This is a genomic window from Amycolatopsis iheyensis, assembly GCF_024703995.1.
Classification (GTDB): Bacteria; Actinomycetota; Actinomycetes; order Mycobacteriales; family Pseudonocardiaceae; genus Amycolatopsis; species Amycolatopsis iheyensis.
Genome location: NZ_JAMXQV010000002.1, coordinates 625,917 through 741,259 on the forward strand (window position 1 = coordinate 625,917; position 115,343 = coordinate 741,259).

At 72.2% G+C, this 115,343-nt stretch carries 100 protein-coding genes (2 of these 100 cut by a window edge); 64 read left to right on the forward strand and 36 right to left on the reverse strand.

The window, feature by feature from the left end; genetic code table 11:
* The 3 genes in view from M8542_RS06680 to M8542_RS06690 are tightly spaced (each overlapping or abutting the next) and all read right to left on the reverse strand, a layout consistent with a single transcriptional unit that may run on beyond the window.
* Positions 1-607 carry the 5' portion of an ABC transporter permease gene (locus M8542_RS06680; RefSeq protein ID WP_257919119.1) on the reverse strand. 401 nt of this gene lie to the left of the window's left edge, so only the first 607 of its 1,008 coding nucleotides appear in the window; it begins with the start codon at positions 605-607; the stop codon falls past the left edge of the window.
* Positions 600-1,640, reverse strand: coding sequence for an ABC transporter permease (locus tag M8542_RS06685; RefSeq protein WP_257919120.1), 1,041 nt, complete (start codon positions 1,638-1,640; stop codon positions 600-602). Before M8542_RS06685 ends, M8542_RS06680 begins: the two co-directional genes overlap by 8 nt.
* Positions 1,637-3,154 (reverse strand): sugar ABC transporter ATP-binding protein, encoded by a 1,518-nt coding sequence (locus M8542_RS06690; protein ID WP_257919121.1) that lies wholly within the window; start codon positions 3,152-3,154, stop codon positions 1,637-1,639. The genes M8542_RS06685 and M8542_RS06690 overlap by 4 nt, the downstream gene beginning before the upstream one ends.
* A 150-nt stretch (positions 3,155-3,304) precedes the next feature.
* Between M8542_RS06690 and M8542_RS06695 the strand changes: the two genes are divergently transcribed.
* Positions 3,305-4,339 carry a LacI family DNA-binding transcriptional regulator gene (locus M8542_RS06695; protein WP_257919122.1) on the forward strand — a complete coding sequence of 345 codons (1,035 nt, stop codon included), beginning with the start codon at positions 3,305-3,307 and terminating at the stop codon, positions 4,337-4,339.
* Between the two features lie 78 nt (positions 4,340-4,417).
* Positions 4,418-6,769, forward strand: coding sequence for a glycoside hydrolase family 2 protein (locus M8542_RS06700; RefSeq protein WP_257919123.1), 2,352 nt, complete (start codon positions 4,418-4,420; stop codon positions 6,767-6,769).
* Between the two features lie 2 nt (positions 6,770-6,771).
* Here the strand turns inward: M8542_RS06700 and M8542_RS06705 are convergent, their stop codons facing one another.
* A complete protein-coding gene (locus tag M8542_RS06705) occupies positions 6,772-7,134 on the reverse strand; it encodes a DUF488 domain-containing protein (protein WP_257919124.1) in 363 nt (120 codons plus the stop codon).
* Positions 7,135-7,190: 56 nt separating this feature from the next.
* On the opposite strand from M8542_RS06705, the gene M8542_RS06710 reads away from it, so the two are divergent.
* Positions 7,191-7,781 (forward strand): hypothetical protein, encoded by a 591-nt coding sequence (locus M8542_RS06710; RefSeq protein WP_257919125.1) that lies wholly within the window; start codon positions 7,191-7,193, stop codon positions 7,779-7,781.
* A 229-nt stretch (positions 7,782-8,010) separates the two neighbouring features.
* Positions 8,011-10,986 carry an AfsR/SARP family transcriptional regulator gene (locus M8542_RS06715; RefSeq protein ID WP_257919126.1) on the forward strand — a complete coding sequence of 992 codons (2,976 nt, stop codon included), beginning with the start codon at positions 8,011-8,013 and terminating at the stop codon, positions 10,984-10,986.
* Positions 10,987-10,990: 4 nt separating this feature from the next.
* Here the strand turns inward: M8542_RS06715 and M8542_RS06720 are convergent, their stop codons facing one another.
* Positions 10,991-12,208 carry a phospholipase D-like domain-containing protein gene (locus M8542_RS06720; protein WP_257919127.1) on the reverse strand — a complete coding sequence of 406 codons (1,218 nt, stop codon included), beginning with the start codon at positions 12,206-12,208 and terminating at the stop codon, positions 10,991-10,993.
* A gap of 128 nt (positions 12,209-12,336) precedes the next feature.
* Between M8542_RS06720 and M8542_RS06725 the strand changes: the two genes are divergently transcribed.
* From M8542_RS06725 to M8542_RS06740, 4 genes are all read left to right on the forward strand, one after another.
* Positions 12,337-13,902 (forward strand): acyl-CoA synthetase, encoded by a 1,566-nt coding sequence (locus tag M8542_RS06725; RefSeq protein WP_257919128.1) that lies wholly within the window; start codon positions 12,337-12,339, stop codon positions 13,900-13,902.
* Positions 13,903-14,103: 201 nt separating this feature from the next.
* Positions 14,104-14,325: a hypothetical protein gene (locus M8542_RS06730; RefSeq protein ID WP_257919129.1), complete on the forward strand. Its 222-nt coding sequence runs from the start codon at positions 14,104-14,106 to the stop codon at positions 14,323-14,325.
* A gap of 107 nt (positions 14,326-14,432) precedes the next feature.
* Positions 14,433-16,505 (forward strand): putative Ig domain-containing protein, encoded by a 2,073-nt coding sequence (locus M8542_RS06735; RefSeq protein ID WP_308210243.1) that lies wholly within the window; start codon positions 14,433-14,435, stop codon positions 16,503-16,505.
* Between the two features lie 40 nt (positions 16,506-16,545).
* A complete protein-coding gene (locus M8542_RS06740) occupies positions 16,546-17,394 on the forward strand; it encodes a GNAT family N-acetyltransferase (RefSeq protein ID WP_257919131.1) in 849 nt (282 codons plus the stop codon).
* Here M8542_RS06740 and M8542_RS06745 read toward each other — a convergent pair.
* On the reverse strand, positions 17,319-17,705 hold the full coding sequence (locus M8542_RS06745) for an MmcQ/YjbR family DNA-binding protein (RefSeq protein ID WP_257919132.1): 387 nt from the start codon (positions 17,703-17,705) through the stop codon (positions 17,319-17,321). The genes M8542_RS06740 and M8542_RS06745 overlap by 76 nt on opposite strands.
* Here M8542_RS06745 and M8542_RS06750 point away from each other — a divergent pair.
* Entirely contained in the window at positions 17,704-18,447 is a 744-nt protein-coding gene (locus M8542_RS06750) for a fructosamine kinase family protein (RefSeq protein WP_257919133.1), read from the forward strand. The two genes, M8542_RS06745 and M8542_RS06750, sit on opposite strands and share 2 nt — an antisense overlap.
* On the opposite strand, the gene M8542_RS06755 is transcribed toward M8542_RS06750, so the two are convergent.
* The 3 genes from M8542_RS06755 to M8542_RS06765 form a co-directional block, all read right to left on the reverse strand.
* A complete protein-coding gene (locus tag M8542_RS06755) occupies positions 18,444-19,211 on the reverse strand; it encodes a class I SAM-dependent methyltransferase (RefSeq protein WP_257919134.1) in 768 nt (255 codons plus the stop codon). The two genes, M8542_RS06750 and M8542_RS06755, sit on opposite strands and share 4 nt — an antisense overlap.
* A 12-nt stretch (positions 19,212-19,223) precedes the next feature.
* A complete protein-coding gene (locus M8542_RS06760; RefSeq protein ID WP_257919135.1) occupies positions 19,224-19,880 on the reverse strand; it encodes an HNH endonuclease family protein in 657 nt (218 codons plus the stop codon).
* A gap of 82 nt (positions 19,881-19,962) precedes the next feature.
* Positions 19,963-20,889 (reverse strand): hypothetical protein, encoded by a 927-nt coding sequence (locus M8542_RS06765; RefSeq protein ID WP_257919238.1) that lies wholly within the window; start codon positions 20,887-20,889, stop codon positions 19,963-19,965.
* 155 nt (positions 20,890-21,044) lie between these two features.
* Here M8542_RS06765 and M8542_RS06770 point away from each other — a divergent pair, with 155 nt between their 5' ends.
* The 4 genes from M8542_RS06770 (at position 21,045) to M8542_RS06785 (ending at position 25,051) form a co-directional block, all read left to right on the forward strand.
* Positions 21,045-21,875 (forward strand): urea carboxylase-associated family protein, encoded by an 831-nt coding sequence (locus tag M8542_RS06770; protein WP_257919136.1) that lies wholly within the window; start codon positions 21,045-21,047, stop codon positions 21,873-21,875.
* Between the two features lie 103 nt (positions 21,876-21,978).
* Positions 21,979-23,592, forward strand: coding sequence for a sigma-54-dependent Fis family transcriptional regulator (locus tag M8542_RS06775; protein WP_257919137.1), 1,614 nt, complete (start codon positions 21,979-21,981; stop codon positions 23,590-23,592).
* Between the two features lie 88 nt (positions 23,593-23,680).
* Complete coding sequence (locus M8542_RS06780; protein ID WP_257919138.1) at positions 23,681-24,790, forward strand: NDMA-dependent alcohol dehydrogenase; 1,110 nt, start codon at positions 23,681-23,683, stop codon at positions 24,788-24,790.
* 3 nt (positions 24,791-24,793) lie between these two features.
* The gene (locus tag M8542_RS06785; RefSeq protein WP_257919139.1) at positions 24,794-25,051 is read left to right on the forward strand and encodes a hypothetical protein; all 258 of its coding nucleotides are present in this window, start codon (positions 24,794-24,796) and stop codon (positions 25,049-25,051) included.
* 3 nt (positions 25,052-25,054) lie between these two features.
* Here M8542_RS06785 and M8542_RS06790 read toward each other — a convergent pair whose 3' ends face one another.
* Positions 25,055-26,788, reverse strand: coding sequence for a pyruvate dehydrogenase (locus tag M8542_RS06790; protein WP_257919140.1), 1,734 nt, complete (start codon positions 26,786-26,788; stop codon positions 25,055-25,057).
* 70 nt (positions 26,789-26,858) lie between these two features.
* Between M8542_RS06790 and M8542_RS06795 the strand changes: the two genes are divergently transcribed.
* Both M8542_RS06795 and M8542_RS06800 read left to right on the forward strand, forming a co-directional pair.
* Positions 26,859-27,752: a LysR family transcriptional regulator gene (locus tag M8542_RS06795; protein ID WP_257919141.1), complete on the forward strand. Its 894-nt coding sequence runs from the start codon at positions 26,859-26,861 to the stop codon at positions 27,750-27,752.
* Between the two features lie 52 nt (positions 27,753-27,804).
* Positions 27,805-28,899 carry a calcium:cation antiporter gene (locus M8542_RS06800; RefSeq protein WP_257919142.1) on the forward strand — a complete coding sequence of 365 codons (1,095 nt, stop codon included), beginning with the start codon at positions 27,805-27,807 and terminating at the stop codon, positions 28,897-28,899.
* Here M8542_RS06800 and M8542_RS06805 read toward each other — a convergent pair.
* The 3 genes from M8542_RS06805 to M8542_RS06815 form a co-directional block, all read right to left on the reverse strand.
* A complete protein-coding gene (locus tag M8542_RS06805; RefSeq protein WP_257919143.1) occupies positions 28,889-29,287 on the reverse strand; it encodes a VOC family protein in 399 nt (132 codons plus the stop codon). The genes M8542_RS06800 and M8542_RS06805 overlap by 11 nt on opposite strands.
* Before the next feature lie 97 nt (positions 29,288-29,384).
* A complete protein-coding gene (locus M8542_RS06810) occupies positions 29,385-31,757 on the reverse strand; it encodes a SpoIIE family protein phosphatase (protein ID WP_257919144.1) in 2,373 nt (790 codons plus the stop codon).
* A 4-nt stretch (positions 31,758-31,761) separates the two neighbouring features.
* Positions 31,762-36,309, reverse strand: coding sequence for a HAMP domain-containing hybrid sensor histidine kinase/response regulator (locus M8542_RS06815; RefSeq protein WP_257919145.1), 4,548 nt, complete (start codon positions 36,307-36,309; stop codon positions 31,762-31,764).
* A 354-nt stretch (positions 36,310-36,663) separates the two neighbouring features.
* On the opposite strand from M8542_RS06815, the gene M8542_RS06820 reads away from it, so the two are divergent.
* The gene (locus M8542_RS06820; protein WP_257919146.1) at positions 36,664-37,818 is read left to right on the forward strand and encodes an NAD(P)/FAD-dependent oxidoreductase; all 1,155 of its coding nucleotides are present in this window, start codon (positions 36,664-36,666) and stop codon (positions 37,816-37,818) included.
* Here M8542_RS06820 and M8542_RS06825 read toward each other — a convergent pair.
* The gene (locus M8542_RS06825; protein ID WP_257919147.1) at positions 37,813-38,784 is read right to left on the reverse strand and encodes a magnesium transporter CorA family protein; all 972 of its coding nucleotides are present in this window, start codon (positions 38,782-38,784) and stop codon (positions 37,813-37,815) included. The genes M8542_RS06820 and M8542_RS06825 overlap by 6 nt on opposite strands.
* Positions 38,785-38,846: 62 nt before the next feature.
* Between M8542_RS06825 and M8542_RS06830 the strand changes: the two genes are divergently transcribed.
* The 3 genes from M8542_RS06830 to M8542_RS06840 are packed head-to-tail and all read left to right on the forward strand — an operon-like array spanning position 38,847 to position 41,727.
* Positions 38,847-39,794, forward strand: coding sequence for an acyl-CoA dehydrogenase family protein (locus tag M8542_RS06830; protein WP_257919148.1), 948 nt, complete (start codon positions 38,847-38,849; stop codon positions 39,792-39,794).
* Positions 39,791-41,014: a bifunctional PIG-L family deacetylase/class I SAM-dependent methyltransferase gene (locus M8542_RS06835; RefSeq protein ID WP_257919149.1), complete on the forward strand. Its 1,224-nt coding sequence runs from the start codon at positions 39,791-39,793 to the stop codon at positions 41,012-41,014. Before M8542_RS06830 ends, M8542_RS06835 begins: the two co-directional genes overlap by 4 nt.
* On the forward strand, positions 41,011-41,727 hold the full coding sequence (locus tag M8542_RS06840; protein ID WP_257919150.1) for a glycosyltransferase family 2 protein: 717 nt from the start codon (positions 41,011-41,013) through the stop codon (positions 41,725-41,727). The genes M8542_RS06835 and M8542_RS06840 overlap by 4 nt, the downstream gene beginning before the upstream one ends.
* A gap of 325 nt (positions 41,728-42,052) precedes the next feature.
* Here M8542_RS06840 and M8542_RS06845 read toward each other — a convergent pair whose 3' ends face one another.
* A complete protein-coding gene (locus M8542_RS06845; RefSeq protein WP_257919151.1) occupies positions 42,053-44,260 on the reverse strand; it encodes a helix-turn-helix domain-containing protein in 2,208 nt (735 codons plus the stop codon).
* 125 nt (positions 44,261-44,385) lie between these two features.
* Between M8542_RS06845 and M8542_RS06850 the strand changes: the two genes are divergently transcribed.
* From M8542_RS06850 to M8542_RS06880, 7 genes are read left to right on the forward strand one after another with little or no spacing between them, the layout of a single operon-like run.
* Positions 44,386-45,324 carry an AraC-like ligand-binding domain-containing protein gene (locus tag M8542_RS06850; RefSeq protein WP_257919152.1) on the forward strand — a complete coding sequence of 313 codons (939 nt, stop codon included), beginning with the start codon at positions 44,386-44,388 and terminating at the stop codon, positions 45,322-45,324.
* 57 nt (positions 45,325-45,381) lie between these two features.
* Complete coding sequence (locus tag M8542_RS06855; protein ID WP_257919153.1) at positions 45,382-46,143, forward strand: MoaF C-terminal domain-containing protein; 762 nt, start codon at positions 45,382-45,384, stop codon at positions 46,141-46,143.
* Between the two features lie 11 nt (positions 46,144-46,154).
* Positions 46,155-46,550: a nuclear transport factor 2 family protein gene (locus M8542_RS06860; RefSeq protein WP_257919154.1), complete on the forward strand. Its 396-nt coding sequence runs from the start codon at positions 46,155-46,157 to the stop codon at positions 46,548-46,550.
* The gene (locus M8542_RS06865; RefSeq protein WP_257919155.1) at positions 46,547-47,716 is read left to right on the forward strand and encodes an ABC transporter substrate-binding protein; all 1,170 of its coding nucleotides are present in this window, start codon (positions 46,547-46,549) and stop codon (positions 47,714-47,716) included. Before M8542_RS06860 ends, M8542_RS06865 begins: the two co-directional genes overlap by 4 nt.
* An 11-nt stretch (positions 47,717-47,727) precedes the next feature.
* Positions 47,728-48,588: a branched-chain amino acid ABC transporter permease gene (locus M8542_RS06870; RefSeq protein ID WP_257919156.1), complete on the forward strand. Its 861-nt coding sequence runs from the start codon at positions 47,728-47,730 to the stop codon at positions 48,586-48,588.
* Positions 48,575-50,269 (forward strand): branched-chain amino acid ABC transporter ATP-binding protein/permease, encoded by a 1,695-nt coding sequence (locus tag M8542_RS06875; RefSeq protein WP_257919157.1) that lies wholly within the window; start codon positions 48,575-48,577, stop codon positions 50,267-50,269. Before M8542_RS06870 ends, M8542_RS06875 begins: the two co-directional genes overlap by 14 nt.
* A complete protein-coding gene (locus M8542_RS06880; protein ID WP_257919158.1) occupies positions 50,266-50,958 on the forward strand; it encodes an ABC transporter ATP-binding protein in 693 nt (230 codons plus the stop codon). The genes M8542_RS06875 and M8542_RS06880 overlap by 4 nt, the downstream gene beginning before the upstream one ends.
* Position 50,959: 1 nt before the next feature.
* On the opposite strand, the gene M8542_RS06885 is transcribed toward M8542_RS06880, so the two are convergent.
* Both M8542_RS06885 and M8542_RS06890 read right to left on the reverse strand, forming a co-directional pair.
* A complete protein-coding gene (locus M8542_RS06885) occupies positions 50,960-51,751 on the reverse strand; it encodes an SDR family NAD(P)-dependent oxidoreductase (protein WP_257919159.1) in 792 nt (263 codons plus the stop codon).
* A gap of 13 nt (positions 51,752-51,764) precedes the next feature.
* Complete coding sequence (locus M8542_RS06890; protein ID WP_257919160.1) at positions 51,765-52,463, reverse strand: SDR family NAD(P)-dependent oxidoreductase; 699 nt, start codon at positions 52,461-52,463, stop codon at positions 51,765-51,767.
* A gap of 112 nt (positions 52,464-52,575) precedes the next feature.
* On the opposite strand from M8542_RS06890, the gene M8542_RS06895 reads away from it, so the two are divergent.
* From M8542_RS06895 to M8542_RS06910, 4 genes are all read left to right on the forward strand, one after another.
* Positions 52,576-53,331: a MoaF C-terminal domain-containing protein gene (locus tag M8542_RS06895; RefSeq protein ID WP_372508487.1), complete on the forward strand. Its 756-nt coding sequence runs from the start codon at positions 52,576-52,578 to the stop codon at positions 53,329-53,331.
* A 3-nt stretch (positions 53,332-53,334) separates the two neighbouring features.
* Positions 53,335-54,939 (forward strand): amidohydrolase, encoded by a 1,605-nt coding sequence (locus M8542_RS06900; protein WP_257919161.1) that lies wholly within the window; start codon positions 53,335-53,337, stop codon positions 54,937-54,939.
* A gap of 212 nt (positions 54,940-55,151) precedes the next feature.
* On the forward strand, positions 55,152-56,372 hold the full coding sequence (locus M8542_RS06905; RefSeq protein ID WP_257919162.1) for an HNH endonuclease signature motif containing protein: 1,221 nt from the start codon (positions 55,152-55,154) through the stop codon (positions 56,370-56,372).
* Between the two features lie 103 nt (positions 56,373-56,475).
* Positions 56,476-57,066: a TetR/AcrR family transcriptional regulator gene (locus M8542_RS06910; RefSeq protein ID WP_257919163.1), complete on the forward strand. Its 591-nt coding sequence runs from the start codon at positions 56,476-56,478 to the stop codon at positions 57,064-57,066.
* Here the strand turns inward: M8542_RS06910 and M8542_RS06915 are convergent.
* Positions 57,050-58,477, reverse strand: a complete 1,428-nt coding sequence (locus M8542_RS06915) for a GMC family oxidoreductase (protein ID WP_257919164.1) — start codon at positions 58,475-58,477, stop codon at positions 57,050-57,052. The two genes, M8542_RS06910 and M8542_RS06915, sit on opposite strands and share 17 nt — an antisense overlap.
* A 138-nt stretch (positions 58,478-58,615) precedes the next feature.
* Here M8542_RS06915 and M8542_RS06920 point away from each other — a divergent pair, with 138 nt between their 5' ends.
* The 6 genes from M8542_RS06920 to hpaD all read left to right on the forward strand — a co-directional run bounded on the left by M8542_RS06920 (position 58,616) and on the right by hpaD (position 65,701).
* Positions 58,616-60,052, forward strand: coding sequence for an aldehyde dehydrogenase family protein (locus tag M8542_RS06920; protein ID WP_257919165.1), 1,437 nt, complete (start codon positions 58,616-58,618; stop codon positions 60,050-60,052).
* Positions 60,053-60,126: 74 nt separating this feature from the next.
* Complete coding sequence (locus tag M8542_RS06925) at positions 60,127-61,545, forward strand: fumarylacetoacetate hydrolase family protein (RefSeq protein ID WP_257919166.1); 1,419 nt, start codon at positions 60,127-60,129, stop codon at positions 61,543-61,545.
* Positions 61,527-62,195 (forward strand): GntR family transcriptional regulator, encoded by a 669-nt coding sequence (locus tag M8542_RS06930; RefSeq protein WP_257919167.1) that lies wholly within the window; start codon positions 61,527-61,529, stop codon positions 62,193-62,195. The genes M8542_RS06925 and M8542_RS06930 overlap by 19 nt, the downstream gene beginning before the upstream one ends.
* Before the next feature lie 16 nt (positions 62,196-62,211).
* On the forward strand, positions 62,212-63,159 hold the full coding sequence (gene dapA, locus M8542_RS06935; protein WP_257919168.1) for a 4-hydroxy-tetrahydrodipicolinate synthase: 948 nt from the start codon (positions 62,212-62,214) through the stop codon (positions 63,157-63,159).
* Positions 63,156-64,661, forward strand: a complete 1,506-nt coding sequence (gene hpaE / locus M8542_RS06940; protein ID WP_257919169.1) for a 5-carboxymethyl-2-hydroxymuconate semialdehyde dehydrogenase — start codon at positions 63,156-63,158, stop codon at positions 64,659-64,661. Before dapA ends, hpaE begins: the two co-directional genes overlap by 4 nt.
* Positions 64,658-65,701, forward strand: a complete 1,044-nt coding sequence (gene hpaD, locus M8542_RS06945; RefSeq protein ID WP_257919170.1) for a 3,4-dihydroxyphenylacetate 2,3-dioxygenase — start codon at positions 64,658-64,660, stop codon at positions 65,699-65,701. The genes hpaE and hpaD overlap by 4 nt, the downstream gene beginning before the upstream one ends.
* Here hpaD and M8542_RS06950 read toward each other — a convergent pair.
* Positions 65,684-67,483 carry a S9 family peptidase gene (locus M8542_RS06950; RefSeq protein WP_257919171.1) on the reverse strand — a complete coding sequence of 600 codons (1,800 nt, stop codon included), beginning with the start codon at positions 67,481-67,483 and terminating at the stop codon, positions 65,684-65,686. The two genes, hpaD and M8542_RS06950, sit on opposite strands and share 18 nt — an antisense overlap.
* 27 nt (positions 67,484-67,510) lie before the next feature.
* Positions 67,511-67,933, reverse strand: a complete 423-nt coding sequence (locus M8542_RS06955; RefSeq protein ID WP_257919172.1) for a DUF6292 family protein — start codon at positions 67,931-67,933, stop codon at positions 67,511-67,513.
* Positions 67,934-68,080: 147 nt separating this feature from the next.
* On the opposite strand from M8542_RS06955, the gene M8542_RS06960 reads away from it, so the two are divergent.
* From M8542_RS06960 to M8542_RS06980, 5 genes are all read left to right on the forward strand, one after another.
* A complete protein-coding gene (locus M8542_RS06960; protein WP_257919173.1) occupies positions 68,081-69,472 on the forward strand; it encodes an FAD-binding oxidoreductase in 1,392 nt (463 codons plus the stop codon).
* On the forward strand, positions 69,454-70,749 hold the full coding sequence (locus tag M8542_RS06965; RefSeq protein ID WP_276585981.1) for a class I SAM-dependent methyltransferase: 1,296 nt from the start codon (positions 69,454-69,456) through the stop codon (positions 70,747-70,749). The genes M8542_RS06960 and M8542_RS06965 overlap by 19 nt, the downstream gene beginning before the upstream one ends.
* A 90-nt stretch (positions 70,750-70,839) precedes the next feature.
* A complete protein-coding gene (locus M8542_RS06970; RefSeq protein WP_086680104.1) occupies positions 70,840-71,043 on the forward strand; it encodes a cold-shock protein in 204 nt (67 codons plus the stop codon).
* 300 nt (positions 71,044-71,343) lie between these two features.
* Positions 71,344-72,276, forward strand: a complete 933-nt coding sequence (locus M8542_RS06975; RefSeq protein ID WP_257919175.1) for an acyl-CoA desaturase — start codon at positions 71,344-71,346, stop codon at positions 72,274-72,276.
* 56 nt (positions 72,277-72,332) lie between these two features.
* Positions 72,333-72,875, forward strand: coding sequence for a polysaccharide deacetylase family protein (locus M8542_RS06980; RefSeq protein ID WP_257919176.1), 543 nt, complete (start codon positions 72,333-72,335; stop codon positions 72,873-72,875).
* Here the strand turns inward: M8542_RS06980 and M8542_RS06985 are convergent.
* A complete protein-coding gene (locus M8542_RS06985) occupies positions 72,865-73,845 on the reverse strand; it encodes an endo-1,4-beta-xylanase (RefSeq protein WP_257919177.1) in 981 nt (326 codons plus the stop codon). The two genes, M8542_RS06980 and M8542_RS06985, sit on opposite strands and share 11 nt — an antisense overlap.
* 116 nt (positions 73,846-73,961) lie before the next feature.
* Here M8542_RS06985 and M8542_RS06990 point away from each other — a divergent pair, with 116 nt between their 5' ends.
* Complete coding sequence (locus M8542_RS06990) at positions 73,962-75,023, forward strand: LacI family DNA-binding transcriptional regulator (protein WP_257919178.1); 1,062 nt, start codon at positions 73,962-73,964, stop codon at positions 75,021-75,023.
* 101 nt (positions 75,024-75,124) lie between these two features.
* Here M8542_RS06990 and M8542_RS06995 read toward each other — a convergent pair whose 3' ends face one another.
* From M8542_RS06995 to M8542_RS07010, 4 genes are read right to left on the reverse strand one after another with little or no spacing between them, the layout of a single operon-like run.
* A complete protein-coding gene (locus M8542_RS06995) occupies positions 75,125-78,097 on the reverse strand; it encodes a glycosyl hydrolase 115 family protein (RefSeq protein ID WP_257919179.1) in 2,973 nt (990 codons plus the stop codon).
* Positions 78,098-78,112: 15 nt separating this feature from the next.
* The gene (locus M8542_RS07000; protein WP_257919180.1) at positions 78,113-78,937 is read right to left on the reverse strand and encodes a carbohydrate ABC transporter permease; all 825 of its coding nucleotides are present in this window, start codon (positions 78,935-78,937) and stop codon (positions 78,113-78,115) included.
* Entirely contained in the window at positions 78,937-79,908 is a 972-nt protein-coding gene (locus M8542_RS07005) for a carbohydrate ABC transporter permease (protein WP_257919181.1), read from the reverse strand. The genes M8542_RS07000 and M8542_RS07005 overlap by 1 nt, the downstream gene beginning before the upstream one ends.
* Positions 79,905-81,197: an extracellular solute-binding protein gene (locus M8542_RS07010; protein ID WP_257919182.1), complete on the reverse strand. Its 1,293-nt coding sequence runs from the start codon at positions 81,195-81,197 to the stop codon at positions 79,905-79,907. The genes M8542_RS07005 and M8542_RS07010 overlap by 4 nt, the downstream gene beginning before the upstream one ends.
* A gap of 151 nt (positions 81,198-81,348) precedes the next feature.
* Here M8542_RS07010 and M8542_RS07015 point away from each other — a divergent pair, with 151 nt between their 5' ends.
* Genes M8542_RS07015 through M8542_RS07025 form a run of 3 tightly spaced genes read left to right on the forward strand, consistent with a single transcriptional unit; the run spans position 81,349 to position 85,885 of the window.
* Positions 81,349-82,341: a LacI family DNA-binding transcriptional regulator gene (locus M8542_RS07015; RefSeq protein WP_257919183.1), complete on the forward strand. Its 993-nt coding sequence runs from the start codon at positions 81,349-81,351 to the stop codon at positions 82,339-82,341.
* 32 nt (positions 82,342-82,373) lie between these two features.
* The gene (locus M8542_RS07020) at positions 82,374-84,671 is read left to right on the forward strand and encodes a beta-xylosidase/alpha-l-arabinosidase (protein ID WP_257919184.1); all 2,298 of its coding nucleotides are present in this window, start codon (positions 82,374-82,376) and stop codon (positions 84,669-84,671) included.
* Positions 84,668-85,885: an SGNH/GDSL hydrolase family protein gene (locus tag M8542_RS07025; RefSeq protein WP_257919185.1), complete on the forward strand. Its 1,218-nt coding sequence runs from the start codon at positions 84,668-84,670 to the stop codon at positions 85,883-85,885. Before M8542_RS07020 ends, M8542_RS07025 begins: the two co-directional genes overlap by 4 nt.
* 4 nt (positions 85,886-85,889) lie before the next feature.
* On the opposite strand, the gene M8542_RS07030 is transcribed toward M8542_RS07025, so the two are convergent.
* Complete coding sequence (locus M8542_RS07030; protein WP_257919186.1) at positions 85,890-89,564, reverse strand: TIR domain-containing protein; 3,675 nt, start codon at positions 89,562-89,564, stop codon at positions 85,890-85,892.
* Positions 89,565-89,852: 288 nt separating this feature from the next.
* Between M8542_RS07030 and M8542_RS07035 the strand changes: the two genes are divergently transcribed.
* Positions 89,853-90,605 (forward strand): Asp23/Gls24 family envelope stress response protein, encoded by a 753-nt coding sequence (locus M8542_RS07035; protein ID WP_257919187.1) that lies wholly within the window; start codon positions 89,853-89,855, stop codon positions 90,603-90,605.
* Between the two features lie 20 nt (positions 90,606-90,625).
* On the opposite strand, the gene M8542_RS07040 is transcribed toward M8542_RS07035, so the two are convergent.
* From M8542_RS07040 to M8542_RS07050, 3 genes are all read right to left on the reverse strand, one after another.
* A complete protein-coding gene (locus M8542_RS07040) occupies positions 90,626-91,195 on the reverse strand; it encodes a dihydrofolate reductase family protein (protein WP_257919188.1) in 570 nt (189 codons plus the stop codon).
* Between the two features lie 64 nt (positions 91,196-91,259).
* Complete coding sequence (locus M8542_RS07045; RefSeq protein ID WP_257919189.1) at positions 91,260-92,303, reverse strand: alcohol dehydrogenase catalytic domain-containing protein; 1,044 nt, start codon at positions 92,301-92,303, stop codon at positions 91,260-91,262.
* Between the two features lie 54 nt (positions 92,304-92,357).
* Positions 92,358-93,947, reverse strand: coding sequence for a phosphoenolpyruvate--protein phosphotransferase (locus M8542_RS07050; protein ID WP_257919190.1), 1,590 nt, complete (start codon positions 93,945-93,947; stop codon positions 92,358-92,360).
* Between the two features lie 103 nt (positions 93,948-94,050).
* Here M8542_RS07050 and M8542_RS07055 point away from each other — a divergent pair, with 103 nt between their 5' ends.
* The 7 genes from M8542_RS07055 (at position 94,051) to M8542_RS07085 (ending at position 99,277) form a co-directional block, all read left to right on the forward strand.
* Entirely contained in the window at positions 94,051-94,812 is a 762-nt protein-coding gene (locus tag M8542_RS07055; protein WP_257919191.1) for a DeoR/GlpR family DNA-binding transcription regulator, read from the forward strand.
* On the forward strand, positions 94,809-95,753 hold the full coding sequence (gene pfkB, locus M8542_RS07060) for a 1-phosphofructokinase (RefSeq protein WP_257919192.1): 945 nt from the start codon (positions 94,809-94,811) through the stop codon (positions 95,751-95,753). Before M8542_RS07055 ends, pfkB begins: the two co-directional genes overlap by 4 nt.
* Positions 95,750-96,202, forward strand: coding sequence for a PTS sugar transporter subunit IIA (locus M8542_RS07065; RefSeq protein WP_257919193.1), 453 nt, complete (start codon positions 95,750-95,752; stop codon positions 96,200-96,202). The genes pfkB and M8542_RS07065 overlap by 4 nt, the downstream gene beginning before the upstream one ends.
* Positions 96,203-96,204: 2 nt before the next feature.
* Positions 96,205-97,656, forward strand: a complete 1,452-nt coding sequence (locus M8542_RS07070; RefSeq protein ID WP_257919194.1) for a PTS fructose transporter subunit IIC — start codon at positions 96,205-96,207, stop codon at positions 97,654-97,656.
* Between the two features lie 11 nt (positions 97,657-97,667).
* Positions 97,668-97,946: an HPr family phosphocarrier protein gene (locus M8542_RS07075; RefSeq protein ID WP_257919195.1), complete on the forward strand. Its 279-nt coding sequence runs from the start codon at positions 97,668-97,670 to the stop codon at positions 97,944-97,946.
* Positions 97,947-98,048: 102 nt separating this feature from the next.
* Positions 98,049-98,417 carry a hypothetical protein gene (locus M8542_RS07080; protein WP_257919196.1) on the forward strand — a complete coding sequence of 123 codons (369 nt, stop codon included), beginning with the start codon at positions 98,049-98,051 and terminating at the stop codon, positions 98,415-98,417.
* Entirely contained in the window at positions 98,414-99,277 is an 864-nt protein-coding gene (locus M8542_RS07085) for a hypothetical protein (RefSeq protein WP_257919197.1), read from the forward strand. Before M8542_RS07080 ends, M8542_RS07085 begins: the two co-directional genes overlap by 4 nt.
* A gap of 12 nt (positions 99,278-99,289) precedes the next feature.
* Here the strand turns inward: M8542_RS07085 and M8542_RS07090 are convergent, their stop codons facing one another.
* Positions 99,290-99,877, reverse strand: coding sequence for a TetR/AcrR family transcriptional regulator (locus M8542_RS07090; RefSeq protein ID WP_257919198.1), 588 nt, complete (start codon positions 99,875-99,877; stop codon positions 99,290-99,292).
* A gap of 85 nt (positions 99,878-99,962) precedes the next feature.
* On the opposite strand from M8542_RS07090, the gene M8542_RS07095 reads away from it, so the two are divergent.
* From M8542_RS07095 to M8542_RS07120, 6 genes are all read left to right on the forward strand, one after another.
* Positions 99,963-101,255, forward strand: a complete 1,293-nt coding sequence (locus M8542_RS07095; RefSeq protein WP_257919199.1) for a cytochrome P450 — start codon at positions 99,963-99,965, stop codon at positions 101,253-101,255.
* Positions 101,252-102,142, forward strand: coding sequence for an alpha/beta fold hydrolase (locus M8542_RS07100; protein WP_257919200.1), 891 nt, complete (start codon positions 101,252-101,254; stop codon positions 102,140-102,142). The genes M8542_RS07095 and M8542_RS07100 overlap by 4 nt, the downstream gene beginning before the upstream one ends.
* Positions 102,126-102,977, forward strand: a complete 852-nt coding sequence (locus M8542_RS07105) for an SDR family NAD(P)-dependent oxidoreductase (protein WP_257919201.1) — start codon at positions 102,126-102,128, stop codon at positions 102,975-102,977. The genes M8542_RS07100 and M8542_RS07105 overlap by 17 nt, the downstream gene beginning before the upstream one ends.
* Positions 102,974-104,449 (forward strand): flavin-containing monooxygenase, encoded by a 1,476-nt coding sequence (locus M8542_RS07110; protein ID WP_257919202.1) that lies wholly within the window; start codon positions 102,974-102,976, stop codon positions 104,447-104,449. The genes M8542_RS07105 and M8542_RS07110 overlap by 4 nt, the downstream gene beginning before the upstream one ends.
* A gap of 27 nt (positions 104,450-104,476) precedes the next feature.
* Positions 104,477-105,343 carry an NAD(+)/NADH kinase gene (locus M8542_RS07115; RefSeq protein ID WP_257919203.1) on the forward strand — a complete coding sequence of 289 codons (867 nt, stop codon included), beginning with the start codon at positions 104,477-104,479 and terminating at the stop codon, positions 105,341-105,343.
* Positions 105,344-105,513: 170 nt separating this feature from the next.
* Positions 105,514-106,197, forward strand: a complete 684-nt coding sequence (locus M8542_RS07120) for a DUF998 domain-containing protein (RefSeq protein WP_257919204.1) — start codon at positions 105,514-105,516, stop codon at positions 106,195-106,197.
* Here the strand turns inward: M8542_RS07120 and M8542_RS07125 are convergent.
* Positions 106,179-106,538 carry a DNA polymerase ligase N-terminal domain-containing protein gene (locus M8542_RS07125; RefSeq protein ID WP_257919205.1) on the reverse strand — a complete coding sequence of 120 codons (360 nt, stop codon included), beginning with the start codon at positions 106,536-106,538 and terminating at the stop codon, positions 106,179-106,181. The genes M8542_RS07120 and M8542_RS07125 overlap by 19 nt on opposite strands.
* Before the next feature lie 105 nt (positions 106,539-106,643).
* Between M8542_RS07125 and M8542_RS07130 the strand changes: the two genes are divergently transcribed.
* Positions 106,644-108,155 (forward strand): catalase, encoded by a 1,512-nt coding sequence (locus M8542_RS07130; protein ID WP_257919206.1) that lies wholly within the window; start codon positions 106,644-106,646, stop codon positions 108,153-108,155.
* Positions 108,156-108,251: 96 nt separating this feature from the next.
* Positions 108,252-109,217, forward strand: a complete 966-nt coding sequence (locus tag M8542_RS07135; RefSeq protein ID WP_257919207.1) for a YdcF family protein — start codon at positions 108,252-108,254, stop codon at positions 109,215-109,217.
* A 32-nt stretch (positions 109,218-109,249) separates the two neighbouring features.
* Here M8542_RS07135 and M8542_RS07140 read toward each other — a convergent pair whose 3' ends face one another.
* The 3 genes from M8542_RS07140 to M8542_RS07150 all read right to left on the reverse strand — a co-directional run bounded on the left by M8542_RS07140 (position 109,250) and on the right by M8542_RS07150 (position 112,420).
* A complete protein-coding gene (locus M8542_RS07140) occupies positions 109,250-110,371 on the reverse strand; it encodes a DICT sensory domain-containing protein (RefSeq protein WP_257919208.1) in 1,122 nt (373 codons plus the stop codon).
* Between the two features lie 83 nt (positions 110,372-110,454).
* Positions 110,455-111,951, reverse strand: a complete 1,497-nt coding sequence (locus M8542_RS07145) for a cryptochrome/photolyase family protein (protein ID WP_257919209.1) — start codon at positions 111,949-111,951, stop codon at positions 110,455-110,457.
* A 10-nt stretch (positions 111,952-111,961) separates the two neighbouring features.
* Positions 111,962-112,420: a MarR family winged helix-turn-helix transcriptional regulator gene (locus M8542_RS07150; RefSeq protein ID WP_257919210.1), complete on the reverse strand. Its 459-nt coding sequence runs from the start codon at positions 112,418-112,420 to the stop codon at positions 111,962-111,964.
* A gap of 54 nt (positions 112,421-112,474) precedes the next feature.
* Between M8542_RS07150 and M8542_RS07155 the strand changes: the two genes are divergently transcribed.
* Together M8542_RS07155 and M8542_RS07160 are read left to right on the forward strand one after the other, a co-directional pair.
* Positions 112,475-112,918 (forward strand): nitroreductase/quinone reductase family protein, encoded by a 444-nt coding sequence (locus tag M8542_RS07155; RefSeq protein ID WP_257919211.1) that lies wholly within the window; start codon positions 112,475-112,477, stop codon positions 112,916-112,918.
* Positions 112,915-114,111, forward strand: coding sequence for an FAD-dependent oxidoreductase (locus tag M8542_RS07160; RefSeq protein WP_257919212.1), 1,197 nt, complete (start codon positions 112,915-112,917; stop codon positions 114,109-114,111). The genes M8542_RS07155 and M8542_RS07160 overlap by 4 nt, the downstream gene beginning before the upstream one ends.
* On the opposite strand, the gene M8542_RS07165 is transcribed toward M8542_RS07160, so the two are convergent.
* The gene (locus M8542_RS07165) at positions 114,081-114,542 is read right to left on the reverse strand and encodes an SRPBCC family protein (RefSeq protein ID WP_257919213.1); all 462 of its coding nucleotides are present in this window, start codon (positions 114,540-114,542) and stop codon (positions 114,081-114,083) included. The genes M8542_RS07160 and M8542_RS07165 overlap by 31 nt on opposite strands.
* Positions 114,543-114,630: 88 nt before the next feature.
* On the opposite strand from M8542_RS07165, the gene M8542_RS07170 reads away from it, so the two are divergent.
* A complete protein-coding gene (locus M8542_RS07170) occupies positions 114,631-115,065 on the forward strand; it encodes a DUF4383 domain-containing protein (RefSeq protein WP_257919214.1) in 435 nt (144 codons plus the stop codon).
* Here the strand turns inward: M8542_RS07170 and M8542_RS07175 are convergent.
* A protein-coding gene (locus M8542_RS07175) for a glycosyltransferase 87 family protein (RefSeq protein WP_257919215.1) crosses the window boundary here: on the reverse strand, positions 115,019-115,343 show its final stretch. 917 nt of this gene lie beyond the right edge of the window; only the last 325 of its 1,242 coding nucleotides appear in the window; its start codon lies beyond the right edge, outside the window; its stop codon occupies positions 115,019-115,021. The two genes, M8542_RS07170 and M8542_RS07175, sit on opposite strands and share 47 nt — an antisense overlap.

Sequence of the window (115,343 nt, forward strand, 5' to 3'; positions counted from 1 at the left end):
CCGCCTGCTCCCCCGCGCCGGCCGCGAACACGCCGCGGCCGATCGGGGTCGCGTGCAGCACGACGCCGAAGATCAGCGCCACCACCAGCAGCGGCACCAGGACGTTCGGGATCGGGCCATCGCCGATGGTCCCGGTGACCCAGCTCGTGTAGTCCCGCGGGAAGTCGGCGACCGCGCCGTCCCCGAGCACCACGAACGCGAGGCCGCGGTACAGCGCGAGCGTGCCGATCGTGACCGCCAGCGAAGGCAGCTTCAGGACGGTGACGAAGAAGCCGTTCAACGCGCCGAGGACCGCGCCGAGCACGATGCAGAGCGGGATGATCGTCTCGATCGACAGGCCCGCGTCCCACAGCGAGCCCATCACCGCCGACGTCAGCCCGAGGGTGCTCGCCACCGACAGGTCGATCTCGCCGGTGACGATGATGAACGTCATCGGCAGCGCGACCAGCGCGATCGGGAGCAGGTCGAGCAGCAGGAAGGTGAAGTTGCGGCTGGTGCCGAAGTTCTCGACGGCCCCGGAGGCGACGATCAGCACGATCACCGTCACCAGGACGACGGCGGCGTCCCAGCTGAGCAGCCGGCCGAGCCGGTTCCCTTGGTCAGACATGGGAATCCCTCTTCTTCAGAGCCTTCGCGACGCGGACCGCGACCAGCCGGTCGGCGCCGATGGCCAGCAGGATCAGCGCGCCGACGATCGCCTGCTGCCAGAACTGGTTGATGTCGAGCACGGCCAGCGCGCTGCCGATCACGGTCAGCAGCAACGCACCGAGGCCCGCGCCCCAGACCGAACCGCTGCCGCCGAACACCGCCACCCCGCCGACCACGGCCGCGGCGACGACGTTCAGCTCGTAGCCGGTGCCCGCGGCCGCGTCCACCGTGCCGAAGCGCGCCGCGAACAGGACCCCGGCCAGGCCGGCGAGCGCGCCGCTGACCAGGAACGCGGCACTGGTGTTGCGGCCGACCTTGATGCCGGCCAGCTTCGCCGCCTGCGGGCTCGAGCCCATCGCGTACAGCTCGCGGCCGGCCCGGTAGCTGCGCAGCACGATCCCGGCGACGACCAGGACCAGCACCGCGATCAGCACCAGCCACGGCACCCCGAGCAGCGACGACGTGCCGAAGTCCAGGAAGGACGCGGGCAGCTTGTCGGCGTTGATCTGCTGGCCGCCGGCCCAGAAGTAGCTGACCCCGCGGTAGGCGTAGAGCGTGCCGAGGGTGACGACCAGTGCGGGCACCTGGCCGAACCGCACCAACGCGCCGTTCACCAGTCCGCAGACCGCGCCGACGGCCGCGCCGACCAGCACGGCGATGACCACCGGCAGGCCGGGGTTGTCGCGCATCAGCGAGCCGACGGCGAAGGCCGCGAGGCCCAGCACGGAGCCGACCGAGAGGTCGATGTTGCGGGTGATCATCACGATCGCCTGGCCGACGGCGAGCACCGCGAGGATCGCCGTGCCGAGCAGGATGTCGCGGATGCTCTGGCCCGACAGGAACCGGGAGTTCTGCGTCGCGGTGAACGCGACCAGCACGATCAGCGCGAGGACGATGCCGGATTCCCGCGCCTTGAAGACGTTCGCGGTCCACGACCGGCGCGTTCGGACAACCGGTTGCCCGGTCACGGGGGCCTCCTTGGTCACGGTCATGCGGCGGCTCCCTGGCCCATCGCGGCGAACATGACGCTGTCTTCGGTCGCGTCGGCCCGCGGCAGCTCGGCGACGATCCGGCCCTCGCGCATGACGAGCACGCGGTCGGCCATGCCCAGCACCTCGGGCAGCTCCGACGACACCATGACGATCGCGACGCCTTCCGCCGCGAGCGCCGACATCAGCCGGTGCACCTCCGCCTTGGTGCCGACGTCGATCCCGCGCGTCGGCTCGTCGACGATCAGCACCTTCGGCGCCATCGCCAGCCACTTCGCGAGCACGACCTTCTGCTGGTTGCCACCGGAGAGCGTCCCGACGGGGTCACCGAGGCGGCGGTACTTCGTGCGCAGCCGCTCGGTCCAGTGGCTCGCTTCCCGCCGTTCGCTCGCGCCGGTCAGGAAGCCGAGCTTCGACAGCGCGCGGGAGCGCGGCAGCGTCACGTTCCGCTCGATCGAGAGGTCCATGATCAGGCCCTGCTGGCGCCGGTCTTCGGGCACCAGCGCCATCCCGGCGCCCATCGCGGCCCGCGACGAGTGCGGCTTGAGCTTCTTTCCGCCGATCTTCACGACACCGGCGTCGCGTTCGTCCACCCCGAACACGGCCTGGACCACTTCGGATCGTCCCGATCCGACCAGCCCGGCGAACGCGACGATCTCCCCGGCGCGCACCGAGAACGAGATGTCGCGGAAGACGCCTTCGCGGGCCAGGCCCTCGACTTCGAGGACCACCGCGCCGGGTTCGACGTCCTGCTTGGGGAACAGCGCGTCCAGGTCGCGGCCGACCATGCGCTTGACCATGTCGTCGACCGTGACGTCTTCGAGGAGGTCGGTGGAGACGTGCTTGCCGTCGCGCATGATCGTCACGCGCTGGCACAGCTCGGTGATCTCCTCGAAGCGGTGCGAGATGAACATGATCGCCGCACCCTCTTCGCGCAGCGTCCGGGCGACGGTGAAGAGCCGTTCGACCTCGACGCGGCTGAGCGCGGCCGTCGGCTCGTCCATCACCAGCACGCGGGCGTCCGCGCTGAGCGCCTTGGCGATCTCGACGATCTGCTGGTCGGCGATGGACAGGCCCCGGGCCGGGCGACCCGGGTCGATCCGGACGCCGAGGCGGGTGAACAGCCGCTCGGCCTCGGCACGGATGGCCGCCCGGTCGATGCGGCCGAGGCTGCGCCGCGGATGGCGGCCCATGACGATGTTCTCTTCGACCGACAGGTCGGGGAAGAGCGTCGGCTCCTGGTAGATCACCGCGATGCCGGCGGCCTTCGCGTCGGCGGGTGAGCCGAACTCGACCGGCCGGCCCGCCAGCAGCAGCGTGCCGTCGTCGGGCTTGTGCACCCCGGCGAGCATCTTGACGATCGTCGACTTGCCGGCGCCGTTCTCCCCGACGAGGGCGTGCGCCTCCCCGCCGTACAGGCCGAAGCTCACCCCGGCCACCGCCGCGACGGCGCCGAACGACTTCGTCACCCCGCGCACCTCCAGCAGAGGCGGCCGGTCCGAGTCCTGCCGCGTCATCGCGACCTCCGGATTGAAAGGTTTCACAAATCTGGTGCGGTGACGCTACTATGCGAGCGAAGAGCAAGTCAATGAATCCGCTGAACCGTGGCCGAACGTCGTCCCGGCCGGGCAGTTCGTGGTGGTGTTACGTTTCAATGAGGGGGTTCCATGACGGTCCAGGAGTCCGGCGCCGAACCGAGGTCGGCCGGGATGAAGGACGTCGCGGCGGCCGCCGGGGTCTCCCTCGGCACGGTGTCCAACGTGCTCAACCGGCCCGACCGCGTCAGCCCCGCCACGCGGGCGAAGGTCGAGACGGCGATGGCCGAGCTCCGGTTCGTGCGCAACGAGTCCGCGCGGCAGCTGCGCGCCGGGCGCAGCCGCGTGCTGGCCTACGTGATGCTCGACGGCAGCAACCCGTTCTTCACCGACGTCGCGGCCGGCATGGAAGACGCCACCGACGAAAGCGACCTCTCGCTGTTCCTCTGCAACAGCGCCCACCAGCCCTCGCGGGAGGCGGCCTACCTCGGCCGGCTGGAGCAGCAGCGCGTCCAGGGCATCCTCATCACGCCGGTCGACCCGGACGCGCCCCTGCTGCGCGAGATAGCGCGGCGGGGCACGCCGGTGGTGGTCGTCGACCGCACGCCCGGCGGCACCACGCACTGCTCGGTCGCGGTCGACGACGTCTACGGCGGCGAGATCGCCGTGCGGCACCTGATCGAGCAGGGCCACGAGCGGATCGCGTTCATCGGCAACCACACGACGGTGGGGCAGGTCCGCGACCGCCGGCTCGGCGCGTTGCGGGCCCTGCGCGCGGCGGGGCTCGACGCCGACCGCCTGGTCGACCTGACCACGTCGGCGCTGACGGTGGCCGACGGGCGCGGCGCGGGCGAGCGGCTGGCCGGGCTGCCGTCGTCGATCCGCCCGACCGCCGCGTTCTGCGCCAACGACCTGGTCGCGCTCGGTCTGCTGCAGACGTGCGCCAACCTGCGCATGCGCGTCCCCGAAGACCTGGCCATCGCGGGCTACGACGACATCGAGTTCGCGGCGGCGGCCGCGGTCCCGCTGACCTCGGTCCGCCAGCCCCGCCGCCGGCTCGGCCGCACGGCCGCCGAGCTGCTGCTGGCCGAATCGGAGCCCGGCCACGAGCACCGGCAGGTCGTGTTCACCCCGGAGCTGGTGGTCCGCGCTTCGACCCTGCACTGAGCCAACCGTTCGATCGTCTGTGACGTCTTAGGACTCGGAAGCGATTCCCGGAGGGGACACCGAGCACGGAGGTCGTGGATGGCCGGGGAAAAGCCGCGGGTGACGCGGCGCGGGTTCCTCGCCGCGAGCGGGGTCGCCCTGCTCGGCGCCGCCGTCGCCGGCTCGGCCGGGCACGCCGCGGCCGGTCCGGGAACCGCCCGGCTGGGCGACTTCTGGCTGTTCGGGCGGTACGACGACGGCTGCACCGAACCGGGCTTCGACGAGATCGACCTCGCACCGGTGCAGCTGCCCCACTGCGTGACGCCGCTTTCGTGGACGGGCTGGGATCCGGCGTCGTGGCAGGACCGGTGGATCTACCGCAAGCACTTCACGGGATTGGCGAACGAGCGCTTCCTCGCCCGCTTCGACGGTGTGCTGACGAACGCCGAAGTGCACCTCAACGGCCGCCCGGTGGCGACCCACGAAGGCGGGTACCTCCCGTTCGAGGTGGACCTGCCCGGGGTGCTGCCGGGGGACAACGTCCTCGCCGTCGTCGTCGACGGCCGGTGGGCGCTCGACGTCCCGCCCAACCTCCCGCACAGCGCGGGACCGTCGGCGATCGATTTCTACCAGCCGGCCGGGATCTACCGCCCGGCGGCGATCGGCACGGTCCCGAGGACCCGGCTGACCGACGTCTTCGCCCGGCCCGTCGACGTCCTCTCCCCCGGCCGGTCCCTGCACCTGACCTGCACGCTCGACGGGCCCGGCGCGGCCGAGGTCACCGCGTCGGTCCGCCAGGCGGGGCGCGAGCTCGCGCGCGGCGCCGCTCAGGTGCCGGCCGGCACCCGGACCGTCGAGTTCGACGTCCACGGGCTCGACGCCGTCCGGCTCTGGGACGTCGAGGACCCCGCGCTGTGCGACGTCGTCGTCACCATCCGGTCCGGGCCGCGGGCGCTCGACCAGCGGGTCGTGCGCGTCGGGTTCCGCGAGGCCCGCTTCGCCCAGGACGGCTTCTTCCTCAACGGACGGCGGCTGAAGCTGTTCGGCCTCAACCGCCACCAGTGGTACCCGTTCGCCGGCGGGGCGGCGCCGGACCGCGTCCAGCGGCGCGACGCCGAGATCCTGCGCCGCGAGCTGAACTGCACGATGGTCCGGTGCTCGCACTACCCGCAGTCGAGCGCGTTCCTCGACGCCTGCGACGAGCTGGGCCTGCTCGTGTGGGAGGAGATCCCCGGCTGGGGCCGGGTCGGCGACGCCGCCTGGCAGCAGCGGAACCTCCGGGACGTCTCGGCCATGATCACCCGCGACCGCAACCACCCCAGCATCATCGTGTGGGGTACCCGCGTCAACGAGGCGAACGGCACGACGGCGATGTACGGGCGCACCGGGCGGCTCGCGCGGCAGCTCGACCCGTCGCGGCCGACGAGCGGCGCGCTGGCGAGCACCACCGGCGCGCGGTACGCCGGCGCCGACATCGAAGTGCTGGCCTACAACGACTACACCGCCCGCCGGGGCGCGCCCTTTCAGCTGCGCCCGCCACGCGCGGGGGTCCCGTACCTGGTCACGGAGTCGATCGGCACGCTCGCCGGGGCACGCGCCTACCGCCGGACCGATCTGCCGGCGACCCAGCGGCTACAGGCGGAGCTGCACGCGAAGGCCCACGACCTGGCCGCCGCCGACGACCGCTACTGCGGGCTGCTCGCCTGGTGCGCGTTCGACTACCCCTCGGGCTGGCAGCGGTCGATGGGCGGGTCGAAGTTCGCCGGGGTGTCCGACATCTTCCGGATCCCCAAGCCGGCCGCGGCCTTCTACGCCACCCAGGGCGACCCGCTGGTCCGGCCGGTCGTCGAGCCCGGCTTCGCGTGGGACTTCACCGCGTCACCCACCGGGCCCGGGCGGGACGCGCCGATCTGGTCGAACTGCGACCGCCTGCTGCTGTTCCTCGACGACCGGCCCGCCGGCGAGGCACGCAGCCGGCGCGCGGACTTCCCGCACCTGCCGCACCCCGGGTTCGCCGTGGACCTGACGGTGCCGCGCGGGCAACGCCCCCAGCTGCGCGTCGACGGCTACCTGGGTGACCGGCTGGTGGTCTCCCGGCGCTTCAGCGGCGACCGCGCCCGCGACGTGCTGAGCTGCGCGGCCGACGACACGCAGCTGCGCGCCGACGGCGCCGACGCGACCCGGGTGGTCGTGGCGGCGATGGACCGCTTCGGCACCCTGCGCGCCGGAGCGACCGGCACGGTGACGCTGAGCCTGACCGGCCAGGGCGAGCTGGTCGGTGACCGGGAGCTGGACTTCGGCGCGACCGGCGGGGCGGCGGCCGTCTGGCTGCGGCCGTTCGCGGGTCCGCCGGGAAAGCTGACGCTGACCGCCCGCCACGAAACCCTCGGCACCGCGACGGCGACGGTGACCACGACGGCCAGTGGGTCCGAAGGCGGGTCGCGCTCGTGAGGTCAGTGTTCGCCGGTCAGCACGCCCGCCAGCACCGCCGCCTGGCTGATCGGCGGGGACCCGCTCCCGGTCAGCAACGTCACCACGCCACCCGCGGCCAGCTCACGCAGGCGGTCCAGCGCGGCGGCGCGGTCCGGCTCGCGCAGTTCCGCGCGGTACCGCTCGGCGAACTCTCCGAAGCGCTCGGGGTCGTGGCCGTACCAGGTGCGCAGCTCGTCGGACGGGGCCAGGGCGCGGTACCAGCCGTCCAGGACCACGGTGCGGGCCGTGCCGCGGGGCCACACTCGTTCGACGAGCACGCGGATGCCGTCGGCGGGCCCGGCGGGGTCGGCCAGGCGCGCCACCCGGACGTCCGTCGGCTGCATGCGCGCATTGTGCGGCGCACCTGCCCGCTTCGCCACTCCGGAAGGCCGGTGACCTGGTGCGCAACCGCGTGACGCCCACCGGCGAGATCGTCAACGTCCCCCTGCGGGGTGCCTGGACCGGCAACCGCGGCGTGCTGCACCAGGGCCACGAGATCGTCCGGTTCCACGCCGGCGACCTGTGGATCACCTGCGTGCTCGCATTCCGGGGCCGGTGGCGCGAGCAGTGGCTGCCGAACCGGTACACGCACCTGTACTTCCACGACGAAGCCGTCTCGTTCGCCGCCGGGCACCGGCCCTGCGGCGAGTGCCGGCGCCCCGCGTACAACGCCTACCGCGACGCCTGGCCGGGCCGTCCCTCGGCCACCGCGATGAACCGGCAGCTGCACCGCGAACGGCTGGTCCCCGGCACGCACCGGAGGCGGCTCCACGAACTCCGGTGGGCCGGCCTTCCCGACGGGGTCTTCGTGCTGCGCGGACCGCACCCGGAGCTCGTCGTCGACGGGCACCTCACCGAATGGACGACCGCGGGCTACGGCCGGCGGCAGCCGCTGCCCGGGGCAGGGACCGTCCCGGTGCTCACGCCACCGGCCACGATCGCCGTGCTGCGGGCCGGCTATCCCGTCCAGATCGACGACGCCGCGCGCTGAAGAACGACAAAGGGCCACCACGGCGACCGGGGATAGGGGTCGCCGAGGTGGCCCTACCCCCAGCTCGTGCCGCCCGTGAGAGCGACAGCCGAACCCGCCGGTTTCCCGGGCGACCGAGCCGGCCGTGGACATCGTCGGGGTGGTGTCCTGCAGCCCGGTCAGCATTGCGGATCAAGCCCGCGGGCCGCTTGCAGTACGCTTGCACGCCCGGGAGAACGGAGGTGACGGGGTGGAGTTCCGCGTCCTCGGCGCTGTCGAGGCGACGGCGGACGGCGCCCCGGTCGACCTCGGCTCCCGCAAGCAGCGGCTCGTGCTCGCCGTGCTGCTGCTCGAGGGTGCGCACCCGGTGTCCCGGGACCGGCTGGTCGACATCCTCTGGCCCGACGATCCCCCGGCCAGCGCACGCAACACCGTCCAGGCGCTGATCTCGCGGCTGCGGGCGGTCTTCCGCGCCGCGGACGGCCCCGAGCTCGTCACCGAGGGCCCCGGGTATGCGCTGCGCGCCGAGCCCGAGACGGTCGACGCGCACCGCTTCACCGCGCTCGTCCGCCGGGCCCGGGCGGCCGACGACGAAACCGCCGTCGCGATGCTCGACGAAGCCCTCGCGCTGTGGCGGGGTGACGCGCTCGCCGGCGCCGCGTCGGCCGAAATCGCCGCGCAGCTGCTGGCCGGGCTCGGCGAAAGCCGGTGGAGCGCCCTGGCGGACCGGATCGACGCGCAGCTGCGGCTCGGCCGCGGCCGGGACGTGCTCGGCGAGCTCACCACGCTGGTCGCGGCGCACCCGCTGCGGCAGAGGTTCGTCGGGCAGCTGATGCTGGCCCTGCACCGCGAAGGCCGCACCGACGCCGCCCTGGCCGCCTACCGCGACCTGCGCGCCCGGCTCGCCACCGAGCTGGGTCTCGACCCCGCACCCGAGCTGGTCAAGCTGGAGGCCGCGATCCTGCGGGGCGACGCGGCGTTGGAGCCCGCGCCGGAGCCGCCGCACGAACCGGTCCGCCCGGCGCAGCTGCCGCACGACGTCCGGGGCTTCACCGGCCGCGCCGCCGAGCTGGCCCGGCTCGACGCGCCGGCCGGCACCGGGTCCGGCCCGGACATCCGGGTGCTCACCGGCACCGCGGGAGTCGGCAAGACCGCGCTGGCCGTGCGGTGGGCGCACCTCGTCCGCGACCGCTTCCCGGACGGCCAGCTCTACCTCGACCTGCGCGGCTTCGACCCCGACCACGAGCCGCTGACCCCGGCCGTCGCCGCCGCGCAGCTGCTGCGGGCGCTGGGCACCGACCCGCGGGCGATCCCGCCGGACCCCGACGGGCGGACGGCGTTGTGGCGCTCGCTGCTGGCCGACCGCGCGGTGCTGGTCCTGCTCGACAACGCCCGCGACAGCGCGCAGGTGACGCCGCTGCTGCCGCCGTCGGGCACCGTGCTGGTCACCAGCCGCCAGCGGCTCGGCGACCTCATCGCCCGCACCGGCGCGCTGGCCGTGCCGCTGTCGGTGCTGCCGGCCGACGACTCCCGGCACCTGCTGGAGACGGTCCTCGGCTCCGCCGTGATCGCGGCCGAGCCGGCGGCGGCCGCCGAGCTCGCCCGGCTCTGCGGGCACCTCCCGCTGGCCCTGCGGCTGGCCGCGGCGAACCTCGCCGCCGGGGAGGCGTCCGGCATCGCGGAGCTCACGCGTGAGCTCGCCGACGGCGACCCGCTGGCCGGGCTGAGTGTCGACGGCGCCGAGGAAAGCGCGGTCACGACGGCGTTCTCCGTGTCGTACCGGGCCTTGCCGGTCGAGCACCGGCTGCTGTTCCGGCGGCTGGCGCTGGTGCCGGGCCAGACGTTCACCGCGCCGGTGGCCGCGCGGCTCGCCGAAGCGGCCGAAGGCCAGGCCGGCCGGCAGCTCAAGGCGCTGACCGCGGCCAACCTCGTCGAGCGGCACCTGCCCGGCCGCTACCGCTTCCACGACCTGCTGCGCAGCTACGCCGCCGGCCGGGTCGCGGCCGACGACTCCCCCGGCGACGCGGAGGCGGCCCGCCGGCGGCTGTTCGAGCACTACCTCACGACGTCCGACGCGGCCGGGCGCCGGCTGATCCCGCACTTCCTGCGGCTGCCGCGGCCCGACCCGGCGCCGGTCTTCGAGGGCACCGAGGACGCGCTGGCCTGGCTGGACACGGAGTGGCCGAACCTCGCCGCGGCCGTCGAGCACGCGGCGGCGCACGGGCCCCGCGAGTACGCCTGGCACCTGGCCGACGCGCTGCGGGCGTTCTTCCACCACCGCGGCCACCACACGGAGTGGATCGACACGGCGACGACGGCCCTGCACGCCGCCCAGGCCGCCGGCGTGCGCCAGGCCGAGGCGGCGATGCGGCTGTCCATCGCGCTGGCCGGGGTCAACAACGGCCGGTACGCCGACGCCCGCGCCCACCTGAGGACAGTGCTGGCGGGTGGGCTGGCGGCGGACTGGCCGGCCGGCCGCGCGGCGGCGCTGAACAACCTGAGCGCGGTCCACCAGCGCCTCGGCGACCCGCACGAGGCGATCGCTTGTGGCGTGGAGTCGTTGCGGCTGTGCGAAGAGCTCGCCATCCCGGGCATCACGATGGCACTGGCGAACCTGGGTTTCGCCTGCGGCCAGGTCGGTGACTTCGAAGCCGCGCTGGGCTACTTCGGCCGCGGGCTGGAGATCGCCGAGCGCGACGGCGCGGCCTTCAGCGTGGCCGTGCTACTGGTCGACCTCGCGCACATCAACCGGGACCTGGGCCGCGCCGAGGCCGCGGAGCTGTACGACCGTGCGTTGACGGCCAACCGCGAACTCGGCTACCAGTACGGCGAAGCGGCGGCGCTGGCCGGCCGCGCGGTGCTCGAGTCCCGCGCGGGTGACGGCAGCCGGGCGCTGACCGACGCCGCCGCCTCGGTCGAGCTGACCCGCCGCATCGGCGACCGCGGCACCGAGGCGTCGGCGCTGGCGGCGTGGGGCGAGACCTGCCTGCACCTCGGTCACCCCGCCGAAGCCGCCGAGCACCTGACCGCGGCGCTCGGCATCGCCGTCGAGACGAGCTTCACCTGGTGCGAAGCCGCGGCGTTGACCGGCCTGGCCGAAGCCGCGCACGCGACGGGTGACGACGAACAAGCCCGCACGTACGCCGAGGCGGCGGCGAAACTCGCCGCCGCCTCGGGCTACCGCCCCCTGGAAACCCGCCTGGCCCGCGTCGGCCAGGGGGCCTGACGCGTCAGCAGCTGCCGGTGGGCGGCGCCGAGCACTTCGCGCGGCCCAGCACCGTCGCGAAGTTGTCCGTGTAGGCCGCGCTGATCGCCGGGTTCTCGACCTTGATCAGGATCTCGTCGTTGTCCCGCAGGGCCGCGCCGGAGACGTTATGCGAGCCGGTGAAGACGATCGAGCGGTGGGCGGTCTCGTTGTAGTGCCCGCGGTAGAGCATGTACTTCGAGTGCACCGAGATCTCGCGGCCGTTCACGGTCGTGCTGAAGCGCTTGAGCGTCACGTTCGCCTTGCCCTTGAGCGCGGCCAGCGCGGCGGGCTCCATCGTGCCGTAGACGATCCGGACCTTGCAGCCCAGCTTCGCGATCCGCGCCAGCTCGGTGACGACCGGCGTGCGTGAGTCGGCGATGTTGGCCTGGACGACGTCCAGCGCGCAGCCCGACTCGTACTTCGTGATCCACTTCAGCAGCTGCGCCCACGTGTCGGTGGCGAACTCCTCGGAGTCACCACCCTTGGAGTCGGCCCGCGGCGAGAGGTAGCTGGTGACCTGGCTGTCGGGCGACTTGTGGTAGCCGCCGTCGTTGAAGTAGTCGTTGTCCTTCTTTTGCGCCAGCATCTTCCGGACGTGCCCGAGGTAGAAGCCGTAGAGGTCCGGGTCGCCGTAGGTCAGCAGGGCGTTGTTGAACAGGTTGCCCTGCGTGGTGGTCAGGTTGTGCGACCCGATGACGACGACGTCCTTCTTGCCCTCGGTCTCGGAGAACATCCACAGTTTGTCGTGGTTGATCGAGTGCGGGCTGCCGCCGTGGGCGATGCAGCCGGTGTTCAGCCCGCCGGTGCCGCAGAACACCAGCTGGGTGAGCCCGGCGGACTTGAGGATCGGCATCGCGGTGTTGGCCGGGTCGTCGTCCGCGCCGCCGTCGATCGCGATCCGCACCTTCACCCCGCGGGCCTGCGCCGCCTTGAGCGCCTCGGCGGCCGCCGGCCGAGTCCAGCTGTAGACGGAGAAGTGGATCTCCGAGCCGGCCGGGGCGGCGTTGATCAGCTGCAGGAGCCGCGTTTCGATCGAGTGGTCGCGGTCGCCGTTCTCGGGCGGGTCGTTGAACATCGCTTCCATCCCGGTGGCGGCCACGGCCGCGGCCGGCGCGGCGTGCGCGACCGGGACACCGGACAGCAGGACGGCGGCACTGAGCGCCGCGACCCCCGCGGCGAGCGCCTTGAACTTCGGATTCATGGGTTCCTCCCTGTCGAGGACCCCAAATTCGCAACCCGGCGTACAAGATTCGTACACCCGGGCTTTACGCGGCATACACGACCAACGGGACAGTTGCGCGCATCCCCGCCCCGGCCGACACTGCCCGGATGGACCAGCACCTCGTCGACCGCGCCCGGCAGCACTCCCTCGGCGACCTGCTTCGCCGCACCGCGTTGCGGCTGCCCGGCAAGCTCGCCGTCGTCTCCGGGGACCGGCGGCTCACCTTCGCGGAGTTCGAAGCCGCCGCCAACCGGTGCGCGCACGCCCTCGCCGCCCGTGGCCTGCGCAAGGGCGACCGGCTCGCGCTGCTGAGCCACAACTGCTGGCAGTACGGCGTGCTCGCGTTCGCCACCGCGAAGCTCGGCGTGCTCCTCGTGCCGGTCAACTTCATGCTCGGCGCCGACGAAGTCGCCTACATCCTCCGGCACGCCGAGGTCAAGGCGTTCATCGCCGAGGACGCCCTGGAGCCGACCGCGGCCAAGGCCCTGGAGCTCGCGGACCTCAGCGACGTCGTGCGCAGCCGGATCGGCGACGGCGGCGAGTGGGCGGACATCGGCCCCTGGCTGTCCGAAGGGGACGACACCGCGCCCGACGTCTTCGTCGCCGACGACGACCCGCTGCGGATCATGTACACCTCCGGCACCGAGTCGCGGCCGAAGGGCGTGCTGCTCTCGAGCCGGTCGCTGATCGCGCAGTACGTCTCGTGCGTGATCGACGGCGGCATGAGCGCCGACGACGTCGAGGTGCACTCGCTGCCGCTGTACCACTGCGCCCAGCTGGACTGCTTCTTCTCCGTCGACGTCTACCTCGGCGCGACCAGCGTGATCCTGCCCGGCCCGGACCCGGCCGCGCTGCTCGCCGCCGTCGAGCGCGAGCGCGCGACGAAACTGTTCGCCCCGCCCACGGTGTGGATCTCCTTGCTGCGGCACGAAAACTTCGACCGCACCGACCTGTCCAGCCTGCGAAAGGGGTACTACGGCGCTTCGGCGATGCCGGTCGAGGTGCTGCGCGAGCTGCGCCGCCGCCTGCCCGAGGTCGACCTGTGGAACTTCTACGGCCAGACGGAAATGGCGCCGCTGGCCACGATCCTGCGCCCGCACGAGCAGCTCGCGCGCGCCGGGTCGGCCGGGCGGCCGTCGCTCAACGTCGAGACCCGGATCGTCGACGACGAAGACAACCCGGTCGCACCCGGGGAGATCGGCGAGATCGTGCACCGCGGCCCGCACGCCACCCTCGGCTACTACCGCGACGAGGAAAAGACCGCCGACGCCTACCGCGCCGGCTGGTTCCACTCCGGCGACCTCGGCGTGGTCGACGAGGACGGCTACCTGTCCGTCGTGGACCGCAAGAAGGACATGATCAAGACCGGCGGCGAGAACGTCGCGAGCCGCGAAGTCGAAGAGGCGCTGTACCTGCTCGACGGCGTCGCCGAAGTCGCGGTGTTCGGGATCAGCCATCCACACTGGATCGAAGCGGTGACCGCCGTCGTCGTCCCGCGTGCGGGCGTGGAACTGCACGCTGCGCAAGTGATCGACCACGCCAAGGCACATCTCGCCGGTTACAAATGCCCCAAGTACGTGGTGTTCGCGGACCGGCTTCCCAAGAACCCCAGTGGAAAGATCGTCAAACGCGAACTCCGCGAGCGGCACAAAGGACTCGCCACCGACGCCTGAGCCATCGAAAACCGCTTGCGGGACAGGGAAAACCACGGATACCGTCGAGCGGTCGCCGTCGCTTTCCGAGGAACGCGGGACGTCCGTCCCACCAGGGCCGACCGGCCCGGGCACGAGATGCCCGAAAGCCATGGCGCGCGGCGTCCGTCGGGTCTAGTAATGAGGCCGTTCCTCGTTCCCGAACCCCCGAAAGGATCTCCCGTGTCCGTTTTCCTCGCTGTCCTGCTCGCCCTCGGCGCCGGGCTCTTCGTCGGCGGCCGCGTCCACAGCGCCCGCGAGGCCCGCGCCAACTACTCCGCCTACCGGACCCGGACCGCGAAGGGCTTCGGCGAGATGATCCGGACCGCGGTCTCCGCCGTCGTCGCGGTGGCCGGGGCGCTCGTGCTGCTCTTCATCCTGCTGAACGTGCTCCAGCAGGCCTGAACGCGGAACCCGACTCATGGCGGGTTGTTGCCGCCCCGGCGGCGGCGCACTCTTTCTCGTGGCCCCGACGGGCGGGGCCGCGAAAGGACTCCCCCATGAGATCGAGGGTGCTTTCTGCTGCGCTCGGGCTGGCCGTGGGCCTGCTGGGCACGGTCGCCGTCGCCGCGCCGGCCCAGGCCGCGGCGCTCTGCGGCGACCAGGTCGTCGGCAACGGCGGGTTCGAAGCCGGCACCACGCCGTGGACCCAGACCAGTGGCGTCATCTCCGCCGCCACCGCGGCGGAGCCCGCGCACGGCGGCACGATGGACGCCTGGCTGGACGGCTACGGCAGCACGCACACCGACACGCTGTCCCAGTCCCTGACGCTCCCCGCCGGCTGCGCTTCGGCGACGCTGTCCTGGTGGTCGCACGTCGACACCAAGGAGACGACCACCACCAGCAAGTACGACACGCTGCTGGTGCAGGCCGGCTCGGACACCCTCGCGAGCTACTCGAACCTCGACAAGAACACCGGCTACGTCCAGCGCACCGTCGACGTGTCGCGCTACCTCGGCCAGACCGTGACGCTCAAGGTCACCGGCAACGAGGACGCCAGCCTGGCCACGAACTTCCTGCTCGACGACTTCTCGCTCACGACCACCGGCTCGTCGAACCCGCAGTCGCCGGTCGTCACCTCGCCGGGCGCCCAGACCACCGCCGTCGGCCAGGCCGTGTCCCTGCAGGTCCAGGCCAGTGACCCGCAGAACGACGCGCTCACCTACACCGCGACCGGCCTGCCCGCCGGGCTGACGATCGGTGCGAGCACGGGCAAGATCACCGGCTCGCCGACCACGGCCGGGACGTCGTCGGTGACGGTCACGGCGAAGGATCCGGCCGGCAACAGCGGCAGCGCGACCTTCGGCTGGACCATCACCGCGGCGCCGGCGGACTCGACGCGCACGCCGATCAACCCGGCCTACACGGTGAACCTCACGTCGAACAGCTCCGGCGCCACGTGGACCGGCCACCAGTCCGTGAGCTTCACCAACGGCTCGGCGACCGCGCTGCCCGAGGTCTACCTCCGGCTGTGGGACAACTACCACGGCAGCTGCCCGACGACGCCGATCACGGTCACCAACGTCACCGGCGGCACGGCGTCGGCGTTGACCGTGAACTGCACGGCCATGAAGATCACGCTCCCGGCCCCGCTGGCCCAGGGCCAGTCGGGCACCATCGGGTTCGACCTGAGCATCGTCGTGCCCAGCGGCGCGGACCGGTTCGGCCACGACGGCGCGTACAACATGATCGGCAACGCGCTGCCGGTGCTCGCGGTCCGCGACGGCGCGGGCTGGCACCTCGACCCGTACACCAACAACGGCGAGTCGTTCTACACGGTGATCGGCGACTTCGACGTCACCCTGGTCCACCCGACGTCGCTGCTGACCCCGGCCACCGGCACGTCGACCGAGACGACCAGCGGCAGCACGACGACCACGCACGCGGTGGCTCCGAAGGTGCGTGACTTCGCCTGGGCGGCCGGCCCGTTCGCGAAGATCACCACGACGTCCGGCAAGGGCGTGCGGGTCAACGTCTATTCGGTCAGCGGGATCTCCACGAGCAGCGCCAACCAGATGCTCTCGCTCGCGGCCGACGCCATCGACGTGCACTCGGGCCGCTTCGGCGACTACCCGTACGGCGAGGTCGACGTGGTGCTGGACAACAACTTCTGGTTCGGCGGCATGGAGTACCCGGGCTTCGTGATGGACCTCGTGTCGACCACGGCGCTCCCCCACGAGCTGGCGCACCAGTGGTTCTACGGGATCGTCGGCGACGACGAGTACAACTCCCCCTGGCTCGACGAGTCCTTCACCGACTACGCCACCGACCTCTACCGCGGGATCACCGGCAGCGGCTGCGGCATCACGTGGCAGTCGAGCGCGGAGAAGCTGACCAACTCGATGGCCTACTGGGACGCGCACTCGTCCCGGTACTCCACGGTCGTCTACAACTACGGCAAGTGCACCCTGCACGACCTGCGGCGCACGATCGGCGACACGGCGATGGCGAACCTGCTGAAGTCGTACGCGCAGTCGCACTGGTACGGCGTGTCCACGACGGCGGAGTTCAAGGCCGCGGCGCAGGCGGCGGCCGGGTCGACGGACCTGACGTCGTTCTGGGCGTCACACCGCGTCGAAGGTTAATCGGTTGGCTCCCCGTCCACGCGTCCGGCACTGTGGGCGCATGGACGGGGAGCGGCTCTTCTGCGACACGGCGCTGGCGGCGCGGATCGACCGCGCGGAAGCGCGGCTGACCGCCGAGAGCAGTGACGCCGCCGGCGGGGCCGGATTCGCACGGCCGCTCGCCGGCGGGCTCGCGAGCTTCGCCGAGGCGGACTCGCCGTTCAACAAGATCATCGGGCTCGGCTTCGACGGCTTGCCCGACCCCGAGGAGCTGGCCGAGGTCGAGCAGGCCTTCGCCGAGCGGGGCGCGCCGGTGCAGGTCGAGCTGTCCCAGCTGGCCGGCTCGGCGGCGGGCGCGTTCTTCACCGCGCGCGGGTACCGCCTTGAATCGTTCGAGAACGTGCTCGGCCGCCGCCTCGCCGGCCAGGACCATCCGGCGGACGTCCGGCTCATCGGCGACGCCGAGCTGGAACCGTGGCTGGCCATGGTCGCCGACGCCACCGCGGTCGCCGACACCGAGGGCCTGCCCGCGCACGAGGACTTCCCACGCGAAACCCTGATCCGCGCGCTGCGGGGCATGGCCGGCGTCCGGCGGTACGTCGCCGTGCGCGAAGGCGAGTTCGCCGGAGGTGCGAGCTTCCGCGTCACCGACGGGATCGCGCAGTTCACCGGCGCGGCGACCGTGCCGCGGTTCCGCCGCCAGGGGGTGCAGACGGCCCTGCTGCGGGCGCGGCTGGCGGCGGCCGCCCAGGCCGGGTGCGACGTCGCCGTCGTCACGACGCAGCCGGGTTCGAAGTCGCAGCAGAACGTGCAGCGCCAGGGGTTCGACCTGCTCTACGCGCGGGCGATCCTGGTGAAGGGCGTCTCCTCGACGAGCTCTTCGGGCGCCGACAGCCGCCAGGCCTCGTAGACCAGCTCGCTCAGCTCGTCGGCGTCGATCTCGTCGAGGTACACCACGACCCAGCCGAAGCCGCCGGCCGTGAACTGGATCTCGAAGACGTCCGGGCGTTCGGCGACCAGCGCCAGCTGCTCGGAGATCGTCTGCTTCAACCCGACCGTGCGCGTGCGCGGCCAGAAGTAGCCGAAGCGCTTGCCACGCACGCTGAACGACGAATAGTCGCGGCCTTCCGCCCGCTGGACCTCCGCCAGCGTCTTCAGCACCTGCTCGAACGCCTGCACCCGCACCGCCACACCGTAGCGCGCCGGTACCGTGCGGGACATGAGCGACCTGCCGGACGTCTTCGTCAAGCGCGGACACGCCCCCGGCGCGACCGCCGCGGAAGCCGCCGGCCTGCGCTGGCTCGCCTCGGCGGACGCGGTCGCCGTGCCGACGGTGCACCACCAGGACGAGGAGTCGCTGGTCATCGACCGCGTCCCGGCCGGCCGTCCGTCGGTGGCCGCGGCGGAACGCTTCGGGCGCGGGCTCGCGCGGCTGCACGCGGCCGGCGCCCCGGCGTTCGGGGCCGCTCCCCCGGACGGGCCCGAAGAGGCGTGGATCGGCCTGGCTCCGATGAAGAACGTCCCGGCCGAGGACTGGGCGTCGTGGTACGCGTCGGACCGCGTGCTGCCCTACGTCCGGCGGGCGGTCGACGCGGGGACGTTCGACGCGTCGGAGGCGGCGGTGTTCGAGCGCGCCTGCGACCGGCTCCCCGCGCTGGAGGAGCCCCCGGCCCGCCTGCACGGCGACCTCTGGACCGGCAACGTGCTGTGGGACGGCGAGCAGGTGTGGCTGATCGACCCGGCCGCGCACGGCGGGCACCGCGAGACGGACCTGGCGATGCTGCGCCTGTTCGGCTGCCCCCACCTGGACCGGATCGTGGCGGCCTACGACGAGACGGCGCCACTGGCCGCCGGGTGGACCGAGCGGATCGGGCTGCACCAGCTGTTCCCGCTGCTCGTGCACACCGTCCTGTTCGGACAGTCCTACGCCGGGCAGGCGCTCGCGGCGGCGCGCTCGTTCTAGCCCGCTGTCTGCACCTTGCTCGCCACCACCGTGTAGTTCTCGGCCTCGGGGTCGAACGTGCTCGTTTCTACCCGAAGCCCGACCCGGCGCAGCTCGGCTTCGAGTTCGTCGTACCGGTAGGGCCAGCACGACAGCAGTTCCGAGCGGACGAGAACCGACCCGGCCGCCTCGACTTCCGCGATGGCGATCTCGATGTGGTGCTCTTCCTCCCACCGCGGGGCGATCTCCCAGCGGTAGACCACGACGGCGTCACGACCGTTCCGGCGGACGATCCGGTCACCGATGTCCAGCCGGGAACCTCTGGCCCGCACGAGTTCCCACGTGCGGGAAGTGAGCACCAAGTGCCCGCCGCGACGCAGAAGCCGTGACATCGACTCCAGCGCGGCAACCCTGCCTCTCGCGCCGACGGCGTGGTGCAGCGAGTTGCCGACGCAGAACACCGCGTCGAAGGTGAAGTCATCGAAGTGGCCGGGCAGCTCCTCCCAGTCCGCCCGCACGGTCCGGACGGATGCCCCGAACTCCCCGGACAACTCCGCGGTCCGCCGGACCATCGCTTCGCTGGCGTCGGTCGCGACCACCCGCAGGCCGAGACCGGCGAGGCCGACCGCCAGCTGCCCGGTCCCGCACGAACAATCGAGGACGTGCGCCTCGGCCGGCAGGAGATCGAGGACGTCGGCGAACGACGCGGCGAAGTCGGCCGGAGCCAGCTTCACATCCGAAATGAGCCACTCGTACACCTCGGCAAGCGCGTCATAACCCGTCACGGCTACTGGACGCTAGCAGCGCTGCAGCATGCTCTCCAGCGAGTTCTTCTCCGGCACCGTGATCGTCAGGCCGTAGTTGGCCTTGACCACGATCCAGTCCGTGGCGTAGGTGCACCAGTACGAGACGAGCGGCGGTTTCCACTGGTCGGGCGCCTTGTCGCTCTTCTGCTCGTTGAGGTTGTCGGTGACGGCGTGCAGCTGCGGCCGGACGAGGTCGTTGGCGAACTGCTCGCGCCGCTCCTGGGTCCAGGACTTCGCGCCGCTGACCCAGGCCTGCCCGAGCGGCACCATGTGGTCGATGTCCACATCGGACGCTTTGCGCCAGGTTTCGCCGTCGTAGGGGCTGACCCAGGTGCCGGACTCCGCGGCGCAGCCCGAGCCGGTCTTGACGTCCTTGCCGTCGCGCTTGAGGACCTCTTCGCGGACGTCGCAGGCGCCGTCGACCTTGTCCCAGTGCGGGAACTTCTCGCGGGAGTAGCCGTCCATGGTGCCGCGGACGGCGACCTTCAGGGCCGCGAGCTGGGTGCGCGCCTCGGCGGGCGCGACGGCCGGGGCGGCGGCGGTCCCCGCCGGCCGGCTTCCGGACGCCATCCCGTCCGGCACCTTGCACCCGGCGAGGGCGGTGCCGGACAGGACGGCCAGCAGGACCACGGACAAGGTGCGCGGCATCGTGAACCCCTTTCACATCTCCCGGGAAGTGCCCAGGCGACGGCGCGGGGAAACGGTGCAGATGGCGTAGTCGACGCGAAACTCACGAGCCGTGGAAGACCTGTGCCACGAAAACGGCGGCGATCACCCCGACGGTGACGAGCAGAGTGAGGACGACGAGCAGCCCCCACGGCACCTGCCGGATCGGCCGCTGCCGCGGAAAGACGGCGGTCCCGGGCCGGACGACCGGCGGCCCGGGCTCCTCGTCGACCGGCTCCGGCGCCGGTTCGGGCGGCACGGTGACCACGGCGGGCAGCTCCGGCACGGCGGCCGGCCGGTGCAGCCGGGCGGGAAAGCCATCGGCGAGCAGAGCGGCCCGGGGCGGCGCGAGGTGGGCGAGAGAGAGGGCGTAGCAGGCATCGAGGACGTCGTCGGCGGACCAGACGGTCCGCCAGCGGTTGTGCTGGCCGATGATCCGCCGGAGCCCACGCGGGTCGGCCAGGACGACGGGGATCGCCTCGGTTTCGCTGCCGCTCGAGCGCGGCTGAGGGATGGCGAGCGGTTCGCCGCCCTCCGAGCGCAGCCCGGGCACCTCACCACTACCCGAGACTGGCCCGCCGCTCTCCGCCCCTGGCCCGGACACCTCACCATCACCCGAGCCAGCGCCTCCGCCGTCCACCCCCGGCTCCCCCGGCTCCCGCGCCGGCGCGATCAACGCCACCAGCCCGGTCACGTACCGGCCCCCGTCGTGCCCGGCCAGCGCTCCCTTGGCCGCCGCCACTCCGGCGCCCGCCCGCTCCCCCGGCCGCACGCCGGCCCCCAGCTCGTGCGCCGCGATCACCACCACGCCGAAGCGCGTGAACACCAGCGCGTCCACGAACCTGGGGCCGTGGCGGCTCGGGACCGTGATGCCCGCCAAGGCCAGCCCCGTCAGATGGTCCGGTCCCGGTCCCCACGAACGCAGCAACCGCACCAGGTGCGCCGCCGCCGGGGGCAGGGCGCGCTCCGCACCGGTGCGCTGGAGGGCCACGAGCAACGCCGGTCACTCCTCCCGAGAAAAACGCCCCCTCGACGGTAAGAGCAGGACCGCCCGCCGCCCCAGCAGCCGAACGAGTGGTCGAACGCCACGGTGTGTAGCCGGGGGCATCCTGGACGCACACCGCCGCACCCGAGGGAGACGCATCGATGGCCCCACCCGAACCCGCCTACCAGGGCGTCGCGCTCGACGTCGACCGGCCGTTCTACCGGCGGCTCGCCGAAGACCCCGACCGCCGGCCGGTCGAATCCTTCGAGGTTCCGATCCGCTCCGGCCGCGCCTGGCGGGTGCCGAAAGGCCACCTCTGCCGGCTGCGCACCGTCGACGGCCCGCAGGTCGGCGACCTCAACCTCTGGCACGCCCACGACCCGCGCGAACGCTTCTGGGCCGCACGCACCCGCCAGCTCCAACGCGCCCACGTGAGCACCTTCGACCGGCTCTGGTCGACGCTGCCGTTCCTGCGCCCGCTCGCCACGATCACCGCCGACACCCTCGAAGACCACGGCGCCGACGGCGACGGCGGCCGCGTCCACGACCTGCTCGGCACCCGCTGCGACCCCTACGTGAACCGGCTCCTCACCGGCGAGGACTTCGACTTCCACTGCCACTCGAACCTGGTCCGGGCGGTCGCGCCGTTCGGGCTCACCGAGTTCGACGTGCACGACGTCCTCAACGTCTTCCAGTGCACCGGCCTCACCCCCGACGACCGCTACTTCATGAAGGCCTGCCCCGCCCGGCCCGGCGACCACTTCGAGTTCTTCGCCGAAGTCGACCTGCTCTGCGCGCTCTCGACGTGCCCGGGCGGCGACCTCTCGATCCCGCTGTGGGGCCCGGACGCCCGCGACCCCATCGACGTCTGTCACCCGATCGGCGTCGAGGTGTTCCGGCCGCGCGACGACCTGCTCGACGGCTGGTGCGAGCCGGAGCGAGCTGCCTACCGCGGCCTCCACGGCGTCCGGCTGCCGCGGTGGGCCGAGTGAACCCGTTGTCCCGCAACGGAACCGGAGACGGAGGTTCACCCCGCGCCCGGTCCGTGTGATGATGGACCACCGGGTACACCGATCGGCTCGACGAGGAGTGCGAGTGGACCTGAGGACCGAGATCGCGCAGTCGTGGCGGCGGGCGGAGCTGTCCGGGCTCTCGCCGGCGTCGTCGGTCGAGCGCCTGGACTTCGCGGACGTCGACAGCCGCAGCCGGCTCCTGCGCGCCGCGTCGCCGGTGCTCGACGAGCTGGCGCGGCAGCTGGCCGGCACCCGGTTCTGCGTCGTGCTGGCCGACGACGAGTGCCGGATCGTCGCGCGGCGGTTCAGCGAACGGTCGGTCGAGGCGGCGCTGGAGAACATCAGCGCGCTGCCCGGCTGCCAGTTCCTCGAGGAGCGGACCGGGACGAACTCCATCGCGACGCCGTTCGAGACCCGCCGCGGCGTGTCCGTCGACGGCGACGAGCACTTCCTCGAGGCGATGAAGCAGTTCACCTGCTACGGCCACCCGGTGGTGCACCCGGCGACCCGCCGGCTCGTCGGCGTCCTCGACATCACCGGCCCGGCCGGCGACGCGAACTCGCTGCTCGGACCGTTCCTGCGGCGCGCGGTCGCCGACATCGAACGACGGCTGCTCGACGGCGCGAAGCTCGCCGAACAGCAGCTGCTGGCGGCGTTCCAGTCGGTGCAGCACCGGGCGTGCGCGGTGCTGGCGCTCGGCCAGGACGTCGTGCTGGCCAACACCGCGGCGACCGAGCTGGTCGACACCGCCGACCACCGGCTGCTGCAGGAGCTGGGCCGCACCCGGCGGGGGCTGCGGCGGATCCGGCTGACGTCGGGCACGCCGGTCGAGGTGCGCGTCGAGGCGGTGTCGGCGAACGCCGGGCTGCTGTTCGAGCTGGCGCCGGTGCGCCCGGCGAGCCCGGTGGTGTCGCGGCCGCGGTCCGCGCGCGGGCTGTTCCCGCCCACCGTCGACGAGCGGCTCCGCCGGGCCGGGCAGGCCCGGCGGCGGGTGCTGATCTGCGGCGAGCCCGGCGCCGGGCGCAGCACCGCGGCCCGGGTCGTCGCCGGGCACGAACAGCTGCACGAGTTCGACGTGTCCGACGTCGTCTCCGGCGAGGCGGCCTGGCTGGCGCGGGTCGAAGCCGCCTGCGCCGGGCGCGGCCTGCTGGTGATCGACGGCATCCAGCTGCTGCCCCCGCTGGCGGCCGTCCGCCTGGCCCGCCTGCTGGACACGACGCCGGCGTGGTTCGCGCTGGTCAGCGGCCCGCCGTCGGAGCTGCGCGGCGAGCAGGCGACGCTGGCCGCGCGCGTGCACCGGCGGATCGAGCTGCCGCCGCTGCGCGAGCGCCGCGACGAGATCCCGGCGATCGCCCGCGAGCTGCTGCGCGGCTTCGGCGATTCGCTGCGCCTGACGCCGGGGGCGCTGGAGCTGCTGGGCTCCCAGCGGTGGCCGGGCAACCTGCGAGAGCTGGCGGGAGTGCTGGCGGGCGCGGCCGACCGCCGCTCGGCGGGCGACCTGACCGCGGAGGACGTGGCGCCGGGCTGCGCGGAGACGGCCCCGGGCGCGGCCCTGAGCGGCTGGGAGCAGGCGGAGTACGACGTGATCGTCCGGACGCTGCGCGCCTGCGACGGCAACAAGGTCCGGGCGGCGAAGCAGCTGGGCATCAGCCGCTCGACGCTCTACAACCGGATGCGCGCGCTGCGGGTGCGCTGACCGCACGGTGTCCGGGATTCGGACACTTCACGGAACCACCGCCTGCACACAATCGAGGTCACCACCGCCGCACGTGGAGGAGATGGCCGTGAAGACCAAGGCAGCCGTGCTGTTCGACGCCGGAAAGCCGTTCGAGATCATGGAGCTCGACCTCGACGGGCCCGGCCCCGGCGAGGTGCTCATCAAGTACACCGCCGCCGGGTTGTGCCACTCGGACCTGCACCTCATCGACAACGACCTCGTGCCCCGCTTCCCGATCATCGGCGGGCACGAAGGCGCCGGGATCATCGAGGACGTCGGCCCCGGCGTCACCAAGGTGCAGCCCGGTGACCACGTCGTCTGCAGCTTCATCCCCAACTGCGGCACCTGCCGCTACTGCTCCACCGGCCGCCAGAACCTCTGCGACATGGGCGCCACCATCCTCGAAGGCCACCTGCCCGACGGCACCTTCCGCTTCCACGGCGGCGGCCAGGACTTCGGCGCCATGTGCATGCTCGGCACGTTCTCCGAGCGCGCCACCATCTCCCAGCACTCGGTCGTCAAGGTCGACGACTGGCTGCCGCTGGAGACGGCCGTGCTGGTCGGCTGCGGCGTTCCCACCGGCTGGGCCACCGCGAACTACGCGGGTGGTGTCCGGGCCGGTGACACGACCGTCGTCTACGGCATCGGCGGCATCGGCATCAACGCCGTGCAGGGCGCGGCGCACGCCGGCGCGAAGTACGTCGTCGCCGTGGATCCCGTCGAGTTCAAGCGGGAGGCGGCGCTCAAGTTCGGCGCCACGCACGCCTTCGCCAGCGCCGCCGACGCCGCGGAGAAGGTCAACGAGCTGACCTGGGGTCAGCTGGCCGACCAGGCGCTGATCACCGTCGGCACGGTCGACGAGGACGTCGTCAGCGAGGCGTTCAACATCGTCGGCAAGGGCGGCACGGTCGTCATCACCGGCCTCGCCAACCCCGAGAAGCTCACCGTGCACGTCTCCGGCGGCGTGCTGACGCTGTTCGAGAAGACGATCAAGGGCACGCTGTTCGGCTCGGCGAACCCGCAGTACGACATCGTCCGCCTGCTGCGCCTCTACGACGCCGGGAAGCTCAAGCTCGACGAGCTGGTGACCCGCAAGTACACCCTCGAGCAGGTCAACGAGGGCTACCAGGACCTGCGTGACGGGAAGAACATCCGCGGCGTCCTCGTCCACGGCTGAACCGTGTCCACAGTGGACCTCGACGCGGCGTACCGCCTGAACCCGCGGGCCGCTCTCGATGTGCTGTCCCACAGCTGCGAGCATCGGGAGCGGTGTTCCCTCGGCACACCGGACGTGGTCCGGCTCGTCCGCGCACTCGTGATGCACGCGTCGGTCCGCGACGCCCTGGACGCCGCGGACCTGGCCGGGACGAGCCGGGCCCGGGTGGTGGCGGCGCTCGAACACCTCGCCGCCACCGGGGTGATCGTGGCCAGCCCGTGAAGCTTACGGCCGCGGGGTGTTGCGCAGGTTCGCCCGCGCCAGGTCGACCATCTTGCCGACGCCGCCGTTGAGCACGGTCTTCGTGGCGCCCAGGGCGAACCCGCGCACCATCTCGCCGGTGATGCGCGGCGGGATGGACAGCGCGTTCGGGTCGGTGACGACCTCGACGACCGCCGGGCCGGGGTGGGCGAACGCCTTCTCCAGCGCGCCGCGGACGTCGGCCGGGTCTTCGACGCGCTCGGCGAAGATCCCGCACGCCGCGGCGATCGCGGCGAAGTTCACCGGCGCGTGGTCGGTGCCGAAGTCCGGGAGGCCGTCGACGAGCATCTCCAGCTTCACCATGCCCAGCGTGGCGTTGTTGAACACCACGACCTTCACCGGAACGTCGTAGGCCGGCAGCGTCAGCAGGTCGCCCATCAGCATCGCGAGCCCGCCGTCGCCCGAGAGCGACACGACCTGGCGGCCCGGCTGGGAAAGCTGCGCGCCGATCGCGTGCGGCAGCGCGTTGGCCATGCTGCCGTGCCGGAACGAGCCGAGCACGCGGCGGCGGCCGTTCGGGGTCAGGTAGCGCGCGGCCCAGACGTTGCCCATGCCGGTGTCGACGGTGAACACCGCGTCGTCGGCGGCGACCTCGTCGAGCACCGAGGCGACGTACTCGGGGTGGATGGGGCTGCGCTGCTCGATCTTCGCCGTGTACGCGCCGACGACCTTTTCCAGCTTCCGCACGTGCTCGCGCAGCATCCGGTCGAGGAACGCCCGGTTCGTCCGCGGGCGCAGCAGCGGCAGCAGCGCCCGCAGCGTCGCCTTGACGTCGCCGTGCACCGCCAGCTCCAGCGCCGTGCGCCGGCCGAGGCGCGACGCGTCGTGGTCGACCTGGATCGTGCGGGCCTGCGGGAGGAAGTTGTCGTACGGGAAGTCCGTGCCCAGCAACACGATCCGGTCGGCTTCGTGCATCGCGTCGTAGCAGGCGCCGTAGCCGAGCAGGCCGCTCATGCCGACGTCGAAGGGGTTGTCGTACTGGATCCACTCCTTGCCGCCGAGCGAGTGCCCGACCGGCGCGGCGAGCTTCTCCGCGACCGCCATGACCTCCTCGTGCGCGCCACGCGTGCCCGCGCCGGCGAAGAGCATCACCTTCTCACCCGAGTTCAGCAGGTCGGCCAGCTCCTGGACGATCTCCGGAGCGGGCACCGCGGGCGACGGCGTGACGAGCGGCAGCCGCTCGGTGAGCGGGCCGGTGGCCTTGCGGTCGGCGAGGTCGCCGGGGATGGTCAGCACCGCGACGCCACCCTTGCCGACGGCGGCCTGCGTCGCGATGCGCAGCAGCCGCGGCAGCTGGGCCGGGTCCGCCACGACCTCGCTGAAGTGGCTGCACTCGGCGAAGAGCCGGTCCGGGTGGGTCTCCTGGAAGAACCCGGTGCCGATCTGGTTCGAGGGGATGTGCGACGCGATCGCCAGCACCGGCGCGCCGGAGCGGTGCGCGTCGAACAGGCCGTTGACCAGGTGCAGGTTGCCCGGCCCGCAGCTGCCCGCGCACACCGCGAGCTTCCCGGTGACCTGGGCTTCGGCCGCCGCGGCGAAGGCGGCGGTCTCCTCGTGGCGGACGTGCACCCACTCGATGCCGTCGGTGCGGCGGACCGCGTCGACGATCGGGTTGAGGCTGTCGCCCACGATGCCGTAGATGCGCTCGACGCCCGCGTCCCGCAGGGTCCTGACCAGCTGTTCTGCCACGGTTGCCATACCTCCAGCCTGGCCCGCGCGAACCGATGCGTCCAATGCCTGATTGGCTGAAATTCCATACACTGGGGGCATGGACGTCCAGACGCTGCGGCTCTTCCGGGAGGTCGCGGGTGGCGCCACGGTCACCGAGACCGCCGCGCGCGGGCATCTGACCCAGCCCGCGCTGTCCCGGGCGCTGCGGCGGCTCGAGCACGAGGCGGGCGCCGAGCTGTTCCGCCGGTCGGGGCGCGTACTGCGGCTGACCCCGGCCGGGCACGCGTTCAAGCGGCACGTCGAAGCCGCGCTCGACCAGCTCGACCAGGGCCTGCGCGAGGTCGGCGAGATCGTCGCGCCCGGCACCGGCGTCGTGCCGCTGGCCTTCCTGCACACCTTCGGCACCTGGCTCGTGCCCGACATCCTGCGGGACTTCCTGCACGAGCACCCCGGCACCCGGTTCGAGCTGCGCCAGCACGGTGAAGAGGGCCTCGAAGCAGAGCTGCTGGAGGGCACCGCGGACCTCGTCATCACCAGCGGCGACCCCGGGCACTCGCAGCTGGCGTGGACGCGCTTGCTCGTCGAGCCGCTGCGGCTGGCGGTCCCGCCGCGGCACCGGCTCGCCGGGCGGCGCCGGGTCCGCCTCGCCGAGCTCGCGGACGAGACGTTCATCCTCCTCCGAACGGGTTACGCGCTGCGCGAAACCACCGAGCGGCTGTGCGCCGAAGCCGGGTTCGCGCCACGCATCGGGTTCGAAGGCGACGAAGTCGAAACGCTGCGCGGGCTCGTCACCGCGGGGCTCGGCGTGTCCGTCCTGCCGTTGCCGCACGCCGCGGAATCCCCGGCGCCGCACCTGGAACTGACCGATGTGGACGCTGCGCGCGACATCGGCCTCGCCTGGGCGGCCGGGCGGACTCTCCCGCCGCCCAGCGAAACCTTCCGCCGCCACGTGCTCGCCGCCGACCTCGACCGTCCACAAGGGACGATGTGAGAAGCGCCGTACGACCAGGCATCTTTCCCGCGGGTGTGCCAGGCTGGAGGGCATGGCCGCCCTGAGATCCTTCCTGACGACCTGGACTTCCGTCACCCCCGTGCTCGGCGTGCTCGTGCTGGCGCTCGCCTGGGGCCGCGACCTCGGCCCGGTCTTCGTGGCGATCGTGGCGGTGGCGCTCGGGGCGACCGTGCTGGCCGCGGTGCACCACGCGGAGGTCGTCGCGCACCGGGTCGGCGAGCCGTTCGGGTCGCTGGTGCTCGCCGTCGCGGTGACCGTCATCGAGGTCGCGCTGATCGTCACGATGATGGTCTCGGGCGGGCCGGAAGCCGGCTCACTCGCGCGGGACACCGTGTTCGCCGCGGTGATGATCACGACGAACGGCATCGTGGGCATCTCGCTGCTCGTCGGCGCGCGGCGCTACGGCGTCACCCTGTTCAACTCCGAGGGCAGCGGTGCCGCGCTCGCCACGGTCGCGACGCTGGCGTCGCTGAGCCTGGTGCTGCCGACGTTCACCTCCAGCACCCCCGGTCCGGCGTTCTCGCCGGCGCAGCTGACCTTCGCCGCCATCGCGTCCCTGGCGCTGTACGGGACGTTCGTGCTGACGCAGACGGTGCGCCACCGCGACTTCTTCCTGCCGGTGGCTGCCGACGGCGAGGTCAAGGAGGACGACCACGCCGAGCCGCCGTCGAACCGGGCCGCGCTGGGCAGCCTCGCGCTGCTGCTGGTGGCGCTGGTCGCGGTGGTCGGGCTGGCCAAGGTCGAGTCCCCGGCGATCGAGGCCGGCGTGCGCGCGGCCGGGTTCCCGCAGTCGTTCGTCGGCGTGGTGATCGCGTTGCTGGTGCTGCTGCCGGAGACGCTGGCGGCCACGCGCGCGGCCCGGCGCGACCGGATGCAGATCAGCCTCAACCTCGCCTACGGTTCGGCGATCGCGAGCATCGGCCTGACGATCCCGGCGATCGCGCTGGCGTCGGTGTGGCTGCCGAGCGAGCTGCTGCTGGGCCTCGGCTCGACGCAGATCGTGCTGCTGGCCCTGACAGTGGTGGTCAGCGTCCTGACCGTGGTCCCCGGCCGCGCGACCCGCCTGCAGGGCGGCGTGCACCTGGTGCTGCTGGCCGGGTTCCTGGTGCTGGCCGTCAACCCTTGAGCCGGGCCTCGTCCCGGGTCGGCTGGAACAGCTCGACGGGGTTGCCCGACGGGTCCTCGACGAGCGCCTGGTCTCCCCCGACGCCGTGGACGGGCGCACCGCGGAACCGCACGCCGGCGGCCTTGAGCCGGTCGACGTCCGCGGCGAGGTCGTCGACTTCGATGGCGAACCGGTTCCACCCGCCGGGCTCGGGCGTGACCCCGCCGACGGCGGCCCCACCGCCCGGACCACCACCGGGCTGGGACAGCACCAGCCGCAGATCGCCGCGCTCGAGCATCGCGAAGGCGGGCGCGGGGTGCAACAGCTCGCTGAACCCGAGCTGCCCGCAGTAGAACGCGATGGCGGCATCGACGTCGTCGACGATGTACCGGACACTCACGGTGGCCATGCCCCCAGCACAGCACAGCGGCGACCGCGAAGCCAGCCCGCCGGCCGGGTTGCCCCTCCGATCACGGTGGGACGGGTCGGTTCAGACCGCCGGCGGCTCAGCTTGACGCCATGACCTCGATGCCGACCACGCAGGTGTCGTCGTCCGTATCGGCCGTGCTGTACGTCAACAGCGTGTCCAGCTGGTGCTCCAAGCCGCCGTCGTGGGTCTGCACCAACGTCACCAGGTGGGACACCGTCTCCTGGACCGGGCGGTCGCGGCGCTCGATCAGGCCGTCGGTGTAGATCAGGAGGATGTCGCCCTCCGCGAGCTGGATCTCCTCCTCCTGGTACGCCACGTCGCGGACCGCGCCCAGCAAGGAACCGCGGATCAGGGGCAACGTCGTCGCCGCGCCGGCGCGGTGGCGGACGATCGGGGGCAGGTGCCCCGCGCGGGCCCAGCGCAGCTTGCGGGTCGCCGGGTCGAAGACCGCCGCCACCGCCGTCGCCGTCACGTGGTCGGTCAAGTGGTACGCCACCAGGTTCAGCCACGTCAGCAGCTGCGCCGGACCGGCGCCGGTCGCCGCCAGCCCGCGCAGTGCGTTGCGCAGGCTCACCATCCCGGTGGCCGCGTCGATGCCGTGCCCGGCGACGTCGCCGACGCACAGCAGGACCTCGCCACCTGGCAGCGCGACCGCGTCGTACCAGTCGCCGCCGACGAGGTGCTCCTTCTCCGCCGGGCGGTAGCGCACCGCGGCCCGCAGGCCCGGCATGTCGATCGGGCCGGTGGCCGGCGGCATGATCGCGTGCTGCAGCTGCAACGTCAGCCGGTTGCGCTCGATGGCCTGCTGCTCGGTCTCGGCCAGCCTGTCCCGCGTCGCGGCCAGCGCCACCTCGGTCCAGTGCTGCGACGAGACGTCCTGGTAGGCGCCCCGGACCGCGACCAGCTCGCCGCGCCCGTCCACCACCGGCTCGGCGACCACCCGGATGTGCCGGGCGACGCCGTCGGAGCGCTGCAGCCGGAACGCCGTCGACGACGGGCGCCGGTGGTGCAGCACCGCGCGCAGGAACCGGCCGATCGCCTGGGCGTCGTCGGGGTGCGCGTGCCCGGCCAGCTCGTGCAGCGACAGCGGGGTCGCGGTGGCGGGCAGGCCGTAGAGCGCGAACAGCTCGGTGTTCCAGGTGATCGCCCCGGTGACGACGTTCTCCTCGAACCCGCCGATGCGGCCGAGCCGCTGGGCGTGCTGCAGCAGGACCGCGAGCTTCGCCGCGTCGTCCTGGATGCGCAGGATCAGCAGCACGTTGCCGGCGAAGCGGGTGATGCTGATGTCGGTGAGGACGGTCAGCGGCACCTGGTCGACGAGCGTGGTGATCGCCATGCTGTCGGCGCGGAACGGCTCCCCGGTGGCGTAGACCCGGTGGACCTTGTCGAGCAGGCCGCTCTCGTCGGCCGCCAGCGGGTACGCCTCCAGCATCCGCGTGCCGACGATCCGGCTGCGCGGCCGCCCGCCGGGGTCGGCGAACCGGACGTTGGCGTGGTGGATGCGGAAGTCGCTCAGCCGGCCGCCGTCGAGGCACGGCGAAAGCAGCACCGCCGGGTCGTGCAGGCCGTCGACGAAGTCCACCAGCTCGCCGAGGAAGTCGCCGGAGCCGTCCGCGGCCACCGGCGCGATCACGCCGTCCCAGGTGTCGAGCGTGTGCGCGCACAGCTCGGCCAGCGCCTCCAGCTGACGGCGCTGCCGCCCGGGTTCGCCGGGCAGCGGCTCCGGCCAGCACATCTCGACGACGCCGATGATCCGGCCACCGGTGCCGGTCGGCACCGCGACGCGCCCGCCCTCGCCCAGGGTGTGCTGTCCGATCGAGGGCAGCCCGGCGCCGGCCAGCGTCGGGAGCCAGACCGTGTCGCGCTCGAGCAGCGCGCTGCGCGCCGGCGTCGCCACCCCGGGTGGGACGTACCGCCAGCGGCCCGCCTCCTCGGCCGAGAACCCCGCCGAGCCGGCGAGGGTCAGCGACCCGTCGGGCCCGGCGAGCCACACCGCGACCGCGGTCGCGCCGAGCGGCCGCAGCGCGTGCTCCAAAATGGACTCCGCGACGCGCTGGGTGTCACCGGCCGCGAGCACGCCGCTCTCGGCGGTGCGCAACCGCACCGCGACCGAGTCCTCGCCCTCGGCGCGGGCCAGGAACTCCTGGGCCACCTCGGTGATCCGGTCCTCGGCGGCCTCGCCGACAACGTCCGCCGCGAACTCGAGTGCGGTGAGCCCGGCCCGTCCGGCGAGGCTGTCCAGCTGCCGGGCGGCGTCGGCGGGCGTGCAGTGCAGCCGTTCCATCAGCACGCCCTTGGCGAGCTCGATCAGCGCGCGGCCGTCGGCGACGGCGTGCGCGTGGTCGACCTCGCCGCGCAGGCGCGCGACGGTGTCGGCGAGCCGGGACAGGTTGGCCGACACCTCCGCGGGCGGCGACAGCACCGGCAGCGTCTCCTCTTCGGCGGTCACCCGATCACGCCGTCACGTGCCGCTTGATGCGGGCGATCAGGTCGTCCGCGTCGACCGGCTTGGTCACGTAGTCGGTCGCCCCCGAGGCGAGGCTCTTCTCCCGGTCGCCCGGCATCGCCTTCGCCGTCACCGCGACGATCGGGATGCGCGCGTGCTCCGGCATCGCCCGGATCTTCGCGGTCGCGGTGTAGCCGTCCATCTCCGGCATCATCACGTCCATCAGGATCAGGTCGATGCCCGGGTGCGCCGCGACGGTCTCGACGCCCTTGCGGCCGTCCTCGGCGTGCAGCACCTGCATCCCGTGCAGCTCCAGGATCCCGGTGAGCGCGTAGACGTTGCGCGGGTCGTCGTCGACGATCAGCACCGTGCGCCCGGCCAGGGTGGTGTCGACGTCGGCGGCCCGCACCGGCGCGGCCGGCTCGTCCGGGCGCGCCAGCGGCAGCACCGCGCCGGGTTCCTCCGCCGACAGGTGCAGCGCGATCCGCTCGCGCAGCTCGTCCAGTCCCGACAGCACTTCCAGCGACTGCACGTCCGCGCGGGACCGCAGCAGCTGGTCGAGCTCGCCGTCGAGGCGGCGGCTGTTGTGCGCGAGCACCGGCACCAGCCGCAGGGCGCTGTCGCCCTGCATCGCGTCGAGGAACCCGAACGCCGTGCGGTCCGGCAGGTCCAGGTCCAGCACGACGCAGTGGTAGGCCTCGGTGGCGAGCGCGGCCGCCGCCTCCTGCGTGCCGACGGCCGTGACGACCTCGACGTCGGCGGGCGAGATCCCGATGTCGCGGCTGTCGGCGAGGTCCGCCGCCGCGCTCTCGGCGACGAGGGTCAGCAGCCCGTGCTGACGCTCTTCGACGACCAGCAGCCGGCGGTAGGCCCGCGGCGCCGACGCCGTTACGCCTGCGCCGCTTTCGCCGGTGACCACCGCCGCGCCGGCGTGCTCGCCCGCGGGCAGCGGCGCGAAGTCCGGGCGCGCGACCGGCAGGGAGAAGGTGAACGAGCTGCCTTCGCCGGGCGTGCTTTCGGCGGTGATGAACCCGCCCAGCAGCTGGGCGATCTCGCGGCTGATCGACAGGCCCAGCCCGGTGCCGCCGTACTTGCGGCTGGTGGTGCCGTCGGCCTGCTGGAACGCGCCGAAGATCGACTCGAGCTGGTGCTCGGCGATGCCGATGCCGGTGTCGGTGACGCGGAACGCGACGGCGGGCCCGTGCGCGCGCAGTGGCCGGGGCAGCGACCCCGCCTCGACCGGCTCGATGTGCAGCTCGATCCCGCCGACCTCGGTGAACTTGACCGCGTTGGACAGCAGGTTGCGCAGCACCTGCCGCAGCCGCGAGTCATCGGTGAGCAGCTCGGGCGGCGAGCCCGGGGCCACCGTGATCCGGAAGTCGAGGTTGCGCTGCGAGGTCATCGGCCGGAACGTCGCTTCGACGTAGTCCAGCAGGCCGCGCAGCGGCACCTGCTCCGGCGTGACGTCCATCTTCCCGGCCTCGACCTTCGACAGGTCGAGGATGTCGTTGATCAGCTGCAGCAGGTCCGACCCGGCGGAGTGGATGATGCCCGCGTACTCGACCTGCTTCGCGGTGAGGTTGCGGGTCGGGTTCTGCGCGAGCAGCTGGGCGAGGATCAGCAGGCTGTTGAGCGGGGTGCGCAGCTCGTGGCTCATGTTGGCCAGGAACTCCGACTTGTACTTCGACGCGATCGTCAGCTGCTGGGCGCGCGCTTCCAGCTCCTGGCGGGCCTGCTCGATCTCCAGGTTCTTCGTCTCGATGTCGCGGTTCTGCGTGACCAGCAGCGCCGCCTTCTCCTCCAGCTCGGCGTTGGACGACTGGAGCTCTTCCTGGCGTGCCTGCAGCTCCTCGGAGCGGGCCTGCAGCTCCGCGGTGAGCCGCTGCGACTCGCCGAGCAGCTCGTCGGTGCGGGCGTTGGCGACGATGCTGTTGACGTTGACGCCGATCTGCTCCATCAGCAGTTCGAGGAACGCCCGCTGCACGTCGGTGAAGCCGTGCACCGACGCCAGCTCCAGCACGCCGAGCACCTGGTCCTCGACCACGATCGGCAGCACGATCAGGCTGGCGGGCGCGGTGCTGCCGAGCCCGGAGGAGATCGTGGCGTAGCCCGGCGGGACGTCGTCGACCGCGATCGGGCGGCGGCTGCGCGCGGCCTGCCCGACCAGGGACTGGCCGATCCGGAACCGCGTCACCGGGCCTTCGCCGTCGGGGTGGCCGTACGCGCCGACCAGCCGCAGCTCGGGGACTTCCGCGGTGTCGTCGGCCAGGTAGAACGCGCCGTACTGGGCGTTGACCAGCGGGACGAGCTCGTCCATCACCGCGGCCGCGACGACCGCGAGGTCCCGGCGGCCCTGCATCAGGCCGGTGATGGTGGCCAGGTTGGACTTGAGCCAGTCCTGCTCCTGGTTCGCCCGCGTGGTCTCGCGCAGCGACTCGACCATCGAGTTGATGTTGTCCTTCAGCTCGGCGACCTCGCCGGAGGCGTCGACGGTGATCGAGCGGGTCAGGTCGCCCTCGGCGACGGCGCTGGTCACCTCGGCGATCGCGCGGACCTGCCGGGTGAGGTTCCCGGCCAGCTCGTTGACGTTCTCCGTCAGCCGCTTCCAGGTGCCCGACACGCCTTCGACCTCGGCCTGGCCGCCGAGGCGGCCCTCGCTGCCGACCTCGCGCGCCACGCGCGTGACCTCCGCGGCGAACGCCGAGAGCTGGTCGACCATCGTGTTGATCGTGGTCTTGAGCTCGAGGATCTCGCCGCGGGCGTCGACGTCGATCTTGCGGGTCAGGTCGCCCTGGGCGACGGCGGTGGTCACCTGGGCGATGTTGCGGACCTGGCCGGTCAGGTTGTTCGCCATCGAGTTGACGTTGTCGGTGAGGTCCTTCCAGGTGCCGGCGACGTTCGGCACGCGGGCCTGGCCGCCGAGCATGCCCTCGGTGCCGACCTCGCGGGCCACGCGGGTGACCTCGTCGGCGAACGCCGAGAGCGTGTCGACCATCGTGTTGATGACGTCGGCGAGCGCCGCGACCTCGCCCTTGGCCTCGACGGTGATCTTGCCCGACAGGTCACCCCGCGCGACCGCCGTCGCGACCTGGGCGATCGAGCGCACCTGGCCGGTCAGGTTGGACGCCATCACGTTGACGTTGTCGGTGAGGTTCTTCCAGGTCCCGGACACGCCGCGGACGGTGGCCTGGCCGCCGAGGTTGCCCTCGGTGCCGACCTCACGCGCCACCCGCGTGACCTCGTCGGCGAACGCGGACAGCTGGTCGACCATCGTGTTGATGGTGTCTTTCAGCTCGAGGATCTCGCCGCGGGCATCCACTCTGATCTTCTGCGAGAGGTCACCGCGTGCGACCGCGGTGGTGACCTCGGCGATCGAGCGGACCTGCGCGGTGAGGTTGTCGGCCATGACGTTGACCGACTCGGTGAGGTCCTTCCAGGTGCCCGAGACGCCCTTGACGTCGGCCTGGCCACCCAGCCGGCCCTCGGTGCCGACCTCACGCGCCACCCGGGTGACCTCGTCCGCGAACGCGGACAGCTGGTCGACCATCGTGTTCAGCGTGTCCTTGAGCTCCAGGACCTCGCCGCGGGCGGTGACGTTGATCTTCTGCGAGAGGTCGCCCTTGGCCACCGCGGTGGCGACCTGGGCGATGTTGCGGACCTGGTCGGTGAGGTTGCCCGCCATGAAGTTCACCGAGTCGGTGAGGTCGCGCCAGGTGCCCGAGACGCCCTTGACGTCGGCCTGACCACCCAGCCGGCCCTCGGTGCCGACCTCACGCGCCACGCGCGTGACTTCGTCGGCGAAGGACGACAGCTGGTCGACCATCGTGTTGATCGTGCTCTTCAGCTCGAGGATCTCACCCCGGGCGTCGACCGTGATCTTCTGCGAGAGATCGCCCTTGGCCACCGCCGTGGTCACCTGGGCGACGTTGCGGACCTGGTCGGTCAGGTTCCCGGCCATGAAGTTCACCGAGTCGGTCAGGTCGCGCCAGACGCCGCCGACCCCGGGCACCTGGGCCTGCCCGCCGAGCCGGCCTTCACTGCCGACCTCTCGCGCCACGCGCGTGACTTCGTCGGCGAACGACGACAGCTGGTCCACCATCGTGTTGACGGTGTCCTTGAGTTCGAGGATTTCGCCCCGCGCGTCGACGTCGATCTTCTGCGACAGGTCGCCCTTCGCGACCGCGGTGGCCACCTGCGCGATGTCGCGGACCTGGGTGGTGAGGTTGCCGGCCATGGCGTTCACCGAGTCGGTGAGGTCCTTCCACGTGCCCGACACGCCGGGGACCTTCGCCTGGCCGCCCAGCTGCCCCTCGCTGCCGACCTCGCGCGCGACGCGGGTGACCTCCGAAGTGAACAGCGACAGCTGGTCGGCCATGCCGTTGAAGACCGTGGCGATCTCGCCGAGGAGACCGTCGGTCTCGCCGGGCAGCCGGATGCCGAAGTCGCCGTCGCGCACCGCGGTCAGGCCGGCCAGCAGCCGGCGCAGCTCCTGCTCCCCCGCCTCGCCCACGCCCGCGACGGCGACTCCGGCACCCGGGCGCGTCCCCTCGACCATTGCCCCACCCATCCGACACCCGTTTCTTCGCTTGTCGGCGCCCCGGCGCCGTCCCGGTGTGCCCACCGGGGTGGTCCAGCATAGTGCAGCTGCACTACGATCAGGGGCAACGGTTGAGCAACCAGCCGCGCCCCGTGTCCGTGTGCGCTTCCAGGCGGTGCTCGCAAGCCTTTCCTTTTCTGCCAGGCCATCCGGCCGCATTGACCCGTTCGGCTGAACGCGCTCCCAGCCACCGGTGACCCGCGCTCGCACGCGGTCGCCGGCGTTCGTCGCGCCCGGAATCCTCTACGTCCACAGTGGACCATCCATTGTGGACGAGGTGTACCGGTCCGCCCGCCGGGTACCCGGCCCGGCATGGATGCGCAGAACCTGGTCGTCATCGGAAGCGGGCCGGCCGGCGTGTCGGCGGCCCGGGCCTACCGGGAAGCGGGTGGCGCCGGCCCGGTCCACCTGCTCACCGCGGACCCCGACCCGCCCTACGAACGCCCGCCGCTGTCGAAGGAGTTCCTGCGCGGCGAGGACGACCTTTCGCCGCTGGACGAGGATTTCGCCCGCGAGCACGACATCACCGTGGCGCTCGGCGACCCGGTGACGGCACTGGGCGAGCGCGAGGTCCGCACCGCCGCCGGCGCGGTCCACCCGTTCACCACCTGCGTGCTGGCCACCGGCGCCGAGCCGGTCCGCCCGGACCTCCCCGGCGCCGACCACCCGGACGTCCGGACGCTGCGCTCGGCCGCCGACTCCCGGCAGCTGCGCGAGGTCGCCGCCGGCGTGCGCAGCGCGATCGTCGTGGGTGCCGGGTTCATCGGCTGCGAGGCCGCCGTCTCGCTGTCCCGGCTCGGCCTGCAGGTCACCATCGTGTGCCCGGACGACGTCCCGCAGGAGAAGCGGCTCGGTCCCGAGGCGGGCGCGTTCCTGTTGGGCTGGCTCAAATCCGAAGGCGTGAGCGTCCTGCGTGGGACGAAGCTGACGTCGATCGAAGGCGGCTACCGCGTCCGCACCGACCTGGTGCCGGTCCTCGACGCGGGCCTCGTCGTGCTCGCGACCGGTGTCCGGCCACGGGTAGAGCTGGCCGAAGCGGCCGGGCTCGCCGTCGAGAACGGCCGGATCCGCACCGACGAGCACCTGCGCACCAGCGCGCCCGGGGTGCTCGCCGCGGGCGACGTCGCCTTCGCCCACAACCCGGCGGCCGGTCGCGCGCTGGCCGTCGAGCACTGGGGTGAAGGCCTGGCGATGGGCGAGGTGGCCGGGCGGACCGCGGCCGGCGCGGACGCCGCGTGGGACGCGGTGCCCGGCTTCTGGTCGGTCATCGGCGACCGCGTGCTGAAGTACGCCGCCTGGGGCGACGGCTTCGACCACGCCCGCCCGCTGCCGCGCGACGACGGCGGGTTCACCGTCTGGTACGAACGCGGCGGCCGGGCGGTCGGTGTCCTCACCCACGAAGCCGACGAGGACTACGAACGGGGCCAGGAGCTCATCCGGCGCGGCGACCCGGCGCCGGAGTCATAGCCAGTCCTTCTTCTTGAAGAGCGTGTACAGCCCGATCGAGAGCACCAGCATGACGGCCGTCGAAACCCAGAAGCCGATCGTGGTGCCGTTGCCCGGGTACGGGACGTTCTGGCCGTAGAACCCGGTCACCGCGGTGGGCACCGCGATCACCGCCGCCCACCCGGTGACCTTCTTCATGATCAGGTTCAGCCGGTCGCTCTGCAGGTTCAGCTGGGTCTCCCGGACCGTCGTGAGCCGTTCCCGCAGCGCCTCGGCGTGCTCGGCGGCCTGCCACGCGTGGTCGTGGACGTCCTCGAAGTACGGGCGGGTGGTGTCGTCGGCCAGCCGCAGGTCGGGCCGCATGAGCGACCCGACGACGTCCGGCATGGGGCCCACGACCCGGCGCAGCGCGGTCAGGTGCTTGCGCATCCGGAAGGAGCGCCGCTGCAGCTCGGCGGTGTCGGGGCGGTCGTCGAACACCAGGTCCTCCAGCTGCTCGACCTCGTCGTCGAGCAGCTGGACGGCCTCGAAGTGGCCGTCGACGACGTGGTCGAGCAGGCCGTGCAGCAGGAACGGCACCCCGGACTTCGCCAGGTCCGGCGCCTGGTCCCAGCGGCGCGTGACGTCCTCGATGGGGAAGCCGTCGTCCTTGCGGACGGTCACCAGCGCGCGGGGCGTGATGAACACGGCGAGCTCGGCGGTCGTCGTGCGGTCGCTGGCGGAGTCGTACCGGACCGCGTACGCGGTGAGGAAGGCGTGACCGTCGTAGCGGTCGAGCTTGGGCCGCTGGTGTTCTTGGACGGCGTCCTCCACGGCGAGCCGGTGCAGCCCCAGCTCGTCGGCCAGCTCGGTCAGGTCCGCTTCGGACGGTTCACAGAGGTCGACCCAGACGGCCGTGCCGGGTTCGGCCAGGAAGTCGGAAACGTCCGCCACCGGGAAGTCTTCCTTGTGCAGCACGCCGTCGCGGTAGACCCGGGTTCTCGTCATACCTCCGGGTGCCCGGCCGCCCGGCCGCGTAACCCGGTGGAAAGCGGGTAACCGCCGGTCTTGTGAACGTCTTGCTGGCGGCGACACCGCCGAAACCCCTGCCGTCACCGCGTACGACCGCATCCGTCGGCGCGGAGCTGCGCTCGCTGCACGCCGCGGGCGCACTCGAGCTGCCCTTGCCCGGTGGCGCGCGGACCGCGGACCGCTGGGCGGCCCTGGCCGGGTTCGGCCGCCGCGACCTGGTGCTGGCCCGGCTCGCCGAGGGCCACACCGACGCCGTCGCGATCCTCGCCGAGGCGGACCGCTCCCCCGTGCCCGGCGCGCTCTACGGCGTGTGGGCGGCGAAGTCCGGCGGGACCGGCGCGGCGCTCCAAAACGGCTCGGTCACCGGGACGGTCCGGTTCTGCTCGGGGCTCTCGACGCTCGAACGCGCGTTGGTCGCCGCGGGTGACCAGCTCGTCGAGGTCGATCTCGCCGATCCCGGCGTCCGGCGGCACCCGGATGCGTGGCAGGCCGTCGGGATGGACGCCTCCGACAGCGGTGACGTGGTGTTCGACGGCGTGCCGGCAACACTCGTCGGGCCGCCCGGCTGGTACGTGGCACGGCCCGGGTTCGCGCTCGGCGGCGCCGGGGTCGCGGCCGTCTGGCTCGGCGGCGCCGCGGGCGTGCTCGACGGCGCCCTCGCCTACCTGCGCGAGCGCGGCGAGGCCGACGAGCACCAGTTGGCGCACGTCGGCGCGATGCACACCGCGCTGAGCTGCGCCGAAGCCGTGCTCGTGCGCGCCGCCGCGGCCGAGGTGAACGCGCTGGTCGCGGGCACGTGCCGGGCCGCGGCGGAACGCACCGCGGTGGAGGTACTGGAGCGGGCGCTGAAGGTCACCGGGCCGACCCCGGCGTGCCGGGACCGGCGGTTCGCCCAGCGCGTCGCCGACCTGCCGGTGTACGTCCGGCAGCACCACGCCGAACGCGATCTGGCCGCGCTCGGCCGCACGGTCCTGGGCGCCGCATGACCACGTTCGAGCGCGCCCTCGTGGTCGCCGCGCACCCGGACGACGAGACCCTCGGGGCGAGCGGCCTCCTGCAGCGTCTGCACGGCGAGGGCACCGAGGTGACGCTCGTCGTCGCGACCGACGGCGAGGCGGCCTTTCCCGCCGCCGGTCCCACCGAACGTCGTGAGCTGGCCCGGACGCGGCGGCGTGAACTGCTGGATTCCCTGCGAGCACAAGGCCTTTCCGGCGTCGAGCCGGTGTGGGCCGGGCTGCCGGACTCCGGGCTGGCCGCGCACGAGGACGAGCTGGCCGACGTCCTGCGCGCGCACGCGGAAGGCGCCGACCTGTGCCTGCTGCCGTGGCCGGACGACCCGCACCCCGATCACCAGGCGGCCGCCCGGGCCGCGCTGGCCGCGGCGCCGGTGCCCGCGCAGTGCTGGTCGTACCCGATCTGGCTCTGGCACCGGCTGAGCCTCGACGATCCGGTCATCCCGTGGGCCCGGGCGCGGCCGGTGCGGCTCACGGACGCGGAACGGGACGCGAAGGCGGCCGCGATCGCGACGTTCACCTCGCAGCTCGAGCCCGGCCCGCGCGGCGAGGACCCGATCCTGCCGGAGGCGGTGCTGGCCCACTTCACCGGCGACAGCGAGGTGTTCTTCCGCGAGCCGCCGCGGACGTCGGCGCCGGTGAGCCGGTTCGCTTCGCTGTACGCCGCCGCCGCGGATCCCTGGTCGGTCGAGACCAAGTGGTACGAGCGGCGGAAGCGGGCGATGGTGCTGGCCTGCCTGCCCGACGAGCACTACGGCACGGTCGTCGAGCCGGCCTGCGGGGTCGGCGCGCTGACCCGCGAACTCGCCTCGCGGGCCGGGCACCTCATCGCGTTCGACCCCGTGCCGGCCGCGGTGTCGCGCACCCGGGCGGCGGTCGCCGATCTGTCCCATGTGGACGTCCACATCGGAGCGGTGCCGTCGGCGGTGCCGGCCGGGCCGGTCGACCTGTTCGTCTACAGCGAGCTGCTGTACTACCTGGACGACGCGGCGTTCGAGCAGACCGTGGACGCTTCGGTCGCCGCGTTGCGCCCGGGCGGGCACCTGCTCGCGGTGCACTGGCTGCCGTGGCCACCCGAGGCGCCGCGCGACGGCTGGGCCGTCCATGATCGGTTGCTGGCGCACCCGGAGCTGGAGCCGCTGGTGTCGCACACCGACGAGCAGTTCGTGCTGCACGTGCTGAGGCGCCGGTGATCACGGCGGTCGGGGTGGTGGTCCCGGCACGGGACGAGGCGGAGCTGATCGGCGCGTGCCTGGCGGCGCTCGCGGAAGCGTTGGCCAGGCTGCCGCCGGGGGTCGAGCGGGCGGTGTGCGTGGTGGCGGACCGCTGCACGGACTCGACGGCGGCGGTCGCCCGCGCGGCGCACCGCCCGGCGCTGCTGGTCGAAACCCGCGCCGAGCGGACGATCGGCGAAGTCCGCGATCTGGGCGTGGCCCGGGTGCGCGAGGCGCTGGGCACTCCCGCGACGCGCACCCTGCTGCTGAGCACGGACGCGGACACCCGGGTGACCCCGGACTGGGCGCGGGCGCACGTGGCACGGGCGCGGCAGGGCTACCACGCGATCGCGGGCACGGCGGAGCTGTCGGTGCCGTTCAGCACGTCGGCGCGGGCGCTGTCGCGGTACGAGCACGTGCTGGACCGGGCGCGGACGCCGGCGGGCCACGGCTCGGTGTACGGCGCGAACCTCGGGGTGCGGGCGGACGCGTTCGAGGTGGTCGGCGGCTTCGGCCGCCACGCGAGCGGCGAGGACCACGACCTGTGGCGCCGGCTCGGGCAGGCCGGCTTCCGGCGGTGCTTCGAGCCGGGGGCGCCGGTGGTGACCAGCGCCCGGCTGCGCGGCCGGGCGCCGGACGGGCTGGCGGCGTTGCTGCGGAGCCTGGCGGAGGACTCGGGGTCGGTGGCCTAGCCGCCACCTCGCCTTCCTCGCCACTTCGTAGAGGTCGTTCGTAAAGGTTGTCGCTGTCCCTGCCCCACGCGACTCGCCATGATCGGGTGGTCCCGTTCCCGAGCCAGGAAGGCACCGGTGACCATCGCCTGGAGGACGCTTGCCGCCGCGCTGCTCGTGGCCGGGCTCCTCCCCGGGGTGCCCGCCGAGGCCGCCGCCGAGCCTCGGGCGCACCTCGCGGTCGTCCAGCGGGTCCGGGACACCGTCCAGCTGCGCTGCGGCCACCACGCCGGCCTTTTGAGCTGCGTCGGCACGCACCGGCCGCGGGCCTACACCACCGTCTTCGTCACAACCGCTCCAGCTCGGCTCGGACCGCGTCCGCGCGCTCCGCACCGCCGTACTCCTTCAGCAGCGTCAACGCCTCCGTGAGCACCTCGCGTGCCCGGTCGCGGTCGTCCAGGCCCAGGTGCGCGCGCCCCAGCTCGGCGAGCGTCATCGCCTCGTACAGCCGGACGCCGGCGGCCTGCCACAGCTCGGCGCTGCGCCGCAGCTCGCCGACCGCGTCGGCATACGAGCCGAGTTCGCGGTGCACGATGCCGATCCGCATCCGGCCGTAGGCCATTCCGCGCAGGTCGTCCGTCTCCTCGCCGACCGCCACCGCCTCCGCCGCGTACGCCAGCTCGCGCGACCGGTCACCCTGGCGGCCGTACAGCACGCCCAGGTTCACCAGGTTCAGCGTTTCGACGTGCCGCAGGCCCAGCGACCGGTTCAGCGCCAGGCTCCGCTCGCCGAAACCGATCGCCGCCTCGACGTCTTCGCCGAGGCCGTAGACGAAGCACAGGTTGTTGAGGATCCCGGCCAGCTGCCGCGGGTCGCCGATGGCTTCCCAGTCGGCCAGGCTCCGCCGCAGGTGCGCGTGCGAGCGCCGGAAGTCGGCCGCTTCGCCGCCGTGGGCGAGCTCCGCTTCGGCGAGGCCGAGGTCGTTGCGCAGGGTCGCGGCCGCCACCGGGTCGACGCCGTCGACCAGCCGCAACGCCACCTCGTCGACCTGGATCGCGTCCCGCCACCGCGCCCGCGCCCGGTGGTACTCGAACAACCCCAGCCCGACGGCGGCGATCGCCTCGGCCGGCACGCCCGGCGTCGCGGCGGCCTGCCGCACCACCGTCACGAGGTGCCCCTGGTGCCGGTCGAGCCAGCCGAAGACCTCGTCCGCGGACGTGCCGCCGCCGCCGGCCCAGCGTCCCGCCGCCCAGTCGTGCCGGTGCGAAGCGGCCGCGACGAGCGCCATGCTCTGCCACGCCATCGCCGCGCACAGCTCGACGACCCGGGTGATCGCCGCGGCCCGGTCCCCGGCGGGCAGCCGCGCCGCGTGCTCCCGGGCGTAGAGGCGGAGCAGGTCGTGCAGCCGGTACCAGCCGGGCGCGGGCGTGGTCAGCAGGTGCTCGTCGGTGAGCCGGTCCAGGAGCGCTTCGGTTTCGCGTTCGGGCACGTCGACCAGGCGGCTCGCGACCGGCACCGACAGCTCGGGGACGTCGAGCAGCGACAGCAGCGGGTACGCGTGGGCCGCCGCCGGGTCGAGGGCGTCGAGCGCGAGGGCGAAGCTGGTCCGGACGCCGGTCTCGTCGAGGCGGCGGCTTTCGTCGCCGAGCCGGTGCGCGAGGTGGGCCAGCGGCCAGGCCGGCCGGGTCGCCAGCCGCGCGCCCGCGAGGTGCAGCGCCAGCGGCAGGTACCCGCAGAGCGCGGCGACGACCCGCGCGGCGGCGGGCTCGGCGGCGACCCGCTCCGCGCCGATCTCGGCGGCCAGCAGGCGCAGGGCGTCGGCCTCGGGCAGGACGTCGAGCTGCACGCGGTGCGCCTGGGGCAGCTCGGTCAGCGCGGCGCGGCTGGTGACGATCGCGGCCGACGCGCCGGCGCCGGGCAGCAGCGGCGTGACGTGCGCGGCGTCGCGGGCGTTGTCGAGCAGGAGCAGCACGCGCTTCCCGGCGAGCAGGGAGCGGAACCGGGCCGACGCGGAGTCGAGCGACAGCGGGGTCGGCGGTTCCCCGCCGAGCTCCCGGATGAGCCGGTCGAGCAGGTCGAGGGCCTCGGGCGGGTCGGCGGCGTGGCCGCGCAGGTCGAGGTGCAGGGACCCGTCGGGGAAGCGCCGGGCCAGCCGGTGCCCGGCTTCGAGGGCGAGCGCGGTCTTCCCGATCCCGGCCATCCCGGCGATGGCGACGACGACGCCCCGCCGAGGCTCGCCGAAGAACCCGAGCAGCCGCTCGAGCTCGGCTTCCCGCCCGGTGAACGCGGCGACGCCGCCGGGCAGCTCCCGCGGGACTTCGCGGCCGCGGTTCCCGGGCCGGGTGGCCGCGGCGGTGAACTCGGCCCGCTCGTCGCCGTCGAGGCCGAGGGCGTCGGCGAGCCGCTCGAGGGTGGCGCGCTGCGGGTAGCGGCGGTCGCCGCGTTCGAGCGCGCCGACGGCTTGCCCGCTGAGCCCGGACTTCTCGGCGAGGTTCTCCTGGGTGAGCCCGGCGGCCCGCCGAAGCCGGCGCAGCCGCGCCCCGAACGAATCCATCCCACGCTCCTCCCCGGAGGAGCATCACACGTCGGCGACAGCGGACGCCAGCAGCATTGTCGGCGAAGATCGTATCGCTTATCGTATACGACACTGTTCCCCTCTCGACGCTGCGAGGTGACCCCGTGTCCGCCCCCACGACCCTCATCGCCCGTGACTTCACCGAGTTCCGCGCCGCCGTCTCGCAGTCCTTCGTCCCCCTCGACGTCAGCGCGGGCGGGGACGGCTTCCGCGGCCGGATCCGCTCCTCCGCCGCCGACGAAGTGCAGGTTTCCGAGGTCACCGCCTCCCCGCACGTCGTCGAACGGACACCAGCGCTCATCGCCCGCGGGGAACGGCGGTACTACAAGCTCAGCCTCGTCCTCGCCGGCACCAGCCTGCTCGTGCAGGACGACCGCGAGGCCATCCTGCGCCCCGGCGACGTCGCCCTCTACGACACCCACCGGCCGTATTCGCTCGTCTTCGAAGAGGACTTCCGCACCCTCGTGGTGATGTTCCCGCAGCGGCTGATCGACCTGCCCGCCGAGCTGGTCGGCCGGCTGACCGCGGTGCGCATGTCGGGCAAGGAAGGCGTCGGCAACGTCGTCGTGCCCTTCCTCGCGCAGCTCGGCGGCAACCTCGACCAGCTCGCCGGTCCGGCGGGCGCGCGGCTGGCGCACAGCGCCATCGACCTGCTCGCCACCCTGGTCGCCACCGAGCTCGACCTCGCCCACACCGACCCGCACCACGAGCTGATGCGCCGGATCCGCGCGCACATCGACGCGAACCTGCCCTCGGCCGACCTGAGCCCGGCGCGGATCGCCGCCGAGCACTTCATCTCCACCCGGCACCTGCACGGCCTGTTCCAGGAGCAGGGCACCACCGTCGCGGGCTGGATCCGCACCCGGCGGCTCGAGCACTGCCGCCGCGACCTGCTCGACCCGGTGCACGCCGGCCGCCCGGTGGCGGCCATCGCCTCGCGCTGGGGCTTCGTCGACGCCGCGCACTTCAGCCGCGTGTTCAAGAGCGCGTTCGGCCGGTCGCCGAGCGACCTGCGCCGCGAGTTGACCGTCAGCGTCCGGTAGTTGCCCCGCAGCGCGTGACCGCTCGCCTCCCCGCCGGGCGGGCCCGACGATGACGCCATGCCCGAAGCCCCCACCGACGGCTGGCGCACCTACGACGAGTTCGCCGCCGGGATCGCCACCTACCGTCTGCCGAACGCCGACCTCACCGGTCGCGACCTCACGATCACCCTCGACGACGGCGAAGTCCTCTCGCTGAGCTTCAAGGACGCCGAACACGTGGTGTGCAACGGCGTCGAGGACCCGTACGACGCCGTCGCCGTCCGCGACGACGTCGTCTTCGTGAACCTGCCGCTCACCAACGTCGAGGGCGAAGCGCTGACGGTCGTGTACTCCACGACGTCCCACCGCGCGCTCGCCGTCCGCTCGGTGATCGGCGCCGAGGACGTCGTTCCCCGGGTCTCCCAGAGCTTCCAGTCCGGGGTCACCGACGGCGGCACGCCCTCCGGCGTCGCACCCGGGCCGTCGCGCGACCTGATCGGCAAGCGCAACGTCTACCGCTACAGCCCCGACCACCTCTACGAGCACGTCTACATCTCGTCGGAGCGCTACGCCTGGCAGTGCCTGGAGGGCGTCCAGCGCGGCCACGGCGACATGGACCTCTCGACGGTGTGGAAGTTCGCCGACGGGCTCTACCTGTTCTGCTTCCGGGAGTTCCGGATCGCCGTGGCGAGCGTCTGGCTGCACGACCTCGGCTACGCGCTGCGCACCACCGGCGTGTTCCTCGGCCTGACCGGCGACGGCCGCTCCGAACACTCCCGCGCCGGCGGGCACGTCTACCCGCTGGGCTCGGTCAGGTACCCCGACGCCCAGCCCGTCTGAAGGAGCCACCCATGTCCAATGTGGACGTCATCCGCGCGCACTACGCCGCCAGCGACCGCGGCGACCTGCCCGGCATGCTCGCCCCGCTCGGCCCGAAGACGACGTGGACCGAGGCCGCGGGCTTCCCGTACGCCGGCACCTACACCGGCCCCGACGAGGTCCGGTCGAACGTCTTCGAAGCGATCGGCCGCGACTGGGACGGCTACACCTTCACCCTCGCCGACCTCCTCGACGCCGGCGACACCGTCGTCGGCGTCGGCACCTACACCGGCACCCACCACGGCACCGGCAAGTCCTTCACCGCCCGCGTCGCCCACCTGTGGCGATTCGAGGACGGCCACGTCCTTTCGTTCGAGCAGATCGTCGACTCCGCGCCCGTCGTGGCCGCGACCCGGGAGCAGTCATGAGAAAGATCTTCCCCGTCCTGGCGGCCGCCGTCCTGCTCACCGCGGGCTGCGCCGGGTCCGAAGCCGGCGGCAGCGGGCCGATCGTCGTCGGCTCGGTCAACGCGCTGAGCGGCGCCGCCACCTTCCCCGAGGCCTCGCAGGCGGCCAAGGCCGTGTTCGACGCCGCCAACGCCGCCGGTGGCGTCAACGGCCGACAGATCGAGTACAAGGCGATCGACGACAAGGGCGACCCGGCCGCGGCCGCGGCGGCCGCCCGCGAGGTGGTCGGCGGCGACGACGCCGTCGCGCTCGTCGGGTCGTCCAGCCTCATCGAGTGCGAGATCAACGCGAAGTACTACGAGCAGCAGAAGATCCTTTCGGTGCAGGGCATCGGCGTCGACCCGGCGTGCTTCTCCAGCCCGAACATCGCGCCGGTCAACGTCGGCCCGTTCCACGACATGACGCTCACCCTGCTCTACGGCTCGGAAACGCTGAAGCTCGACAACATCTGCGCGCTGCTGGAGATCGCGGGCAACACGCTGCCGGCGTACCAGGCCGCGATCGACGAGTGGACGAAGATCACCGGCAAGAAGCTGAAGTACGTCGACGCGACCGTCCCCTACGGCGGATCCGACTACACCTCCTACGTCGTCAAGGCGCGGGCCGCGGGCTGCAAGGCGATCACCGTGAACCCGGTGGAGCCCGACTCGATCGGCCAGCTCAAGGCCGCGCAGGCGCAGGGCTGGAACGACGTCACGTGGCTGCTGCTGACCAGCGTCTACAGCGAGAACTACGCGAAGGCGATCTCGAACGCGGGCGCCGGGGTGTACGTGCCCGCGGAGTTCTACCCGTTCACCGACGCCGGCAGCCCGCAGACCAAGGACTGGCGCGACCTGATGACGAAGAACAAGATCCCGCTGACCTCGTTCAGCCAGGGCGGCTACCTGGCGGCGAAGTACTTCCTGGACGTCCTGCGCGGGATCAAGGGCGACATCACGCGCGAGTCGGTCACCAAGGCACTGCGCGAGATGAAGCCGGTCACCGACCCGATGGTCGGCACGCCGTACGTGTTCGGTCCCGCGCAGAGCCACCACGACAACACCGCGGGCTGGCCGATCAAGCTGGCCACCGGCACGAACAAGTGGGAGCTGGCCGCGCAGGACTGGCTCCGCATCCCCAAGCAGTAGGAGGACGGTTCATGCTGCAGGGCGCTCTCGCCGGTCTCGCCGCCGGTGGCCTGTACGCGGTGCTCGCGGTGTGCCTGACGCTGATGTCACGCCTCGTGCGCGTGGTCAACTTCGCGCAGTCCGCCACCGGGATGTTCGGCTGCTACGTCGCGGTGTTCCTCGCCGTCCACCTGGGCCTCCCGGAGTGGCTGGCGACCCTCGCCGGGATCGTGCTCGGCGGCGCGCTGAGCGCGGTCCTCGGCTGGATCGTCTCGACGTGGCTCGCCGAGGCCGACACCGGGACGCGCTCGGCGGTGACGGTCGCGGTGCTCCTGCTGCTGATCTCGCTGGCGTTCATCCTGTTCGGCAACAAGCCGCAGCCGTTCCACCCGCTGCTGGCCGGGCCGGCGTTCACCGTCGGCGGCGTGGTGATCAGCCAGGTCACCGTGGTCACGGTCGCGCTGGCGGTGCTGGTGGCGCTGGGCTGCCGGGCGGTGCTGGCGCGCACCACGCTCGGCGTCCGGCTGCGCGCGCTGTCGGAACGGCCGACGACCGCGGAGCTGCTGGGCATCCCGGCCCGGCCGCTCTCGGTCGGCGTCTGGACGGCGACCGGGGTGATCGCGACGCTCGCTGTCTCGATCGTCGCGCCGTCGCAGTCCAACGACCCGACGTCGCTGGCGATGCTGGTGGTCCCGGCGGCCGCGGCGGCCCTGCTCGGCGGCTTCCGCCGGCTGGACCTGGCCGTGGCCGGCGGGTTGGTGCTCGGCATGGCGCAGGGAGCGGTCGCGCAGTCGGACAAGCTGTCGGTGCTGCGCTACTTCCTCCCGTTCCTGGTCATCGTGGCGCTGCTGCTGTGGACGCAGCGCAAGGAGGTGTGGGATGCGGCTCGCTGAGCGGTTCCTTCCGTTCGCCGTCGCGGCTGTCGCGGTCGGCGTCGGCTACGGGCTGAGCGTCGGCCTGGCCGGGTACTTCGTGTACCTCGGGGTCAGCGCCGTCGTCGCGGCCATCGCGCTGCTCGGCCTCGGCGTCGTGACCGGCACCGCCGGGATGATCTCGTTGTGCCAGCTGACCTTCGGCGCGGTCGGGGCGTTCGTCGTCTCCGCGTGCAACGTCGCGGGAGTGCCCGGCGGGTTCGTCGTCTGGCTGCTGCTCGGCGGTCTCGCCGCCGCGGCCGCCGGGGTGCTCGTCGGGCTGCCCGCACTGCGGCTGCGCGGCATCACCCTCGCCGTGGTCACCCTCGGGCTCGCCGCGGCCGCCGACCTCACGCTGGTGCAGATCCAGTTCCCCGGCGCCACCGAAGGCCTCTCGGTCGAGCGGCCGGACGCGTTCTCCGACGACCGGTCGTACTTCTTCCTCGCGGTGCTGGTGCTCGTCGCCTGCGGGCTGGTCGTGCACTTCCTGCGCCGCGGCCGCTGGGGCAGCAGCTGGCACCTGGTCGCCTTCTCCGAACGCGGCACCGCCGCCGTCGGCGCGGGCGTCCGGACGTCGAAACTGACGGCGTTCGCGGTCAGCGCGGCGCTCGGCGGCATCAGCGGCGGCCTGCTCACCGGCCAGGTCGGCCTCGCCTTCCCGGCGAGCTTCACCGCGATCCAGTCCCTCGCGCTGTACGTGCTGGCGATCATGTCCGGCGCGCACCTGATCGACATGGCGGTGTTCGGCGCGCTGCTCTGGGTCGCGGTGCCGGAGCTGCTGAAACGCTGGGGCGTGCCCCAGGACTGGGGATTCGTGATCTTCGGCGTGCTCGGCATCCAGGCGCTGGCCGGGCGCGGCAACCTCGGCACCGCGGTCCGGAACCTCTGGCACCGCTCACGCAAGCCGGCCGGCCTCGGCCTCACGGAAGTCGCCGAGGTCGAGCCGCTGCCACCCGGCGACCCGGTGCTCCAGGTGCGCGGGCTGAGCGTCTCGTTCGGGCACGTCCGCGCCTTGTCCGATGTGGACATCTCGGTGCCGGAACACGGTGTGCTGGGTGTGATCGGGCCGAACGGCGCCGGGAAGTCCACTTTGGTCGACGTGATCAGCGGGTTCCTGCCGCGGGCGACCGGGACGGTGACCCTCGACGGCCGGCTCCTCACCGGCTCCCCGACGCGGCGGGCCCGCGCCGGGCTGCGGCGGACGTTCCAGCAGGACCGCGTCCCGCCGGGCCTCACCGTCGGGGCGTACGTCCGGTTCGTCGCCCGGCGCCGGCTCCCCGGCGCCGAAGTCGCCGACGCGCTGGAGTTCTTCGGCTGCCCGTCGGCGCGCACGCCGCTGTCCCGGGTGGACGCCGGCGCGCGGCGGCTCGTCGAGGTCGTCGGCCACCTGCTGGCGAAGCCCCGGGTGCTGCTGCTCGACGAGCCGGCGGCCGGGCTGCCGCACGAGGAGCACGTGGCGTTCGGACGGCGGCTGCGGCAGGTGCCGGCCCGGTTCGGGGTGTCGGTGCTGCTCATCGAGCACGACCTCGACCTGGTGCGGTCGGTGTGCGACCGGCTGACGGTGCTCGACTTCGGCGAGGTCCTGGCCAGCGGCCCGCAGGCCGACGTGCTGGCCGACCCGGCCGTCCTGAAGGCGTACATGGGTGAAACGGAGCTGCTGTGAACGCGTTGCGAGTCGACGGGCTGACGGTCAAGCGCGGCGCGGGCCCGGTGATCCGGGACGTCGGGTTCACGCTAGAGCCCGGCCGGATCACGGCACTGGTCGGGCCGAACGGCGCCGGCAAGACGAGTCTGCTGGAAGCGGTGTCGGGGGTGGTGGCGCCGGCGTCCGGCAGTGTGCACGTCGGCGGCGTCGACGTCACCCGGCAGTCACGGGTCGCGCGGGCCCGGCTCGGGCTGGCCCACATCGAGCAGGGCCGCGCGGTGTTCCCGGGGCTGACGGTGCTGGAGAACCTTCGCCTGACGGCGGACACCCCGGCACGGGTCGACGAAGTCATGGAGCTGTTCCCCGAGCTGGCCAAGCGCCGCGACTCCCCCGCGGCGCTGCTGTCCGGGGGCGAGCAGCAGATGGTGGTGCTGGCCCGCGCGTTCGCGGCCCGCCCGGCGTTCCTGCTGATCGACGAGATGTCGCTCGGCCTGGCGCCGGTGGTGTTCACCCGGCTGCTCCCGGTCGTGACCCGCTTCGCGGCCGAGGGCGCGGCGATCCTGCTGGTGGAGCAGTTCACGCACCTGGCACTCGGGGTGGCGCAGGAGGCCCTGGTGGTTTCCTCCGGCCGGGTCACGTACGCGGGGGACGCCCAGACCCTGCTGGACTCCCCCGCGACGTTGCACAGCGCTTACCTGGGGTCGTGACTCACATGCCGGCGCGCTCGAAAGCCAGCGTCGGCAGGTCCACCGCGTGCGCGCCGCCGTCGGCGACCAGCACCGCGCCCGTGATGTAGGACGACTCCGCCGAGCCGAGGAACCGCACGATCGCCGCGATCTCCTCGGGCTCGGCGGGGCGGCGCAGCGGAACCTCCTCCGTCACCCGGCGATAGCCCTCGTCGTGACCACCGGTGAAGCCGGCCGCGGCCGCGAACTCGGCCATCTCCGCGTCCGCCATCGGCGTGCGCACCCAGCCCGGGCAGACGGCGTTCGCGCGGACCCCGCGGGGCCCGAAGTCGCGGGCGATCGAGCGGGTCAGGCCGATCAGCGCGTGCTTGGCCACGGTGTACCCGGCGACGTTCGGCCCGGCGAACAGCCCGGCCAGCGACGACACGACCACGACCTGGCCGCCGGTCTCGACCAGCGACGGCAACGCGGCCCGGCAGAGCACGAAGGCACTCGAGAGGTTCGACCGCAGCGCCAGCTCCCACTCGTCGTCGCCGGTGTCGGCGACCGAGTGGAACCCGTGGCCGCCGGCGTTGGCGACCACGACGTCCAGCCGCCCGTACCGGCCGACGATCTCGGCGACGGCGTTCTCGGCGTCTTCGCGCACACTCGCGTCACAGACGATGGCGTGCGCGCCGGCCACCTTCTCCAGGGGTTCGCGACGCCGGCCCAGCACGACCACCTGCGCGCCTTCGCTCAGGTAGCGCCGGGCGACCGCGGCGCCGATGCCGGTGCCGCCGCCGGTGATGGCGACGACCTTCTCCGATGCTTCCACTGTGGATCCTTTCCTAGGCGGGGAACGCCGAACGGGCCGACATGCCGAAGTCGGCGAGCAGGGCTTGGCCGTTGACCGGTCGCGAAGCCGGGGACGCGAGGTACAGCACCTGCCGGGCGACGTCCGCGGCCTGCTGCACGGGAAACGCCGGGTCGTCGAGGACGTCCCCGAGGTCGCCGCGTGCCATCGGCGTGTCGACCACCGACGGGCAGACGCAGTTGACCCGGATGCCCGGCACCTCGACGGCGAGCGCCCGGGTCATGGCGACCACGGCGCCCTTCGACGCGCAGTAGGGCACCATGCCGGGCGCGGCCGTGAACGCGGAGTCACTGCCGAGCAGGACGACCGCGCCACCGTCTCCAAGGTGCGGCAGTGCGTGCTTGACCAGCAGGAACTGGCCGGTGACGTTGACCGCCAGCACGGCGGCCACCTCGGCGGCGGTCGTCTCGGCGACGGGCTTGCCGACCGGCCCGGAGATCCCGGCGCAGGCGACGACGACGTCGAGCCCGCCGAGCCGCCCGGCGACGGTGGCGACAGCGGACGCCAGCGCGGCGTCGTCGGTGACGTCCGCGACCTCCACCCCGTCGCCGGGTGTCCGGTCGATCACCCCGACCCGCGCGCCCTCCTCGCGGAACGCCCGCACGCACGCCAGCCCGATCCCGGACGCCCCGCCGGTCACCAGCACCGCCTTCCCGGCCAGTTCGGTTCGCATGCGCCCATCCTCACCGCGAGCGCGGCCGGGTGGTTGGCGCCGAGCGCAGCCTTGTTGTCCACCCCCGCACGGGCGATTCCCCGCGGCCCGGCCGCACCCGAGACTGACCGGGGTGAGCACTCTCTCCGACACCTCGACCTGGCTCCCCCTCGACGGCCTCGCCCCCGGCTTCGACGCGAACAAGGCACCGGTGGTCGACGATCTGCGCGAGCGCGAGTTCGTCCTGCGCGACGACGACGGCGTCGTCGTCTTCACCTTCGCCGGGGACGGCGAAACGTTCCTCGTCGACGACGGCCTGTACTACGTCCAGCTGCCTCCGTCGGACCGGGAGACGACGTCGCTCTTCCTGGACCTGCGAGACGGGCGGGCGCTCGTCGTCATCACGACGATCGGCGAGGCCGGCACCCCGCGGGTCACCCAGCGGTTCCGCCCGGCGACGATCGACGGCATCGAGGTGCGCGGCGAGCCGATGGCGCCGAGCACCGCGTTGATCGGCCGGCGCGTGCTGTGGGTGTACAGCCGCGAGCACGCCTACGAACACGTCTACCTCAGCCCGCACTGGTACACCTGGCAGTGCCTGGCCGGCCCCGAGCGCGGGCTTGCCGACACCGACGAGAACACCGTCTACCAGGTTCGGCCCGGCATCCACGTGTTCACCTGGCGGGAGAAGGTCATCCCGTGCGCGTCGGTGACCATCGCCGACCACCGGAACGCGCGCGACCTGCGGTCGCACGGCGTCCTCTTCGGACTCGACGCCACCGGGTCGCACCCGACGCAGTTCACCTTCGGCGCCTTCGGGCGGCTCCTGAGCACCACGGTCCACCCGCCCGAGTTCGACCCGGCCGCTTCCGCACCAGTGGAGTCCTGAACCGTGGCCGCCGACCTGATCGTCACCAACGCCGTCGTGTACACAGTGGACGCCACCCGGCCGTGGGCGTCCGCCATCTCCGTCGCCGACGGGAAGATCGTCGCGCTCGAGGACGTCGGCCGCGGACCGAACACCGAGGTCGTGGACCTCGGCGGCGCGTTCGTCATGCCGGGCCTGGTGGACGTGCACAACCACCACGCCATGGCCGGGCGCGCAGAGCTGTTCGAACTCTCCTTCGGCGCCGAGGCCGGCCTCGATGACATCCTCGACGCGGTCCGCGCGCGGGCGGCCACGCTGGGCCCCGACGAGTGGGTGACCGGCGGCGCCTGGGCCTCCACCCTGGTCTCGACGCTGTCGACGGCGGCGGCCCGGCGCGCGCTGGACTCCGCGGCGGGCGGCCGCCCGGTGTCGCTGACCGACGACAGCCGCCACAACCGCTGGGTGAGCAGCCGCGCCCTCGAGCTGGCGGGCATCACGGCGGCCACCCCGGACCCGCCCGGCGGCGTCATCGTCCGCGACGGCGACGAGCCGAGCGGCCTGCTCCTGGAGGCGGCGGGAGTGCTCGTCGTGACGGGTGAGCTGACCGCCGACCAGCACCGGAGCGCGTCCCGGCGAGCGATCGAGATCCTGCACGGGTACGGCGTCACGGCGTTCCAGGACGCGGGCGTCTCGACCGACATCCTCGGCGCGCTCCACTCCCTCGACACGGCCGGCGAACTGGACGCGTGGGTGGTGACGTCACTGCTGGTCAACGACCCGATCTTCGGCTTCGACCCGGTCGGCGCGCCGCTGCTGGAGCTGGCCGGCCGCTACCGCACGGAGCACCACCGCCCGGACTTCGTGAAGATCTTCCTCGACGGCGTCCCGCCGACGCGCACAGCGGCGTTCCTGGAGCCGTACCTCCCGGACGACGTCCACGGCCCTTGCTTCCACGGCACGACGACGATGCCTCCCGCCGAGCTCACGAACTGGCTGCGTCGGGCGGCTTCGGCGGGCCTGTCGGCGAAGGTCCATTGCACGGGGGACGCGTCGGTGCGGCAGTTCCTCGACGCCGTGGCCGAGCTGCGCGCGGACGGTTACACCGACACGCGGTTCCAGGTCGCGCACGGGCAGTTCGTTCATCCCGACGATCTTCCTCGGTTCGCCTCGCTCGGGGTTGCTGCTGATATCTCGCCGTTCCTTTGGGTTCCTGGGGTCATTCCCTCGGCCATCTCTTCCGTGCTTCCCGCTTCGCGTGCCTCCCGGATGCAGCCCAATCGTTCGTTGCTGGACTCCGGTGCTTTGGTCGCCGGGGGGTCTGACTGGCCCGTCAGTCCTTCTCCCGATGTCTGGGAGGGGATTGCCGGGCTTGTCTCTCGTCGGGATCCGCAGGGGGTTTTCGAGGGGGCGCTTTGGGCGGAGCAGGCTATTTCGCTTGCTGAGGCCATTGAGGTCTTCACTCTTGGTGGGGCTCGGGCTTGTGGGCTTGATGATGTTGCCGGGGCTTTGGCTCCTGGGCTCTCTGCTGACTTTGTTGTTCTTGATCGGGATCCTTTTCGTTCTTCCTCTGTTGTTGGTACTTCGGTTGTTGAGACTTGGTTTGGGGGGCGGCGGGTTTATTCTCGTTAGGTTTCCCGGCTTTACTGATACGGCTTCGCCGTGGCGTGAGAAATCGGCGCCCTGTGGTCTCTTGCTGCTGTGGCTGGTAGCGCCGATTCCCCACGCAACGAATCTCTCCCTCGCTTTGCTGCTGTGGCCGGTGTTCTGTGGTCCGGACGGTTCGTTAACCTGCCACCTGATCGTGTGATGAACTGGTGTTCGAACCCCGGTAATCTTGGGGTGTGGACAGAAACTTCGCCTGGCAAGCCGATGCGGTCGCCCTCGCCGACCGGATCAGCACCCTGCTGGGCGTCGTGCGGACCGCCGAAGCCGAACTCGGGTCGCTGCTCGTGGAAATCGAAACCCGCGGCGTCCTGGAACTCTTCGGCTACCGCTCCGTTCCCCACCTGCTCGCACAACTGGCCGACATCCCCAAATCAGCTGCCGAAAAGTTCCTCAAGCGGGCCCGGACCATCAACTCCTCCCGCGCTCTGGACGGCACCCCGATCCCCGCGGTCGCTCCCGCCACCGGCGCTGTTGCCGCGTCTGGCTCGCTGAGCAACCCGATGATCGACACGATCGTCGAGACACTGACCCAGATCCCGCCCGAGCATCGCGAGGAAGCCGAGCAGAGCCTGCTCAGCTTCGCCGAAGACTCCGGGCACAAACAGGTCGCCGCCCTGGGCGCGCGGATCATGGCCCACCTCGACCCCGACGGCACCGCACCCGAGGAGACCGAACCCGCCACCCCCCACCGCGAACTCTCCCTCCGCCGCAAGAAGACCGGCATCTGGGAACTCACCGGTCACCTCGACGACGAAACCGGCACCCGGGCCAGCGCCCTGCTCGACTCGCTGGCCCAGCGGCGCGGCTCGGAGGACCACCGGTCCCCGGCCGAGCGTTACGGCGACGCGTTCTCCGACGCCATCGACCTCGCGTTGAACACCCCCGACCTGCCCACCCAAGCCGGCGAACGAGCCCACCTCATGGTCACCATCCCCCTGCAGAACCTGACCTCCGGCCTCGGCACCGCCCTGCTCGGCGACACCGGCACCCTGAGCGCAGCCGAAGCCCGCATCCACGCCTGCGACTGCAAACTCATCCCCGCAGTCCTCGACAGCGCCAGCGCCCCACTGGACCTAGGCCGCGCCCGTCGCCTGATCCCCACCAGCATCCGCAACGCCCTCTACCTGCGCGACCGCGGCTGCGCCTTCCCGGGCTGTCATCGTCCACCGCGGCATTGCCAGGGTCATCACATCCGGCACTGGGCCGACGGCGGCCCGACGGACTTGATGAACTTGGCGTTGATGTGCGCCCACCACCACCGGTTGCTGCACCGCTCCGGCTGGGAGGTCCGCATCGCGGCTGACGGGCTCCCGGAGTTCTTACCGCCGGTGTGGTTGGACAAGCGCCGACAACCCCGGCGCAACAACCTCCACCAACCGATACCCACCGCAGCCTGAGACAACCGAACACGGGACAGGCCCGCAGCCAACCGGCTACGGGCCTACACCCACGCACTCACCGGCATTTTCTCCTACACTGGTAGAGAAACGGAGGTGTGCGGTGCCCAAGATCATCGACCACGACCAGCGGCGCAGTGACATCGTTGACGTCACCTGGGAGCTGATCGTGCGGGGTGGGATCGAAGCCGCCACCATGCGGGAGATCGCCGCCGCTGCCGGGTTTGCCAATGGGGCTCTCAAGCTGTACTTCCCCAGCAAGGAAGACATCATTGCGGCCACCTACGAGCGAGCCCTCGACCTGATGCGCCAGTACGTCGACCTCGAAGGGCGGCGGGGGCTCGCCGCCCTTCGGGAGATCTGCGTTTCCTCCATGCCGCTCGACGAGGCGCGCATCATCGCCGGGCGGGTTCTGCTGATCTTCTGGCAGATGTCGCTCGGGAACCGGCGGATGCACGACAAGTACCTCGAGCACGTGCGCGAGTGGCGCGGCCTGCTGCACCGCTTCCTCACTGAGGCCCGCGAAGACGGCGACGTCGTCACCGCGACTCCCGACGAGCAGATCGTCGACGAGATCGTCCTGCTCAACGCCGGGGCCAACGTCATGAGCCTGGTGGCGGGTGAGTTCTCCACCGTCGAGCTCCAGCACCGGCACCTGGACTCGCTGCTGGAGCGGCTCACCCACCCAGGATGAACTTCGCCGCCTGCTCCCCCACCAGCACCGCCGGCGCGTTGGTGTTGCCCGTCGTCACCCGGGGCAGCACCGACGCGTCGGCGACGACCAGCCCGTCGAGCCCGTGCACCGACAGCTCCGGGTCGACCACCGACGCGCCGTCCGTGCCCATCCGGCAGGTGCCGACCTGGTGGTGGTAGGTGATCGCCGTGCGCCGCACGTACTCCCGGACGTCGTCCTCCGGTGCCGGGTACAGCTGCCGGGCACCCCACTCCGCCAGCGCCGGGGCCGCGCCGACCGCGCGGCATTGCTCCACCGACGCCACCAGGCTTTCGAAGTCCGCGGGGGCCGACAACGCGGCGAGATCGATCAGCGGCGAGCCGTCCGGCGCGAGCCGGAGGCTTCCGCGGCTCTCCGGTGTCACCATGCCCGCCATCAGGGAGAACCCCGTCGGTGGCCCGGACATCCACGGCTCGTACATCGGCACGGAAAAGCAGATCGGCTGGGTGTCCGGCACCGCGAGACCCGGGCGGCTGCGCCAGAACCAGTGCACCTGCGTCACCGGCCGGCCCGGCCACGGTGTGACGTCGCGGTCGGTCGCGAAGACCACCGGCGAGAGCAGGTGATCGTGGAGGTTGCGGCCGACGCCGGGCAGGTCCGCGACGACGTCGAGGCCGAGCGCGGCCAGCTCGTCCGCCGGGCCGACGCCGCTGCGCAACAGGATCGACGGCGAGCCCAGCGCACCCGCCGCGAGCACCACGAGGTCCGCCCGCAGCTCCCGCTCCGAGCCGTCGATCGAAGCGACGACTCCGGTGACCCGCGAACCCGAGAACCGCAGCCGGTGCACCTCCGCTCCCGTGTGGACGGTCAGCCGGGCCGCCACCGGCGCTCCGTAGGCGTGCCAGGTGTTGTGGCGCTTGCCGTCCCGCAGAGTGATCTGCTCGACCGACACCCCGTCCAGCGTGCCGCTGTTGCAGTCGGGGTTCACCGGCAGGCCGACCGACACGCAGGCGTCCACTATGGACTGCTGGATCGGGTGCAGCGGCGTGTTCGGGACGACCTCCAGGAGGTCCTTCTCGATCCGCTCGAACACCGGCGTGACGTCGGCCCAGCTCCAGCCGGGCAGTCCCCAGCCGTCGTAGTCGGCGGGGGCGCCGCGGACCCAGATCATCGCGTTGAGCGCGTGCGACCCGCCGAGCACCTTGCCGCGCGGGAGGTGCAGCCGGCGGCCCGCCGCGTGCGGCTGCGGGACCGTGTACAGGTCCCAGTCCTCCGGCCCGTGCCACAGCTCGCCGGCCCGGCCCGGGTCGTGGATGGCCGGGTTCGTGTCCGGCCCGCCCGCCTCCAGCAGCGTCACCGCCGCGCCCGCGTCCACCAGCCGCCGGGCCACCACCGAACCGGCCGAGCCGGCGCCCACCACGATCACGTCCATGCGCCTCAGCCTGGTGTGCGGGCCGGTGCCCGCGAAGCATCCCTTCGCCGTCGGTCAACGGGCATGCGGGAGCGGACAAGACCGCCGGGCGCCCGCCGCCCGATACTCGGCTCACCCAAGGCCGAGGAGGAACCCGGGATGGCGACACGCCTGTGCATCGACGGACAGTGGACCGAGGCCGGTGGCGGGACGATCCCGACGCTCGACCCGGCCACCGGCCGCGTGCTCGAAGAGGTCGGCACCGCGTCGAAGGCCGACGTCGACGCCGCCGTCGCGGCCGCCCGCCGCGCCCTGTCCGCGCCGGAGTGGGCCGGGCTGCTGCCGGTCCAGCGTGCGGCGCTGCTGTTCCGCCTGGCCGACCTCGTCGAAGCGCACCACGAGGAGCTGTCCCGGCTGGAGACCCTCGACCAGGGCCAGCCGATCGGCATCTCCCGCCAGGTGAGCGTGACCGGCACAGCCGAGCACTTCCGCTACTTCGCGGGCTGGGTGACGAAGCTGCAGGGCACCACCAACCCGGTGTCCTTCCCGGACACCCTGCACTACACCCGCCGCGAGCCGGTCGGGGTGAACGCGCTGATCACGCCGTGGAACTTCCCGCTGATGATCCTCGCCTGGAAGCTCGCCCCGGCGCTGGCCACCGGCAACACCGTGGTGATCAAGCCCAGTGAGGTCACGCCGCTGACCAGCGTCCGGCTGGTCGAACTGGTCCACGAAGCCGGGTTCCCGGCCGGCGTGGTGAACCTCGTGACCGGGGACGGCCCGGTCGGGGCGATGCTGACCGAGCACCCGGACGTGGACCACGTCTCCTACACCGGGTCCACCGCGGTCGGGAAGCTGATCACCGCGGCGAGCGCGGCCTCCAACCTCAAGCGGCTCACCCTCGAACTCGGCGGGAAGGCCCCGAGCATCATCGCGGCCGACGCGGACATCGACGCCGCCGTCGCCGGCAACCTGGCCGGCGCGACGCTCAACACCGGCCAGGTCTGCGCCGCCTACACACGCTTCTACGTCGACCGCAAGCGCGAGCAGGAGTTCGTCGAGAAGATGGCGCGCGGCCTCGACGGCCTGCGCCTGGGGCCCGGCACCGAGGAGACCACCCAGCTCGGCCCGCTCGTGTCGGCCAAGCACCGCGAGCACGTCGACTTCCTCGTCGGCACCGGCCGCGAGCAGGGCGCCGACCTGGTCACCGGCGGCACCCGGGTCGACGGCGACGGCTACTTCTACGCCCCGACGCTGTTCGCCGGCGTCCGCGACGACATGGCCATCATGCGCGAGGAGATCTTCGGCCCGGTGCTGGCCGTGACCGCCTACGACGACGGCGACGAGCTGCTCGACCGCGCCAACGACACCGAGTACGGCCTCGCCGCGACCGTGTGGACCCGCGACCTGCGCACGGCTCAGCGGTACGCCGACGGGATCCGGGCCGGCGCGGTGTTCGTCAACATGCCGCCGATCCCGGACATGGCCGCGCCGTGGGGCGGTTACAAGGCGTCCGGCTGGGGTCGCGAGATGGGCCCGTGGGCGCTGGACGCCTACACCGAGACGAAGTCCGTGTGGCTCCACTACGGAACCTGAAAGGGGGGTTCCCCTACGCCCGAGATCGTATATCATTTGAGATATCTTCCCGAACCAGCAGGCAGGAACCCCCGATGACCAGCATTGCGCGGCCCGGCAAGATCATCGCGCTGCACCTGAACTACCGCTCGCGCGCCGCCCAGCGCGGCCGCGTCCCCGAGCAGCCGTCGTACTTCCTCAAGCCGCCCACTTCGGTGGCGGCGAGCGGCGCCGTGCTCGAACGCCCCGCGGGCACCGAGCTGCTCGGCTTCGAGGGCGAGATCGCGCTGGTCATCGGCCGCACCGCCCGCCGGGTCACCCCCGAGGACGGCTGGTCGCACGTCGGCGGTGTCACCGCCGCCAACGACTTCGGCGTCTACGACCTGCGCTACGCCGACAAGGGCAGCAACCTGCGCTCGAAGGGCGGCGACGGCTTCACCCCGCTCGGCCCGGCGGTGCTGCCCGCCGCGGCGATCGACCCGGCCGCGCTGCGGCTGCGGACGTGGCTCAACGGCGAGCTGGTCCAGGAAGACACCACCGGCGACCTGCTCTTCGGCTTCGGCCGGCTGGTCGCGGACCTCTCGCAGCTGATCACGCTCGACCCCGGCGACGTCGTCCTGACCGGCACGCCCGCGGGCGCGTCGGTCGCCATCCCCGGCGACGTCGTCGAGGTCGAGGTCGACACCGCCGGGCACACCACCGGCCGGCTGGTCACCACGATCACCGAAGGGACCGTCCCGTTCGGACCGTACGGCGCACTCCCCCGGGCCGACGACCAGCAGCGCGCGGACGCGTACGGGACGCCGTCGGCGGAGTTCGAGCTGACCCGTGAGCTGCGGGAAAAGCTCGAGTCGGTCGGCACCGCGACATTGTCGGCCCAGCTGCGCAAGCGCGGGTTCAACGCGGTGTCGATCGACGGCCTGACCTCGACCCGGCCGGGCGCCCGGCTGACCGGCCGGGCCCGCACGCTGCGCTACCTGCCCTACCGCGAAGACCTCTTCAAGGCCCACGGCGGCGGCTACAACGCGCAGAAGCGGGCCATCGACAGCCTCGGCCCCGGTGACGTCCTGGTCATGGAAGCCCGCGGCGAACGCGGCACCGGCACGGTCGGCGACATCCTCGCGCTGCGGGCGCAGGTCCGCGGCGCGGCCGGGATCGTCACCGACGGCGGCGTCCGCGACCTCGCCGCGGTGTCCGCTTTGGACATTCCCACCTACCACGCCGGGCCGCACCCGGCGGTGCTCGGCCGCCGGCACGTGCCGTGGGACGTCGACGTCGCGATCGCCTGCGGTGGTGCCACGGTGTGCCCCGGGGACGTGCTCGTCGGCGACGGCGACGGCGTCCTGGTCATCCCGCCGGAGCTGGTCGAGGAGATCGTCGACGCGGCGATCGAGCAGGAGCTGCAGGAGACGTTCATCGCCGAGCAGGTCGCCGCCGGCGAGCGGGTCGAAGGCCTGTACCCGATGGACGAGCACTGGCGCGGGAGGTACGCCGCATGGCTCGCGAAGCGGTGAACGGCGCCGCGATGAGCAAGTCGCGGATCGCCTACGAGTGGATCAAGGCCCGGATCGCCGACGGCACCTTCTCCCCCGGCTACCGCCTGGTCCTCGGCCAGCTCGCCCAGGAGCAGGGGGTCAGCGTGGTCCCCATCCGCGAGGCCATCCGGCTGCTGGAGGCCGAAGGGCTGGTGACGTTCGAACGCCACGTCGGCGCGCAGGTCGCGATGGTCGACGAAAGCGAGTACCAGCACACCATGCAGACCCTCGCCCTGGTCGAGGGGTACGCCGCCGCGCTCGCCGCGCCGGTGCTGCCACCCGGGACGCTGGAGCGGGCCCGCGCGCTGAACTCCGACCTCGCCGACTGCCTCGGGCACTTCGAGCCGGCCCGGTTCACCGCGCTCAACCGCGACTTCCACACCGTGCTCTTCACCGCCTGCCCGAACCCACAGGTCCTCGACCTGGTGCGGCGCGGCTGGGACCGGCTCAGCGGGCTGCGCACCTCGACGTTCAGCTTCGTCCCCGGCCGCGCCCGGGAGTCGGTCGCCGAACACGAAACCATCCTCGCGCTCCTCGATCGGGGCGCACCGGCCGCCGAGGTCGAACTGGCCGTGCGCGCGCACCGGCTGGCCACGCTCGACGCCTTCCTCGCCTACCGCCACCCCTGACCCAGAAAGGCAACCCATGCGATTCCGCTCCGACCCCCAGGCCATCCGCGGGTCGATCGCGCCGCTGATGACGCCGTTCACCGCCGAGGGCGCGGTGGACCACGCCGGGCTGGTCAACCTGGTGCGCTGGCAGCTCGCCTCGGGCACGCACGGCATCTCGATCGGCGGCTCGACCGGCGAGCCCGGCTCGCAGACGGTCACCGAACGCGCCGAAGCGATCCGCACGGTGGCCGCCGAGGTCGGCGACCGGGTGCCGTTCGTCCCCGGCACCGGTTCGGCGAAGCTCGAAGAGACCTTGGAGCTGACCGCGGCCGCGCGCGACGCCGGGATCGACGCCGCGCTGGTCATCACGCCGTACTACGCGCGGCCCACGCAGGACGCGCTGTTCGTCTGGTACCGCACGGTCTGCCGCGAGTTCCCCGATCTGCCGATCGTCGCCTACAACGTGCCGAGCCGGACCGCGGTCGACCTCGCGCCCGAGACGGTCGCGCGGCTGTTCCGCTCGTGCGACAACTTCGTCGGGATCAAGGAGACGACGAAGGACTTCGAGCACTTCTCCCGGGTGCTGCACCTGTGCGGTCGCGAGCTGGTGGTGTGGTCCGGGATCGAGCTGCTCTGCCTGCCCCTGCTCGCCCTCGGCGGCGCCGGGTTCGTCAGCGCGACGGCGAACATCGCCCCCGCCGCGTGCGCGGAGATGTACACCGCCTGGCAGGAAGGCGACCACGAGCGTGCCCGGGAAATCCACTACGGCCTGCATCCCCTGGTGGACCTGCTGTTCGTGGAAACCAACCCCGCACCCGGCAAGTGGGTGCTGGAGCACCGCGGGCTGATCGCGTCCGGGCACGTGCGCCCGCCGCTGATCACCCCGACCGAGCCGGGCGTCGCCCGGATCAAGGACCTGATGGCCGAAGGCGCGAAGTACCTCTCGCCGACCGAAGGCTTCACCGTGAAGGGGAAAGAATGACCCACTACGTCCCGGAAGGACTGCCGGGCGAGCTGAAGCACTACATCGGCGGCGAGCTCGTCGACAGCGTCTCGGGCAAGACGTTCGACGTGCTCGACCCGGTGTCGAACACGCCCTACGTGACCGCCTCGGCGGGCCAGGCCGAGGACGTCGACCGGGCCGTCGCGGCCGCCCGGCGGGCGTTCACCGACGGGCCGTGGCCGCGGCTGCTGCCCCGGGCCCGCGCGCGGATCCTCACCAGGATCGCCGACGCCGTCGAGGCCCAGGACCGGCGGCTGGCCGAGCTGGAGACCTTCGACACCGGGCTGCCGATCACCCAGGCACTCGGGCAGGCCCAGCGCGCCGCCGAGAACTTCCGGTTCTTCGCCGACCTCGTCGTGGCCCAGGCCGACGACACCTACCAGGTGCCCGGCCGGCAGGTGAACTACGTGCACCGCAAGCCCGTCGGGGTCGCCGGGCTGATCACGCCGTGGAACACGCCGTTCATGCTGGAGAGCTGGAAGCTCGCGCCGGCGCTGGCGTCGGGGTGCACGGTGGTGCTCAAGCCCGCCGAGTTCACGCCGCTCTCGGCGAGCCTGTGGGCGGGGATCTTCGCCGAGGCCGGCCTGCCCGAAGGCGTCTTCAACCTGGTCAACGGATTCGGCGAGGAAGCGGGCGACGCCCTGGTCAAGCACCCGGACGTTCCGCTGATCTCGTTCACCGGGGAAACCACGACCGGGCAGACGATCTACCGCAACTGCGCCACGCACCTCAAGGGCATGTCGATGGAGCTCGGAGGCAAGTCCCCGGCGATCGTGTTCGCCGACGCCGACCTCGACGCCGCCCTCGACTCGACGCTGTTCGGGGTGTTCTCGCTCAACGGCGAGCGCTGCACCGCCGGCAGCCGGATCCTCGTCGAGCGCCCGATCTACGACGAGTTCTGCGCGCGGTACGCCGAGCGGGCCGCCGCCATCGTCGTCGGCGACCCGCACGACCCGGCGACCGAGGTCGGCGCGCTGGTCCACCCCGAACACTACGAAAAGGTCATGCGGTACGTCGAGCTGGGCAAGTCCGAAGGCCGGCTGCTCGCCGGCGGCGGCCGTCCCTCCGGTTTGGACAGTGGCAACTACGTGGCGCCGACGGTGTTCGCCGACGTGCCCTCGACCGCGCGGATCTTCCAGGAGGAGATCTTCGGCCCGGTCGTCGCGTTGACCCCGTTCGACACCGAGGCGGAAGCGCTGGCGCTCGCCAACGACGTCAAGTACGGGCTGGCCGCCTACCTGTGGACTTCGAAGCTCGAGCGGGCGCACACCTTCGCGCAGTCCGTCGAGGCCGGGATGGTCTGGCTGAACTCACACAACGTCCGCGACCTGCGCACCCCGTTCGGCGGGGTCAAGGCGTCCGGCCTCGGCCACGAGGGCGGCTACCGCTCACTCGACTTCTACACCGACCAGCAGGCGATCCACGTCTCGCTCGGTCCCGTGCACACGGCCCGTTTCGGCGCTGGAAAGGGAAACTCATGACCGCCACCCCGCCGGACGTCCTGCGCTGCGCCTACGCCGAGCTCGTCGTCACCGACCTCGCCGCCTCGCGGGCGTTCTACGTCGACGTGCTCGGGCTCGTCGTCACCCACGAAGACGAGGAAGCGCTGTACCTGCGGGCGTTCGAGGAGTACCTGCACCATTCCCTGGTGCTGCGCAAGGGATCCACGCCCGCGCTGGCCGTGCTCGCCTACCGCGTCCGTAGCGCCGCCGATCTCGACCTGGCCGAGGCGTACTACCGCGAGCTCGGCTGCCGGGTCGAGCGGCGGGCAGCGGGCGCGACGCGCGGGATCGGCGAAGCGGTGCGGGTCGTCGACCCGCTCGGGTTCCCGGTCGAGTTCTTCCACGAGGCCGAGCACGTCGAGCGGTTCACCCAGCGCTACGACGTCCACGGCGCGGGGGCACTGTCGCGGCTGGACCACTTCAACCTCGACACCCCGGACGTCCCGGCGGCGCGGAAGTACTACGAAGGCCTGGGGTTCCGGGTGTCCGAGGACATCCAGGACGACGAGGGCACGGTGTACGCGGCGTGGATGTTCCGCAAGCCGACCGTGCACGACGTCGCCCTCACCGGCGGCGACGGCCCGCGGCTGCACCACATCGCGTTCGCCTCGCACGAGCGGCACCAGATCCTGCACATCTGCGACCACCTCGGCGCGTTGCGGAAGCCGGGGATGATCGAGCGCGGGCCGGGCCGGCACGGCGTGTCGAACGCGTTCTACCTCTACGTCCGGGACCCCGACGGGCACCGCATCGAGATCTACACCCACGACTACTACACCGGCGACCCGGACAACCCGGTGATCACCTGGGACGTCCACGACAACCAGCGCCGCGACTGGTGGGGCAACCCGGTGGTGCCGAGCTGGTACACCGACGCGTCGGTCGTGCTCGACCTCGACGGCGCTCTCCGGCCGGTCGTCGAACGGGCCGAGCCGCGCGAAGCCGACGTCACCATCGGCGCCGACGGGTTCTCCTTCAGCGCCGGGGAGGCGGAGTTCAAGCTAGGCGAGCAGGTCTGAGAACCACGCGCGGGCGCGGTTCAGCGCGTCGATCCGGTGCTCGCGGCCGCGGATCGAGTGCCCCTCCCCCGGGTAGACGACGAACTCGTGGTGCTTGCCGGCCAGCGCGCGGTGCAGGAGCTCGGCCTGCGCCAGCGGGACGTTGGTGTCGTCCTCGCCGTGCATGATGAGCACGGGCGTGCGGATCCGGTGGGCGTGGGTGCTCGGGCTGTTCTCGCGCCCGCCGAGCGCGGCTTCGAAGCGTGAGTGGTCGCCGGTGGCCGCGAGCATCGGCCAGTCGATGACCCCGGCGTGGACGACAGCGGCGGCGAAGCGGTCGGTCTGGGTGACCGCCCAGGCGGCGAAGAACCCGCCGTGGCTCCCGCCGCCGATCCCGAGCCGGGTTTCGTCGGCGACGCCTTCGGAGACCAGGAGGTCGATCCCGGTGAGGACGTCGGTGAACTCCGCGCCGCCGACGTCCCCGGCGACACTCGCCGCGAAGGCGTGCCCGTGGCCCACGCTGCCGCGGGGGTTCGGGAGGAACACGGCGAAGCCGGCGGCGGCGAGCCACTGGCCGGAGGGGTACCAGGCCAGGTTCAGGCGGTCCGAGTAGCGGTCCGCCGGGCCGCCGTGGATCAGGGTGACCAGCGGGAACGGGCCGTCGGCGCGGGTCTTGCCCGGCGGGAGGACCAGGACGCCGTCGAGCGCCAGGCCGTCCGCGGCCCGGTAGTGGAGGCGTTCCTGGGCTCCCCACCGGATGCCGTCCAGTTCCGGGGCGGCGTGGCTGAGCCGGGTCCACGGTCCGGCGGCCGGCCCCGCGTGGACGTCGTCGGTCTCGGTCGCGGTGCTCACCACCACGGTGATCGTCTCGCCGCTCGCGTCCAGGGCGCTGAGGTGCCCGCGGGCTTGGGTGACCTCGGTGAAGCGGCGGGTGGCCGGGTCGAGCCGGCGGACCGTCGTGTCGAGGCCTTCGGCGAACAGCGCCAGCGGCGGGCCGTCGTCGACCTGCGCCAGCGCCGTCGGGCAGCTGTCGAGGGCGGCGGTGAGGTTCTCGCCGTCGTCGAACACGGCGGTGCCGCCGATGAGACCCGGCGGGGTCAGGCCGAGGTGGGCGAGGTGCCAGCGGGAGCCGTCGTGCCACCACGTCGGTGCCGTCGCCTCGAGTGGCGGGGTGGGCAGGTCACGCGTCTCGCCGGTGGCGAGGTCGACGACGTGCAGGCCGGGTTCGAAGACGCCGGGTTCGCGGTCGGCGCACGACCAGGTGAGCACGGCGAGCGCGCCACCGTCGGGCCGGGCGGCGACTTCACAGACGTGCCGCGCGCCGAGGTCTCCGAGGGGGCTCGTCACGCCGGTCCGCAGGTCGAGCAGCCACAGCCGGTCCGGGCGGGCACGGGTGTCCCAGGCCGCGCGTGAGCCGTCCGCCCGCACCGAACGGACGCGCGGGCCGCTCGGCTCGTCGTCCGCCGGGGCGACCAGCACGACCGAGCCGGTCAGCGGGACGTGGTCGGAGACTCCGCCGGGCCGGTCGGTGAGCTGCCCGGACTCGGCGTCCGCCAGGCCGATCCGGTGCAGCTGAGCGCGCTCGGAGCGGAAGAAGACGGAACCGGAGTCGCGCGCCCACCGGGGTTGCTCGGCGGTGCCCGCCACGAGCTGACGAGGCGGCGCGCTGCCGTCGGCGGGCGCCAGCCACAGGCCGCTGTCGAGCGTGTAGACGACCCAGCGGCCGTCCGGCGAGAGCCGCGGTGTGCGCGGCACGGCCCGCTCGGCGACGGCTTCCGCGGTCAGTTCCCCCCAGGTTCCCATCGGCCCGACTTTGCCAGGCCCGGGTGCTCAGGCGCCAGCGAGCTCGGCCAGCAGCCGCTCGTGATCGCCCGCCTCGCGCAGCACCGGGGCGTCGGGGGTGCCGGCGTCGGGGTCGCCCGCGCGGACCGCCGCCAGGAACCGCACCACCGCACGGGGTTCGGGGAAGACCTCGCCACCCGAGTAGGTCAGGATCGTCGCCTGGTGACCGGGGGTGTCCTCCAGCGCCGCCGCCCAGCCGTGGACCTCGTCCCAGACCAGGGCCAGGTCGTGGTCCGGGAACCGGGTCAGGCGCCAGTCGAGCGCGATGTAGGCGGCCGCCGGCGTGCCGACGTCCTGGGTGCACGACTCGAGCCCGACGCCCACCGCGCGGGCCACCGTCCCCAAGTAGTCGCGCAACCGCCGCTCGAACGAGAACTCCGTGTCGCGCCCGAAGTCGATCAGAATGCTCAACGCCGCCTCGCTTTCGCCGTCCCGCCGCGGGATCCTCCGCGATCCGACGCCCGGATACCCCGCCGCCGCGGGGGCCAACCGCGAAGATCCGACCTTCGAACGTCCAGGCGCGGTGCGCCCGAAGTTCGCGTGGGGCAGGATCGGGTGGTGACCATCGATCAGGCCGGGGTGCCCGAAGCCCGTCCGGGCCCGGCGTTCCCCGAGCACGAAGCCCGCGTCGACGCCCTGCGGCGGCAGCTCGCCACCGTCAGTGGCGAAGCGACCGTCCGTTTGGCGAAACGGACATCCAATCTCTTCCGCTCCCGCGCGGCCTCGAAACACCCGGGGCTGGACGTTTCCGGCTTCACCCACGTGCTGCGCGTCGACCCCGAGACCCGCACCGCCGACGTCGAAGGGATGGTCACCTACGAGCAGCTCGTCGACGCCACCCTCCCGCACGGCCTGATGCCGCTCGTGGTGCCGCAGCTCAAGACCATCACCCTCGGCGGCGCGGTCACCGGGCTCGGCATCGAGTCCTCGTCCTTCCGCAACGGCATGCCGCACGAGTCCGTGCTCGAGCTCGAGGTGCTGACCGGCGACGGCCGGATCGTCGTCGCCACCCCGGACAACGAGCACCGCGACCTCTTCCGGGGCTTCCCCAACTCCTACGGCAGTCTCGGCTACGCGCTGCGGCTGCGGATCGTCCTCGAGCCGGTGAAGCCGTTCGTCGAGCTCCGCCACGTCCGCCACCACGACCGCGACAGCTACTTCCGCGCCCTCGAAGAGGCCTGCGACAGCGGCGAGCACGACTTCGTGGACGGGACGATCTTCGGCCCGGACGAGCTGTACCTGACGCTGGCGTCCTTCACCGACACCGCGCCCTCGACCAGCGACTACACCTGGCTCGACATCTACTACCGCTCGATCCAGCGGCGCGAAACCGACCACCTCACCGTCCGCGACTACCTCTGGCGCTGGGACACCGACTGGTTCTGGTGCTCGCGTGCGTTCGGCGTGCAGCACCGGCTGCCGCGGCTGCTGCTCGGGCGGCGGCTGCTGCGGTCCTCGGTGTACTGGAAGGTCGTGGCGCTCGACCGCCGGTTCAAGATCGCCGAGCGGCTGCTCAAGCTCCGGCGGCTCCCGCCGGAGGAGACGATCGTGCAGGACATCGAGGTCCCGGTCGGGCGCGCCGCGGAGTTCCTCGGGTTCTTCGAGCGCGAGATCCCGATCAGCCCGGTCTGGGTCTGCCCGCTGCGGCAACGGCCCGGCGGCGTCCGCTGGCCGCTCTACGAGCTCGACCCCGAAGCGCTCTACGTCAACTTCGGCTTCTGGTCGGCCGTGCCACTCGACCCCGGCGAGCGCGACGGCGTGCACAACCGGATGATCGAAGCCGAGGTCACCCGCCTCGGTGGGCACAAGTCACTCTATTCGGACAGCTTCTACTCCGAAGACGAGTTCTGGCGGCTCTACAACGGCACCGCCTACCAGGACCTGAAGCGGGCTTACGACCCGGACGGCCGGCTGCTCGGCCTCTACGAAAAATGCGTCCGCCGCCGGTGAAAGGAACGAACGTGACCCAGGCAACAATCACGGTCGGCGAGGTCTTCGAACGCCTGCTCGGGCCCCGCGCCACCGTGTCGATCACCGCCTACGACGGCAGCAGCAGCGGCCCGGCCGACGCGCCGGTCGCCATCCAGGTGCGCTCGCCGCTCGCGCTGGACTACCTGATGTCCTCCGCCGGCGACCTCGGCCTCGCCCGCGCGTACGTCGCCGGCGCGCTCGACGTCACCGGTGACCTCTACACCGCGCTGCACGCGCTCTCGGCCCAGGTCGACCAGCTCAGCCCGGCCGACCGGCTGTGGCTGCTGCGCAAGCTCGGGCCCCGGCACCTGCGGGTGGTCAAGCCGCCGGCCGAGGAGCACCCCAGCCGCTTCCGGCGCGGGATGACCGCGCTGCGGCACTCGAAGGGCCGCGACAGCGAGGCCATCGCCAGCCACTACGACGTGTCCAACCGCTTCTACGAGCTGGTCCTCGGCCCGTCGATGGCCTACACGTGCGCGGTGTTCCCGGAGGCCGGCTCCTCGCTGGAGGAGGCGCAGTACCACAAGTTCGACCTGGTCTGCCGCAAGCTCGGCCTGCAGCCCGGGATGAAGCTGCTCGACGTCGGCTGCGGCTGGGGCGGGATGGTCGCGCACGCCGTCCGGCACTACGGTGTCGAAGCCCTCGGCGTCACTCTTTCGCGTGAACAAGCGCAGTGGGCGCAGAAGAACATCGTCGCCCTCGGGCTGGCCGACCGCGCCGAGATCCGCCACCTCGACTACCGGGACGTCACCGAAACCGGGTTCGACGCGATCTCCTCGATCGGGCTGACCGAGCACATCGGCGCCCGGAACGTACCCGGTTACTTCCGGTTCCTCGCGGAGAAGCTCAAGCCGCACGGCCGCCTGCTCAACCACTGCATCACCAACCCGGACAGCAGCGTCGCGCACCGCTCACGTGGGTTCATCGACCGCTACGTCTTCCCGGACGGCGAGCTCGAAGCCCCTGGTGAGCTGGTCACGGCCATGCACGACGCCGGGCTGGAGGTGCGGCACTCGGAGAACCTGCGCGAGCACTACGCGCTGACCCTCGCGGGGTGGTGCGCGAACCTCGACGAGCACTGGGACGAGGCCGTCGCGGAGGCAGGCGCCGGGCGCAGCCGGGTGTGGGCGCTCTACCTCGCGGCCTGCCGCCTGGCTTTCGAACGGCGCGAGATCGAGCTCCACCAGATCCTCGGCGTGCGGACCGACCGGGAGGGCGGGATGAGCATGCCGCTGCGCCCCGACTGGGGGGTTTGACCCGGGTACGGGGAGTAGTGCGAGAATGGTACCGAGACCGGGACGTCCGAACGGGACGCTCCGGCTCACTAACAAAGAGTGGGTATAGGTATGGCTCAGGGCAGTGTCAAGTGGTTCAACGGCGAAAAGGGCTTCGGCTTCATCGCTCAGGATGGCGGGGGCCCGGACGTGTTCGTCCACTACTCCGAGATCCAGGGCACCGGCTTCAAGTCCCTCGATGAGGGCCAGCGCGTCGAGTTCGAAATCGGCCAGGGCCAGAAGGGCCCGCAGGCCCAGCGCGTCAGCGTCATCTGAGCCACGAGGCATTGAAGGCCCTCGCCCCATCCGGGGCGGGGGCCTTTCTCGTGCGCGCCCACACTGCGCGCCCACACTGCAGGTTCACAACGATCAGGTAACGTAGGACGGGTCGAGAGCCCCCCTCGGACACCGGCGTCCCGCCGGTCTCACTCTCGGCCGTGGCCGTCCGGGCCGATCGTCGACAGGAGCGGCGACGTGCCCGGTGCCACCGCAGACCGCTGATCGCCGGGTGTTCCCGCTCCCCGGCCGCCCGCGCGGGCTCGTCCTCGCGCGTGTCGACTTCGAAACGAGTAGTGCATGACAGCCTCCGTGAAGGCGTCCCGTCCCGTCCCCAAACCCGTTCTCTCCGGCCGCCAGACGGTGGCCGAGCTGATCACCATCCGCACCTTCCTGCTGGTCCCCTTCCTCGCCCTCGCCGCGGCCGTCCCGGTGTTCTGGGGCTGGGGTGTCAGCTGGGTCGACCTCGCCATCGGCGGCGCGTTCTTCGTCGTGTCGACGCTGGGCATCACCATCGGCTACCACCGGTACTTCACCCACGGCGCGTTCCGCGCCAAGCGGGCCCTGCGCATCGCGCTGGCGATCGCCGGCGGCCTCGCCGCGCAGGGACCCGTGATCGGCTGGGTCGCCGACCACCGGCGCCACCACGCCTTCTCCGACCGCGACGGCGACCCGCACTCGCCGTGGCTGTTCGGCACGTCCGCGGTGGCGCTGGCCCGCGGGTTCTGGCACGCCCACATGGGCTGGCTCTTCGGCCGCGACAAGACCAACATCGACCGGTTCGCCCCCGACCTGGCCGGCGACCGGGACATGCGCGTGGTCGACCGGCTGTTCCCGCTGTGGGTCGTGCTGAGCCTGCTGCTCCCGCCGCTGCTCGGCGGCCTGATCACGCTGTCGTGGTGGGGCGCGCTCACCGCGTTCCTCTGGGCGGGTCTGGCCCGGATCTCCTTCCAGCACCACGTGACCTGGTCGGTGAACTCGATCTGCCACATGATCGGCGAGCGGCCGTTCGCCAGCCGGGACCGCTCGGCCAACTTCTGGCCCCTGGCGATCCTGTCGATGGGCGAGTCGTGGCACAACACCCACCACGCCGACCCGACCTCGGCCCGCCACGGCGTGCTGCGCGGCCAGATCGACGTCTCGGCGCGGGTGATCTGGGCGTTCGAGAAGCTCGGCTGGGCGTGGAACGTCCGCTGGCCGACGGCGAAGCGGCTGGCGTCGCTGGCCCGCTGACGAAAGCCCGCCGAAAGTCCTTGCCACCGCGGCCGGCGCCGGGTGGTCTTGGCCGGGTGGACACCGTGGCGCTGACCTTCGACGACGGCCCGTACCCTTCGACCACGCCGGCGCTGCTGGCCGCCCTCGGCGGGGTGCAGGCGACGTTCTTCCTGTGGGGCGAGCACGCGGCCGCGCACCCGGCGCTGGTCCGGGAGATCGCCGCGGCCGGGCACGTGCTCGGCAACCACAGCTGGACGCACCCGCACCTGACCGGGCTGCCGGCCGCCGCTTGCGACGAGGAGGTCCGGCGCACGCAGGACCTCCTGGCCGAGCTGACCGGCACGCCCCCGGCGTTGTTCCGGCCGCCCTACGGCGACACGTCCGCCGAAGTCGCCGGGATCGTCGCCGGGCACGGGCTCACCGAGGTGCTGTGGACCGTCGACACCCGGGACTGGGCGGGCGCCGCCGCGGCCGAGATCGTCGCCGCGGCGGCACGCGCCGAACCGGGCGGCACCGTGCTCATGCACGAAGGGTGCCCGGCGACCGTGGCGGCGGTCCCGCGCGTGCTCGCGGGGCTCGCCGCTCGCGGCCTGCGTCCCGGCCCGGTCAGGGGTTGATGCGCGTGTACGCCGGTTTCGGCCGGAGGTTCTCGTCGAACAGGCAGGCCGCGCCCTCGCCCGGGAAGACGTCCGGCACCCACGAATGCCGGTCGGTGAAGCCCCAGGTGGTGAACTCGACGCAGCGGCGGACCGACTGGCAGCCGTCCCACAGCCGGTCGAAGTAGTCCGCCTGGGTGTCGAGCTTCGCCGCGTCGGGCGGGGTCGGGATGCGGACGTCGGCCTCGGTGACCGCGACGTCGACGCCGAGCTTCGCCAGACGGGCCAGGTTCTCGCGGTACTGGCCCGGGAAGCCGTACTGGATCGACAGGTGCGCCTGGACGCCGACGCCGCCGATCGGGACGCCTTGCCGCCGCAGCGTCTTCACCAGGTCGTGCACCGCGTCGCTCTTCGGGTTGACCCCTTCGATGTTGTAGTCGTTGATGTACAGCGTCGCCGCCGGGTCGGCCGCGTGGGCCCAGCGGAACACGTCCGCGACGAAGCCGTCGCCGAGCTTCTGCCGGAAGACGGTGTCGCGGCGCGTGCCGTCCTCGTTGAACAGCTCGTTGACGACGTCCCAGGCGCGGACCTTTCCCTTGTACCGCTTGACTTCCGTGGTGATGTGGTCGCGCAGGACGCGGCGCAGCTCGGCGGCGGGCAGCGCGGCCACCCAGTCCGGCAGCTGGGAGTGCCAGACCAGGGTGTGGCCGCGGACGGTCTTGTGGTGCGCTTGCGCGTACCGGACGATCGCGTCGGCGCCCGACCAGTCGTACTGGCCGCGGACCGCTTCGACGGTGCCCCACTTCATCTCGTTCTCGGGTGTCACGTTGTCGAATTCACGGGTGAGCACGGCCCGGTAATCCGGTTCGTCCGCCAGATACGCGGCCGCGACCGCGCTGCCGACGTAACGGTGCGTGGTGTATTGCAGGGGAACCGACGCGGACGCCGAGGGCGCTTGCGCGACCGTAATGCCGACGGCGGCGAGAACCACCAGGAGTGCGTGTTTTTTCGGAATTCTTCGCAGCATCTCATCCCTCTCGTGACAATGACCTGACCGAAAGTTTCGAAGCATTTCAAACCGGGTTTCGATGACCTAGAATCTCCTCCATGACAACGACGTCCGAGCATCCCGAGCCCACGCCGTCCCGGGTCACGATCGCCCGGATCGCCGCCGAAACCGGGGTTTCCGTCCCGACCGTTTCGAAGGTGCTGAACGGCCGGCCGGATGTCGCCGAAAGCACGCGGGCCCGGGTGGAGGCGGTCATCGGAAAATACGGTTACCGGCGCCGGGCCGACGAACGATCCCGCCGTTCCCGGCTGCTCGAGCTGATGTTCCACGAACTCGAAAGCACCTGGGCACTGGAAATCATCCGCGGCGTCGAGTGCGTGGCCCGGGAAAACGGGATGGCGGTCGTGCTGGCGGAATCGTCGGGCCGGCACACCCCCGGCCAGAGCTGGCTGGAGAGCGTGCTCGCCCGGCGGCCGGTCGGGATCGTGTCGGTGTGCTCCGACTTCACCGGCGGGCAGCTGGCGAAGCTGCGGGCGCGCGACATCCCGCTGGTGATCGTCGACCCGGCGGGCGCGCCCGGCGCGGAGACGCCCTCGATCGGGGCCACGAACTGGCAGGGCGGGCTGACCGCCACCCGGCACCTGGTCGAGCTGGGCCACCGGCGGATCGCGATGATCGGCGGACCGGACGGCGTGCTGTGCAGCCGCGCCCGGATCGACGGCTACCGCACGGCGCTGGAGACGGCGGGCCTGGCGTTCGACCCGGCGCTGGTCCGCCGCGGTGACTTCCACACCCGCTCGGGTTACCGGGAGCTGGCCTCACTGCTCACCCTCCCCGACCGCCCGACGGCGGTGTTCGCGGGCAGCGACCTGCAGGCGCTGGGCGTGTACGAGGCCGCGCGCGACGCCGGCCTCCGCATCCCGGACGACCTGAGCGTGGTCGGCTTCGACGACCTGCCGATCGCCCGCTGGCTGACCCCGGAGCTCACGACGGTCCGCCAGCCCCTGCAGGAGATGGCGGCCGCCGGCGCGCGGCTCGCGATCGCGCTGGCCCGCGGTGCGCACCCGGAGAGCCACCGCCTCGAACTGGCGACGAGCCTGGTGGTCCGCCACAGCACGGCCGCGCCCGCCCACCAGGTCGTCCCGGCCGGCCGGGCCTGACCAGGCGGCTCGGCCTGACCCGGCTGCCCGGCCCGACCGGACGGCCGAAAATTGTCGGTGCCCACCGGTAGAGTGGAAAACGGGGGGCGCCCCCGGCGGGCTCATCCCGGCCACCGCAGGCTTTCCGGCGGCCCCAGGTAGCTCGGCCGCAGCCCGCCGGTGTCCACCACCAGCTTCCGCACCACCACCGCCGGGTCGATCATCCACACCTTCAGCACGTGCTGGCCCGCCGCGGCGACGTCGTGGGTCGTCGACGTGAGGTTCACGTTGTCCGAAGTCGTCCGCTCCCACTGGCGGTTCATGGTCATGTCGTCCGCGCCGGTGGCCTTCGTGATGTTCACGACCTGCGGCGCCGCGTCGTCCAGCGACACCGCGTAGCGCAGCCCGTCGCCCTGCAGCACGTTGCTGCGCGGCAGCAGGTGGGCCCACACCGTCACCGGCCCGGCGGTGAACAACGTCATCCGGTACTCCAGCCGCGGTCCCGCACCCGCCGCGCGGCTCGACGCGGTGACCGGGAACGGCGTCATCCCCAGGTCCGGGACCGCCCGCCAGGACACCCCCGCGGCGTCGACGTTCGCGCTGCAGTGCGCGGCCTCCATCGACACGTACCCGCCGGCTTCGACGAACCCGCGCGGCGGCAGCGAAGGACGGCGCACCACGGCGTCCACCGTCACCGAGCCGCCCGCGCCCGACACCGTGATCGGCACGGTCGTGACGCCCTTCGGCGCCCGCGCCCAGTCGATGCGCACGGTCATCCGCAGCTCCTCCTCCACCCGGCCGCCGCGCGGCTCGACCAGCACCCACGGCGCGGCGGCGGAGACCTGGCACCGGAACGGCGTCCGCCCGCGGTTGAAGACGTCGATGTACTGCGGCGGCGCGGTCTGGTACGGGCTGAACTCCGGCAGCACCGGCCGGCCCGCCGCACCCGGCCACGCTTCCGCGGACCCGTCGACGGCGACGCCCAGCGCGGCGGCCGAGGGCAGCGAAAGCCGCCGCACCGCCGGGAAGATGACGTCCGGCAGCGCCACGTTGTTCAGCTCCGGCTGCTGCCACGGCGCGTTCGGGCCGTACCGCGCGACGTCGCCGTAGTCGATGTGCGGCTGGGTCTGGAACCCCTTCCACTTGCCGCCCGCGACGCCGGTGTTGTACTTCTCTGCCAGCGCCAGGTCGTCGGCGAACCGGGCCTCGGTGACCGCGGCGAGCCCGTTCGCCGACGCACGCCCCTGGGCTGCGTACAGGAGGTTCGTGAACTCCGCCCGCCGCAACGCATACAGGTTCGCCGACGCCGTGACCTCGTACGACACCAGTTCGAAGAAGGCGTCCCGCTGACCGGCGGGCACCCGCGCGGAGATCCGTGACGCCCGCGCGGCCAGCTCCTGCCACTCGTCGGTCACCCGGTCTAGCTCGCGGTAGTCGACCAGGCTGAACGGCGAGGCCTGGTCGTCGTAGGTGATCACCCCGGCCGTGTCGACCGTGATCAGGCGGTTCAGCAGCTCCGGCTTCCGGCGCGACTGCAGCCGTCCGTAGTCGTGCAGGACCGACGCGATGTCGGCGGCCAGTGCGGTGCCGAAGTTCGTCGCGGCGAACTCGCGTTCCCACGTGGACAGCCGGGCAGCGGGCCAGGCCGAGGGGTTCCAGGCGTAGTCGAGGAAGAACTGCAGTGGCAGCTCGTTGCCCTTCAGGTCGCCGACGTTGGCGACCCACAGCCGGTCGTTGCCGTAGGAAACGGCCTGGTTCAGCTGCTCCCACGTGTTCGCGAGCAGCGCGGTGTCGACCCACTTGTAGTTGCGGCCGCCGCCAACGTAGTCGAAGTGGTAGTACAGCCCGTAGCCACCGGGGTGCGGCGGCAGTGCGAGATCCGGGTGCTTGCGGATGTTGCCCCAGTTGTCGTCGGTGAACACCACGATGACGTCGTCCGGTGGCCGCAGGCCCTGCGCCCAGTACCGCTGCACCTCCTTGTACAACGTCCACACCTGCGGGACGTCCGTGCTCAGCTCACGAGCGAGGATCTCCCGTTCGGCGGCGATGATCTCCTGCATCAGCTCGATGCCGTCGCCGTCGGGGAGGCTGACGTCGCCGTTGCCGCGCATGCCGAGCGTGACGACGCCCTCGAAGCCCTCCCGGGCCATCCGGCGGATGCCCTCGGTCCAGTACGCCTTGATCGCCTCGCCGTTGCGGCGGAAGCTCCACTCCCCCGTGCCGCCGTAGGGGTCGTGCCCCGGACTCGCGTGCCGGTTCCACTCCTCGATGCCGCGCATCATCGGCGCCTCGTGCGAGGTGCCCATGACGATGCCGTACTCCTGGGCGGTCGCGTGGTTGAGCGGGTCGTCCTCGGCGAACGCGCGTCCCCAGACCGCCGGCCAGAGGTAGTTGGCCCGCAAGCGCAGCATGGTCTCGAACACCTTGGCGTAGAACAGCCGGGTGAACCCGCCGGGGTAGCCCGGGGCGAGGCCCGGTCCGAAGTACTCGGGCGCCCAGGTGCCCAGGGCCGGGTTCTCGTCGTTGATGAAGAACCCGCGGTACTTGACGTGCGGCGTGCCCAGGCTGAAGCGCTCCCCCGGGATGTGCAGCTCCGAGGTCTTGGCCGGCGGGACGTCGGCCCACCAGTACCACGGCGAAACGCCGATGCGGCGCGAGATCTCGTAGACGCCGTAGATCACGCCGCGCTGGTCACTGCCGGTGAGCACCAGACGGCCGTCGACGACCTGGCTCAGCGACGTCTCCCACTTCCCGGCGACGTCCCGGACGTCCAGCCGGCCGGCGGCGACGAGCGAGTCGACCAGCGGGCTGTGGCCGAGCGTGCCGACCAGCACGACCGGCCCGTGCGCGGGGACCGCGTCGAACGACACCGTGGGCCGCACGCCCGTCACGCGCTCGACGTCGGCGGCGAGGTCGCCCACGACCCGCCGCACCCCCGGCCGGTCACCCGAGCTGACGACGATCGTCGCGGCTTTCCCCCGCGACACCAACGGAAACCCGGTGCCGGCTTCGGCCAGCCCCGGCAGGGCGGCGGAGCCCGCCCCGGCCAGGGCCAGCAACTGCAAGAAGGCACGACGGTGGACCTCGGACGGCACGGCAGACCTCCTGAGTCAGCCCTTCACGGATCCGGTCAGCCCGCCGACGATGCGCCGTTCGGCGAGCACGAAGAACGCGAGCGCGGGGATCATCGACAACGCGGTGAACGCGAGCACGCGGGCGGTGTCCTGGGAGTACTGGGACTGGAACGACGCGACCCCGAGCGGCAGCGTGAAGTGCCCGGCGTCGTTGAAGACCAGCAGTGGCAGCAGGTAGGCGTTCCAGCTGGTGACGAAGGCGAGCACGGCCACCGTGGTCAACGCTGGCGTCGACAGCGGCAGCAGGATGCGCCAGAAGAACCCGAGCCGGCTCGCGCCGTCGAGGACGGCGGCGTCCTCGAGCTCACCCGGGATGGCGTGCATGAACGGGCGCAGGATCACGATCGTCACCGGCAGCGAGAACGCCGCCTCGGGAATCGCCACGCCCCAGAAGCTTTCGAGCATGCCGAGCTGCCGCAGCCACAGGTACAGCGGCAACGTCGCCACCGTGAGCGGGAACAGCAGGCCGAGCGTGAACAGCGTGTAGAGCGCTTCCCGGCCCTTGAACCGGTACCGCGACAGCGCGTACCCGGCCATCGAGCCCAGGCCGACGGCGACCGCGGTCGCGATCACCGCGATCAGCGCGCTGTTGCCGAGGAACGTCCAGAACGCGCTCGAGCCCAGCACCGACGCGTAGTTGTCCGTGACCCACGGGCCGGGCAGCCCGGCCGGGTCGGAGTTGATCTGCGCGTTGGTGCGGAACCCGCCGAGCACGACGAACAGCAGCGGCACGACGGTCACGCCGAGCACGACGATCGCCGCGAGGTACCCCGTCGCCATGCCGAACCGGCGCCCGCGCATCAGCCCACCATCCTCGTCAGCGCGCCCTCGGTGTCGCGGCGGAGCGCGAACCGCTGGTACAGCAACGCGAACACGAAGCAGATGACGAAGAGGATCACCGCGACGGCCGAGCCGAAGCCGAACTCGTAGCGCTTGAACCCGTGGTCGACGAGGTAGGTCGCCATCGTCGTCGACGCGTTCGCCGGCCCGCCCAGCGTCATGATCCACACGATGTCGAACAGCTGGAGCGAGCCGATCACCGACAGGAAGATCCAGATCCGGATGGTCGGCCCGAGCAGCGGCAGCACGACGTGCCGGGTGGTCTGCCAGGCCGACGCGCCGTCGAGCGCGGCGGCTTCGCGCAGCTCGGCGGGCACGCCCTGCAACCCGGCGAGCAGCAGGATGATGCCGAAGCCGATGTACTTCCAGGTGATCACCGCGAACAGCGTGTAGAGCACGATGCCCGGGTCGGCCAGCCACTGGTGGACCAGGCCGCCGAGGCCGACGCCGTGCAGCACCTGGTCGGCGAAGCCCGACGGCTGCAGCATCAGCACCCAGATCACCGCGGTGATCGCCTCGGACAGCACGTACGGCGCGAACACCAGGGCCCGCAGCACCGCGCGGCCCCGCAGCTTCCGGTTGAGCAGCATCGCCAGCCCGATCGACAGCGGCAGCTGCACCACGATCGACAGCCCGGCGATGATCAGGTTGTGCACGATGGCGCCCTGGAACACCGAACCGGAGAAGGCGTCGGCGTAGTTGTCGAACCCGACGAAGTCGTCGAGCGGGCCGAAGCCGTTCCACTCGAACAGGCTGTAGAACGCGGCGATCCCGATCGGCACCAGGACGAAGCCGGCGAACAGCAGCAGCGCCGGCCCGAGCAGGAGCGTCAGCTCGAGCCGTTTGCCGAGGCCGGAACGTCTCGCCCGGGGGCGCGACGACGGTGCGGACGGCCGCGCCGCCGTCCGCACCGGCGTCGTCGCCGTGGTCACTTGTTGCCCGCCGCGGCCTGGTTGACGGCGGCCACGATGCCTTCGGGGGTGCCCTGACCGGCGAACATGTTGGCCACCGCGTCGTTCAGCGCGGCGCCGACCGCGGTCGGGAACGCCTTGTCGAAGTACATCTGCAGGTACGGCGCCTTGATCCCGTAGTCGTAGACCTGCTTGAGCGTGTCGGTCTTCAGCGACTTCGCGGCAACCGCGTTGACCGGCAGGCCGGCGCCCTGCGCGGCGATCTGCGTCTGGATCGGCTCGGTGTTGAGGTAGGACAGGAAGTCCGCGCACGCCTTCGAGGCCCGGCTGGTGCAGGCGAAGCCGTCACCGCCACCGAGCACCGCCGCCGGGTCGCCCTGCCCGCCCGCGACCGACGGGAACGGGAACCAGCCGACCTTCGAGTCCAGGTCCTTGTCCTCGGTCAGCGACGACATCGTGCCGGGCTCCCAGTCGCCCTGCAGCTCCATCGCCGCCTTGCCGTTGGCGACCAGGCCCGCGGAGCTGCCCGCGCCCTGCTGGGCCGGCGTGCCGGCGAACCCGGTCTGGAACGGTTGCGTGGCCAGGAAGTTCTTGAGGTCCTGCCCGGCCTTCGTCCAGCACGGGTCCTCGAGCTTCACCGCGTTGACGGAGTTCTTGAGCACGTCCGCGGAGCACTCGCGGACGGCGAAGTAGTTGAAGTAGAAGGCGTCCGGCCAGCGGTCCTTGCCGCCGACGGCGATCGGCGCGATGCCCTTGGCCTTGAGCTGCGAGACGGCGGCGTTCAGCTCGTCCATCGTCTTCGGCGGCGTCGTGATCCCGGCTTGGGTGAACAGGTCCTTGCGGTACCAGAAGCCGACGAAGTGCTGTTCGAACGGCACGCCGTACTGCTTTCCGTCGACCTGCCAGTTCTCGGCGAACTTGCCGGCCGAGGAGATCCACGCCTTGGTCGCGTCGGAGATGTCGGCGACCTTGCCGGAGGTGACCTGCGACTTCAGCTCGCCGGCGCCCCAGGACTGGTAGACGTCCGGCGGCTCGGCGCCCTGCAGGGCGAGCGGGACCTTCGTGGTGAAGTCCTCGTTCTGCAGCGGCTGCGCCTTGATCGTGACGTCGGGGTGCGCCTGGTGGTAGTCGGCGACCACCTTCTCCCAGATCGTCTTCAGCGGGTCGGTGGTGCCGTTGTGCCACCAGGTGAGGGTGACCGGCCCGCTCGGTTGCGCGGGCGCTTCGGTCCCCCCGCTGCACGCGGAGAGCGCGAGCGGAACGACGGCCGCCAGGGCGGCGAGAACGGGGATCCGGTGTTTCACAGGCATCGTGGGTCCACTCCTGACGACTTCGGCCGAGTTGGACGGGGCGTGACAGCGCCCGGGTTGGCGAAGAGTTTGCTCCCGGGCAAATCGGATGTCAATCGTTGTCGATAACGTTTTACAGCGCTAGTCTGAGCCGATGCAGCCCAGTTCGAGGGTGACCATCCGTGACGTCGCGGCCCGCGCCGGCGTCTCGGTGGCCACGGTGTCCAAAGTGATCAACGAGCGCTACGGCGTCTCCGCCGCGACGCTCGCGAAGGTCCGAGCGGTGATCGAAGAGCTCGGCTACGAGGCGAGTCTCGTGGCCCAGAGCCTGCGCAACCACCGGACCAACGTGATCGGGATTCTGGTCGCCGACCTCGAACCGTTCTCCACCGAGCTGCTCAAGGGCGCCGCGGACGCCATCCGCGGCAGCGGGTTCGAGCTCGTCGTCTACTCGGCCGGTGGCCGCACCGGCGACCCGGCGGGCTGGGAAAAGCGGTACCTGTCCCGGCTTTCCGGCACCCTCGTCGACGGCGCCGTGCTGGTCACGCCCGCGGTCTCGCTGGAAGCGGTACCGGGCACGCCGGTCGTGGCCGTCGACCCCCACACCGGGCCCTCGCACCTGCCCACCATCGACTCCGACAACCTCCGCGGCGCGCAGCTGGCCACCGAGCACCTGCTGGAGCTGGGCCACCGCCGGATCGCCTTCCTCGCCGGCCGCCCCGACCTCGAGTCGGCGTCCCTGCGCAAGGCGGGCTATCTGCGGGCGCTGGAGGCCGCCGGGGTGCCGGCCGACGAGCACCTCATCCGGGTCGGCGCCTACGACCCGGAGGTCTCGGCCGCCTCGGCCCACGACCTGCTCACCGGGCCGGACCGGCCGACCGCGGTGTTCGCCGCGAACGACATCTCGGCCATCGCGACCGTGGGCGCAGCCCGCGAACTGGGGCTTTCGGTGCCCGAAGACCTTTCCGTGGTGGGCTTCGACAACGTGCCCGAGTCCGCGCTCTGCAGCCCGCCACTGACCACAGTGGACCAGCCGATCCGGGAGATGGGCCACCGCGCGATCAGCATGCTCATCGCGCTGATCAACGGCGACGCGGTCGAACGCACCCACATCACGCTCGACACCGGCCTGGTGGTGCGGCACTCGACCCGCGCCCTCCCCTGAGCCTCCCCTCCCCCACAGAAGGGCGGAATGCCTTGACCACGCAGCCCACCGCGGCCCCCGAGCCGTGGCGCGACGCCGCGGCCGACCCGGCTGACCGCGTCCGCGCGCTGATGGACCGGATGTCCCTGCGCGAAAAGCTCGCCCAGCTCTACGGTGTCTGGGTCGGCATCGACTCCGGTGGCGAGATGGCTCCGCACCAGCACGACTTCGTCGACGCCGATGTCGACCTCGACGACCTGGTCCGCCACGGCATCGGCCAGCTGACCCGGGTCTTCGGCACCCGGCCGGTCGACCCGCTCGTCGGCGCGCACAGCCTCGCGCGCCGGCAGCGGCAGATCGTGTCCAGCAACCGCTTCGGCATCCCGGCCGTCGTGCACGAGGAATGCCTGACCGGGCTCGCCGCCTGGCAGGCCACGATCTACCCGGCACCGCTGTCGTGGGGCGCGACGTTCGACCCGGACCTCGTCCGGCGGATGGCCGCGCGCATCGGGCGCACCATGCACACCCTCGGCGTGCACCAAGGGCTCGCGCCGGTCCTCGACGTCGCCCGCGACCTGCGCTGGGGCCGCGTCGAAGAGACGATCGGCGAGGACCCGTACCTGGTCGGGACGATCGGCAGCGCGTACGTCGCGGGCCTGGAGTCGGCCGGGGTGATCGCGACGCTGAAGCACTTCGTCGGGTACTCGGCCTCCCGCGCCGGGCGGAACCTGGCGCCGGTTTCGGCCGGGCCGCGGGAGATCGCGGACGTCCTGCTCCCGCCGTTCGAGCTGGCCCTGCGGGCGGGCGCGCGGTCGGTGATGAACACCTACACCGACATCGACGGCGTTCCGGGGGCCGCCGACCCGGCCCTGCTGACCGAGCTGCTGCGCGACACCTACGGCTTCACCGGCACCGTCGTCTCCGACTACTTCTCGGTCGCGTTCCTGCACCGGCTGCACGGCGTCGCGGCCGGTCGCGGCGACGCCGCGGGGCAGGCGCTGACCGCGGGCATCGACGTGGAGCTGCCGACCATGGACTGCTACGGCGAGCCGCTGCTCGCCGCGGTGGAAGGGGGTGCGGTCGACGCCGCCGCCGTCGACCGCGCCCTCGAACGGGTGCTGCGGCAGAAGTGCGAGCTCGGCCTGCTCGACGCGGGCTGGGCGCCGGAGGTCCCCGAAGCGATCGACCTCGACGACGCGGAGTCTCGGGCGCTGGCCCGTGAGGTCGCCGAGAAGTCCGTCGTGCTGCTGCACAACGACGGGACGCTGCCGCTCTCCCCCGGCGCGTCGATCGCCGTGGTGGGCCCGCGCGCGGACACGCCCGGCGCGATGCTGGGCTGCTATTCGTTCCCGCTGCACGTCGGCGTCCACCACCCGGACGTCCCGTTCGGCGTCTCGGTGCCGACCGTGGCCGAGGCGCTGCGGTCGACGTTCGAGGTCACCTACGCGCTGGGCTGCCCGGTGACCGGCGGCGACGACGCGGGTATCGCCGAAGCCGTGGCGGCGTGCGAAGACGCGTCGGTCTGCGTGGCCGTGCTGGGCGACCGGGCCGGGTTGTTCGGCGGCGGAACGTCCGGTGAAGGCTGCGACACGTCCGACCTGCGGCTGCCCGGACGGCAGGAAGAGCTCCTCGAAGCCTTGCTGGCCACCGGGAAACCGGTCGTCGTCATCCTCCTTTCCGGACGGCCCTACGAGCTTTCCCGGCAGCTGCCCCGGTTGGCGGCGGTGGTGTGCGGCTTCTACCCGGGCGAGGAAGGCGCCGGCGCGCTGGCCGACGTCCTCACCGGCCGCGTCGACCCTTCCGGCCGGCTCCCGGTGAGCTTCCCCCGGGCCGGGGCGAGCCAGCCCTCGACGTACCTGTCCGCGCCGCTGGGCCGGCGCAGCGAAGTCAGCACGGTCGACCCCACCGCGTTGTTCCCGTTCGGCCACGGGCTTTCCTACCGCCCCGCGACCTGGGTGGACGTCAGCGCGACGGGTTCGCTGTGGCCGACCGACGGCGTGTGCCGGGTCCGGGTGACCCTGCGCAACGACCACGACCGCGCCACGACCGAGGTGGTCCAGGTGTACCTGCACGACCCGGTGGCCGAGGTCGCCCGGCCCGAGCGGCAGCTGATCGCCGCCCGGCGCGTCGTGCTGGCCCCCGGGGAAACGTCGGTGCTGGACATCGGGCTGCACGCCGACCTGACGTCCTACACCGGCCGGGCCGGCGGTCGCGTGGTCGACCCCGGCGACGTCGAGCTGCGGGTCGGGACGTCGAGCGAAGCGATCGTGACGACCCTGCACTGCACGCTGACCGGGCCGCGCCGGTCCGTCGGTTTCGACCGTGTCCTCGCCCCGGAGTTCGGCGCATGAGACGCCCGCTGGTGATCTTCGCCCTGACCGTGCTGACCGCGTTGTTCGTCGGCGCGTCCGGCCGCCCGCCCGCGTCGGACTGGGTGGCGACCTGGACGGCGATGCCGCAGCTGACCGAGCCGGGCAACCTGCCGCCCGCGCCGTTCACCGGCGCCGATCGCGTGCTCGACAACGCTTCCCTGCGCCAGACCGCGCACGTCACCGTCGGCGGGCCGCGGATCCGGCTGCGGTTTTCCAACGCCTTCGGCGGGGCGCCGCTGCCGTTGACCGCGGTGTCGGTCGCCCGGCCCGGCTCCGGCCGGGCCGGGGTGTCGGCGGTGGTGCCCGGCAGCGTCGTGCCGGTCACCTTCCACGGCAAGCCGTCGACGGTGATCCCGATGGGTGCGCAGGTGGTGTCCGACCCGCTGCCGTTCCCGGTGCGCCGGTCGGAGAACATCACGGTGACCGCGTACCTGGCGCACGGCCAGGCTTCGACGTCGATCACGTCTCACCCCGGGTCCCGCACGACGTCGTACTTGCTGGCGGGCGACCACGTGACCGCGACCGACCTGCCGGGCGCGACCCCGGTCGACCACTGGTACTTCCTCAGCGGCATCGAAACCCTCGCACCGGTTCCGGCGGTCGCGGTGCTGGGCGACTCCCTGACCGACGGCCGCGGCTCGACGACGAACGGCAACGACCGCTGGCCGGACGTGCTGGCCTCGCGCCTTTCGGCGGCGGCGGTGAACCAGGCGGCGGGCGGCAACCGGGTGCTGCAGGACGGCCTCGGCCCGAACCTCCTGGCCCGCCTGGACCGGGATCTGCTCGCGCAGACCGGAATCGCGCACGCCATCGTGTTCGAAGGGATCAACGACATCGGCACGGCGGCACCGGCGGACGCCGCCCAGGCCGCAGTGGGCTTGATCGACGCGTACGACCAGATCATCACGAGAGCGCACGCCCACGACATCCGCGTCACCGGCGCGACGTTGACTCCCTTCGGCGGCAACGAGGCGTATGACGACCCGCTGCGGGAGGCGGCGCGTCAGCAGGTGAACACGTGGATCCGGGGCCACTTCGACGCGGTGCTGGACTTCGACCGGGTGGTCCGGGACCCGGCCGCGCCGACGCGCCTGCTGGCGGGGTACGACACCGGTGACCACCTCCACCTCAACCCCACCGGCTACCGCGCGCTCGGCGCCAGTGTCCCGCGGGGACTGTTCGAGGATCGCTGACCTTTCAAGGCGCATCGTGCACTTGGTCGGCCTGACCGTCGTTGCGAATGCCGTCACGTTCGAGGTCTTCGGCGTACTCGATCAGCACCGCTGCGACACGCGGCCAGCCGACATCGATCCGCCTCGCCCACTCTCGGTACTGCCCCGCGAGGTCACGCTCCTGTTGCCCACCCTCATAACTGTCCCGGGAAGTCAAGCCGCGGTTGTTCACCATGCCCGTGGCGAAGCCCCGTCGGAGGTGGAGGCCGTCCGGGACGTCCAGCACGTCCCGGACCGCCTCGGCCGGCCAAGCACCGTCCGTGCCGGACGGGCTCCCGGCCAGCACCGTGCCGATCGACCGGTCACCCGACTTCCCGCGACCGCGCTCGGCGAACAGGGCGCGTGCCCGGGAGACCCAGTTCTTCAGCACGACGCTGTCCAGACCGGCCTCCGTGTGACCGGGCACCGCGCGCATCTCGAAGATCGCGAACCAGGCGGGAATCCGCGCAGGTGACGGATTGGCGTCTTCAGCCGGGTGGGCCTCGCAGTAGAGGTCGACGTAGGCAGCCGGGTCCGTGGTCAGGACCCGGTACAGCACCCGGGGTTTGCGGTTGTGCTTGAGAGCGGAGTGGTAGTACAGCTCGAACCGCGCCACGGTGCGGTCGTCCGCGTCGGCCCGGATCAGGAAGTCCAGCAAGGGGCCCACCTGATGGATCGCGTGCTGGTCCGGGTGATCGACCTCGGTCTGGAGGCCGAGTGCCAAAGCCTCTTCGACCAACGACACCGGCAGCGGGATCGCGTCTCCCCCGTGGAGGGCGAGAGCGGCGCTGGTGATCGCCGCCCATGGCCGGCGGTGGGACAGCAGCTGCCGGAGGAAGAATTCTTCCTGTCCGGCCGGTAGCGGCAAGAACCCGGTCCTGGACCAGAAGGCCTTGACGGTCTCTTCACCGGCCGACGCGAGCAAAGCCAGCGCCTGCTCAACCGGAACGGCCAGCAGGAAGTCGGCGAGGGCCGGCTCGCTTCCCAGTGCCTTGGCCGTGGCACCAGTCCACTCTTCGCCGAGGGCTCGGGCGATCGTGTCGATCCACCCCAGCACCCACGTCTCCTCGCCCAGCAGCGCGAGGGCGTCCTGCTGAATGTCATCGCCGCCCACTTCGGCCGCCGCCTGCCCGACCAGCCTGGGTACCTCACTCGCCCTCGCGAGTTCGGTCAGCCCGGGAACGGCGTACTCACGAAGGACACGGCGCACCGCGTCGAGGCGCAGCCGCTCCAGCTCCGCCTTGTGGCTTTCGTAGTCGAAGGGATCGATACCGGGCAGGCTGGGGTGCCAGCCGAACAGGCGAGCATGGCGCCGCGGGTTGACGTCGGGCTCTATCGTCGCGGCACAGGCTTCCAACCGGCCAAGGAGCTCTTCGGATAGTGACCACTCGGCGTCGCTGTAGTACCGGTGCTGGGCGATCGCCGCCGTCAGGACGTTCCACAGCTCAAAACGCTCTTCTTCGGACAGCCGCTCGACGGTGACAGCGGCCAGAGCCGTCACCATCCGGTCCCACTGCGGTGAGGTCAGTTCCGGCAGCTCTTCGACGAGCTCCTTCCAGCGTTGCGGCACCTCTTCCAGCGCACCCACGGCCATGTCGACTAGATCATCGTGGAAGGCAGCGAAGTCGTCCGCGGTGACCGGCGGCTCCGGGACCGTCCAGTCCAGCCTGACCTCCGGGTGCCGGGGGCTGGCAAGCAGATGGCCACTGCGGCCACGGAGCAGGGAGACGACCAGGCTCCAGCCCACATCCGGGGTCCGGTGGCAGACTGCCCGGACGAGTTCACTGCGCCGCCCGGCAGGAAGGTCGAGATACGGGTACCACGGCTGCAGCAGCGTGACCAGCGACTCGAGCGGGCGCGTGCTCGTCCCTTCGCCCGGATCAATCCGAGCGAGCCCTGCCAGGACCGAAACCACCATCGACAGGTGCTCGGCGGACCAGCAAAGCGACTCCAGAGCCCACAGCAACCAGACGTGCGGGGTGAACGAGCTCCAGCCGGAATCCTCGGCGGCGAAGAGGCTCCGCATCGCCAAGGCCTCTCCGGAAAGTGCCTGATCGACCGCGTCGAGAAACGCGCGCGGAGCAGCTTCGGCAAACAGCGGAAGGACGTCGGGGAGAGACCTCCAGAGTGTGCCCTCGCTGTCGTCGTTCGCTTTGGCCAGCACCGCGCGTACGACGGCTAGGGCGTGGTCGGCGCCGGAGCGGTCATCGGCCATGCGCGCGGCCCCAGCCGCCCCCAGGAGGGCGGCGCCCTGAGCCAAGCCGTGGCGCAGGTCCGCCGACCACTTCCGGACGTGTCCGTGCAGGCCGGCGAAGGTTCGCTGGTCGCTCGGCAGCGCCAGGGCCGGATCCGGCTCCGACAGGACCCGGAATGCGCTTTCGTGCCACCGCACCAGATCTTGCGCACTCAGCAGCCGGCGCAACAGCGACCAGGCGTCCTGCGGGTCGGCCAGCTGCCAGCGAGATCCGGACCGGTGCAGGAAGGGGTCACCACCGATGCCTGCCCGCCCGAGGAAGTCGTCCAGCTCCTCGATGTCGCGCCCGGTGATCGCGGCGATCTCGGCACGATCGGCGGCCGAACCGGCCTGCCAGCGGCCGACGAGGACCAGGAGTGCGACCAGCGCCGAATCGGGCGGGCTCGCCCAGGCCGGCTCGGCCGCCGACGGGGACAGCTTCCGGCGCAGACTGCTGATGCTCCGACGGGCGATGGGCGCGTACCGGTTCGCCTCGGCCAGGGGAACCCCGCTCGCGACGAAGGCCCTCACCGCTTCGTCTCGGGGGATTCGGGGCAGCGCGAGCAGCTCACTGCCGGTCGGGTCCGGTGTCTGCGCCACGACGACAACGTGTCCGTGCGTCGCGTCGGCCGCACCGACCTCCACCTCGACCGAGTCGACGACGAGGAGGTGGGGCCCGGTCAGCCGCCGGCTGTGCCGCCAGCCTGACAAACCGGAGACGAGTGCCGCCCGTGTCCCGGGCCGGTGGGTCCGCACCGCCGTCGCGACAAAAGCCGCAGCTTCGGTACGACCGGGCGCGTGGACAGCGAGCACCGACGGCGGCCCGTCCAGCCAGGAGCAAAGCCGCATCGCTTCGGACTCACGACCCAGCAACGACAGGTTCTCCGGCAACGGCGGATTCGTGAACTGCCGCCACGCTTCCAGCCATTTCTGCAGGTCTTCGAGCCCCTCGACCACGCCGATCCCGAGCGTCGGATCGATCTTGATCAGCTTCTTGATCAACCGATCGAGGTCTTCACCAGCCGTTTTGGGGTCGACCCGGAATTGCTGCCGCAGCGCGAGTCCGGCGATGTCGGGCGGCAGGTCGGCTTCGGCCGGAAGCCGGGCGTCCCGGAACAACACCGGGATGACCTGCTTGTCGAGTTTCAGCGCCTCAGCGACTTCCCTGCGGACCCAGTCTTCGGGATCATCCAGCCGCCGACGCCCGTCCACGGCCACATCCAGCCAGCCGGCGCCGATCAGCACCAGCATCACCGACGCGGTCCGAACGCCTTCCAGCAACACGGGCGGGAACTCGGCTCCCGCCTCGATCGACCGGCCCGACCGGAAGACCCGCTCCTCACCGAACTCTCGGACAAGGGCGGTGTCGAGGCCCCAGGCGTCGTTGTCCCCGTCATGGCCCCTGAAGCTGATGAAGATCCCAGACATGGCGGCGATCCTGGCAGCGAGCGCCGGAGACTTCAACGACTTGCCCGGTTCTGTCCCTTCCTCGGCAAGTGGACGAATTCTGCTCCCGCAGTGTCCACTTCCGACCCACACCGGCCGGCAGCGGTAGCTGATCGCTGATCGCGACCTGACGCACAGTGAGCGCTTTATCCGTTGGGACACAGGCAAGTCTCGATGCGGGGGCCGCTGATCGAAAGCCGGGCGATGCCCCTATCATTTCGCCCGTCTGCTCGTCCCCACCCGAAGTCGTCGCTCCCGGAAAGGGAAAACATGTCCGACGTCATCAACAGCATCTTCGGCCGCCCCAAGAACGAGACCGCCGGCTCCGGCGGGTACGGCTACGGCACGGTCACGCCGGAACCCGAGGTCGCCGAGGCGGCCACCGGCACCGAGGAAACGGAATCCGCACCCGAGGCCGAGGCGGCCACGGAAACCGCCGAGTCGCCGTCGGCTGTCGACAAGGGATCGGTGGAGGACACCGCCTCGGCTCCGGCCGAAGCTGCGGTTGAGACTTCCGTCGACGAGGACGCGGACTCCGACGAGGCCATCGACTCCGAAGAGGACGTCGTGGCCGAGGCAGACGAGGAGCCGGCCGAGGCCGTCGACTCCGAAGAGGACGTCGTCGCCGAAGCGGACGAGGAGCCGGCCGAGGACGAGGCCGTCGAGCCGGTCGTGGTGGCGGAAGCCGAGCCGGTCGCGGCGGCCGAGGAGCCGGAGACCCGCTCGACGGCGGCGGCCCGCGGCACGACGACGGTCGCGGACGAGGTGGTCGCGAAGATCGTCACCCGCGTGGCGGCCAAGACCGAGGGCGTCCACAGCCTGGACGAAGAGAACATCGAGATCGTGCTGGACGGCGAGGTCGCGGCGATCACGGTCCCCCTGGTGATCGAGTTCGGCCACGCGGTCAAGGCCCTGGGCGAGCGCATCCGCATTTCGGTCATCGAAGCGATCGAACAGTACCTGGCCCTCGACGTCGAGGTGGTCGACGTCCACGTCACGGACATCCACTTCCCGGAAGCCTGACCCGAGTCCCGTTAGGACGGTCAGCCGGTCTTTGCCGCGGCGTGCTTCACCCGGTACCTCAGGTGAAGCACGCCGCGGTCCTCGAGACGCCGGACCAGTTCCAGCTCCGCCCGCGACCCGTCGAACAGCCGACGCCCGGCACCCAGCAGCAGCGGGACCACGTGGACCTCGATCTCGTCCAGCTGGTCCACCGCCAGCAACGCCTTCGCCGCGCCCGTTCCGTGGACCATCACCGCCTGTTCGCCGGCTGCCGTGCGGGCTTGCTCTGCCGCTGCTGTGACGTCCGTGAAAAACCGGGCGGTTCCCGGTGGGGTGTCCGACGGGTCGATGTGGTGGGTCAGGACGTGGATCGGGACGCCGTTGTGGTGGTCGCCGCCCCAGCGGGACGCCAGCTCGAACGTGCGGCGGCCCGTGATGAGCGCGCCGGTGGCCATGGCCTCGGTCACCACCTGGCCGCTCGGGCCGTCACCGTGGCGATCGTCGAGCCAGTCGAACAGCCGGAAACCGCCCCGGCCCAGCTCTTGGCCGGGGCGGTCTTCCGGGCCCGCGACGAACCCGTCGAGGGACATGGTCATGTACAAGCGGATCATGAGGTGCCTCCCGGCTGAGGGTCGCTTCACCACCGCGTCGAACGGCCCCCGCCCGGATCGACACTCAGGGCGTGATGACCACCTTCAGCGCCGAGTTCGCCGCCGCGTTGCCGAACACCTCGTACGCCTCCGCCATCCGGTCGAACGTGAACCGGTGCGTGCCCATGCGCTCGGCCGGGATGCGGCCCGACGCCACCATCTTCAGCAGCGTCGGGATCGACACCGTGTCCACCAGGCCCATCGTCAGCGTGAGGTTCTGGATCCACATGTCCTGCATCGGCAGCTCGACCGGCACCCCGTGCACGCCGATGTTCGCGATGCGGCCGCCCGGGCGGACCAGCGATGCCGCCGTCAGCAACGTCTCCGGGTAGCCCACCGCTTCGATCGCGACGTCGACGCCCAGGCCGTCGGTGAGCCCCAGGACGTCCGAACGCGCATCCGTGCCCGCTTCGAACGCGTCCGTCGCGCCGAACTCCAGCGCCTTCTCCAGCCGGAACTTGTTGGAGTCCACCGCGATCACCTTCGCCGCGCCCCACAGGCCGGTGGTCAGGATCGCCGCCAGGCCGACCGCTCCCGCACCCACCACCGCCACCGTGTCGCCCGGGCGGACGCGGCCGGCCAGCACGCCGACCTCGTACCCCGTCGGCAGCGCGTCGGCCAGGAAGATCGCCTGCTCGTCCGTGACGCCCTCGGGGATCGCGTACAGCGACGTGTCCGCGTACGGCACGCGCACCAGCTCCGCCTGCGTCCCGTCGATGAGGTGCCCGAAGATCCAGCCGATGCCGCCGACCGTCTGGCAGTGCGACGGCATCCCGCGCCCGCAGTACTCGCACCGCCCGCACTGGGTGATCGCCGGCACGAGCACCCGGTCGCCGACCGCGAACGCCCGGACCGCATCGCCGACCGCCGTCACCGTGCCGACCGCTTCGTGGCCGAGGATCCGGCCGTCGGTGACCGCGGCGACGTCGCCGTGCAGGATGTGGAGATCGGTGCCGCAGATCGTGGTGGTGTCGACGCGCACGACCACGTCGGTGGGCTCCTGGACGGTGGCGTCCGGGACGTCTTCCCAAGCCTTCGCACCCGGACCGTGGTAGACCAGCGCCTTCATCGTCGCCTCCGTCGGCCGCCCGGCCCCCGCGGCCGGGCCCGGCCGTTCTCGACGCTAGGACGGGGCAAGCCGCCCGGCTGTCGCAATTTGAGACCGGCACCCGGCGAGATCCACCTCGCGCAGGGCCGCCCCGACGCCCGCGAGCGCCACGGCGTTCATCGACAGCGATGTCACGCCCAGCCCGGTCAGCACCGGCGCCAGCGAGGGATCCGCCGCCGCCTCGCCGCAGACACCCACCGGTTTCCCGGCCGCGGCTCCCGCCGCAGCCACCATCTCCACCAGCCGCAGCAACGCCGGCTGGTGTGGGTCGTTCAACGCCGCCACCGCGCCGAGCTGGCGGTCGGCCGCGAAGACGTACTGGGCCAGGTCGTTCGTGCCCAGCGACACGAAATCGACTTCCGCCAGGATCGCGGCCGCGCACAACGCCGCCGCCGGGATCTCGATCATCACGCCGGCCCGGGGAATCCCCGCCGCGCGGGCGCGGGCAGCGAACCAGGCCGCTTCCTCCGCGGTGGCGACCATCGGAGCCATCACCGACAGCTCGACGCCCGTGTCCGCCGCCGCCCCGGCGATCGCGCTCAGCTGGCGGTCCAGCAGATCCGGCCGGTCGAACGCCACCCGCAGACCGCGGACGCCCAGTGCCGGGTTCGGTTCCGCGCCCATCGGCAAGAACGCCAGGGGCTTGTCGGAACCGGCGTCGAGGGTCCGGACCACCACCGGCTTCCCCGCGAACGGCGCCAGCACTTCGGCGTACGCCGCCCGCTGCTCGGACTCACCCGGCTCGGCAGTCGCCGACAGGTAGCAGAACTCCGTCCGGAACAGCCCGATTCCCTCGGCGCCCGCGGTGAAAGCCGCGCGCGCGTCGGCGGGTGAACCCACATTGGCCAGCAGCTTCACGCGGTGACCGTCGGCGAGCCGCCCGACGCCGTCCCACGTAGCACGCGCGGCTCGAGCCGGTGCCGAGACGACACCGTCGGACGGGGACACCGTGCCCGCGGAACCGTCGACCACCAGCCCGGGGCCGGACAGGTCGAGGACGCCGGCGCACGCGACGACAGCGGGAATCCCCAAGGCCCGGGCCAGGATCGCCGTGTGGCTGGTCGGCCCGCCTTCCTCCGTCACCAGCGCGAGCACGAGGTCGGGGTCGAGCCCGGCGGTGTCGGCCGGCGCGAGGTCGCGCGCGACCAGGACGCTCGGCGACGTCAGGTCCGGCACCCCCGGCGGCGCCAGTCCCAGCAGCGCCGCGACGATCCGGTCGCGGACGTCGGCGACATCGCGGGCGCGTTCGGCCAGGTACCCACCGGCGGCGCGCAGCGCCGTCATGAACTCCCCCGCCGCCTCCCACACCGCGCGCGAGGCGGGCAGCGAGCCTTCGCGCACCAGCTTCTCCGCGGACGCGACCAGAGCCGGGTCCGAGGCCATCGCGGCGGTCGTCTCGAGCACCGATCGGGCATCTCCGGACACGGATCGGGCTCGATCGGACAACCGGGCGGCGACCGCCGCGGCCGCGGGCGCGATCTTGCCCGCTTCGGCCCCGAGATCCTCGGGAGCCGGCGAAGAAGCGGGTTCCGGCAGGTCAGCGGCCACGACGACGCGCGGGCCGGCGACCCGGCCGGGGCTGACTCCGACTCCGGACAACTGCATGACGGGACCTCCGAGGCGAAAGGATCGCGAAACTGGGGATTGACAGTACGGTAACAACGGGCACAATCAAATGACAACGGGCAGACATCGGAGAGGAACGGGCATGTACGCCGCCGAACGGCATCAGCTCCTGGCGCAACGCGCACGACGCGTCGGCCGGGTCGACGTCAACGACGTCGCCGGCGAACTCGGTGTCGCCCCCGAGACCATCCGCCGCGACCTCGGCGTGCTCGAACGGCAGGGCGTCGTCCGCCGGGTCTACGGCGGCGCGGTCGCGGTCGACCGGCTCGACTTCGAACCCGAAGTCGCGCAACGGGACCAGACCAACGCCGCCGAGAAGGACGCCATCGCCCGGGCCGCGCTGGACCTCGTGCCCGACCGCGGGTCGATCCTGCTCGACGCGGGCACCACGACCAGCCGGCTCGCCACGCTGCTGCCCACCGACCGCGAGCTGACGGTCATCACCAACTCGATCCCGGTCGCCTCGATCCTCGCCACCCGCCCCGGCGTCACGCTGCACATCCTGGGCGGCCGGGTCCGCGGGACGACCCTCGCCGCGGTCGAGGCCTGGACGCTGCACGCGCTCGACGGCCTCCTCGTCGACGTCGCTTTCCTCGGCGCCAACGGCTTTTCCGCCGAACACGGCTGCACGACGCCGGACATGGCCGAGTCCGCGGTGAAGGCCGCGATCGTCGCCGCCGCCCGCAAGCGGGTGCTGCTGGCCGACCACAGCAAGTACGGCACCGACCAGCTGAGCCGGTTCGCCAGGCTGGCGGAGATCGACGTGCTGGTGACCGACAGCGGCCTCGACGCGGGTGCCGTGGCCGAGCTCGAAGAGGCGGGCCCGGAGGTGGTGGCGGCGTGATCGTCACCGTGACCCCGAACCCGAGCCTCGACCGCACCGCGCGGCTGGCCGACCTTCGCCGCGGTGAGGTCAACCGGGCCGAAGCCGTCCGGCTCGACCCGGGCGGCAAGGGCGTCAACGTCGCCCGGGCGCTGGCCGCCGCCGGCACGCCGACGGTCGCGCTGCTGCCCGCCGGCGGCTCGGTCGGCGAGCGGCTGGCCGGTTTGCTGGCGCCGGAAGGCGTTCCCGTCGTCGCGGTGCCGATCGCCGGAACGACCCGCAGCAACATCACGCTCGTCGAAGCCGACGGGACCACGACGAAGATCAACGAGCCGGGCCCCGAGATCTCCCCCGCCGAGCTCGCCACCCTCGAACGCCGAGCCGTCGAGCTGGCCGCGCGCGGCGAATGGCTGGTGTGCTGCGGAAGCCTGCCCGCCGGCGTGCCCGACGACTTCTACGCACGCCTGACGAAGCTCGCCCGCGACGCCGGCGCGAAGGTCGCCGTCGACTCCTCCGGCGCGCCGCTGGCCGCCGCCTGCGATGGCGGGCCGGACCTGCTCAAACCGAACCTCGACGAGCTGATCGAGCTCGCCGGCCGCCCGCTGCCGCGCCTCGGCGACGTCGTCGCCTGCTGCCGCGAGCTGATGGCCGAGGGCGTCGGCAGCGTGCTGGTCAGCCTCGGCGCACGCGGCGCCGTGCTGGTCGAGGAGACCGGAACCCACCACGCGCTCGGCCCGCTCGTCGCCGTGCGCAGCACCGTCGGCGCCGGAGACGCCGCGCTGGCCGGGTTCCTCCACGCCGGCGGAGCCGGCCCCCGAGCCCTGCGCACCGCGGTCGCCTACGGCACCGCCGCGGTCACGCAGGAGGGCAGCCGCATGCCCACCCCCGAAGACGTGCGCGCGGACCAGGTTCGCGTGCTCGACGCCGACCCCACCCTCACCCTCAGCGGAGCCGCCGCATGACCACCGCAGACCTGATCACCGCCGACCTGGTCGACCTGGGCCTCGACGCGACCGACAAGAACGGCGCCACTCGCGCGCTCGCGCAGCGGCTCGTCACGGCCGGGCGGGTGACCGACCTCGACCTGTTCCTCAAGGACGTCGCCGCGCGCGAGGAGCAGATGGCCACCGGGCTCGAAGGCGGCATCGGCATCCCGCACTGCCGCTCGGCCGCGGTCACCACGCCGACGCTGGCCTTCGGCCGCAGCGCCGCGGGCGTCGACTTCGGCGCGCCGGACGGCCCGGCGAAGCTCATCTTCCTGATCGCCGCGCCGGAGGGCGGCGGCAGCGAGCACCTCAAGGTGCTGGCCGCGCTCGCCCGCCGGCTCGTCCGGGCGGAGTTCAAGCAGCACCTGCTGGCCGCCACCGATGCCGCGGCCCTTGCCGAGTACATCCGCCAGGAGGTGTCCTGACCATGAAGTTCGTCGCCATCACCGCCTGCCCCACCGGGATCGCGCACACCTACATGGCCGCCGAGTCGCTGGAGCAGACCGCGAAGGCCAACGGCGACACGATCGTCGTCGAAACCCAGGGCTCGGCCGGATCCGAGCCACTGTCCACTGAGGACATCGCGAGCGCGGACGCCGTCATCTTCGCCGCCGACCTCGCCGTGCAGGGCCGGGAGCGGTTCGCCGGGAAGCCGATCGTCGAGGCGCCGGTCAAGGCCGCGATCAACGACGCCGCCGGGTTGCTCGAACGCGCGAAGGCCGCGGCCCGCGAACCCGCCGCCGCCGCGCCCGCCGCGCCCGAGCTGACCTCGAAGGTCGGTGCGAACGACAAGGCCGGGACCAAGGTCCGCCAGTGGCTGATGACCGGCGTCAGCTACCTGATCCCGTTCGTCGCCGCGGGCGGGCTGCTGATCGCGTTGAGCTTCGCCCTCGGTGGCTACCAGATCGTCGACGCGCCCAAGGTCACCGAGCACTTCGACGCGGGGTCGGTCGCCGGCTGGGCCGCGCTGATGTTCCAGATCGGCAGCGCCGCGTTCGACTTCCTGGTGCCGGTGCTGGCCGGGTTCATCGCCTTCGCGATGGCCGACCGCCCGGCGATCGCCCCCGGCTTCGTCGGCGGCGCGATCGCGGTCACCGTCGGCGCCGGGTTCCTCGGCGGTCTCGTCGCGGGCCTGCTGGCCGGCGGCGTCGTGCTGGCGTTGAAGAAGATCCGGGTGCCGAAGCCGGTGCGGGGCATCATGCCCGTGGTGGTGTACCCGCTGCTCGGGTCCATTGTGGTCGGTGTGCTGATGTACGTCGTGGTCGGCAAGCCGATGGCGGCCGCGACGAGCGGGCTGACGAACTGGCTCAACAGCCTCAGCGGAGCGAGCGCGCTGCTGCTGGGCGCCCTGCTGGGCCTGATGATGGCCTTCGACATGGGCGGACCGGTCAACAAGGCGGCGTACGCGTTCGCGGTCGGCGGCCTGACCACCGGCGCGACGGCGTCACTGCAGATCATGGCCGCGGTGATGGCGGCCGGGATGGTGCCGCCACTGGCGCTCGCGCTCGCCTCGACCGTCCGCAAGAAGCTGTTCACCGAAGCCGAGCGCGAAAACGGCCGCGCGGCCTGGCTGCTCGGCGCGTCGTTCATCACCGAGGGCGCGATCCCGTTCGCGGCGGCGGACCCGTTCCGGGTGATCCCGTCGATCATGCTGGGTTCGGCCGTCACGGGTGCGCTGTCGATGGCCTTCGGCGCGACCCTGCGCGCCCCGCACGGCGGGATCTTCGTGCTCCCCCTGATCGGCAGCCCGCTGCTGTACCTGGTGGCGCTGGCCGTGGGCACCGCGGTCGCCGCCGGCGCGGTGATCCTGCTCAAGCAGGTGCGCTTCCGCGCGGCCGAACGCACCGCGACCGTCTCCGGTCAGCCCGTCAACGCCTGAAGGAGTCCACTGTGTACCAACGCCGAACGCTCGTGGCCAGCAGCGTCGGGCTGCACGCCCGACCGGCGGGCCTGGTCGCGAAGACCGCCGCGGGTCAGCCCGCGAAGGTGAAGATCGCCAAGCTCACCGGTGACGTGGCCGGAGAGCCGGTCGACGCCGCGAGCGTCCTGGGCTTGATGACCCTGGGCGCGGCGTTCGGCGATGAGGTCGTGCTGACCGCCGAGGGCGACTCGGCCCAGGAGTCCGTCGACGCCGTCGCCGAGCTGATCGCCCGAGACCTCGACGCCTGAATTCTCCGAAAGTCCCCTTCCGGCGTGGCCGCGGGCGTAGCATCCAGACCGATTTGCCGGGTTGCGCCCGCGGCGTGCCCGCGGTCCCGAAGGGGGTAGAGGGTGCAAGGTTTCGAGGTCGATCCCGAGCTGGTCCAGCACGCCGCCCAGCGGGCTACCGAGGCCGTGACGCATTTCGAGGCGCACGCTTCGGCCGTCAAGCAGGCGCAGGCCACGATCGAGGGGAACTCCGCCCTGCTGGGCGACTACGGCGACGCCGGGGTGTTCTTCCACGCCTGCGAGCGGTTCGACACCAAGTTCAAGGAAGTCTTCGACACGCTCATCTCGCACAACGACAGCTTCGTCGACACGGCCCGGCGGCTGCAGGGTGGCCTGCAGGGCGCGGCCAAGCTCTACGCCGGGGCCGACACCGCCGCGAGCGAGCACCTGCGGCGCATCGGCGAATCCTGGCCGGACGGGGGCGGCCGGTGAACCAGCCGCCGTACTTCCCCGACCGCCCGCCCGGGCACTACCCGCAGTTCGACCGGTACGAGGACCAGTGCGGTGAAGTCGCGCTCTGGGCCCGCTGGGTGGCCGGCTGGGTGGACTGGCTGCGCAACGACTACGGCCCCACCGGCCCGCACCCGGACCGGTGGGCCGACTACCCGTTCGAACGGTTCTTCCACCCCTCCGACGTCATCGCGCAGCAGCAGGTCGAGGTCATGCACCAGGCGTGGCAGGCCATCGACGAGCTGCGCTACAAGTCGGCCGGGGAGGAGGACCCCAGCATCGACGTCCTCAAGAACTTCGACAGTGCGCTCGGGGCGGCCCTCGGCCACTGGGCGGGCACCGTCGCGGAGGGCGTGCAGATCTACCGCGAAGAACTGGAGAACTACAGCGAGCCCTACATCCTCGCGGTCGGCAAGCTCGGCCAGTGCCTCATCGCCTACTCCCAGATCTTCGAACAGGCGCGGGCCGACCTGGTCAAGGTCATGAAGCAGTTCGTCGGCGCGCTCCAGGCCCAGACGTTCACCGACCCCGGGTTCGAACGGGTCGGCCTGACCGTCTTCAAGGTCATCGGCGACTGGGTGCTGGGCAAGTTCCCGTTCGCGCTCGACAAGGTCCTCCAGCTGGACACGGTGCTGGCCGACGCGGTCGCCGGCGCGCAGCGGACCAAGGACCCCGCGGCGATCGGCGGCGCCAACTACTGGGAGATCTGCGATGCGTACCTGGTGGCCGCCAACCGGATCTGCGACGACGCCCGCGCGGCGATCGAAAAGCTGACCGGGCGCTTGGACCAGGTCGACAACGAACTGCGCGATCCGCCGAAGCTGACCGTCGACGTGAGCTAGTCAGTGTCGTAGTCAGGCCGGGCCGAGCAACGCGATCGACGCCCGCACGGCCACCTCGGTGACGTCGCCGGCCCGGCCGCCGTCCTCCACCGTGGTCGCGATCAGCTCGCGCAACCCGCCCAGCAGCATGATCGACAGCTGGCGGGACGGCGGGCTGATGCCGACCGCGCGCATCTCCGCGGTGTCCGTCAGGCGCCGGGTCAGGGCGATGAACCCTTCCATCGCCTCGCGTTGCAGCTCGCGGGCTTGGGCGCCCAGGGCCGGCACGTCACGGATCCAGCTCAAGGTGATCGCCGGCTCGGACTCCGAGCAGCCGATCCACGTTTCGATGGCCTGGCGCACCTGCTCCGCCCACGGCGCACGCGGGTCGACCGCCGCCGAGATCTGCTGGATCATCGACCGGTTCGCCTCCGCCAGCAACGCGATCAGGCATTCTTCCCGGCTGGAAAAGTGCTCGTAGAACGTCCGGCGGGACGTGCGGGCGCGGCGGACGATGCCGGCCACCGTCGTTTCGCGGAAGCCGTCCTCGGTGATCGACGCGGCCAGCCCGTCGAGCAGCCGTTGCCGGTGCCGGCGGGTGTCGACGTCCACTGAAGTCACGCTATACCCCTCACTCTTGTGAAGGGATGGTACACCGGCGTACCGTACCGACGGTACGCTCGCGTACCACCTTTCGGGAGGGTCGATGACGACCATGACAAGCGCGGTGACGCTGCCGCCGGGGCCGACCGCGCCCCGCGCCGTCCAGGGCGCGTACGCGCTGACGCAACCCCTTCGGGGCATGCGGCGGCTCAAGGCGCGGTACGGGTCCGCCTTCACGGTGAACGTGCCGATCTTCGGGAACGCCGTCGTGCTCAGCGACCCGGCGGAGATCAAGCAGCTGTTCACCTCCGGCCCCGACCTCGTCGACAACCTCGAGGTCAACCTCGGCCGGGTGCTCGGCCCGCACTCGATGTTCGCCCTCTCCGGCGACGAGCACAAACGGCAGCGCAAGCTCCTGGTCCCGCCCTTCCACGGGAAACGGCTGGCGGCCTACGAGAAGATCGTCGAGGAGGAGACCCTCCGCGAATTCGCCACCTGGCCCGAGGGCACGGCGTTCGCCACCCTGCCCTCGATGATGCGGATCACGCTCAACGCCATCCTGCGCGCGGTGTTCGGCGCCGAAGGGGCCGAGTTCGCCGAGCTGCGCGAGCTGCTCCCGCCGTTCGTCACCCTCGGCTCCCGGCTGGCCGTCGCGCCGATCCCGAAGAAAGGCCGCTTCAACCCCTGGCGCCGCTTCGAGCGGATGCGCCGGGAGTACGACGCGATCGTCGACCGGCTGATCGCCAAGGCGGACCCGGACGGCGACGACGTCCTCGCGATGCTGCTGCAGACCCGCTACGACGACGGCTCCGGGCTCGGCCGCGACGAAATCTGCGACCAGCTCCTCACCCTGCTCACCGCCGGGCACGAAACCACCGCGACCACCCTGGCGTGGGCCGTCGAGCGTCTCCGCCGCCACCCCGCGCTCCTGGCCGAGCTGCGCACCGACGACGACAAGCTCCTGGACGCCACCATCCTCGAGGTCCAGCGCACCCGCCCGGTCATCGACCTCACCGCCCGGCAGGTCAAGCAGGACGGCTTCCGGCTCGGCCGCTGGACGCTGCCCCGCGGGTACAACGTGCTCGTCAGCATCGCGCTCATCCACGACGACGACGCCGTCTTCCCGCACGCGGCCACCTTCGACCCGCACCGCTTCGCCGGCGCGCGCCCGGACCTCTACCAGTGGATCCCCTTCGGCGGCGGCACCCGCCGCTGCCTCGGCGCCGCCTTCGCGACCATGGAGATGGCGGTCGTGCTGCGGACCCTGCTGCGGCAGTTCACCCTGGTCCCGACGACCGAGCCGGGCGAACGCCGGCATTCCCGGGGCGTGGCCTACGCCCCGGCCAAGGGCGGGCGCGCGGTCGTGCGCCGCCGGAGCACCGGAGGAGACGCGTGACCGAAGCCATCGCCGATGTCGGCCGGGGGATTTCGCTGGCCTGCGAACGGATCGGGGACGCCGGCGCCGAGCCGCTGGTCCTCGTCGCCGGGCTCGGCCAGCAGCTGCACAGCTGGCCCGACGCCTTCTGCGCGCAGCTCGCCGAGCGCGGCTTCGAGGTCGTCCGGTTCGACAACCGCGACGTGGGCCGCTCGACGCACCCCCGGTTCCGGCCGGCGAGCCTGCCCGCGATGCTCGCCGGGCGCTTCCCGCCGGAGCAGTACGACCTGAAGGACATGGCCGCCGACACCGTCGGCCTGCTCGACGCGCTCGACATCGAAACCGCGCACATCGCGGGCGTGTCCATGGGCGGCATGATCTCCCAGACCGTCGCGGCGCTCCACCCGGACCGCGTCCGCACGCTGACGTCGATCATGTCGACGACCGGGTCCCGCCTGCTCGGCCGCCCGGCGTTCTCGACGTTGCGGTTGATGGGCGCGAAGCCGCCGAAGTCCCGCGAAGAGGCCGTCGAAAGCGCCGTGAAGATGTTCCGGCACATCGGTTCGCACGGATTTCCGTTCGACGAAGCCGGCGTGCGCGAGCGGGCCGGCACCGGCTGGGACCGCGACCCGACCGCGGGTGGTGTGGGCCGTCAGCTCGGCGCCATCCTCAAGTCGGGCAACCGGACGGCGTGGCTGCGGAAGATCACCGCGCCCACGCTGGTGATCCACGGCGACCGCGACCGGATGGTCCACCCCACCGGCGGCGCCGCGACCGCCCGCGCGATCCCCGGCGCCCGCCTCGAGACCGTCCCCGGCATGGGCCACGACCTGCCCGAGGGCGCGTGGCCGACGATCCTCGAACGCATCGACCAGCACGTGAGGAGCAGCGATGTCACGGCCCCGTAGTCTTGCCGGGCGGCCGGTGGTGATCACCGGTGCGGCGTCCGGCATCGGCCGGGCGCTGGCCACCCGGCTGTCCCGGCTCGGCTCGCCGGTCGCCCTGGCCGACGTCGACGCCGACGGCCTCAACGCCACCGCCGCCGCGCTGCACGGCCGGGTGCTGACCCGCGTGCTCGACGTCCGCGACGCCGAAGACCAGCTGAAGTTCGCCGCCGAAGTCCAAGACTGGCTGCCGGCCCCGCTGGCCGCGGTCTTCAACAACGCCGGTGTCGCGGTCACCTCCAGCGTGCTCGACGCGGTGATCGAGGACGACGACTGGCTGCACGACATCAACTTCCACGGCGTCGTGCACGGGACCCGCGCGTTCCTGCCGATCCTCGTCGCGCAGGGCGAAGGCGCGATCGTCAACACCTCCAGCGTGTTCGGCCTGCTCGGGATGCCGAACCAGAGTGCCTACTGCGCGGCGAAGTTCGCCGTGCGCGGGTTCACCGAGTCGCTGCGCCAGGAGCTGGCGCTGGGCGGCAGCGCCGTCCGCGCGATCACCGTCCACCCGGGCGGCATCACGACGAACATCGCGCGCAACGCGCGGGTGCGCCGGGACCCGACCGGGCTGGGCCGCTCCCGCGAAGAGATGGCCGCGCAGTTCGAGGCCATGACGATGACGTCGCCGGACAAGGCGGCGGCGATCATCCACGCCGGCGTCGACCGCGGCAAGGCCCGCATCCTCGTCGGCCCGGACGCCTACCTGTTCGACGCGCTCGCCCGCATCACCCCGACGCATTACAACGCCGTGCTCTCGCGCGTGCTGTGGCGCTCGCGCCGGAAGGAGACCGTCCGATGACCGACCACGTCGAGGTGCTGATCGTCGGCGCCGGCTTGTCCGGCGTCGGCGCGGCCCACCACCTGCGGACGGCGTTCCCGCGCAAGACGTACACGATCCTGGAGGCCCGCGACGCGATCGGCGGCACGTGGGACCTCTTCCGCTACCCGGGTGTCCGGTCCGACTCGGACATGCAGACCCTCGGCTACCGGTTCCGGCCGTGGACCGACGCGAAGGCCATCGCCGACGGCCCGTCGATCCTGAAGTACGTCCGGGACACCGCGGCCGACGCCGGGATCGACCGGCACATCCGCTTCGGGCACAAGGTGGTCCGCGCCGAGTGGTCCACAGAGGACGCTCTGTGGACCGTCGAGGCGGTGCACGAGGGCCGGCTGGTCGAGTTCACCGCGAAGTTCCTCTACCTCTGCAGCGGCTACTACGACTACGCGGGCGGCCACACCCCGGAGTTCCCGGGTGTCGAGCACTTCGGCGGCACGGTCGTGCACCCGCAGCAGTGGCCCGAAGACCTCGACTACACCGGCAAGAAGGTCGTCGTGATCGGCAGCGGCGCCACCGCCGTGACGCTCGTGCCGGCGATGACCGACCGCGCCGAGCACGTGACGATGCTGCAGCGCTCCCCCACCTACATCCTGTCGCTGCCCTCGGAGGACGCGCTGGCCAACCGGCTGCGCGGGCTGCTCGGCGCGCGGCTGGCGTACCCGATCGCGCGCTGGAAGAACGTCGCCGTGAGCACGCTGATCTACCAGCTCAGCCGGCGCCGCCCCGGCGTGGTCAAGGCGATGATCCGCAAGGCCGCGATGAAGCAGCTGCCACCCGGGTACGCCGTCGACACCCACTTCAAGCCGCGCTACCAGCCCTGGGACCAGCGGCTGTGCCTGGTGCCCGACGGCGACCTGTTCCGCTCGATCAAGCGCGGCGACGCCTCGATCGTCACCGACCGGATCGCGTCCTTCACCGAGACCGGCATCCGGCTCGAATCGGGCGAGCAGCTGGCCGCCGACGTCGTAGTCAGCGCCACCGGGCTCAAGCTGCTGGCCTTCGGCGGCATCGACCTGAGCGTCGACGGCGAGCCCGTGAAGCTGCCGGAAACCATGGCGTACAAGGGCATGATGCTCAGCGGCGTGCCCAACTTCGTCTTCACGATCGGGTACACGAACGCGTCCTGGACGCTCAAGGCCGACCTCGTCGGCGAGTACTTCGTCCGGCTGCTGCGCCACCTCGACCGGCACGGGCTCGACCAGGCCGTGCCGGTCAACGACGACCCGGCGGTCACCGAGCGGCCGCTGCTCGACTTCGACGCCGGGTACGTGCTGCGGTCGATCGACGAGTTCCCGAAGGCCGGTTCGCGGGCGCCGTGGCAGCTGGGCATGAGCTACGCGCACGACGTCGTCAAGCTGCGGCACGGCCGGATCGACGACGGCGCGCTCCGGTTCTCGCGACGACGGGCGGGAGCGGGCAGACTGGGCGCATGACCATCGCTTCCGGCACGGCCCGCTGACATGCACTCCGCGGGACTCGTGCTGCACCCCCGCCGCGACTCCGCGGCCGCCGTCGAAGCCGTGCTCGGCTGGGCGGGCAACCGGAACATCGAGATCCTCGGCATCGCCGACGAGATCGTCCGCCTGAACTGTGCGGCGGTCGGCGTCACGGCCGAGGAGCTCGGCCGTCGCGCCGACCTGGTCGTCAGCCTCGGCGGCGACGGCACGATGCTGCGCGCGATGCGGCTGGCCGACGGCCAGCGCGCGCCGGTGCTCGGGGTCAACCTCGGCAAGCTGGGCTTCCTCGCCGAGGTCGACGTCCCGGACCTGCCCGGCGCGCTCTCGGCCATCGACGACCACCAGTTCACGGTGGAGCCGCGGCTGGCCGTGGACGCCGTGCTGGAGGGGCGCAAGATCACGGCGTTCAACGACATCGCCGTGGTCCGCGTGCCCGGTGACGGCAGCGCGGTGGTCGCGGTGCACGTCGGCGGCCAGCAGTTCGTCAGCTACTCGGCCGACGCGGTGGTCGTCGCGACGCCGACCGGCTCGACGGCGTACAGCTTCTCCGCCGGCGGCCCGATCACCAGCCCGTCGGTGGAGGCGCTGCTGGTCACGCCGGCGGCGCCGCACTCCGCCTACAGCCGGGGCGTGGTGCTGTCGGTGCACGACGAGGTGACGCTGGAGCTGCTGCCGACCAGCGGCCGGCTGGCGGTGGAGGTCGACGGCCAGGTCGAGGGGTACGTCTCCCCCGGCGACCGCCTCGACCTGCGCGCCCGCCCGAGCGCGGCGCGCGTCGTCCGGCTCGGCATGACGACGTTCTACCAGCGGGCCCGGCGCAAGCTCCGGCTCACCGACTCGGCCGAGATCCCCCAGGACGGCGACCACTGACCCGCACTTTCACGTGAAAGTGCGGGTCCAGGTCGTCGCTTTCACGTGAAAGCGGCGGGCAGTGGTGTGGGTCACATCTCGGGCGTGTCGCGTGATGATCACGGAATGGTCACGGGTAGCGTCCGCGGCTCTGCTTGAACCAGCCGAGCCGCCCGGGAGTGTCCCCCTACATGCTGTGCCCCGCACCCGTCCGTCCCCGCCTCCGCGCCCGGCTGCTCGTGCCCGGAGCGCTGGGCGCCTTCGCCGGCGCTCTCGTCCTGCTGGCCGTGCTGCACCTCGACCGGCGCCTCGCGCCGCTCGACCCGGTCAGCTCGATGCTCAGCGACTACGCGCTGAGCCCGGGCCGCTGGATGTGGGACGGCGCGCTGCTGCTCACCAGCACCGGCTCGGCGCTGCTGCTGGTGGCGCTCTACCGCCGCGGCCTGCTGGCCAACCCGGCGCTGGTGGCGGCGAAGGCGCTGTGGTGCGTGAGCCTGCTGGCGGTCGCCGTCTTCGCGAAGGATCCCCAGGGTGGCGCGATCACCGCCACTGGCAAGATCCATCTCTACGCCTCGGCGGTGACCTGCCTGAGCCTGCCGATCGTCGGCTGGGCGCTGGGCCGCCGCCACCGCGACGACCCGCGCTGGCGCCGCTTCGCCACCTGGTCGCGCCGGCTCGCGCTCGCGGCGATCCCGTTCTACCTGCCGTTCATCGTCCCGTTCGCGGTGAACGTCGTCCTCGGCGGCCACCTGCCGACCGTGGCGACCGGCTTGGTGGAGCGCCTGATGATGGTGCTGGAGATCGCGCTGCTCGTGGTCCTCGGCCGGTGGGCGCACCGGGCGATGCGCGCGGGGGTTCAGTTCCGCGCGGCTTGATCCGGCTGCTCGCGCGTGCGGTGCAGCAGCCAGTCGCGGTCCGTGCGGATCAGCGCGTACCGGACCGACTCCGTGCGGCCGTGCAACGTGAACAGGATCCGCTTGTCCGTCCGGTCGTGCTCCTCCCACCAGCCGGTGTCGGCGACCTTCTTCGTGTCGTCCTCGTAGGCGAGGTGGTCGAGCGCGTGATCGGGCACGGCGACGGCGAGCCGGTTGCCCTTCGCGTCCGGCGGGAGCCCGCGCGGCACGGCCCACGACCGCAGCACGCCGTTCTCCTCGAGCCGGAGGTCGAAGTGGTGCCGCGGCCGCCAGTGTTCGTGCAGCACGAAAGCCGGTTTCACCCCTCCACCCTGCCAGAAACCCTGACCCCTACCCGTTTTTCGCCTGGTCAAACACTTCTTCCGAGCACTTGACTCGTTCCAAAAAGGCGCGCACGGTGGGGTGCCATGACCGAACCGACCACCACCGACGCCGGCATTCCCGTCGAAAGCGACGAACATTCCCTCACGATCGGCCCGGACGGCCCGATCCTCCTGCAGGACAACTACCTCATCGAACAGATGGCGCAGTTCAACCGCGAACGCGTCCCCGAGCGCCAGCCGCACGCGAAGGGCAGTGGCGCGTTCGGCCGGTTCGAGGTGACCGGTGACGTCAGCGCGTACACCAAGGCCGCGGTGTTCCAGCCGGGCACCGAGACCGACCTGCTGGTCCGGTTCTCCACCGTCGCCGGGGAGCGCGGCAGCCCCGACACCTGGCGCGACCCGCGCGGATTCGCGGTGAAGTTCTACACCAGCGAAGGCAACTACGACATGGTCGGCAACAACACGCCGGTCTTCTTCATCCGGGACCCGCTGAAGTTCCAGCACTTCATCCGGTCGCAGAAGCGCCGCGCGGACAACAACCTGCGCGACCACGACATGCAGTGGGACTTCTGGACGCTGTCGCCGGAGTCGGCGCACCAGGTGACCTGGCTGATGGGTGACCGCGGGCTGCCGCGGACGTGGCGCCACATGAACGGCTACAGCTCCCACACCTACATGTGGGTCAACGCGGCCGGCGAACGCTTCTGGGTGAAATACCACTTCAAGACCGACCAAGGTGTCGAGTGCTTCACCCAGGACGAAGGCGACCAGATGGCGTCGGCCGACACCGACTACCACACGCGGGACCTGTACGAAGCCATCGAGCGGGGCGACCACCCGAGCTGGACCCTGAAGGTGCAGATCATGCCCTTCGAGGAGGCCAAGACCTACCGGTTCAACCCCTTCGACCTGACGAAGGTGTGGCCGCACGGGGACTACCCGCTCATCGACGTCGGCCGGATGACGCTGGACCGCAACCCGACCGACCACCACGCCGAGATCGAGCAGGCCGCGTTCGAGCCGAGCAACCTGGTGCCGGGCATCGGCGTCAGCCCCGACAAGATGCTGCTCGGCCGGCTGTTCTCCTACCCGGACGCGCACCGCTACCGGATCGGCGCGAACTACCGCCAGCTGCCGGTCAACGCGCCGGTCGCGCCCGTGCACAGCTACAGCAAGGACGGCGCCATGCGCTACACCAAGGTCTCCGACCCGGTGTACGCGCCGAACTCGAAGGGCGGCCCGCGCGCCGACGTCGAGCGCTACGGCACCCCGGCGGGCTGGCAGGCCGACGGCGACATGGTCCGCACGGCGTACACGCTGCGCGAGGCCGACGACGACTGGGGCCAGGCCGGCACGATGGTCCGCGAAGTCCTCGACGACGACCAGCGCGCCCGGCTGGTCGACAACGTCGTCGGGCACCTGCTCAACGGCGTCTCCGAGCCCGTGCTGACCCGGGCCTTCGACTACTGGCGCAACGTCGACAAGGACCTCGGCGACCGGGTCGAGTCCGGCGTGCGGGCCAAGCAGGACGAGAAGGACCCGAAGGCCGCCGACCAGGGCAACCCGGCGCGCTCGAGCATGCAGCACAAGGCCTGACCCTCCACAGTGGACGCGCCCGCCCCGCCCCGGCGGGCGCGTCCGCCGCGGCATGCCCTACGTTGACCACGGCACGGTAAACGCGGGGAGGCCCAGGTGAGCGTCGCCGGAGGTCTGCTGCCCGTCGCGGCCGCGGTGGCCCTGCTCGTGTTCGCCGTCCGGCTGACGCACGAGCCGCGGCGGCTCGGCAACGCGGTCTGGCTCGGGATCGCGCTGCTGCTGCTCGGGCTGTGGCTGCTGCGCCTGGACTGGCTGACCCCCGTCCTGCTGGTCGTTCTCGGGGGCGTCGCACTGGTGCTTCCCGTGGCGTTGCTGGTCAACGGCATCCGGATGTGGCGGCGCGAAGGCCGCAGCACCGGGAACCTGCTCTCCCTCGCGCTCGGCGCCGGCCTGATCGCGCTGGAAGCGCTGTTCTTCGCCCCGCTCGGCCGGTGGGGCTCGGCGGTGGTCGCCATCGCCGCCGCGCTCGCCTGCTACTTCGGGTTCCTGTTCTTCTCGCTGCTGGTCTACTCGGTGGTGTACAGCCGGATCGGCCGCCGCGGCGGGGTCGACGCGATCATCGTGCTCGGCTGCGGCCTGGCCGGGGACCGGGTGCCGCCGCTGCTCGCGGGCCGGCTCGAGCGCGCGATCCGGCTCTACACCCGGGAAAGCACACCGCCACTGCTGGTGGTCTCCGGCGGACGGGGTCCCGACGAGCAGGTCACCGAAGCCGAAGCGATGGCCGCCTACCTGCGCGAGCGAGGCGTCCCGGCGGACCGCATCCGCCGGGAGGAACAGGCCCGGACCACCGAGGAGAACCTCCGCTTCTCCGCCGAGCTCCTGCCCGCCGGCGCGCGGCGGGTGGTCGCGGTGACCAGCAACTACCACGTGTTCCGCGCGGCGGTGGAATGCCGCCGCCTGCACCTGCCCTACCACGCGACCGGCTCCCCCACGGCCCGGTACTTCCTGCCGAGCGCGTTGCTGCGGGAGTTCGCGGCGCTGATCCTCCACTACCGCCGCACGACGATCGCGGCTTCCGCGCTCATCGTCGGCGCGGGCATCGCGCTCGCCGTCAGCGCCTGATCTCGAGGCCCGCGGTATAGGTCGTTATACGCTCAGCGGAACCAGGCTCCCGCGCCCGAGCGTTCGAGCGGCAGGGAACCCTGGTTCGGCGGCCACAGCGTCACGGCCGGGACCTGGCGCAGCTGGGCGCGCAGCTGGTGCAGGGGCAGCGGACGGCGGCGGGTCAGCATCGTCGTCGTGCGCGGGTGGAGGTCCACGAACGGGTAGGTGGCGTGCAGGGCGGCCAGCCGCCGCTCGAGGTGGTGGCTGCGGGCGGTCAGCTCGGCGGCCGCGACCGCCGGCTGGACCACCAGGAACTCCCCCGGCCCGAGCCGGACCGCGCGGTCGAGCGGGCGCAGGCCGTCGAGCAGCAGGTCGGCGATGTTCTGCTCGGTGTGCATGCGGACGCGGGTGCCGTGCCGCCGCTCGACGGCGCCGAGGTCGTCGACGGCGACCAGGACCAGCCCCAGCGGCACGGTGTCGGTCGCGTCGCCGAGCCAGGGCGTCAGGCCGGCCAGGGTCTCGAGGCCGGTGTCCGGGTCGACGGCCGGGCCCGTCGGGGCCGGCGGGGTCGCCCGCGCCTGCGCCCGGTCCAGCTTGCCCGCCACGTGCCGCAGCGCCGCTTCGGAGCGGCTCTCGATGTCGAGCGCCGCCGGCGTCTCGACCGACGCCAGCACGTCGCCGACCGTGCGCCGGACCGCCGGCGGCAGCCGGTCGCCCATGGCGTCGCGAAGCCGGACGACCTCGGCGTACGCCTCGTCGCGGCGCAGGCCCCACCGGCCGCGGAACAGCCGGGCCCGCTCGACCGTGGTCGCCTCCGGATCGACCTCGTCGAGGTCCTGCGCGACGACCGAGGCCCCGAACGTGGGCGAGAGGACGGCCACCGACCACTCCCGCGCCATCGGCTCGTCGGGGCGCAGCAACACCGGCGTGACGCCGTGCGGCAGGTCCGGGCGGCCGGAGTCGACCATGCCGACCACCGTCGCCGCGGCCGTGCGCGCGATCCGCGCGTACACCTCGCGCTCGCGTTCGAAGTACGGCAACCGCTGGAAGAGCGCGAAGACGACGGTGTCGGCGCCCGCCCCCTCGGCGAGGGCCGCGCGCTCGACCGCGTGGGAGGCGGTCACCAGGGCGCGTTTGGACAGCACGCCAGCGCGCTGGTCTGCGGTGGGCATGGAGGATCGCCTTCGCCGGGGAAAGGGAGACAACAACCGTACGAGCGCGCCGACTCCCCGGCTAGCCACACAATGGGGTGGACTCAGAAGTGGCGACGGTCAGCCTCTTGGGCGATGACCTCGTCACGATCCGCGAGCCTTTCCAGGCCGCTCAAGGGTTGCCGCATCCGGTGGTTGTCCCGCAGCCGCGCGGCGTTGCGATCGAGGAAAGCCCAATAGCCCGCGGTGAACGGACACGCTTCCGGCCCGGTCCGCTTCTTCGGGTCGAAGACGCAGCCGGGACAGTGGTCACTCATCCGGTTGATGTAGGCGCCACCGGCCGCGTACGGCTTCGTCGCGACGACACCGCCGTCGGCGTACTGGCTCATGCCGATCACGTTCGCCGGCATCACCCACGGGAACCCGTCGACGAACGCCGTCGCGAACCAGTGGGTCAGCGCCGCGGGGTCGTAGCCGCGCTGCAGCCCGTGGTTGCCCAGCACCATGAGCCGCTCGATGTGGTGGGCGTAGCCGCGGTCACGGACGCCGGCGAGCGCGGTGCGCAGGCAGGCGGCTTCGACGGCGTCGGCGTCCAGCTCCCGCCACCACTTCGGCAGCTTCCCGCGCGCGTGCAAGGCGTTGCTGCGCAGGTAGTCCGGCCCCTGGTGCCAGTACAGGTGCCACACCCATTCCCGCCACCCGAGCACCTGGCGGACGAACCCTTCGACGCTGCCGAGCGGCGCCTCGCCGGCCCGGTACCGCTCCTCGGCCCGCGCCACGACGTCACGCGGATCGAGCAGGCCGAGGTTGAGCGGCACCGAGAGCAACGCGTGCGCCATCGCCCAGTCGTGGGTGAGCATCGCGTCCTGGTTCGGGCCGAAGACGGGCAGCCGCTGCTCGAGGAACCGCCGCAGCGCGCGGCCCGCCTCGTCGTGGCCGACGGCGAACCGCCGCGGCCCGTCGACGCCGACCGGGTGGATCTTCCCCGCGCGTTCGGCTTCGTCGAGCTCCGCGCGGACGCGGTCGTCGATGTCGTTTTCGCGGGGGTGCCACGGCGCGGGCACGTCGAGCCGGGTGGTCTTCGGCGGCGGCTCGCGGTTGTCGTGGTCGAAGTTCCACTTCCGTCCGGCGGGCTCGCCGTCCGGTTCGAGCAGGACGCCGAACTTCCGGCGCTGGTCGCGGTAGAAGTCCTCCATGACGAACCGCGTGCGCCCGTCGGCCCACTCCGCGAAGTCCTGTTTGGACAGCACGAACCCCGGCGTCGGCAGGATTTCCTCGACGACGCCTTCCACGCGCAGCCGCCGGACGAACGCGTCGGCGGCGTGCGAGGTCGGCTCGTGCACGACGACCGGGCGCCCGAACCGGCGCAGCCCGGTGCGGTAGTCCGGGGCGTCGATCAGCGTGACGCGGTCGCCGAGGTCGGCGGCGAGCCGGTACAACGCGGCCTGGACGAGGTGCAGCTTCTGCCGGTGGAAGGGCTTCGCGCCGAACGCCGCGGCCGAGCGGATCAGCAGGACGTCGCGGTCCCTGTGCTCGGGCGTGCTGTGGAAGTGGGGCCCGAGCTGGTCGGCGAACAGCCAGAGCGCGGGCTCGTGTGCCATGGGCCGAACGCTAACCCGGATCCGGTGCCCCCGCAGCGTACGCACGGAGGATTTCCGTGGTGCCGCCCAGGAACCGGGCCACCACCTCCGCGTGCTCCGGCGGCAGGCTCTCGGTCAGCCGGGTCACCGCGTCGACCAGCGGCGCGAGCGCGGCCCGGACCTCGGCGCGGGCTGCTTCGCTGACGACGAGCGTGACGCGGCGGCCGTCACTCGGGTGCGGGCCACGGCGGACGTGGCCGGCCGCTTCCAGGCGGTCGACGAGGACCGTCGCCGACGCCGAGCGGATCTTCAGCGCGTCCGCCAGGCCGACCGTGCCCATCGCCTCGCCGAACGCCAGATGCTGCAGCGCCTGCACGTCGGTCGGGCCGAGGCCCAGCCGGCGGGCCAACGCCAGCTCGACGTCGCGGGCGAGCGCGAGCAGCTCGCGCAGCGCGAAGTTCACCCGGAGCGCGACAGGACCGTCTTCCACCGGGCCATTCTAGTTTAGCTAGACAATCTAGCTAGTTTTGCTACGGTGGGCCGGGTGGACATCCGAGCCGTCAACGCCGAAATGACCGCCAAGCTCCTCGACGTCCCGGCCGCGCCGGCACCGGAAGGCGGCTACGCGCTGCGCGTGGTCGAGACCCGCGGGCGGGCCAGCGGCGAAGCGCGGAAGGTCCCCTTGGCCGTCGTCGTGCGGGAGGGCGGGCGCTACCTCGTCTCGCCGGTCCGCGACCGCGACTGGGTCGCGAACCTGCTCGCCACGCCGGCCTGCACGCTGCTCGGCAACGACCTGCGGGAGAACTGCCGCGCCGACGAGGTTCACGGCGACGAGGCGGCCGAAGTCGTCGCCACCTACCTGGCGGCGATGTCCGTGCCGTGGGCGGTCAAGGCCTTCCCCGTCCCCCAGGACGCCACGCCCGCCCAGATCGGCGCGCACCTGCCGGGGATGGCGGTGTTCCGCCTGTCCACTGTGGACGACCGGTGAGCGTCGCCGTCACCGGTGGCGGCCCGGGCGGGATGCTGCTCGGCTACCTGCTGGCCCGGGCCGGGATCGACGTCACCGTCCTCGAAGCCCGCGGCGACTTCGACCGCGACTTCCGCGGCGACTCACTGCACCCGTACACCCTCGAGCTGCTCGACCGGCTCGGCCTGGCCGAGGACCTGCTGCGCCTGGACCACTTCAAGGCCCGCTCGTTCCGCTTCCACACCCCGGCGGGGACCTACCGGTGCGCCGACTACGACCGGCTCGACACGCCGTTCGGCTACGTCGCGCTGATGCCCCAGGTGCGGTTCCTCGACTTCCTCGCCGAGCGCGCGAGCGCCCTTCCGACGTTCACCCTGCGCACCAACGCCAAGGTCACCGGGCTCCTCGAAGACGACGGCGTCGTCACCGGCGTCCGGTTCCGCGGTGGTGAGCTCGAGACGTCGGTCGTCATCGGCGCCGACGGGCGGTTCTCCACCGTCCGGCGCCTCGCCGGGCTGCCGGCCGAACCGCTCGGCGCGACGACCGACCTGCTGTGGTTCCGGCTTCCCCGCTCCCCCGGCGACCCGCCCGACGCCGACCTCGACCTGTACTTCGGGCGCGACGCCTACGTCGGCGTCCTCGGCGGCGTGCACGACTGGCAGGTCGGCTACAGCATCGAGAAGGGCTCGTACCCCGCGCTGCGCGAGGCCGGGGTCGAGCCGATCCGCGCGTTCCTGCGCGAGCGCGTCCCGTGGCTGGCCGACCGCGCCCACCTGCTCACCGGCTTCGACCGGACCACGCTGCTGTCGGTCGACATCTCCCGCACCGAGCGCTGGCACCGGCCGGGGCTCCTGCTGCTCGGCGACGCGGCCCACGTCATCTCCCCGGTCGGCGGCAACGGCATCCTGATGGCGATCCAGGACGCCGTCGCCGCGGCGAACCGGCTGATCCCGCCGTTGCGCCGCGGCGAAGTCACCGCCGCCGACCTGGCCGCGGTGCAGGCCGACCGCGTCCGCGCGATCGAGCGCGTCCAAGCCGACCAGGTGCGCGTCGAGCGGCGGGCGGCCGCGGCGCGAGCGCGCGGGCGCGGCACCGCGCCGCCCGCGCTGCTCAGGTTCCTGTTCGCGATCCCGGCGCTGCGCACCCGCGGCGCGCGCAGCAACGCCTACGGCCCCTTCCCGCCTCAGCTGGACGAGTCCCTCTTGGTGTCGTAAGAGGCCCAGCCACCCTGGCCTTCGGCGGCTTCGACGTCGGCGTCGGCGGTCGCCGCGTGGGTCATCGCCGCCACCGTCTGCTCGAGGCCCTGCTGGACCTCGCCGCCGTCGGCTTCGCGGACGCTGTGCAGCGTCACGGTGATTTCCGAGGCGGCCGGGCCGGCTTCGGAGATCCGCAGCTCGCCGTGGTAGTCGTCCGGGCCCTCGGCACCCCAGCGCAGCGCGCGGTTGGCCTCGTCGGTGTGCAGCCACGCCTCGCTGCCGACGCGTTCGCCGTGCACCTCGGCCTCGACGTGCACGCTGTCGCCGCCCGTCGGCTCGGCGACCTTCATCTGCGGGAAGTACCGCGGCAGGTTCTCCGGGTGGCTCAGGAAGGCGAACAGCTCGTCGGCGGGGATGTCGGCGGTCGCGGTGTGGTGGTACTCGGTCATCGGGTCACTCCTCGTCGGCGGTCCGGTCGCGCACCGGTTACCCCTGAGCGGGTGCATTAGAAGGCCCCGTCCGGGGAATCCGGAAAGCATGACGACCACCGAGCCCGAGACCGGGGCGCCCAGGCGGGGCCCCGCCCCCGTGCAGGGCATGGGCATGCTGATCGGCCTGCTGTTGCTGGTGCTGGGCGCGTTCGAGCTGATCCCGGGGGTCACGGTGGGCGACGGGCCCGCGCGCGCCCTCTTCGGCGTGTTCTCGGTGTCCGGGGCGTGGACGCTCGTGCACCTGCTCACCGGTGCCGCCGCGGTGTTCTGCACCCGCTCGCCCGGGCTGGCCAGCCGGTTCCTGCTCGTGGCCGGCGCCGGTTACGCCGTGCTGGGGATCGCCGGGTTGCTCCCGCTGCCCCAGGCCTTCGACGACGCGCTGCCGATGAACCCCGCCGGGACCTGCCTCGCCCTCGGCTTGGGCACGGCGATGCTCATCCTCGGCGCGGGCTGGCTGCGACCGGGGCCCGGTCGCCGATGAAGCCGTCGTCCGGCCGGGGGAACCGGACCAGTGCCGCGGTGAGCAGCACCGCCAGTCCGAAGAGGACATAGCCGTTGCCGGTGAGCTGCTGGAGGACGGTCCAGTTCCGTTCCACCTCGCCGCCGCGCGGCCACCACCACTGCGGGCCGGCGACGAACAGGACCGCGCCCGCACCGGCGAGGATCGCGAAGCCTCGATGGCGCGTGCGGCGGGCCAACGCTGCCCAGCCGAGCAGCACCACGACCGCCCAGACCCAGTGGTGCGTCCAGGAGATCGGC

Coding starts and splice junctions, on each gene's coding strand:
- M8542_RS06685 (WP_257919120.1), bottom strand. CDS start 1,640: ATGACCGTGACCAAGGAGGCCCCCGTGACCGGGCAACCGGTTGTCCGA.
- M8542_RS06690 (WP_257919121.1), bottom strand. CDS start 3,154: ATGACGCGGCAGGACTCGGACCGGCCGCCTCTGCTGGAGGTGCGCGGG.
- M8542_RS06695 (WP_257919122.1), top strand. CDS start 3,305: ATGACGGTCCAGGAGTCCGGCGCCGAACCGAGGTCGGCCGGGATGAAG.
- M8542_RS06700 (WP_257919123.1), top strand. CDS start 4,418: ATGGCCGGGGAAAAGCCGCGGGTGACGCGGCGCGGGTTCCTCGCCGCG.
- M8542_RS06705 (WP_257919124.1), bottom strand. CDS start 7,134: ATGCAGCCGACGGACGTCCGGGTGGCGCGCCTGGCCGACCCCGCCGGG.
- M8542_RS06720 (WP_257919127.1), bottom strand. CDS start 12,208: ATGAATCCGAAGTTCAAGGCGCTCGCCGCGGGGGTCGCGGCGCTCAGT.
- M8542_RS06725 (WP_257919128.1), top strand. CDS start 12,337: ATGGACCAGCACCTCGTCGACCGCGCCCGGCAGCACTCCCTCGGCGAC.
- M8542_RS06740 (WP_257919131.1), top strand. CDS start 16,546: ATGGACGGGGAGCGGCTCTTCTGCGACACGGCGCTGGCGGCGCGGATC.
- M8542_RS06750 (WP_257919133.1), top strand. CDS start 17,704: ATGAGCGACCTGCCGGACGTCTTCGTCAAGCGCGGACACGCCCCCGGC.
- M8542_RS06745 (WP_257919132.1), bottom strand. CDS start 17,705: ATGTCCCGCACGGTACCGGCGCGCTACGGTGTGGCGGTGCGGGTGCAG.
- M8542_RS06760 (WP_257919135.1), bottom strand. CDS start 19,880: ATGCCGCGCACCTTGTCCGTGGTCCTGCTGGCCGTCCTGTCCGGCACC.
- M8542_RS06770 (WP_257919136.1), top strand. CDS start 21,045: ATGGCCCCACCCGAACCCGCCTACCAGGGCGTCGCGCTCGACGTCGAC.
- M8542_RS06790 (WP_257919140.1), bottom strand. CDS start 26,788: ATGGCAACCGTGGCAGAACAGCTGGTCAGGACCCTGCGGGACGCGGGC.
- M8542_RS06795 (WP_257919141.1), top strand. CDS start 26,859: ATGGACGTCCAGACGCTGCGGCTCTTCCGGGAGGTCGCGGGTGGCGCC.
- M8542_RS06800 (WP_257919142.1), top strand. CDS start 27,805: ATGGCCGCCCTGAGATCCTTCCTGACGACCTGGACTTCCGTCACCCCC.
- M8542_RS06805 (WP_257919143.1), bottom strand. CDS start 29,287: ATGGCCACCGTGAGTGTCCGGTACATCGTCGACGACGTCGATGCCGCC.
- M8542_RS06815 (WP_257919145.1), bottom strand. CDS start 36,309: ATGGTCGAGGGGACGCGCCCGGGTGCCGGAGTCGCCGTCGCGGGCGTG.
- M8542_RS06820 (WP_257919146.1), top strand. CDS start 36,664: ATGGATGCGCAGAACCTGGTCGTCATCGGAAGCGGGCCGGCCGGCGTG.
- M8542_RS06825 (WP_257919147.1), bottom strand. CDS start 38,784: ATGACGAGAACCCGGGTCTACCGCGACGGCGTGCTGCACAAGGAAGAC.
- M8542_RS06835 (WP_257919149.1), top strand. CDS start 39,791: ATGACCACGTTCGAGCGCGCCCTCGTGGTCGCCGCGCACCCGGACGAC.
- M8542_RS06845 (WP_257919151.1), bottom strand. CDS start 44,260: ATGGATTCGTTCGGGGCGCGGCTGCGCCGGCTTCGGCGGGCCGCCGGG.
- M8542_RS06855 (WP_257919153.1), top strand. CDS start 45,382: ATGCCCGAAGCCCCCACCGACGGCTGGCGCACCTACGACGAGTTCGCC.
- M8542_RS06860 (WP_257919154.1), top strand. CDS start 46,155: ATGTCCAATGTGGACGTCATCCGCGCGCACTACGCCGCCAGCGACCGC.
- M8542_RS06865 (WP_257919155.1), top strand. CDS start 46,547: ATGAGAAAGATCTTCCCCGTCCTGGCGGCCGCCGTCCTGCTCACCGCG.
- M8542_RS06870 (WP_257919156.1), top strand. CDS start 47,728: ATGCTGCAGGGCGCTCTCGCCGGTCTCGCCGCCGGTGGCCTGTACGCG.
- M8542_RS06875 (WP_257919157.1), top strand. CDS start 48,575: ATGCGGCTCGCTGAGCGGTTCCTTCCGTTCGCCGTCGCGGCTGTCGCG.
- M8542_RS06890 (WP_257919160.1), bottom strand. CDS start 52,463: ATGCGAACCGAACTGGCCGGGAAGGCGGTGCTGGTGACCGGCGGGGCG.
- M8542_RS06915 (WP_257919164.1), bottom strand. CDS start 58,477: ATGGACGTGATCGTGGTGGGCGCCGGCTCGGCCGGTTCGGTGGTGGCC.
- M8542_RS06920 (WP_257919165.1), top strand. CDS start 58,616: ATGGCGACACGCCTGTGCATCGACGGACAGTGGACCGAGGCCGGTGGC.
- M8542_RS06925 (WP_257919166.1), top strand. CDS start 60,127: ATGACCAGCATTGCGCGGCCCGGCAAGATCATCGCGCTGCACCTGAAC.
- M8542_RS06930 (WP_257919167.1), top strand. CDS start 61,527: ATGGCTCGCGAAGCGGTGAACGGCGCCGCGATGAGCAAGTCGCGGATC.
- dapA (WP_257919168.1), top strand. CDS start 62,212: ATGCGATTCCGCTCCGACCCCCAGGCCATCCGCGGGTCGATCGCGCCG.
- hpaE (WP_257919169.1), top strand. CDS start 63,156: ATGACCCACTACGTCCCGGAAGGACTGCCGGGCGAGCTGAAGCACTAC.
- hpaD (WP_257919170.1), top strand. CDS start 64,658: ATGACCGCCACCCCGCCGGACGTCCTGCGCTGCGCCTACGCCGAGCTC.
- M8542_RS06950 (WP_257919171.1), bottom strand. CDS start 67,483: ATGGGAACCTGGGGGGAACTGACCGCGGAAGCCGTCGCCGAGCGGGCC.
- M8542_RS06965 (WP_276585981.1), top strand. CDS start 69,454: ATGCGTCCGCCGCCGGTGAAAGGAACGAACGTGACCCAGGCAACAATC.
- M8542_RS06970 (WP_086680104.1), top strand. CDS start 70,840: ATGGCTCAGGGCAGTGTCAAGTGGTTCAACGGCGAAAAGGGCTTCGGC.
- M8542_RS06975 (WP_257919175.1), top strand. CDS start 71,344: ATGACAGCCTCCGTGAAGGCGTCCCGTCCCGTCCCCAAACCCGTTCTC.
- M8542_RS06990 (WP_257919178.1), top strand. CDS start 73,962: ATGACAACGACGTCCGAGCATCCCGAGCCCACGCCGTCCCGGGTCACG.
- M8542_RS07000 (WP_257919180.1), bottom strand. CDS start 78,937: ATGCGCGGGCGCCGGTTCGGCATGGCGACGGGGTACCTCGCGGCGATC.
- M8542_RS07010 (WP_257919182.1), bottom strand. CDS start 81,197: ATGCCTGTGAAACACCGGATCCCCGTTCTCGCCGCCCTGGCGGCCGTC.
- M8542_RS07025 (WP_257919185.1), top strand. CDS start 84,668: ATGAGACGCCCGCTGGTGATCTTCGCCCTGACCGTGCTGACCGCGTTG.
- M8542_RS07030 (WP_257919186.1), bottom strand. CDS start 89,564: ATGTCTGGGATCTTCATCAGCTTCAGGGGCCATGACGGGGACAACGAC.
- M8542_RS07035 (WP_257919187.1), top strand. CDS start 89,853: ATGTCCGACGTCATCAACAGCATCTTCGGCCGCCCCAAGAACGAGACC.
- M8542_RS07040 (WP_257919188.1), bottom strand. CDS start 91,195: ATGATCCGCTTGTACATGACCATGTCCCTCGACGGGTTCGTCGCGGGC.
- M8542_RS07045 (WP_257919189.1), bottom strand. CDS start 92,303: ATGAAGGCGCTGGTCTACCACGGTCCGGGTGCGAAGGCTTGGGAAGAC.
- M8542_RS07050 (WP_257919190.1), bottom strand. CDS start 93,947: ATGCAGTTGTCCGGAGTCGGAGTCAGCCCCGGCCGGGTCGCCGGCCCG.
- M8542_RS07055 (WP_257919191.1), top strand. CDS start 94,051: ATGTACGCCGCCGAACGGCATCAGCTCCTGGCGCAACGCGCACGACGC.
- M8542_RS07065 (WP_257919193.1), top strand. CDS start 95,750: ATGACCACCGCAGACCTGATCACCGCCGACCTGGTCGACCTGGGCCTC.
- M8542_RS07070 (WP_257919194.1), top strand. CDS start 96,205: ATGAAGTTCGTCGCCATCACCGCCTGCCCCACCGGGATCGCGCACACC.
- M8542_RS07095 (WP_257919199.1), top strand. CDS start 99,963: ATGACGACCATGACAAGCGCGGTGACGCTGCCGCCGGGGCCGACCGCG.
- M8542_RS07105 (WP_257919201.1), top strand. CDS start 102,126: ATGTCACGGCCCCGTAGTCTTGCCGGGCGGCCGGTGGTGATCACCGGT.
- M8542_RS07110 (WP_257919202.1), top strand. CDS start 102,974: ATGACCGACCACGTCGAGGTGCTGATCGTCGGCGCCGGCTTGTCCGGC.
- M8542_RS07115 (WP_257919203.1), top strand. CDS start 104,477: ATGCACTCCGCGGGACTCGTGCTGCACCCCCGCCGCGACTCCGCGGCC.
- M8542_RS07120 (WP_257919204.1), top strand. CDS start 105,514: ATGCTGTGCCCCGCACCCGTCCGTCCCCGCCTCCGCGCCCGGCTGCTC.
- M8542_RS07130 (WP_257919206.1), top strand. CDS start 106,644: ATGACCGAACCGACCACCACCGACGCCGGCATTCCCGTCGAAAGCGAC.
- M8542_RS07140 (WP_257919208.1), bottom strand. CDS start 110,371: ATGCCCACCGCAGACCAGCGCGCTGGCGTGCTGTCCAAACGCGCCCTG.
- M8542_RS07145 (WP_257919209.1), bottom strand. CDS start 111,951: ATGGCACACGAGCCCGCGCTCTGGCTGTTCGCCGACCAGCTCGGGCCC.
- M8542_RS07165 (WP_257919213.1), bottom strand. CDS start 114,542: ATGACCGAGTACCACCACACCGCGACCGCCGACATCCCCGCCGACGAG.
- M8542_RS07170 (WP_257919214.1), top strand. CDS start 114,631: ATGACGACCACCGAGCCCGAGACCGGGGCGCCCAGGCGGGGCCCCGCC.